91 protein-coding genes and 1 riboswitch are annotated in these 90005 nt (G+C 45.1%); of the genes, 47 read left to right on the forward strand and 44 right to left on the reverse strand.

Annotation, left to right across the window (positions count from 1 at the left end):
- Positions 1-100: 100 nt before the first annotated feature.
- Positions 101-646, forward strand: coding sequence for a gamma carbonic anhydrase family protein (locus ACED53_RS08085; RefSeq protein ID WP_017099694.1), 546 nt, complete (start codon positions 101-103; stop codon positions 644-646).
- Here ACED53_RS08085 and ACED53_RS08090 read toward each other — a convergent pair.
- The 4 genes from ACED53_RS08090 to ACED53_RS08105 all read right to left on the reverse strand — a co-directional run bounded on the left by ACED53_RS08090 (position 643) and on the right by ACED53_RS08105 (position 3329).
- Positions 643-912 (reverse strand): DUF1488 domain-containing protein, encoded by a 270-nt coding sequence (locus tag ACED53_RS08090; protein WP_017099693.1) that lies wholly within the window; start codon positions 910-912, stop codon positions 643-645. The genes ACED53_RS08085 and ACED53_RS08090 overlap by 4 nt on opposite strands.
- A 17-nt stretch (positions 913-929) precedes the next feature.
- The gene (aroE, locus tag ACED53_RS08095; protein ID WP_017099692.1) at positions 930-1760 is read right to left on the reverse strand and encodes a shikimate dehydrogenase; all 831 of its coding nucleotides are present in this window, start codon (positions 1758-1760) and stop codon (positions 930-932) included.
- A gap of 74 nt (positions 1761-1834) precedes the next feature.
- A complete protein-coding gene (hemF, locus tag ACED53_RS08100) occupies positions 1835-2752 on the reverse strand; it encodes an oxygen-dependent coproporphyrinogen oxidase (protein ID WP_017099691.1) in 918 nt (305 codons plus the stop codon).
- A 19-nt stretch (positions 2753-2771) separates the two neighbouring features.
- Positions 2772-3329: an L-threonylcarbamoyladenylate synthase gene (locus tag ACED53_RS08105; RefSeq protein ID WP_029222950.1), complete on the reverse strand. Its 558-nt coding sequence runs from the start codon at positions 3327-3329 to the stop codon at positions 2772-2774.
- A 195-nt stretch (positions 3330-3524) separates the two neighbouring features.
- Between ACED53_RS08105 and purE the strand changes: the two genes are divergently transcribed.
- Together purE and ACED53_RS08115 are read left to right on the forward strand one after the other, a co-directional pair.
- Positions 3525-4010, forward strand: a complete 486-nt coding sequence (gene purE / locus ACED53_RS08110) for a 5-(carboxyamino)imidazole ribonucleotide mutase (RefSeq protein WP_004735777.1) — start codon at positions 3525-3527, stop codon at positions 4008-4010.
- A 5-nt stretch (positions 4011-4015) separates the two neighbouring features.
- The gene (locus ACED53_RS08115) at positions 4016-5146 is read left to right on the forward strand and encodes a 5-(carboxyamino)imidazole ribonucleotide synthase (protein ID WP_017098118.1); all 1131 of its coding nucleotides are present in this window, start codon (positions 4016-4018) and stop codon (positions 5144-5146) included.
- Positions 5147-5232: 86 nt separating this feature from the next.
- On the opposite strand, the gene ACED53_RS08120 is transcribed toward ACED53_RS08115, so the two are convergent.
- Genes ACED53_RS08120 through ACED53_RS08135 form a run of 4 tightly spaced genes read right to left on the reverse strand, consistent with a single transcriptional unit; the run spans position 5233 to position 8495 of the window.
- Complete coding sequence (locus ACED53_RS08120) at positions 5233-5802, reverse strand: type I DNA topoisomerase (protein ID WP_017099689.1); 570 nt, start codon at positions 5800-5802, stop codon at positions 5233-5235.
- A 12-nt stretch (positions 5803-5814) separates the two neighbouring features.
- The gene (locus tag ACED53_RS08125; RefSeq protein WP_009848094.1) at positions 5815-6291 is read right to left on the reverse strand and encodes a DUF494 family protein; all 477 of its coding nucleotides are present in this window, start codon (positions 6289-6291) and stop codon (positions 5815-5817) included.
- A gap of 3 nt (positions 6292-6294) precedes the next feature.
- A complete protein-coding gene (gene dprA, locus ACED53_RS08130) occupies positions 6295-7407 on the reverse strand; it encodes a DNA-processing protein DprA (protein ID WP_017099688.1) in 1113 nt (370 codons plus the stop codon).
- Positions 7404-8495 carry a LysM peptidoglycan-binding domain-containing protein gene (locus tag ACED53_RS08135; protein ID WP_017099687.1) on the reverse strand — a complete coding sequence of 364 codons (1092 nt, stop codon included), beginning with the start codon at positions 8493-8495 and terminating at the stop codon, positions 7404-7406. Before ACED53_RS08135 ends, dprA begins: the two co-directional genes overlap by 4 nt.
- Positions 8496-8635: 140 nt before the next feature.
- Here ACED53_RS08135 and def point away from each other — a divergent pair, with 140 nt between their 5' ends.
- The 6 genes from def (at position 8636) to ACED53_RS08165 (ending at position 15163) form a co-directional block, all read left to right on the forward strand.
- On the forward strand, positions 8636-9148 hold the full coding sequence (gene def / locus ACED53_RS08140; RefSeq protein WP_004735769.1) for a peptide deformylase: 513 nt from the start codon (positions 8636-8638) through the stop codon (positions 9146-9148).
- Positions 9149-9186: 38 nt separating this feature from the next.
- Positions 9187-10152, forward strand: a complete 966-nt coding sequence (fmt, locus tag ACED53_RS08145; protein ID WP_017099686.1) for a methionyl-tRNA formyltransferase — start codon at positions 9187-9189, stop codon at positions 10150-10152.
- 119 nt (positions 10153-10271) lie between these two features.
- Positions 10272-11552 carry a 16S rRNA (cytosine(967)-C(5))-methyltransferase RsmB gene (rsmB, locus tag ACED53_RS08150; RefSeq protein ID WP_017099685.1) on the forward strand — a complete coding sequence of 427 codons (1281 nt, stop codon included), beginning with the start codon at positions 10272-10274 and terminating at the stop codon, positions 11550-11552.
- Positions 11553-11662: 110 nt separating this feature from the next.
- Positions 11663-13039, forward strand: coding sequence for a Trk system potassium transporter TrkA (trkA, locus tag ACED53_RS08155; protein ID WP_004735766.1), 1377 nt, complete (start codon positions 11663-11665; stop codon positions 13037-13039).
- Between the two features lie 97 nt (positions 13040-13136).
- Entirely contained in the window at positions 13137-14582 is a 1446-nt protein-coding gene (locus ACED53_RS08160; protein ID WP_017099684.1) for a TrkH family potassium uptake protein, read from the forward strand.
- A 26-nt stretch (positions 14583-14608) separates the two neighbouring features.
- A complete protein-coding gene (locus ACED53_RS08165; protein ID WP_009848100.1) occupies positions 14609-15163 on the forward strand; it encodes a DUF3157 family protein in 555 nt (184 codons plus the stop codon).
- 22 nt (positions 15164-15185) lie between these two features.
- On the opposite strand, the gene ACED53_RS08170 is transcribed toward ACED53_RS08165, so the two are convergent.
- Both ACED53_RS08170 and ACED53_RS08175 read right to left on the reverse strand, forming a co-directional pair.
- Positions 15186-15839, reverse strand: a complete 654-nt coding sequence (locus ACED53_RS08170) for a hemolysin III family protein (RefSeq protein WP_004735763.1) — start codon at positions 15837-15839, stop codon at positions 15186-15188.
- Between the two features lie 173 nt (positions 15840-16012).
- Positions 16013-16804: a sporulation protein gene (locus ACED53_RS08175; RefSeq protein WP_009848102.1), complete on the reverse strand. Its 792-nt coding sequence runs from the start codon at positions 16802-16804 to the stop codon at positions 16013-16015.
- Positions 16805-17083: 279 nt separating this feature from the next.
- Here ACED53_RS08175 and ACED53_RS08180 point away from each other — a divergent pair, with 279 nt between their 5' ends.
- The 6 genes from ACED53_RS08180 (at position 17084) to ACED53_RS08205 (ending at position 22198) form a co-directional block, all read left to right on the forward strand.
- The gene (locus ACED53_RS08180) at positions 17084-17251 is read left to right on the forward strand and encodes a hypothetical protein (RefSeq protein ID WP_009848103.1); all 168 of its coding nucleotides are present in this window, start codon (positions 17084-17086) and stop codon (positions 17249-17251) included.
- A gap of 131 nt (positions 17252-17382) precedes the next feature.
- On the forward strand, positions 17383-17646 hold the full coding sequence (locus ACED53_RS08185) for a YihD family protein (RefSeq protein ID WP_009848104.1): 264 nt from the start codon (positions 17383-17385) through the stop codon (positions 17644-17646).
- Between the two features lie 326 nt (positions 17647-17972).
- Positions 17973-19391 (forward strand): cytochrome c oxidase accessory protein CcoG, encoded by a 1419-nt coding sequence (ccoG, locus tag ACED53_RS08190; protein WP_009848106.1) that lies wholly within the window; start codon positions 17973-17975, stop codon positions 19389-19391.
- A gap of 74 nt (positions 19392-19465) precedes the next feature.
- Complete coding sequence (locus tag ACED53_RS08195; RefSeq protein ID WP_029225329.1) at positions 19466-20452, forward strand: serine/threonine protein kinase; 987 nt, start codon at positions 19466-19468, stop codon at positions 20450-20452.
- 53 nt (positions 20453-20505) lie between these two features.
- Positions 20506-21105, forward strand: coding sequence for a thiol:disulfide interchange protein DsbA/DsbL (locus ACED53_RS08200; protein ID WP_012605095.1), 600 nt, complete (start codon positions 20506-20508; stop codon positions 21103-21105).
- A 139-nt stretch (positions 21106-21244) separates the two neighbouring features.
- On the forward strand, positions 21245-22198 hold the full coding sequence (locus ACED53_RS08205) for a DUF2860 domain-containing protein (RefSeq protein WP_017099682.1): 954 nt from the start codon (positions 21245-21247) through the stop codon (positions 22196-22198).
- A gap of 141 nt (positions 22199-22339) precedes the next feature.
- Here ACED53_RS08205 and ACED53_RS08210 read toward each other — a convergent pair whose 3' ends face one another.
- Positions 22340-23863, reverse strand: coding sequence for a YifB family Mg chelatase-like AAA ATPase (locus ACED53_RS08210; RefSeq protein WP_017099681.1), 1524 nt, complete (start codon positions 23861-23863; stop codon positions 22340-22342).
- Positions 23864-24334: 471 nt separating this feature from the next.
- Here ACED53_RS08210 and ilvG point away from each other — a divergent pair, with 471 nt between their 5' ends.
- The 5 genes from ilvG to ilvA are packed head-to-tail and all read left to right on the forward strand — an operon-like array spanning position 24335 to position 30670.
- Complete coding sequence (ilvG, locus tag ACED53_RS08215; protein ID WP_017096608.1) at positions 24335-25981, forward strand: acetolactate synthase 2 catalytic subunit; 1647 nt, start codon at positions 24335-24337, stop codon at positions 25979-25981.
- Position 25982: 1 nt separating this feature from the next.
- Positions 25983-26267: an acetolactate synthase 2 small subunit gene (ilvM, locus tag ACED53_RS08220; protein WP_009848112.1), complete on the forward strand. Its 285-nt coding sequence runs from the start codon at positions 25983-25985 to the stop codon at positions 26265-26267.
- A gap of 12 nt (positions 26268-26279) precedes the next feature.
- Complete coding sequence (locus ACED53_RS08225) at positions 26280-27248, forward strand: branched-chain amino acid transaminase (protein WP_017099680.1); 969 nt, start codon at positions 26280-26282, stop codon at positions 27246-27248.
- Positions 27249-27281: 33 nt separating this feature from the next.
- Entirely contained in the window at positions 27282-29123 is a 1842-nt protein-coding gene (ilvD, locus tag ACED53_RS08230) for a dihydroxy-acid dehydratase (RefSeq protein ID WP_009848114.1), read from the forward strand.
- A gap of 2 nt (positions 29124-29125) precedes the next feature.
- Positions 29126-30670: a threonine ammonia-lyase, biosynthetic gene (ilvA, locus tag ACED53_RS08235; RefSeq protein WP_017099679.1), complete on the forward strand. Its 1545-nt coding sequence runs from the start codon at positions 29126-29128 to the stop codon at positions 30668-30670.
- A 96-nt stretch (positions 30671-30766) separates the two neighbouring features.
- On the opposite strand, the gene punR is transcribed toward ilvA, so the two are convergent.
- Positions 30767-31681 (reverse strand): DNA-binding transcriptional activator PunR, encoded by a 915-nt coding sequence (gene punR / locus ACED53_RS08240; RefSeq protein ID WP_012605101.1) that lies wholly within the window; start codon positions 31679-31681, stop codon positions 30767-30769.
- A gap of 163 nt (positions 31682-31844) precedes the next feature.
- Here punR and punC point away from each other — a divergent pair, with 163 nt between their 5' ends.
- Positions 31845-33056: a purine nucleoside transporter PunC gene (gene punC, locus ACED53_RS08245; RefSeq protein ID WP_017099678.1), complete on the forward strand. Its 1212-nt coding sequence runs from the start codon at positions 31845-31847 to the stop codon at positions 33054-33056.
- A gap of 123 nt (positions 33057-33179) precedes the next feature.
- Here the strand turns inward: punC and glmU are convergent, their stop codons facing one another.
- The 23 genes from glmU to ACED53_RS08360 form a co-directional block, all read right to left on the reverse strand.
- Entirely contained in the window at positions 33180-34541 is a 1362-nt protein-coding gene (glmU, locus tag ACED53_RS08250) for a bifunctional UDP-N-acetylglucosamine diphosphorylase/glucosamine-1-phosphate N-acetyltransferase GlmU (protein ID WP_029222948.1), read from the reverse strand.
- Positions 34542-34724: 183 nt separating this feature from the next.
- Positions 34725-35147 (reverse strand): F0F1 ATP synthase subunit epsilon, encoded by a 423-nt coding sequence (locus ACED53_RS08255; protein ID WP_004735742.1) that lies wholly within the window; start codon positions 35145-35147, stop codon positions 34725-34727.
- A gap of 18 nt (positions 35148-35165) precedes the next feature.
- Complete coding sequence (gene atpD, locus ACED53_RS08260) at positions 35166-36569, reverse strand: F0F1 ATP synthase subunit beta (RefSeq protein ID WP_009848119.1); 1404 nt, start codon at positions 36567-36569, stop codon at positions 35166-35168.
- Between the two features lie 34 nt (positions 36570-36603).
- Positions 36604-37470, reverse strand: a complete 867-nt coding sequence (gene atpG / locus ACED53_RS08265) for a F0F1 ATP synthase subunit gamma (protein WP_009848120.1) — start codon at positions 37468-37470, stop codon at positions 36604-36606.
- A gap of 48 nt (positions 37471-37518) precedes the next feature.
- The gene (gene atpA / locus ACED53_RS08270) at positions 37519-39060 is read right to left on the reverse strand and encodes a F0F1 ATP synthase subunit alpha (RefSeq protein WP_029225328.1); all 1542 of its coding nucleotides are present in this window, start codon (positions 39058-39060) and stop codon (positions 37519-37521) included.
- A gap of 13 nt (positions 39061-39073) precedes the next feature.
- Entirely contained in the window at positions 39074-39607 is a 534-nt protein-coding gene (gene atpH / locus ACED53_RS08275) for a F0F1 ATP synthase subunit delta (protein ID WP_009848122.1), read from the reverse strand.
- 15 nt (positions 39608-39622) lie between these two features.
- Complete coding sequence (gene atpF / locus ACED53_RS08280) at positions 39623-40093, reverse strand: F0F1 ATP synthase subunit B (RefSeq protein ID WP_010433231.1); 471 nt, start codon at positions 40091-40093, stop codon at positions 39623-39625.
- A 59-nt stretch (positions 40094-40152) separates the two neighbouring features.
- The gene (atpE, locus tag ACED53_RS08285; protein ID WP_004411110.1) at positions 40153-40410 is read right to left on the reverse strand and encodes a F0F1 ATP synthase subunit C; all 258 of its coding nucleotides are present in this window, start codon (positions 40408-40410) and stop codon (positions 40153-40155) included.
- A 49-nt stretch (positions 40411-40459) separates the two neighbouring features.
- Positions 40460-41257, reverse strand: a complete 798-nt coding sequence (atpB, locus tag ACED53_RS08290; protein WP_009848124.1) for a F0F1 ATP synthase subunit A — start codon at positions 41255-41257, stop codon at positions 40460-40462.
- A gap of 8 nt (positions 41258-41265) precedes the next feature.
- On the reverse strand, positions 41266-41655 hold the full coding sequence (locus ACED53_RS08295; RefSeq protein WP_008221392.1) for a F0F1 ATP synthase subunit I: 390 nt from the start codon (positions 41653-41655) through the stop codon (positions 41266-41268).
- Positions 41656-41847: 192 nt separating this feature from the next.
- Complete coding sequence (locus ACED53_RS08300; protein WP_012605105.1) at positions 41848-42729, reverse strand: ParB/RepB/Spo0J family partition protein; 882 nt, start codon at positions 42727-42729, stop codon at positions 41848-41850.
- Positions 42730-42752: 23 nt separating this feature from the next.
- A complete protein-coding gene (locus tag ACED53_RS08305) occupies positions 42753-43526 on the reverse strand; it encodes a ParA family protein (protein WP_009848126.1) in 774 nt (257 codons plus the stop codon).
- Between the two features lie 14 nt (positions 43527-43540).
- Positions 43541-44173, reverse strand: a complete 633-nt coding sequence (rsmG, locus tag ACED53_RS08310) for a 16S rRNA (guanine(527)-N(7))-methyltransferase RsmG (protein ID WP_009848127.1) — start codon at positions 44171-44173, stop codon at positions 43541-43543.
- Complete coding sequence (gene mnmG, locus ACED53_RS08315) at positions 44173-46068, reverse strand: tRNA uridine-5-carboxymethylaminomethyl(34) synthesis enzyme MnmG (protein ID WP_012605106.1); 1896 nt, start codon at positions 46066-46068, stop codon at positions 44173-44175. Before mnmG ends, rsmG begins: the two co-directional genes overlap by 1 nt.
- 480 nt (positions 46069-46548) lie before the next feature.
- Positions 46549-46983 carry an FMN-binding protein MioC gene (gene mioC, locus ACED53_RS08320; RefSeq protein WP_029225327.1) on the reverse strand — a complete coding sequence of 145 codons (435 nt, stop codon included), beginning with the start codon at positions 46981-46983 and terminating at the stop codon, positions 46549-46551.
- 50 nt (positions 46984-47033) lie between these two features.
- Positions 47034-48395 carry a tRNA uridine-5-carboxymethylaminomethyl(34) synthesis GTPase MnmE gene (gene mnmE, locus ACED53_RS08325; protein ID WP_029225326.1) on the reverse strand — a complete coding sequence of 454 codons (1362 nt, stop codon included), beginning with the start codon at positions 48393-48395 and terminating at the stop codon, positions 47034-47036.
- A gap of 129 nt (positions 48396-48524) precedes the next feature.
- The gene (gene yidC / locus ACED53_RS08330; RefSeq protein ID WP_009848131.1) at positions 48525-50144 is read right to left on the reverse strand and encodes a membrane protein insertase YidC; all 1620 of its coding nucleotides are present in this window, start codon (positions 50142-50144) and stop codon (positions 48525-48527) included.
- A 2-nt stretch (positions 50145-50146) separates the two neighbouring features.
- Positions 50147-50404, reverse strand: coding sequence for a membrane protein insertion efficiency factor YidD (yidD, locus tag ACED53_RS08335; protein ID WP_004735802.1), 258 nt, complete (start codon positions 50402-50404; stop codon positions 50147-50149).
- Positions 50371-50694: a ribonuclease P protein component gene (gene rnpA / locus ACED53_RS08340; protein ID WP_029223763.1), complete on the reverse strand. Its 324-nt coding sequence runs from the start codon at positions 50692-50694 to the stop codon at positions 50371-50373. The genes yidD and rnpA overlap by 34 nt, the downstream gene beginning before the upstream one ends.
- Positions 50695-50739: 45 nt before the next feature.
- A complete protein-coding gene (gene rpmH / locus ACED53_RS08345) occupies positions 50740-50874 on the reverse strand; it encodes a 50S ribosomal protein L34 (RefSeq protein ID WP_004735800.1) in 135 nt (44 codons plus the stop codon).
- A 206-nt stretch (positions 50875-51080) separates the two neighbouring features.
- Positions 51081-51818, reverse strand: a complete 738-nt coding sequence (locus tag ACED53_RS08350) for an amino acid ABC transporter ATP-binding protein (protein WP_009848133.1) — start codon at positions 51816-51818, stop codon at positions 51081-51083.
- On the reverse strand, positions 51815-52486 hold the full coding sequence (locus ACED53_RS08355; protein ID WP_009848134.1) for an amino acid ABC transporter permease: 672 nt from the start codon (positions 52484-52486) through the stop codon (positions 51815-51817). Before ACED53_RS08355 ends, ACED53_RS08350 begins: the two co-directional genes overlap by 4 nt.
- A 134-nt stretch (positions 52487-52620) precedes the next feature.
- Complete coding sequence (locus ACED53_RS08360) at positions 52621-53370, reverse strand: amino acid ABC transporter substrate-binding protein (protein ID WP_029223762.1); 750 nt, start codon at positions 53368-53370, stop codon at positions 52621-52623.
- A gap of 309 nt (positions 53371-53679) precedes the next feature.
- Here ACED53_RS08360 and dnaA point away from each other — a divergent pair, with 309 nt between their 5' ends.
- The 5 genes from dnaA (at position 53680) to ACED53_RS08385 (ending at position 60811) form a co-directional block, all read left to right on the forward strand.
- Positions 53680-55101 (forward strand): chromosomal replication initiator protein DnaA, encoded by a 1422-nt coding sequence (dnaA, locus tag ACED53_RS08365; RefSeq protein ID WP_009848136.1) that lies wholly within the window; start codon positions 53680-53682, stop codon positions 55099-55101.
- A gap of 81 nt (positions 55102-55182) precedes the next feature.
- Positions 55183-56283: a DNA polymerase III subunit beta gene (gene dnaN / locus ACED53_RS08370; RefSeq protein WP_017099673.1), complete on the forward strand. Its 1101-nt coding sequence runs from the start codon at positions 55183-55185 to the stop codon at positions 56281-56283.
- Positions 56284-56357: 74 nt separating this feature from the next.
- A complete protein-coding gene (gene recF / locus ACED53_RS08375; RefSeq protein ID WP_017099672.1) occupies positions 56358-57437 on the forward strand; it encodes a DNA replication/repair protein RecF in 1080 nt (359 codons plus the stop codon).
- 17 nt (positions 57438-57454) lie between these two features.
- Complete coding sequence (gene gyrB / locus ACED53_RS08380; RefSeq protein WP_017099671.1) at positions 57455-59872, forward strand: DNA topoisomerase (ATP-hydrolyzing) subunit B; 2418 nt, start codon at positions 57455-57457, stop codon at positions 59870-59872.
- A 504-nt stretch (positions 59873-60376) separates the two neighbouring features.
- Positions 60377-60811 (forward strand): Hsp20 family protein, encoded by a 435-nt coding sequence (locus tag ACED53_RS08385; RefSeq protein ID WP_009848140.1) that lies wholly within the window; start codon positions 60377-60379, stop codon positions 60809-60811.
- A gap of 141 nt (positions 60812-60952) precedes the next feature.
- Here the strand turns inward: ACED53_RS08385 and ACED53_RS08390 are convergent, their stop codons facing one another.
- Positions 60953-62206 (reverse strand): valine--pyruvate transaminase, encoded by a 1254-nt coding sequence (locus tag ACED53_RS08390; protein ID WP_017099670.1) that lies wholly within the window; start codon positions 62204-62206, stop codon positions 60953-60955.
- A 331-nt stretch (positions 62207-62537) separates the two neighbouring features.
- Between ACED53_RS08390 and ACED53_RS08395 the strand changes: the two genes are divergently transcribed.
- From ACED53_RS08395 to ACED53_RS08460, 14 genes are read left to right on the forward strand one after another with little or no spacing between them, the layout of a single operon-like run.
- Positions 62538-62756, forward strand: a complete 219-nt coding sequence (locus tag ACED53_RS08395) for a Flp family type IVb pilin (RefSeq protein WP_009848142.1) — start codon at positions 62538-62540, stop codon at positions 62754-62756.
- A 3-nt stretch (positions 62757-62759) separates the two neighbouring features.
- Positions 62760-63197, forward strand: a complete 438-nt coding sequence (locus ACED53_RS08400; protein ID WP_017099669.1) for a prepilin peptidase — start codon at positions 62760-62762, stop codon at positions 63195-63197.
- 7 nt (positions 63198-63204) lie between these two features.
- Entirely contained in the window at positions 63205-63993 is a 789-nt protein-coding gene (locus tag ACED53_RS08405) for an RcpC/CpaB family pilus assembly protein (protein ID WP_017096601.1), read from the forward strand.
- A gap of 10 nt (positions 63994-64003) precedes the next feature.
- The gene (locus ACED53_RS08410) at positions 64004-65323 is read left to right on the forward strand and encodes a type II and III secretion system protein family protein (RefSeq protein WP_009848145.1); all 1320 of its coding nucleotides are present in this window, start codon (positions 64004-64006) and stop codon (positions 65321-65323) included.
- Positions 65320-65838, forward strand: a complete 519-nt coding sequence (locus ACED53_RS08415) for a hypothetical protein (RefSeq protein ID WP_017099668.1) — start codon at positions 65320-65322, stop codon at positions 65836-65838. Before ACED53_RS08410 ends, ACED53_RS08415 begins: the two co-directional genes overlap by 4 nt.
- A 24-nt stretch (positions 65839-65862) precedes the next feature.
- Positions 65863-67086: a P-loop NTPase gene (locus ACED53_RS08420; RefSeq protein WP_017099667.1), complete on the forward strand. Its 1224-nt coding sequence runs from the start codon at positions 65863-65865 to the stop codon at positions 67084-67086.
- A 9-nt stretch (positions 67087-67095) separates the two neighbouring features.
- Entirely contained in the window at positions 67096-68379 is a 1284-nt protein-coding gene (locus tag ACED53_RS08425; RefSeq protein ID WP_017099666.1) for a CpaF family protein, read from the forward strand.
- Positions 68380-68388: 9 nt separating this feature from the next.
- Positions 68389-69309, forward strand: a complete 921-nt coding sequence (locus ACED53_RS08430) for a type II secretion system F family protein (protein WP_017099665.1) — start codon at positions 68389-68391, stop codon at positions 69307-69309.
- Complete coding sequence (locus ACED53_RS08435; protein ID WP_017099664.1) at positions 69309-70214, forward strand: type II secretion system F family protein; 906 nt, start codon at positions 69309-69311, stop codon at positions 70212-70214. The genes ACED53_RS08430 and ACED53_RS08435 overlap by 1 nt, the downstream gene beginning before the upstream one ends.
- Complete coding sequence (locus ACED53_RS08440) at positions 70207-70989, forward strand: lipopolysaccharide assembly protein LapB (RefSeq protein ID WP_017099663.1); 783 nt, start codon at positions 70207-70209, stop codon at positions 70987-70989. The genes ACED53_RS08435 and ACED53_RS08440 overlap by 8 nt, the downstream gene beginning before the upstream one ends.
- Entirely contained in the window at positions 70979-71464 is a 486-nt protein-coding gene (locus ACED53_RS08445) for a TadE/TadG family type IV pilus assembly protein (protein WP_009848152.1), read from the forward strand. The genes ACED53_RS08440 and ACED53_RS08445 overlap by 11 nt, the downstream gene beginning before the upstream one ends.
- Positions 71439-72017 (forward strand): tight adherence pilus pseudopilin TadF, encoded by a 579-nt coding sequence (tadF, locus tag ACED53_RS08450; RefSeq protein WP_009848153.1) that lies wholly within the window; start codon positions 71439-71441, stop codon positions 72015-72017. The genes ACED53_RS08445 and tadF overlap by 26 nt, the downstream gene beginning before the upstream one ends.
- A gap of 16 nt (positions 72018-72033) precedes the next feature.
- Positions 72034-73341 carry a TadE/TadG family type IV pilus assembly protein gene (locus tag ACED53_RS08455; protein ID WP_017099662.1) on the forward strand — a complete coding sequence of 436 codons (1308 nt, stop codon included), beginning with the start codon at positions 72034-72036 and terminating at the stop codon, positions 73339-73341.
- 49 nt (positions 73342-73390) lie between these two features.
- Positions 73391-74032 carry an OmpA family protein gene (locus ACED53_RS08460; protein ID WP_017099661.1) on the forward strand — a complete coding sequence of 214 codons (642 nt, stop codon included), beginning with the start codon at positions 73391-73393 and terminating at the stop codon, positions 74030-74032.
- A gap of 15 nt (positions 74033-74047) precedes the next feature.
- On the opposite strand, the gene ACED53_RS08465 is transcribed toward ACED53_RS08460, so the two are convergent.
- From ACED53_RS08465 to glyQ, 4 genes are all read right to left on the reverse strand, one after another.
- Positions 74048-75430, reverse strand: a complete 1383-nt coding sequence (locus ACED53_RS08465; RefSeq protein WP_017099660.1) for a sensor histidine kinase — start codon at positions 75428-75430, stop codon at positions 74048-74050.
- A gap of 1 nt (position 75431) precedes the next feature.
- Positions 75432-76112 carry a response regulator transcription factor gene (locus ACED53_RS08470; RefSeq protein WP_009848157.1) on the reverse strand — a complete coding sequence of 227 codons (681 nt, stop codon included), beginning with the start codon at positions 76110-76112 and terminating at the stop codon, positions 75432-75434.
- Positions 76113-76222: 110 nt separating this feature from the next.
- Positions 76223-78289: a glycine--tRNA ligase subunit beta gene (glyS, locus tag ACED53_RS08475; protein ID WP_017099659.1), complete on the reverse strand. Its 2067-nt coding sequence runs from the start codon at positions 78287-78289 to the stop codon at positions 76223-76225.
- 2 nt (positions 78290-78291) lie between these two features.
- The gene (gene glyQ, locus ACED53_RS08480) at positions 78292-79206 is read right to left on the reverse strand and encodes a glycine--tRNA ligase subunit alpha (RefSeq protein WP_009848159.1); all 915 of its coding nucleotides are present in this window, start codon (positions 79204-79206) and stop codon (positions 78292-78294) included.
- A gap of 210 nt (positions 79207-79416) precedes the next feature.
- Positions 79417-79592, forward strand: a riboswitch (yybP-ykoY riboswitch).
- Between the two features lie 34 nt (positions 79593-79626).
- On the opposite strand from glyQ, the gene ACED53_RS08485 reads away from it, so the two are divergent.
- Both ACED53_RS08485 and ACED53_RS08490 read left to right on the forward strand, forming a co-directional pair.
- A complete protein-coding gene (locus tag ACED53_RS08485) occupies positions 79627-80181 on the forward strand; it encodes a TMEM165/GDT1 family protein (RefSeq protein ID WP_009848160.1) in 555 nt (184 codons plus the stop codon).
- A 150-nt stretch (positions 80182-80331) separates the two neighbouring features.
- A complete protein-coding gene (locus ACED53_RS08490; RefSeq protein ID WP_004736676.1) occupies positions 80332-80586 on the forward strand; it encodes a hypothetical protein in 255 nt (84 codons plus the stop codon).
- Between the two features lie 83 nt (positions 80587-80669).
- On the opposite strand, the gene tusA is transcribed toward ACED53_RS08490, so the two are convergent.
- Positions 80670-80921, reverse strand: coding sequence for a sulfurtransferase TusA (gene tusA, locus ACED53_RS08495; RefSeq protein ID WP_004736675.1), 252 nt, complete (start codon positions 80919-80921; stop codon positions 80670-80672).
- 149 nt (positions 80922-81070) lie between these two features.
- Between tusA and ACED53_RS08500 the strand changes: the two genes are divergently transcribed.
- Positions 81071-81256, forward strand: a complete 186-nt coding sequence (locus ACED53_RS08500) for a hypothetical protein (protein WP_017099658.1) — start codon at positions 81071-81073, stop codon at positions 81254-81256.
- Between the two features lie 156 nt (positions 81257-81412).
- Entirely contained in the window at positions 81413-82354 is a 942-nt protein-coding gene (locus ACED53_RS08505) for a LysR family transcriptional regulator (protein WP_017099657.1), read from the forward strand.
- Between the two features lie 135 nt (positions 82355-82489).
- On the opposite strand, the gene ACED53_RS08510 is transcribed toward ACED53_RS08505, so the two are convergent.
- The 3 genes from ACED53_RS08510 to fadB form a co-directional block, all read right to left on the reverse strand.
- The gene (locus ACED53_RS08510; protein WP_017099656.1) at positions 82490-83470 is read right to left on the reverse strand and encodes an MDR family oxidoreductase; all 981 of its coding nucleotides are present in this window, start codon (positions 83468-83470) and stop codon (positions 82490-82492) included.
- 234 nt (positions 83471-83704) lie between these two features.
- Positions 83705-84868 (reverse strand): acetyl-CoA C-acyltransferase FadA, encoded by a 1164-nt coding sequence (gene fadA, locus ACED53_RS08515; protein WP_017099655.1) that lies wholly within the window; start codon positions 84866-84868, stop codon positions 83705-83707.
- 26 nt (positions 84869-84894) lie between these two features.
- A complete protein-coding gene (gene fadB, locus ACED53_RS08520; RefSeq protein WP_017099654.1) occupies positions 84895-87066 on the reverse strand; it encodes a fatty acid oxidation complex subunit alpha FadB in 2172 nt (723 codons plus the stop codon).
- Between the two features lie 227 nt (positions 87067-87293).
- Here fadB and ACED53_RS08525 point away from each other — a divergent pair, with 227 nt between their 5' ends.
- From ACED53_RS08525 to hemG, 3 genes are read left to right on the forward strand one after another with little or no spacing between them, the layout of a single operon-like run.
- The gene (locus ACED53_RS08525; RefSeq protein WP_004736669.1) at positions 87294-87917 is read left to right on the forward strand and encodes a YigZ family protein; all 624 of its coding nucleotides are present in this window, start codon (positions 87294-87296) and stop codon (positions 87915-87917) included.
- 34 nt (positions 87918-87951) lie between these two features.
- Positions 87952-89409 (forward strand): TrkH family potassium uptake protein, encoded by a 1458-nt coding sequence (locus ACED53_RS08530; protein ID WP_102579888.1) that lies wholly within the window; start codon positions 87952-87954, stop codon positions 89407-89409.
- Positions 89410-89418: 9 nt separating this feature from the next.
- Positions 89419-89946, forward strand: coding sequence for a menaquinone-dependent protoporphyrinogen IX dehydrogenase (gene hemG, locus ACED53_RS08535; protein WP_017100519.1), 528 nt, complete (start codon positions 89419-89421; stop codon positions 89944-89946).
- Positions 89947-90005: the final 59 nt, after the last annotated feature.

Genomic DNA, 90005 nt, shown 5'->3' on the forward strand with positions numbered 1-90005 from the left:
TACTTTTTTGATTGTTCGAGCGTTTTTTGTTCAAAACACCCCATTTTCACTAGTATTCCCCTTAATTAAGGGCTTAAGGTACCTATATAAAGGAGGATTTATGAGTTCAATACGCAGTTATAAAGGAGTATCCCCTCAGATTGGACAAGGTGTCTATATAGATACAAGCTCTGTACTGGTTGGTGATATAAAAATCGGTGACGACTCTAGTGTGTGGCCTTTGGTTGCAGCTCGAGGGGATGTAAACCACATTCATATTGGAGATAGAACGAATATCCAAGACGGTAGCGTTTTGCACGTCACCCATAAGAATGCAGAAAACCCAGAGGGTTATCCTCTACTAATAGGTAATGATGTCACTGTCGGGCATAAAGTAATGCTGCATGGCTGCACCATTGAAGATCGTGTACTTGTTGGTATGGGAGCTATCGTGCTCGATGGCGTGGTTATTAAAGAAGATGTGATGATTGGTGCTGGTAGCTTGGTTCCGCCTAATAAGGTACTTGAAAGCGGTTATCTATATGTCGGAAGTCCAGTAAAACAAGCACGCCCATTAAATGATAAAGAGCGTGCCTTTTTACAGAAGTCAGCTGACAACTATGTTCAGAATAAAAACGACTATCTAGACTCTGTGTTACCAGTCTAAAACGCTTTGATCTGAATCCGATGAGAGGAGTCATACTCCTCTTCTTCTATTAACTCTTCCGCTAGCTCTTCAATATCGAAACGTAACTCTGAAAAGATAACTAAAGCTTGATCGCCTTCTTCTATATCTTTACCTGCCAATCGAGACAGCTCTTCAATAGACATAACACACTCAATCAGTGCGCCAGACTGCTGTGCTGGAAAGATGATTGATTGATTTTCTTCATCCCAATCTTGGATATCAGGAAATAGAATTGATTGATTCATTTTTTATAAATACCTCATTACATCTCTAGGTTTTTACGTAGTTCTCTTAAAATCTGTTTTGTTCCCGGACGAAGGCCACGCCAAAGCATAAAGCTCTCTGCTGCCTGCCCCACTAACATACCCAAGCCATCATAAGCAGCATGAACACCATTATCTAATGCCCAATGATTGAATACCGTGGTGCCCGATCCGTAAACCATGTCATAAACGGCGCTATTCGAATTGAAGATAATCTCAGAAACTTCAGGAAGTTGACCACTTAGACCAGACGAGGTCGAGTTAATGATGACATCAAACCCTTCATTAACATCACTTAACCCCATTCCTTTGATGTTTCCATGTGAAGAAAACATCTCAGCCAGAAGTTCAGCCTTTGAACGGGTTCGATTAGCGACTACCAACTGTTGTGGCTTTTGGTCGAGTAGAGGTTGAATCACTCCTCGAGCAGCACCACCAGCACCAAGTAGAAGAACGCGAGCTCCTTTTAACGCAACTTGATGTTGAAGAAGGTCTTGAACTAAGCCTTCACCATCGGTGTTATCACCAATGATCTCTCCATCATCGAGCTTCTTAAGTGTGTTTACGGCACCTGCTAGTTCAGCTCTTTCAGTCAGGCGATTAGCGAACTGATACGCATCTTCTTTAAAAGGTGCTGTGACATTACACCCTCTACCACCCTCACTAAAAAAAGCTTGAGCAGCAATGATGAATTCACCTTGTTCTGGCTGGAGTGCTGTATAGGTAAGTTGTTGGCTGGTTTGGCGAGCAAATAATGTGTGAATGAATGGCGATTTGCTTTGCCCAATAGGGTTACCGAAAACGGCATAACGATCTACTTGCTGTGTCATATCCTTACCTAACAGAAATAAAAAGGGTCATCTATATAGATGACCCTATCACTATCCCTATAAGGAAGGAAGAACTACCAAACTCGAGGTTTGAGGTAGTCACTATAAAGAAGAGCTTCTGGTGAACCCGCTTGTGGTTCGTAGCGGTATTCCCAACGAGCCAACGGCGGCATAGACATCAATATAGACTCTGTGCGACCACCACTTTGCAGACCAAATAAGGTGCCACGGTCATAAACTAGGTTAAATTCAACATAGCGACCACGACGATAAAGTTGGAAGTCACGCTCGCGCTCACCGTAAGACGTCTCTTTTCGTCGTTCTACAATTGGTAGATAGGCGGCTGCAAAGCCTTCACCGACAGCCTGCATATAAGCAAAGCTCTTATCGAAACCCCACTCATTCAGATCATCAAAGAACAGACCACCAACACCGCGTGTTTCGTCTCGGTGAGGCAGATAGAAGTATTTATCACACCACTCTTTATGTTCTTGGTAAACGTCCTCACCAAATGGTGCGCACAGATCTTTAGCGGTTTGATGCCAAGACTGGCAATCTTCATCAAAAGGATAGAATGGTGTTAAATCAAAACCACCACCAAACCACCAAATTGGGTCTTCACCTTCTTTTTCCGCAATAAAGAATCGAACGTTCGCGTGTGAGGTTGGGATGTATGGGTTTTTAGGATGGATAACTAACGACACCCCCATAGCTTCAAACTTACGTCCGGCTAATTCAGGGCGGTGAGCGGTTGCTGAAGCTGGCATTGCCTTACCTGCAACGTGAGAAAAGTTAACACCACCTTGCTCAAAGACCGCACCGTTGGTCATCACGCGAGTTCGACCACCGCCACCAAGGCGTTCGCCAGGTTCACGCTCCCATGCATCTTCTTCAAACAGTGCTGTGCCATCAGCTTGCTCAAGCTGTTGGCAAATCGAATCTTGTAGGCTCAGTAAAAACTGTTTTACTGCTTCTTTATCAATTGCTGACATCTTTCTTCCTTTGCAGGGTTTAACCCTGTCTTAATATTTTCGAGGTTTTTGCATCTCTAATTTCGCTTGGCTTCTCACGACCACCCGTTTGACCTTCGAGAATAGCCACCAAATGTTGACCCAGTTGCTGTTGAACTTCTTCAGTCGTCATACAAGGTGGTTCACCTGTCAGGTTAGCACTGGTCGAGGTTAACGGCTTACCGAATTCATTACACATTCTTTGAACCAAAGGGTGATCAGTCACGCGTACCGCGATCGAATCAAATTGACCGCTTACCCAGTCAGTAACTTTACTGCTGGTTGGCATAATCCAAGTGACCGGACCTGGCCATGTCGCTTTAACCGTCGCTAATTGGTCATCGGTTAGTTGGCTTTCGTCAATATAAGGCAACAACTGCTCGTAACTTGCAGCAATTAGGATCAACCCTTTTTCCATCGGTCGTTGTTTTAAGTCGAGCAGTTTCTTAATGGCTTGTGGATTATCGGGATCACAACCGACCCCAAAAACGCCTTCTGTCGGGTAAGCAATGACTTCACCTTGTTGTAATGCCTGCAAAGTATGTTGAAAGTTATCCAAGGGTTGCCTCATTAATTCTGTTATCGAACTCGCTAAGTGTACAAATTATCATTCACTGTGACTAAAGCTATTTGTTTATAAAATGTATCAATTAACAACTTAGACTGACGCAAACGTTTTCCTTAAGCAATTTTACCCGTATAATGCGCGCAAAATATCTAATCACTAATTAAATCGTACCTGAAGGAGTTTGAGATGACTGTCGGTATTATCATGGGTTCTAAATCTGATTGGCCAACAATGAAGCTAGCTGCAGAAATGTTGGATCAGTTTGGCGTGGCGTACGAAACAAAAGTGGTTTCTGCTCACCGCACACCTCAGTTGCTTGCTGACTACGCAACCAGTGCGAAAGAGCGCGGTATTAAAGTGATTATTGCTGGTGCTGGCGGTGCTGCGCATCTTCCGGGCATGGCTGCAGCTTTCACAAGCGTACCTGTTTTAGGTGTTCCTGTTCAGTCTAAAGCACTGAAAGGCATGGACTCACTGCTTTCTATCGTACAAATGCCAAAAGGTATCGCGGTAGGTACTCTGGCTATCGGTGAAGCTGGCGCAGCCAATGCAGGCATCCTAGCCGCTCAAATCATTGGTACACACAATGAAGAAGTGATGGCGAAAGTAGAAGCGTTCCGCTCTGAGCAAACAGAAACGGTTCTTGCTAATCCAAACCCTGCAGAGGACTAATTCCCATGCATGTTCTTGTGTTAGGCGCGGGCCAACTTGCTCGCATGATGTCCCTAGCTGGGGCACCGCTGAATATTGAAATTTCTGCTTTTGATGTTGGCAGCAAAAATATTGTTCACCCATTAACGCAAGCGATTCTAGGCAACGGCTTAGACAATGCGATTGAGCGTGCGGACGTCATTACTGCAGAGTTCGAACATATTCCTCACGACGTGCTTGAGGTATGTGAACGCAGCGGTAAGTTCTTACCGACAACAGAAGCAATCAAAGCTGGCGGTGACCGTCGCCTTGAAAAAATCCTGTTAGACGAAGCAAGCGTGAAAAATGCTAAGTACTACGTGATTAACTCTCGCGAAGACTTTGACGCTGCGATCGCTCACGTTGGCTTACCAATGGTATTGAAGAGCACACTTGGCGGCTACGATGGCAAAGGTCAATGGCGCTTAAAGACATTAGATAACGTTGACGCGACTTGGACAGAAATGGCTGAGTGCATCGCAGCAACAGACAACCAAGCCATTGTTGCTGAAGAGTTTGTCCCGTTTGACCGCGAAGTATCACTGGTGGGTGCTCGTGGCGCCAATGGTGAGATTCAAGTGTACCCACTGGCTGAAAATGTTCACACCGATGGCGTGTTGAGCTTATCGACAGCGATTGATGACATTGAACTGCAAGAGCAAGCGAAAACCATGTTCACTGCCATTGCTGAACGCTTAGATTACGTTGGTGTGCTCGCGCTAGAGTTCTTTGATGTTCAAGGTTCACTGCTGGTTAACGAGATTGCACCACGTGTTCATAACTCTGGCCACTGGACGCAGCAAGGCGCTGAAACTTGTCAGTTTGAGAACCACCTACGTGCCGTATGTGGGATGCCACTAGGCAGCACCAAACTGATTCGCCCAACCGCAATGATCAACATCCTTGGCGAAGATACCCTACCTGAAGCAATTCTTGCTCAAGGTGGCTGTCATGTTCATTGGTATGGTAAAGAGAAGCGTGCAGGTCGTAAGATGGGCCACATTAACGTGAGCGCTGACTACAACGCAGAGCTGCAAAGAGCGTTATGCTCACTGGCAGACATTCTCGATAAGCAAGCCTACCCTGCTGTGCATGAATTTGCTGAGCAGATGAAGTAAGTCTACATTGCTTGATGAATATAGAACGTTTATTGGATATAGAAACGGCGCTCAGTGAGCGCCGTTTTTTTGTCTATAACATCAGGTTATTGAGATTGAATGTGGTGACACTTGCGATCAGCACATTCTTTCTTGATTCCATTGGCTGTTTTCTTCTCAAGTAACAACGGGAACTGACACTGTTCACAACGACCGATAATAGGTGGTTGGTTTACTGCGAACTTACACTTTGGGTAGTTATCACAAGCATAGAAGGTTTTGCCATAGCGAGATTTACGCTCAACCAAATGGCCTCTGCCACACTCAGGGCAAGCAACAAGTGGCTGCTCTTCAAGTTGTTCTTTTGGTTGGTCCAAAGATTCGATGTGATTACACGTTGGGTAACTGCTACAGCCAATGAACATCCCAAAGCGGCCTTGCCTTAATACCAATTCGTTTTGGCATTTAGGGCACGGTACACCCAACTCTTTCACCACGTGGCCATCATTTTGATGCAACGGCTTGATGTAATCACAGCTCGGATACTGCTTACAGCCTAAAAATGGGCCGTGCTTACCATGGCGAAGCTGAAGCTCTCCACCACACTGTGGACATGGTTCATGCTCTAATGCATGTTCATGTGCTGAAAAAAGCTGATTATCAATCTTACTACTCATGACAAGCCTGTATTAATGCAAGATACCTTGCTCTTTGGTGTACAACAGCTCTTCCATTTGCGTGTAAGCACTTTCATTACCCGGTACATTAAATAGCACCATTAAGATAATCCATTTCAGATCATCCAATTCAAATTCGTTGGTCTCAAGCCCCATCACACGATCAATCACCATTTCACGAATCTCTGTCGTAAGCACGTTGATCTGCTCAAGGAACAATAAGAAGCCTCGACACTCCATATTAATACGTGAAATCTCTCGACTGGTATAAATACGCATCGAGGTATTGGAACACACACTAATCGCCGCTTGGTTCTCGGTATCTTGCAATGCAGCAAGATCTTCTAACCAATGGAGGGCCTTATAAATATCATCTTGGTGAAACCCTGCTCGAAGAAGCTCATCTTCCAGCTCATCTTGATCCACCTGCAATTCAGAATCGCTATGGATGTAGGTTTCAAACAAGTACATCAGTATGTCCATCATCATAGCTTAGCCTCTCCCCTTTCGAATATAGCCACCGGAAACTGCAACAACATGCCCTGAGAGCTCAAGCTCTAAAAGCTGCATCATGACCTCATGCACAGGTATATGGGTTCTCTGTGCCAAAATATCAACGGGTGTCGCCTCTAATCCTACGTTAGCTAACAGCTGTGGAAATGGCAATTGTTCATTTTCACTCTCATTCGGCGTAGGCTCGAACAAACTGGGCTGCTGATCTATAGACCAGTCTAACAGACTCTTTATTTCGATCAGAACATCTTGAGCATTTTGCACCAAACATGCACCGGCTTTAATTAAGCTATTGCCGCCACGGCTGGTAGGGCTATGAATTGAACCGGGCAGCGCAAACACTTCTCGGCCTTGCTCCATGGCATAGCGAGCTGTAATCAAAGAGCCGCTCTTCTCAGCCGCTTCAACTACCAAGGTTCCGAGCGATAATCCACTTATAATACGGTTACGGCGAGGGAAATGTTCAGGTCGTGGTTTGGCACTTGGGCGAAACTCTGAAACCAATGCACCATTTTCACAGATCCTATCGGCTAAGTTTCTGTGCCGCGCTGGGTAAATGGAATCCAAACCTGAACCTAAAACCGCGAAAGTCTCTCCTCCTTTATCTAGAGCACCATCATGAGCATAACCATCAATACCCAACGCTAAGCCACTAGTGACAATCAAACCATTTTGGACGAACTCTTTGGCGAAGGACTTCGCTGTCTGCAGCCCTTCGATACTGGCATTACGGCTACCAACCATCGCGATCTGAGGCTCGATCAGTTTTTCAACGTGACCTTTAACGAAAAGTACGCTTGGCGCAGAGGCGATCTCGTTCAGTAGTTTGGGATAATGTGAGCAATTAGGGGTAATGATGTGATGGTTAGTTTGTTTTGCTTGCCATGCTAAGCAAGCCTCCATTTCTCTTGGGGCTTGCTCTCTTAAATAGGAGATTTGCTTAGCTGACAAGCCAATCGCTTGCAGTTGCTGGCTTGAGTAGCCAACAATATTAAAAGGAGAATCAATGCTCAGCAGTCGAGAAAGTCGCTTGCCACCCAATTGCGGTACAAAACTTAGAGTTAGCCAAGCGCTCAGTTGTTGCTCATTCACTCGGTGCCCTTAAGCTCTTCCGTCAAAGCAAGGTCCAAAGGCGATACCGCCAGAATGTCATTGCTAACAGGCTTAGAGCTCTGAGTGATCAAAGCCAAGCTAAAATACTCATAAGGACGAATGACCATCAAACTACCAAGTGAGGTACTTGGCAATTGCACCTTATCGCTCGCCGCCGACTCTTTATAGCTGTATTCGCCTTGCTTACCAAACACCACCGCACCGCTTTCGCAGAGCGTAAACATAGAGCCTTGGCGAAGATTGTCTTGCGAGCCTTTGTTAATAACCACGACCTGATTCTTTGCACTGTATTGGCTGCCATCTAACGAACCCAAGATATTAGCAAACTGACCCGCAGCACTAGGCGCAGGATAAAACGTGGTTGAGAGCTTCACCTGATCAACGCCAAGTTCTGGTAACACGAGGTCGTTGAGCAGTACCTCTTGCAGCTGAGTCTCTATTTGCAAACTACTGAACTCAGCATCCACCTCTTTTAAGCGCGCCGTGGCGACCAAACGCAAAGAAGTCATACTAGCTTGAGGTTGCTGTCGTTGGTAAGTTTCGACAGAACGGTAAATACCCCATTTTTGATGTTGCTGGTTACCCGAGATAAATAGTCGGTCTTCACCCGATAAGAAACGTTTGCCATCACTTGTCCCCAACACTCGTTGAGCAGATTGGATATCTTGTTGCTCAACCAAACGATCAGATTGTAGATACGGTAGAACAAGCGCCTCATTCACGGTAGGTACTGCTTTCTTCTCTGATACACGAATCTTAGGGCTTAGCTTGATGACGGGTTTGAGGCTCAATACAGGCTCACCATTAACCCAAACCAGAGACAATTTATCTCCGGGGTAAATAAGGTGAGGGTCTTCTATCTCAGGATTGACCTGCCACAACCTCGGCCACAGCCATGGACTATCAAGATACATCGCGGAGATATCCCACAAAGTATCGCCCTTCACCACCACATACGCCTCGGGTGCGCCTTGTTTAATGGTTAAAGGTTGCTCACTATTTTCAGCCATAACGGCGAACGAAAGCGAGGCACAAATAAGAGATAAAGCGGGGGAAAAATGACGCATGACCTAGGTTCCTTGGTCTGAATATATGACATCTGATTAGAGAATTACCTTCAGGATGCTGTCATTTGACCTCTAAAATGTCTAGAATTGAGCCAACAAGGTTTAAGCTGTTTCGGCACAGTTCAATATTTCGAGTGTATATGTCTGTATTACAAGTATTAACATTACCAGATGATCGTCTACGTACCGTGGCGAAACCGGTAAAAGAAGTTACCCCAGAGATTCAAAAGTTCGTTGATGACATGATTGAAACCATGTACGACGAAGAAGGTATCGGCCTTGCGGCAACGCAAGTAGATTTCCACCAACGCATCGTTGTTATCGATATTTCAGAAACACGTGACGAGCCTATGGTTCTGATCAACCCTGAAATTACCGACAAACGTGGCGAAGATGGTATCGAAGAAGGCTGTCTATCTGTACCAGGCGCTCGAGCTCTAGTACCTCGCGCTGCAGAAGTAACGGTTAAAGCTTTAGACCGTGAAGGCAACGAATTCACATTCGACGCTGACGACCTTCTGGCTATCTGTGTTCAGCACGAACTTGACCACCTAGAAGGCAAGTTGTTTGTTGATTACCTATCGCCACTAAAGCGCAAACGTATTCAAGATAAGCTAGCGAAGATTAAACGTTTCAACGAGAAACAAGGTTAATAACCGCTGCTATTACTAAATTAAGAAGGAAGTCTACCTTGAGTCAATCTTTAAGAATTGTCTTCGCAGGTACTCCGGATTTCGCCGCCCGTCATTTGGCGGCGTTGTTGTCTTCGGAGCATGAAGTTATTGCTGTTTACACACAGCCAGATCGTCCAGCAGGCCGCGGTAAAAAACTGACTGCGAGCCCAGTAAAAAACATCGCACTTGAAAACAATATTCCGGTTTACCAACCAGAAAACTTCAAGTCAGATGAAGCTAAGCAAGAGCTAGCAGATTTGAATGCTGACATCATGGTTGTTGTCGCTTACGGCTTGCTTCTTCCACAAGCTGTATTAGATACGCCTCGCTTAGGTTGTATCAACGTACATGGTTCTATCTTACCGCGCTGGCGTGGTGCTGCTCCTATCCAACGCTCTATCTGGGCAGGTGATAAAGAGACAGGCGTGACGATCATGCAGATGGATATCGGCCTTGATACCGGTGATATGCTCAGCATCGCGACGCTACCAATCGAATCTACAGATACTAGTGCGTCAATGTACGAGAAGTTAGCTGGTCTTGGTCCTGATGCGCTTGTTGAGTGTTTAGCAGACATAGCTTCTGGTAAGGCTGTTGCTGAGAAGCAAGACGACGAACTTGCTAACTACGCGAAGAAGCTGAGCAAAGAAGAAGCTAAAATTGATTGGAATGACAGTGCAGAACACATCGAACGTTGTGTGCGCGCTTTCAACCCGTGGCCAATGAGTCACTTTGCGATTGTTGATAGCAGCTCTAATGATGAAAAAAGCATTAAAGTTTGGCAGACACGTGTTGATGAAGAATCGACATCTGCGCCAGCTGGCTCAATCATCAAAGCAGATAAGACTGGTATTTATGTTGCGACTGGCGACAAAGTACTAGTATTGGAACAGCTACAAGTTCCAGGCAAAAAAGCCATGTCAGTTCAAGACATCTTGAACTCACGTGCAAGCTGGTTTGAAGTTGGTACTCAACTTTCTTAACCGCTTTAAAGCTACTCAATATGTACTTAAAAACGTGTAGCTTGTAAAAACACTATTTAGAAAACCTTTACGAGGGCAGAGATGCCCTCATGTATTCAAATAAATATTCGGTACCCCTCATGAATGTTCGCGCTGCTGCTGCAAATGTCCTATTCCAAGTTGTCGATAAAGGCCACTCTCTTTCACACGCTCTCCCTGCGGCTCAAAAAACGATCCGTCCGCGAGACCATGCTCTACTGCAAGAGATTTGCTACGGCGCACTTCGTTACCTGCCTCGCTTAGAGTCAATCGCTAACGAACTGATGGAAAACTCGCTTAAAGGTAAAAAGCGCGTATTCCACCACCTGATCTTAGTAGGCATTTACCAGTTGAGCTTTATGCGCATTCCTTCGCATGCTGCCGTTGCTGAAACAGTTGAAGCAACCAAAACACTGCGCGGCCCAAGCCTGAGTGGTTTGATCAACGCAGTGCTTCGCAGCTACCTGCGCGATCAAGAAGAGCTAGATGAGAAAGCCGTTAGCCACAATGCGGGCAAATACAGCCATCCAAGCTGGATCCTAAAAATGCTTCAAGAAAGCTACCCAGATCAGTGGGAGCAATTAGTTGAAGCAAACAACAGCAAGGCACCAATGTGGCTGCGTGTAAACCGCCAACACCACACTCGTGACGAGTATGTTGAACTGCTTAAAAACGAAAACATTGAATACACGCTGCACCCTGAAGCGGCTGATGCCATAAAATTAGCGTCACCTTGTGATGTTACTTTGCTTCCTGGTTTCGACCGAGGCTGGGTATCAGTACAAGACGCTGCAGCTCAGCTTTCTGTTGATTACCTAACACCAAAAGATGGTGAACTAATCCTAGACTGCTGCGCAGCACCTGGCGGTAAAACTGCACACATTCTTGAACATACTCAAGACACTGAAGTGGTTGCAATCGACAGTGATATTAAACGCCTAGACCGCGTTTACGATAACCTTGAACGCCTACAACTGCGTGCCGACGTGATCTGTGGTGATGCTCGCTACCCTGAAGAGTGGTGGACAGGCAGTCAGTTTGACCGCATCCTACTTGATGCTCCGTGTTCAGCGACGGGTGTAATCCGCCGTCACCCTGACATTAAGTGGCTACGCCGTGCATCTGATATTGATGCACTAGCAGAGCTGCAAAGTGAGATTTTGGATGCAATGTGGCGCCAGCTAAAAGAAGGCGGCACCATGGTTTATGCGACATGTTCTATCACGCCGCAAGAAAACGTGCTGCAAGTGAAAGCATTCTTAGAGCGCACCGAGAACGCAACGCTAGTTGGGTCTGATATCGAAAAACCGGGTCGTCAAATACTACCTGGTGAAGAAGATATGGATGGCTTCTACTACGCAGTTCTAGTAAAACAGGCATAACAACTAACAGCGGCTAAGAATTTATTTCTTAGCCGCTGTTTCTTTCTAGTGCATTATCAAAGCGAAAAGAGATCACTAGAATTACAACGGCAAAAAATAAGAGAAAGGCTATGAAGATCATTATTCTAGGTGCTGGACAAGTTGGCGGTACCCTTGCTGAAAACCTAGTGGGTGAAAACAATGACATCACGATTGTCGACCGTAATGCCGACCGACTTCGTGAACTTCAGGACAAATACGACCTTAGAGTTGTAAACGGTTATGCCAGCCACCCGAACACACTACGTGAAGCGGGCGCGCAAGATGCCGACATGTTGGTTGCCGTAACCAACATGGATGAAACCAACATGGCCGCATGTCAGGTTGCCTTTTCTCTGTTTAACACACCAAACCGTATTGCCCGTATCCGCTCTCCACAGTATTTAGAAGAGAAAGAAGCACTCTTCAAATCAGGGGCGATTCCGGTCGATCATTTGATTGCCCCAGAAGAACTCGTCACCAGCTACATCGAGCGCCTGATTCAATATCCAGGTGCATTGCAGGTTGTGAGCTTTGCTGAACAGAAGGTTAGCCTAGTAGCAGTAAAAGCTTACTACGGTGGACCATTGGTTGGTAACGCACTGTCTGCTTTGCGTGAACACATGCCGCACATTGATACTCGTGTAGCCGCTATCTTCCGTCAAGGTCGCCCTATTCGCCCACAAGGCACTACCATCATTGAAGCCGATGATGAGGTTTTCTTCGTCGCAGCAAGTAACCATATCCGCTCTGTAATGAGTGAGCTTCAACGCCTAGAGAAGCCGTACCGCCGCATCATGATTGTTGGTGGCGGTAACATTGGTGCAAGCTTAGCTAAACGCCTTGAGCAGAGCTACAGCATCAAGCTTATCGAACGCAGCTACACTCGCGCCGAGAAGTTATCTGAAGAATTAGAAAACACCATCGTATTCTGTGGTGATGCAGCCGACCAAGAACTGCTAACCGAAGAGAACATCGATCAGGTGGACGTGTTCATTGCCCTAACCAATGAAGATGAAACCAACATCATGTCAGCGATGCTGGCGAAGCGAATGGGTGCCAAGAAAGTAATGGTGCTGATTCAGCGTGGCGCTTATGTCGACCTTGTTCAGGGTGGTGTGATTGATATTGCTATCTCGCCACAGCAAGCGACCATTTCTGCGCTGCTTACCCACGTTCGTCGTGCTGATATTGTAAATGTATCATCTCTACGCCGTGGTGCTGCTGAGGCTATCGAAGCGATTGCTCACGGTGACGAAACCACCTCTAAGGTTGTTGGTCGAGCGATTGGCGACATCAAACTACCACCGGGTACCACTATTGGTGCGATTGTTCGCGGAGAAGAAGTACTTATCGCGCACGATAGAACCGTAATCGAACAAGATGACCACGTAGTGATGTTCCTAGTGGACAAGAAATACGTACCTGATGTTGAGTCTCTATTCCAACCGAGCCCGTTCTTCTTATAGCCTTGTTCTCGTAAGCATCGTTCTCGCAACTTTCTTTTTGTGGGAACGACGCTCCGACACAAAGCTGTAATCAATTAAAGCTATGGTCTATTAAGCTATGGTCAACTTTCGTCCGATATTATTAGTAATAGGGTTAGTGTTATCAAAACTCGCCCTTTTCATGTACATCCCCACATTGGTTGCCTTCTTTACTGGCACCGGTGGTTTTCTCGAGTTTGGTCAATCGGTCGTGATCACGCACATTGTGGCGTTCATCTGCTTGAGTTTAGGCCGCTCCGCTAAGTTTCGATTGGGGGTGCGGGATATGTTCCTGATCACCTCTCTGGTCTGGACTATTGCCAGTGCCTTTGCTGCATTGCCGTTTGTCTTCATCAACCACATCAGCTTCACTGACGCCTATTTTGAAACCATGTCTGGTATCACCACAACAGGCTCAACCGTATTAAGCGGCTTAGACAGCATGGCACCAAGCATCCTATTGTGGCGTTCAATACTGCAATGGTTAGGTGGCATCGGCTTCATCGTTATGGCGGTAGCAGTTCTACCAATGCTCAACGTTGGTGGTATGCGCCTGTTCCAAACCGAATCATCCGATTGGTCAGATAAAAGTAGCCCACGAGCGAAAACAGTCGCGAAAAACATCGTGGCGGTTTATTTGGTTCTGACTGGCTTATGCATCATTAGCTATCTGTTTGCAGGCATGGGCATCTTCGATGCGATCAATCATGCCTTCACAACACTGTCGACGGGTGGTTACTCAACATCAGATGGCTCAATGAACCACTTCTCTAATAGTGCTCACTGGGTAGGAACACTGTTCATGTTCCTTGGCGGCCTGCCGTTCTTACTGTTTGTTAGCGCACTGCGAGGCAGAAAACTCTCAATACTCTACAAAGATGCGCAAGTCAGAGGCTTCACTTACCTATTCTTAGTCACCAGTGCCGTGATCTCCACATGGTTGGTCATGAGAGATGGCTACACAGTCATGGATGCGATGCGAGTTTCGATGTTCAACATCGTATCAGTCGTCACCACAACCGGTTTTGGCTTAGAAGACTTCACCGCGTGGGGTGCACTACCAACTACCTTGTTTGCATTCCTAATGATGGCGGGTGCTTGCTCGGGTTCAACCTCTGGCGGTATCAAAATCTTCCGCTTCCAGATCGCGATGACCATGCTCCACAAACAAATGATGAAGCTAATTCACCCATCGGGCGTGTTTGTTCAACGCTACAATCAGCGACCTGTGAATGACGACATTGTGCGTTCACTCGTCGCATTTGGTTTGATGTTCTTTATTACGATTATCTTAATTGCTGGTGGTTTGAGTGCGATGGGGTTAGACCCAATAACAAGCATCTCAGGCGCTATCACAGCCGTTGCCAACGTGGGCCCAGGCATGGGCAGCGTGATCGGTCCAACCGGGAACTTTGCTCCACTGCCAGACGCCGCTAAATGGTTGCTAAGTTTAGGCATGCTAATGGGACGACTCGAGATACTGACGCTCATTGTTCTATTTTTCCCAGCCTTTTGGCGACGCTAATTCCGCGAATATTTAAGGAAACACAGATGAAATCATACGTACTTCTCGCTAGCGCATTGCTCGCAAACTCAGTATTCGTAAGTTCTGCCTTTGCTGATCAAATGGTCACATTGTCTGATGGTAAGCAAGTGTTACTAAAAGACGATTTTACTTGGCAGTATGTGAGTAACGCATCATCGAATGCAGAGTCAGCATTGACGAGTATTCCTGTAGCCAAAAACACACGCGGTACCACAATCAAGATTGGAGACACCAAGCCAAGCTTGCAGCTTTCCAAATCAGGTGTGGACGTTTTGATTGGGGCAGGACTCTACGAGAATGAACAGCTAATCTTACCTATTTCAGTCACTAACCAAAGCACAGAAGCCGTCGTGCTAGTTACGCTAAATATCACTGTCTACTCACCAACGGGTGAGCTGCTGCATCAAGGCAGTATCAACACTTGGCAATCCATTAAGCGCCTTGCTGATACCTACCTTCGACCACAAACTTCGGCAGAAGGTAAATACTTAGCGATCGATGTTGATAAGTATCCTGAATATAAAATAGACGTGGAGATCACTGACGTTTCTACCCGTTAGGGGCATACCGGTTCAATCAAAACTAAACCGGTGTCACAAACAGATAGATAGCGAAGAAATGGCAAGCGCAGCCCGCCAATACAAACAAGTGCCAGATGGCATGGTTATAAGGGATGCGTTTTGCCACATAGAAAATCACACCCAGCGAGTAAATCACTCCGCCAACTGCCAGTAACACCAAACCACCTATATCGATATTCATCGCTAATTGATAAACAACTATCAAAGATAGCCAACCCATCGCTAGGTAAATGAACAGCGATAAACGCTTGAATCGATAAACGAAGGCTATCTTCATGATGATGCCCACTAGCGCAATCCCCCAGATCACCGCCATCAAGCCCATCGCTAATGGAGTTCTTAAGCCCACTAAGAGAAACGGCGTGTAACTGCCCGCAATCAACAAATAAATCGCACAGTGGTCAAGGGTTTTGAGTAAGCGCTTGGTTTTCTCAGTGGTGATAGAGTGGTACAACGTGGAGGCGAGAAAGAGCAGAATAATACTGCTGCCATACACAGCCATACTAGCAACAGTTAGCATGTCGGCTTGGTAATCAAACGCACGAATAAGCAGCAAGATCAGACCAACCACGCCGAGCACAACGCCCAAGCCATGGGTTATTGCATTAGCGCGTTCTTCGATGTCACTGTATTCGCTGGCTGATGATGCAGACATGAATATCCTACTAGAGTAAATGTTCGATTGACCCAGTATTGCACATTAAGCTTACACGTGTAAGCTTAAATTTTTATGACACCTTTTATGACATTAATGACGCCTGAAATATGTAATGAGGCTAAAAGATCCAAAACTAAATAACCAAAGAGTTAATTAAAGGGTTATAGGAACTAAGAGGCGTTATCTAGATATTCAAGTACCATCTTGCCAGCATCTTGTGGTGAGGTATCCAGTGGCACACTCAATTGACGCTGTAGCTTACCAACGCCTAGCAAGCTAGCTAACATGCCTTTTGCACCATCGCGATTCCTATCAATCTCGAACCACAACTTCAGCTCTGTTTCATCACGATGAGCCACCACTTCCAATTCACGCCAACGGCCATGATAAGGACCCGTCGTCGGCACAAACTCAAACTCTTGTACAAACGGCAGTTCAAAGCCTTTGACCGCTTCACATTCCACTTGACGAATACGCAGGCCTTGAGCTTCAAGCTCGTTAAAAATACCATCGAGCAGTGGGTCGGGACGAACCGTTAAGGTGTCTTTATCCGATGGGTCAATCGCCATCGCAATATCCAACCCGGTTTCCAGCCATACCTTTGAATCACCAATCGTAACCGGTGTGTTCAGTGGCACATCAAACTCACATTCAAAGTCACGGGTTTCACCCGGTTGAATCACAAAGGCATACGGCAAGCTCCATTTTGCCAGCGAGTATGTCTGGTGCATTCGGCGTTTATGACCGCCCTCTTGCCCTTGCGAGTTCGCGGTAACTTCTTTGACGTAGCGACAGCATAAGTTGAGATCAATGTTATCGATCTCCTGCGGCTGAGCACCTCCGTAGACATGTACAATAATGCTCGCCTTCTTACCTGGATAAAGCACTTCCTGTTGCAATACAGAATCCACCTTGGCAGATCCAATTCCAAAACTTGCTAACGTTTTCTTTAAGAACGACATATGCACCTCCTTTAAAACATCATCTTAAGCCTGAAAGAGGTTCAAACTCAAATATACTGCTCACACTATTTTAGCTCTAATATCGTTTAATTATCACTCAGGCGTCGATCGATAACTTAGATAGTGATAATCTAACCCTTGATATGCATATCATTATCCTGATTTATTTTTCGGATTGGCGAAAGCCAGACGAGTGACGCTTCAAGCAATTGAGGCGGAGCTCATGATAAATCAGGCCATTAGATTGGCAATGGATATGCCTGACCGTTAGGTAAATTAATGCGCCCAACAGCTGTCAGGTTCTCGCACACCAACCGTAGTGCGATGCGTCGTCGTAGTGGCTTTGTTGCTGCTCCAACGGCTAAGAAATTGGCTCCTACAATGACTCTCGTTGAGAAGGCTGCTTTATTAGCACCGACTGCAACAAAAGTAATTAAAGCCGCTTAACAAAAAGCGCAGTTTATACTGCGCTTTTTTCTTGCCCGCTCCCATCTTGAAATGTGTTTACACATTGGTATTCCCTACCCGATTTGATACCTTAGCCACAAATCATTATAAAATTTGTGGAGAAATAAAGTATGAAGTGCCACCGCATTGAAGAACTGCTTGAACTGATGGAGCCTGAGTGGCAGAAAGATCAAGAGCTTAACCTATTAGAGTTCATCATTAAGCTATCAAAAGAAGCGGGCTACCAAGGTAAGCTTGAAGAGCTAACTGACGATGTTCTTATCTACCATCTAAAAATGCGTAATAGCGAAAAAGATGAAATGATCCCAGGCCTTAAAAAAGACCAAGAAGATGATTTCAAAACCGCAATTCTAAAAGCGCGTGGCCTTCTTTAGTCGCCTATTTATTTAGGGCTCAATTGCCGTATAGATAAAACACTCAATGTTTAAAAGCGACCACTCGGTCGCTTTTTTGTTTCTGTTCGCTATTTTTTCGTCACAACTGTTATGACTTTTGTTGTTAAAGGTTGATAGCGTTAAAGAAATGAGAACAAGATTGTCGCTATAATCGCCATCCATAAGAATCTTCTAAAATAATAAGAGTGAGTGCGATACCAACAAATGCACCAAGCTCAATTTCTACAGGTTCTCTAAACCATACTTTCAAGTAATGTCGTCATGCTCGAGTTAACCGGGCAAACAAGCCACAAAAAGGATAGTCCATGAGTCAGGATAAAATCGATATCAAAGATGTGACTCCTAAAACCTTTAACCCAAAAACACATAAAGGTAATGGAGATCGATTTAACCCAAGTAACCGAATCTATGTTCGAGAAAGCAAAGGTAAATTCCAACAACTTCGTCGTTACGGAGGTTGGTTCTTACTTTTACTTTTTGCGCTTATCCCATGGATCCCATTTGGTGAACGACAAGCGATCTTGCTCGATATAGGTAGCCAGCAGTTCAACTTCTTTGGCACCACGCTATACCCACAAGATCTAACGCTACTCGCTATCCTCTTCATGATTGCGGCGTTTGGCTTGTTCTTCATAACCACCTTCTTAGGGCGAGTCTGGTGTGGCTACCTGTGTCCACAAACCGTCTGGACCTTCATGTACATCTGGTTCGAAGAGAAACTGGAGGGTGCTGCCAATAAGCGAAGAAAACAAGACTCGGGCAAACTGACGAGCAATTTAATTCTCAGAAAAACCATCAAACACATCGCATGGTGGGCGATTGCGATTGCGACGGGCTTAACCTTTGTCGGTTATTTCATCCCAATCAAAGAGCTGGTGGTTGGCTTCTTTACCTTTAACTCGACTTTTTGGCCTGTGTTTTGGGTATTGTTCTTTGCTGGGTGTACTTATGCGAATGCCGGATGGATGCGTTCTATTGTTTGTCTGCACATGTGTCCTTACGCGCGTTTCCAATCGGCAATGTTCGATAAAGATACCTTCATCGTGGGTTACGACACTGAACGAGGTGAAAGCCGCGGCCCTCGCTCTCGTAAAGCCGATCCAAAAGAACTTGGTCTAGGCGACTGTATTGACTGTAATTTATGCGTTCAAGTGTGCCCGACGGGTATCGATATTCGTGACGGTCTGCAATACGAGTGTATTAACTGTGGCGCGTGTATTGATGCTTGTGACAACACCATGGAACGTATGGGTTATGAGAAAGGTCTGATCAACTACACCACCGAACATAGGCTTGAGGGGCACTCAACCAAGGTGATGCGTCCTAAGCTCTTGGGCTATGGCGTAATACTGATCGTTATGTTGGGGCTGTTTTTCGCACAAATCGCGAGTGTTGATCCTGCAGGCTTAAGCGTTCTGCGCGATAGAAACCAACTATTTAGAATCAATAGCCAAGGGCTTGTCGAAAATACTTACAACTTGAAAGTCATCAACAAGACTCAGCAAGAGCAAGAGTACAAACTTGATGTCAGCGGGCTACCGGATTCTATCTGGTACGGTAAACAAAAGATTACCGTAGACCCAGGTGAGGTTTTAAACCTTCCTATCAGTTTGGGCGTCGATCCAGAAAAACTGAGCTCACCAGTTTCGACAATTCAGTTTATACTCTCGGATAATGAAGAGTTTACGATGAAAGTCGAAAGCCGCTTTATCAAAAAGCTCTGATACCAGTCACCTTAGTGCTAGGTATAACAACCCAATAAATGGAAAAAGGCTCAGTAATGAGCCTTTTTTATTCTATGACGATGCAAGCCTTTAACTTTGATAACCTGACTCCTGACTTCATGTGGTACGCACTGGAGAGTATTGGAGTCCGTGCTGAATCCGGGCTTCTCGCTCTCAACAGTTACGAAAATCGAGTGTATCAATTCACCGATGAAGACCGTAAACGCTACGTCGTTAAGTTTTATCGTCCGCAGCGCTGGAACAAAGCACAGATCCAAGAAGAACACGACTTCGCGTTAGAGCTAATCGAACAAGAGATGCCAGTCGCTCCACCCATACGAGTCAACGGCGCAACCTTGCATGAATATCAAGGCTACCTATTTGCCTTATTTGAAAGTGTTGGTGGCAGACAGTACGAAGTCGACAATCTAGACCAATTGGAAGGCGTTGGGCGTTTCCTTGGTCGTATTCATAAAGCCAGCGCGGGGAGAACATTCCAACATCGCCCAACCATCAGCTTAGATGAATACCTTTATCAACCACGTAAAATTCTAGAGAACTCTCAGTTTATCCCGACACACCTAGAGAACGCGTTCTTTAATGATGTCGACCTTCTGATCAAAGAGCTAGAGAGCCAGTGGCCAAGCAATATTGAAAATATCCGCCTGCATGGTGACTGCCACCCTGGCAATATCTTATGGCGTGACGGGCCAATGTTCGTCGATCTTGATGACGCACGTAACGGCCCTGCGATACAAGATTTGTGGATGCTGCTTAACGGCGAGCGTCAAGATAAGCTAATGCAACTGGATACTCTGCTAGAGAGCTATCAAGAATTTTGCGATTTTAATACCGCGCAACTGAAACTAATCGAACCACTACGCGGTCTACGTATGGTGCATTACATGGCATGGTTGGCGAAACGATGGAACGATCCTGCATTTCCTCTAGCCTTCCCATGGTTTAATGATCCAAAATATTGGGAGCAACAAGTACTTGCTTGTAAAGAGCAAATTGCTACCCTGCAAGAGCCACCACTTTCGTTAATGCCTCAGTGGTAACAGCAATCGCAACACAACTAGATAAAAATTCAAACATAATGGAGATTGGATAAATGAAAAAGCTATTCGCATTTTTCTCATTGATCATGTTGAGCCTTTCAGCTCACGCTGCGAAATTTAACGAAGGTGAACACTACAAAGTTCTCGATCTAGAAGCATCAAAAAAACCAATGGTGACAGAGTTCTTCTCTTTCTACTGCCCACACTGTAATAGCTTTGAACCAATCATCCAGCAGCTAAAACAACAGCTACCAAAAGACGCTAAGCTACAGAAGAACCATGTTTCATTCATGGGTGGCAACATGGGTCTGCCAATGAGCAAAGCTTACGCAACCATGATTGCCCTGAAAGTTGAAGACAAAATGGTGCCAGTGATGTTTAACCGCATCCACACCATGAACAAGCCACCACGCGATGAAGCAGAATTGCGTCAAATCTTCCTAGACGAAGGCGTTGATGCTAAGAAATTCGATGCGGCATACAACGGCTTTGCAGTCGACTCTATGGTTCGCCGCTTCGACAAAGCATTCAAAGACAGCGGTCTTTCTGGTGTTCCTGCGGTCGTCGTTAACAACCGCTACCTAGTAGACGCTCAAGGTATCAGCTCTCTCGATGAGTACTTCGAGCTCGTTAACTTCCTACTTAAGAAGTAACGTATTGATTAAAGGAAGCTTCGGCTTCCTTTTTTGCACTAGTTCAAAAATATTCATAGATAAACAATCATCCTGAAAACGTTGTGCTTTACTGATATTAATATCCAGTCCTAAGAACTGGTAGGCAAGGAGCCTTTGAATGAAAATAAAAATAACGCTTTTGGCACTGAGCATTGCAACCTCTCCTGCTTTTGCCAAGCTTGCAGACGAACAAGGTTTCAGTGGTGAAATTTCTATTAATACAGGGGTTACCTCTTCCACCTCAAACTTTAATACCGATGCAGATAGCACCATTTCGTCCATTAACCAGAAAGCCTCATCTGAGAGCTCATTTCTTATCGCTCCTTTGGGTAGTATTGCTTACACCTTTGGCGAAAAATTAAATCACCAGGTATACACAGGTACAACTCGTGATGACGTAGCAACAGGTACTGTGGTGCTTGAATTGGGTTATAAATACCAACTAGAGTCAGGCATGACCATCGACGCTTCACTTCTGCCGACTGTCATGTCTGGTGAGACTTGGGCCGATCCGTACAACACCACTTCAGGTCGCACCAAAACGGATGAAACAGGCAATGCCTTTCGTTTGAAACTAAGTAGCATTGCGGGCTCAGCTTTCTCGTTAGACATGGCCTACGCCACCAAAGATGTAGAAGATGATCGAGTTAGAGAAGAACTTCAGCGTGATGCCAATACTTTCTATCTGAAAGGTCAGTACCGTCAACCAATCAATCGCACCATGATGTTAGTACCATCATTGATTTACCAATCAAGTTCTGCCGATGGCAAAGCTGCCTCTTATGAACAGTTTGGCGGTGAAGTGAGTTTGTTTGGCGGTATGGGTCGTCACCAATACGCACTAACAGCGGGCTATAACCAACGCTCTTACGATGCAAGCAACCCTATCTACAGCAAGAAGCGCAGCGACGACAACATCAACCTATTTGCCGCGTATGAATATGATCAATTCATGGACTGGGAAAACTGGTCGTTTGTTTCACTTGCGGGCTACGGCACCAGCGACTCGAACATTACCTTCTACGATGAATCACAATACATCGTCTCAGTCGGCCTGAACTACAAGTTCTAGTTAGGCATCACTGATCGCTAATAACCATTAGTTCATAACAATTGGTTCATAACAACGAAAGCCTACGTAAAAAGCAGGCTTTCTTGTTTCTATACCAATCACAGTAAATAAATGACCCGTTGTTTACTAGGATTGGTATGACTACACCGCTTGAGCCGTAAGTTGCTTCAAAAATCGATCCATCGCTCGGTAACCAAGCGCTTCCGATAAATGCTTCTTTTCAATCTGTTCGTTACCGTCTAGGTCTGCAATGGTTCGCGCTACCTTAATAATGCGATGATAAGCACGAATTGATAAACCTAATCGATGCAGAGCCGTTTCCAGAAATTCTGCATCCTCACGCCTCAATGGGCAGTACTTTTCAATTTCTCGGCTACCTAACAGTGCGTTCGACTTATGGTTTCGAGATAACATCAACTGACGCGCTTGTTTAACTCGTTGCTTCACGACTTGAGTGGTTTCACCACGGTCACCTCCTTCGGCTAACATCCCTTTGGGCAATAGAGGGATCTCTAACGACATATCAAATCGATCCAATAACGGCCCTGATAGTCGATTGAGGTAACGCAGGATAATTTGCGGGTTCGCTCGAGCTTGATTGCCCTCATAATAACCTGTTGGGCTTGGGTTAAGTGCACCAACTAATTGAAAGCGAGCAGGGAAACGTGTCTTGCCTGCCACGCGTGAAATAATGATCTCACCTGACTCTAGTGGCTCTCGTAGTGAATCAAGTACCTTACGCTCAAACTCTGGCATCTCATCAAGAAACAATAAGCCATTATGTGCTAAAGAGATCTCACCGGGGCGAGGTATCGAGCCACCACCGACCAATGCTGCCATCGAACTCGAATGGTGTGGAGAACGGAAAGGTCGTTGTTTCCAGTTGTATTGATTGATTTCTTGTTGCGTTAAAGAAGCCACCGAAGCGGTTTCCATCGCCTCGTCGTCACTCATCTCAGGTAACAAATCGCGCAATCGAGACGCCAACATGGTTTTTCCAGTTCCGGGCGGGCCGAGAAAAAGAAGGTTATGGTTGCCCGCTGCGGCGATCTCCAGTGCTCGCTTACCTTGTTGCTGGCCAATAATATCTTGTAGGTCACGATTATCAGACACATCGACATGATGATGCTCGGTTCGATATAAACCAAGCTGAGCCTGGCCACACATATCAGCGCAAACCTCCAACAAGGTTTGTGCAGATTTATGCGCTCCCTTGCCAACTAAGGCCGCCTGATCACCGTTATGGTGCGGAACCACCAAGCATCGCTCAACACTATCCGCCGCTAATGTTGCTGGTAGCACTCCTTTGACTGAACGCAGCTCTCCCGATAACGCCAACTCACCGATAAATTCATGTTGAACTATTTTTGATGTAGGAAGCTGATCTGACGCCACCAAAATCCCAAGCGCAATTGGCAGATCGAAACGTCCTCCCTCTTTGGGTAAATCTGCAGGTGCAAGGTTGACCGTGATTCTTTTCGATGGAAATTCAAAGCGAGAATTGATGATGGCACTCCTTACTCGATCTTTAGATTCCTTGACCGTCGTTTCAGGTAGACCCACCAGCGTAAAACCGGGCATTCCGTTGCTAATATGCACTTCCACAGTCACTTCTGGTGCCTCTACACCCACACTAGCTCGGCTATGAATTATTGCGAGTCCCATAACTTTCCTTTGTCTTTGATTTAAAAGTATTCACTCTGGATATTCATTGCTCACCAAAGCCATAAGGTTGTTATATAGCGTGGTGGAATGGTGTTTTAATGTGAAAAAAGAATGACATTTTCCTTGTCATGCAGCAGATTTGTGTGATAACACTAGAGATGTAGACATTTACTTAAGACAATAAACGAGAAAACTCGAACTTTATGACATTTAACGCTCGCATTTACGCACTGATTAACCTGATTATCGTAGTCATTATTGAGACTGCGCGGGGGCGAGTGGGAAAAAAGTAACCACGAATTAGAAAAAACCCCCGCACTGAAAAGTCCGGGGGTTTTTTCTAATTTAGACATTCGATTTTATATTTTGAAACATTTTCGGCTTTGCCGATTTACAGGAAGAATGGGAGCACAAGATGTGCAGAGACAATGGAAACAATTACCAAAACAAAGGTAATACGGAGGAATTACGATGAAAGGCGCAGAACTGGTCGTATCCGCACTCAAGCAACAAGGCATTGAGACCGTATTTGGTTACCCTGGCGGTGCCATCATGCCAATCTACGATGCACTCTATGACGGCGGGGTTGAACATATCCTATGTCGCCATGAGCAAGGCGCTGCAATGGCCGCTATCGGTATGGCTCGAGCAACGCAAGACGTCGCTGTTTGTATGGCAACCTCAGGCCCGGGTGCAACTAACCTAGTCACAGGTCTTGCTGATGCTTTTATGGATTCCATCCCACTCGTAGCGATCACTGGTCAAGTTGCTAGTTCCCACATTGGTACCGATGCATTCCAAGAAATGGATGTGATTGGTATGTCTCTGTCATGTACTAAACACAGCTACCTTGTTACCGATATTGAAGATCTTGCGCCGACATTGGCTGAAGCATTTATCGTTGCAAAAGCAGGGCGTCCCGGTCCGGTTATTGTCGATATCGCTAAAGATGTTCAACTAGCAGAGTCCCCTGTAAAAATTCTTCCTGAATTTACACCACCCGCAATTCCTGTAGTGACAACGGATGCTATTGAGCAAGCTCAGTACTTCTTGTCTCAAGCGACTCGTCCTGTTTTATACGTAGGTGGTGGCGTTCAACTGGCGAAAGCAACCGATGCTGTTCGTGAGTTTTTACGTCTAAACCCAATGCCTGCAGTAAGCACACTAAAAGGCTTAGGCACCATTGAACGTGACGACCCACACTACTTGGGTATGCTGGGTATGCACGGCACCAAAGCCGCTAACCTAGTGGTTCAAGAAAGTGACCTGTTGATTGTTGTTGGCGCTCGTTTTGATGACCGAGTAACCGGCAAGCTCGACACCTTTGCACCGCACGCTAAAGTTATCCATATTGATATCGATGCGGCAGAGTTCAGTAAACTACGTCTTGCCGATGCACCAATTCGTGGTGACATCAACAAGATCATGCCTCAACTGGAGCTAAGCCAAGACATCTCTTCTTGGGTTCATCACTCCGAAGGCCTTCGTAGCTCATTCAAATGGCGTTACGACCACCCTGGCGACCTTATCTTCGCACCTCTGTTGTTGAAACAACTGTCAGACATGATGCCTGCGAGTTCTATGGTTTCGACCGATGTTGGCCAACATCAGATGTGGGCAGCTCAACACATTCAGCCACGCGATCCACAAAACTTCATCACTTCAGCGGGCTTAGGCACTATGGGCTTTGGCCTACCTGCAGCCATGGGTGCATCGGTTGGTCGTCCTAATGACCAATCTATACTTATCTCTGGTGACGGCTCGTTCATGATGAACATTCAAGAGCTTGGTACGCTGAAGCGTCGCCAAATCCCAGTAAAAATGGTGCTGCTTAACAACTCGCGCTTAGGCATGGTTCGCCAATGGCAATCGCTGTTCTTTGATGGCCGACACAGTGAAACCATCTTGGATGACAACCCGGATTTCGTCATGCTAGCGAAAGCATTTGATATCCCGGGCAAAACCATCACGCGTAAAGAAGAAGTAGAACCAGCACTGAAAGAGATGCTAGAGAGCAAAACCGCTTACCTACTTCATGTTCTTATCGATGAAGAAGAGAACGTATGGCCACTAGTACCGCCAGGTGCTTCAAACAGTGAGATGTTGGAGAACACATAACATGAAAAGATACCTATTAGACATCAAAGCCGATGATAAGCCTGTACTACTAGAGCGTGTTCTTCGTGTTATCCGCCACCGTGGCTTTATTGTTAAGCAAGTAGCTGGCACTCAAAACCACGAAAGCAAAGTGGCGAGTGTTGAGATCATTGTCGACAGTGAGCGTCCGATCTCTTTCTTGGTAAACCAAATCGAAAAGCTGTGGGATGTGCGTACCGTTGACGTTATCTCGATAAGCCGTAATGAATTGCCAAACAACAACTTACAACAAAAGATAAACGCATAAGGAACCGCTAACATGACAGCTAAAACAGCAGACTATATTTGGTTTAACGGTGAAATGGTTCCTTGGGCAGAGGCAAACGTTCACGTCCTGACTCACGCAATGCACTACGGTACTTCGGTGTTTGAAGGTGTTCGTTGTTACAACACGCCAAAGGGTCCGGTTATCTTCCGTCACCCAGAGCATGCAAGACGCCTAAAAGACTCAGCGAAAATCTACCGCTTCCCAATTCCTTACACAGAGGAAGAAATTATGGAAGCAACTCGCGAAACGCTACGCCAAAATAAGCTACAGTCTGCGTACATCCGCCCTCTAGGTTTCGTTGGTAACGTTGGTTTGGGTGTCTGCCCGCCAGAAAACACTGAGATGGATCTGATCATCGCTGCTTTCCCTTGGGGTTCTTACCTAGGCGAAGAAGCGCTAGAAAATGGCGTAGATGCGATGATATCAAGCTGGAATCGTGCAGCGCCAAATACCATCCCAACCGCAGCAAAAGCCGGTGGTAACTACCTATCTTCACTACTGGTTGGTGGTGAAGCTCGTCGTCATGGTTACGATGAAGGTATCGCACTGAGCGTCGATGGTTACCTTTCAGAAGGTGCGGGCGAGAACATCTTCGTGGTTCGTAATGGCGTGCTATCAACACCACCAGCAACCAGCGCAATTCTGCCGGGTATTACTCGTGATTCGATCATGACACTAGCAAAAGACATGGGTTACGAAATCCGTGAAGAGAACATTGCTCGTGAAGCCCTGTACCTTGCAGACGAAGTCTTCATGACAGGCACAGCTGCAGAGATCGTTCCGGTTCGCAGCGTAGACAAAATTACAGTAGGTGAAGGCAAACGCGGTCCTATCACTGAAAAAGTTCAAGCAGCTTACTTTGGTTTATTCAATGGCACCACTGAAGATAAGTGGGGCTGGTTAGATTATGTTTACCCAGCAGACCACGCGTCAGAAAACCAAACACAAACAACTAAGTAAGCAACAGCCAAATATTTTATAAGGATTTAAGCAATGCCAATCTATCGTTCAGCAACGACTACCCACGGACGCAACATGGCTGGTGCGCGCGCTTTATGGCGTGCAACTGGTGTTAAAGATGATGACTTCGGTAAGCCAATCATCGCGGTTGTAAACTCTTTCACTCAATTCGTACCAGGCCACGTTCACCTTAAAGATATGGGTCAACTGGTTGCGGGTGAAATAGAGAAAGCCGGCGGTATCGCTAAAGAATTCAACACCATCGCAGTCGATGATGGTATCGCAATGGGTCACGGCGGTATGCTGTACTCATTGCCATCACGTGAGCTTATCGCAGACTCGGTAGAGTACATGGTCAATGCACACTGTGCAGATGCGATGGTGTGTATCTCTAACTGTGACAAAATCACTCCGGGAATGATGATGGCAGCTATGCGCCTAAACATCCCTGTGATCTTTGTATCAGGCGGCCCAATGGAAGCAGGTAAAACCAAGCTTTCAGATCAAATCATTAAGCTCGACCTTGTTGACGCGATGATTCAAGGCGCCGATCCAACCATTTCTGATGAGCAAAGTGAGCAAGTAGAGCGTTCAGCATGTCCAACCTGTGGTTCATGTTCAGGTATGTTCACAGCAAACTCAATGAACTGTCTAACAGAAGCACTTGGTCTATCTCAGCCTGGTAACGGTTCTATGCTGGCAACACACGCAGACCGTGAAGAGCTGTTCATCAATGCCGGTAAGCGTATCGTTGATCTAACCAAGCGTTACTACGAGCAAGACGACGAATCAGCACTGCCACGCAACATTGCAAACCGCGCTGCCTTTGATAATGCGATGGCACTTGATATCGCAATGGGTGGTTCTAGTAACACCGTTCTTCACCTTTTGGCAGCAGCTCAAGAAGGCGACATTGATTTCGATATGGATGATATCGACGCGATGTCTCGCCGTGTTCCACACCTATGTAAAGTGGCACCTTCAACTCCGAAATACCACATGGAAGACGTTCACCGCGCTGGTGGCGTAATGGCTATCCTTGGTGAACTTGACCGTGCAGGTCTACTAAACAACCAAACTCGCACGGTACTTGGTCTAAGCATGCAAGAGCAACTTGCACAGTACGACATCATGCAGACAGAAGACGAAGCCGTGCTTAAGTTCTTCCGTGCTGGTCCTGCGGGCATCCGTACAACTAAAGCTTTCTCACAAGATTGTCGTTGGGATCGTCTTGATGACGATCGCAAAGAAGGTTGTATCCGTACTAAAGAAAACGCATTCAGCCAAGAAGGTGGACTAGCGGTACTTTCAGGTAACATCGCGGTTGATGGTTGTATCGTTAAGACCGCGGGTGTTGATGAAGAAAACCTTAAATTCCAAGGCCCTGCAATCGTATTCGAAAGCCAAGATACAGCAGTAGACGGCATCTTAGCGGGTAAAGTAAAAGCCGGCGAAGTGGTTGTTATTCGTTACGAAGGTCCTAAAGGTGGTCCGGGCATGCAAGAGATGCTTTACCCAACGACTTACCTAAAATCGATGGGGCTAGGAAAGTCGTGTGCGCTTCTAACTGACGGACGTTTCTCTGGTGGTACATCAGGTCTATCTATCGGTCACGCTTCTCCAGAAGCAGCAAGTGGCGGTGTGATTGGTCTAGTGAACACTGGCGATATTATCACTATCGACATCCCTAGCCGCTCAATCACACTTGATGTGCCAGAAGCAGAGCTTGAAGCACGTCGAGTTAAACAGGATGCTCTAGGCTGGAAACCAGAAAACCGTCAGCGTGAAGTGTCTTTCGCACTGAAAGCTTATGCAAGCATGGCGACCAGTGCCGACAAAGGCGCTGTACGTGATAAGTCTAAACTTGAGGGCTAACTATGAGTGATGACACCTCCAGCCCCCAAAAACAAACTGGCGCAGATTATCTGCGTCAGATCCTGAGAGCGCCGGTTTACGAAGCGGCAATCGTGACACCTCTGCAGGATATGCCACGTTTAAGCGCGCGCATTGGTAATCAGGTTCAGCTTAAACGAGAAGACCGTCAGCCGGTGCACTCGTTCAAGCTACGTGGTGCCTACAACATGGTATCAAGCCTTTCTGAACAACAGAAAGCCGCAGGTGTGATTGCTGCATCGGCAGGTAACCATGCTCAAGGTATGGCGCTGTCCGGTTCTAAGCTTGGTATTCAGACCACGATTGTGATGCCAAAAACGACGCCGGATATCAAGGTTGATGCGGTACGCGGATTTGGTGGTAATGTGGTTCTGCACGGCAGTAATTTCGATGAAGCAAAAGCGGAAGCGGAACGCCTATCGGCTGAACATGGCTTCACCTTTGTACCTCCTTTCGATCACCCACTGGTGATTGCAGGGCAAGGTACTATGGGCATGGAGATGCTGCAGCAAAACGGTCACATGGATTATATCTTTGTGCCGGTTGGTGGTGGTGGCTTAGCCGCTGGTGTTGCAGTGCTTATCAAACAACTGATGCCAGAGATTAAAGTGATTGCGGTAGAGCCTGAAGACTCAGCTTGCTTGAAAGCAGCACTGGATGCGGGTGAACCAGTGGTACTGGATCAGGTCAGCATGTTTGCTGATGGTGTTGCGGTTAAACGCATTGGTGAAGAAACCTTCCGTCTTTGCCAACAGTACATTGATGGTCATATTACAGTCTCTAGCGATGAAATCTGCTCTGCGGTAAAGGACATATTTGAAGACACCCGTGCAATTGCTGAGCCTTCAGGAGCGCTTGCTCTGGCAGGCCTTAAGAAGTTTGCAGAACAAAACCAACTGCAAAATAAGCAACTAGCAACGGTACTTTCTGGTGCGAACACCAACTTCCACGGTCTGCGTTATGTCTCTGAGCGTTGTGAATTGGGTGAGAAGCGAGAAGGTCTACTTGCGGTGACTATTCCAGAACGACAAGGTGCGTTCCTAGAGTTCTGTAACATTATTGGTGGTCGAGCGGTGACTGAGTTTAACTACCGCCACAACGACGAAAGCCTCGCGAATATCTTCGTTGGTGTACGTCTACAAGGTGGACAAGAAGAACTCGAACACATCATCAATGACCTACGTGAGGGCGGCTACCCAGTTGTCGACTTGTCTGATGACGAGATGGCAAAGCTGCACATTCGTTACATGATTGGCGGTAAACCATCGAAGCCATTGAAAGAACGTCTTTACAGCTTTGAGTTCCCTGAATACCCAGGGGCATTGATTAAATTCCTTGATACCTTAGGGACTCACTGGAATATCAGCTTGTTCAACTATCGTAACCATGGTGCTGATTACGGTCGCGTGCTGTGTGGTTTTGAGCTTGGTGATGACGATTTGGCTCAGTTCTCTACGCACTTAGAAGAACTCGGCTACCAATGCAAAGATGAAACCGATAACCCTTCCTACAAGTTCTTCTTGTCATAAGAGTTAACGACCGAATCAAAAAGAGCGAGTATTTACTCGCTCTTTTTATGGGCGAGACTAAAACCTAACCCGAATGATCTTCAACGGATCACATCATTAGATCGCTTTGCGATGATCCAACCAATCTTGGTGAAGCTGTTCACTCGATCCTAAATACTTAACCATCCACTCGATCAACTTATGGTTGTCGTCTTTACGCCACACTAAGCAGCAATGACTCTGCGGGCTTGGCTCAGGTAATATTTTTTCTACCAGCAAACCTTGCTCAATAATAGGTGCGGCGATATGCCTTGGCATGTAACCCACCCCTACACCATTTTTAAGGCATTCTATTGCGCTGTACCAATTAGGCAATAGTAGACGTCTCTGACTTGCATAATGGCCAGTGTGACGCTTAGGCAGCACGCTGGAGGTATCATCCAAACATATTGCTGGGTATTGACTGACAAAGGCTTCATTAAGGTTTTGCTCTCGCACACACGGGTGACTGGGTGACATCACAAATGCCCAATCTAACCGCCCCATATCCTTAACTTCAAAGTCACCACCAACCGGAATCGCCGAGGTTGCACCAATCACGACATCCGCCCTGCCCTGTGCAATGGCTTCCCAAGAGCCGTTAAACACTTCCATGTTAATCTGCAGCTCAGCGAACTCAAAGGTTTGATAAAACTCTTCAATCATAGGCTTCATCTTGTCGAGCTTAACCACGTTATCAAGCGTTAGGCGCAAGGTTTTCTTCCAACCACGCGCTGCTCGGCGAGTCTGGGCACTGAGTTCTTCCATCTGTCTCAGCAGTTGACGAGCCTCTTCAATAAACAGCTCTCCTGCAGGTGTCAGCTCTACTTTTCTTGGTAAGCGTCTGAAAAGTAGAACATCAAGCTCTTGCTCTACCTGCCTAACCCCATAGCTGATCGCTGAGGGCACTTTGTGCAACTGTTCAGCAGCTGCGGTAAAACTACCCAAGCGCGCCACAGTGTCGAGCATTTCTAACGAGGATTTAGAGAACATAAGCCTTCAAATTTTTTGATTGATAACCACATATTTTAGCGTTTTATTTTATCAGGTCTGAAAAATAGAATGTCAGCATAAATAAACAGGGGCTTTCACTTCTGTATATCAAACAATTTTTTTGATGATAAAAACATCATTACCTTTAGTTTAATGGCATCTTATGAATATTTCTAAATTTCAATTAGTCTACCTTGCAGTTCTTTCAATGCTTGGCTTTATTGCGACTGATATGTACCTTCCTGCATTTAAGGCAATGGAAGTTGATTTCGCAACTGGCCCAGAGCAAATTGCTCTGTCTCTAACTGTATTCCTTGGTGGTATGGCACTAGGTCAGCTTCTTTGGGGTCTCGCAAGTGACAAGTATGGTCACCGCAACACGCTGGCAGTCGGTCTAGTAATATTCACCGCAGCTTCATTTGGCTTAGCATTCAGTACCGAAGTATGGCATCTACTGACACTGCGCTTCATTCAAGCGATCGGTGTATGTGCGCCTGCGGTAATTTGGCAAGCCATGGTTATCAAGCGTTACTCTCAGAGCAGTAGCCAGCAAATTTTTGCTACTATCATGCCTCTAGTAGCGCTATCTCCAGCATTAGCACCTCAACTGGGTGTGTTGCTAGCAGACAGCTTTGGCTGGCACAGTATCTTCATTACATTGACTTTGATGGGCGCACTACTAATTGCAACAACAATGGCTCAACCAAAAGAAGCGCCTGAAGTAAAACAGACATCGATTAAGACAGACATCAAGATGTTGATAAAATCAAAACCTTACATGGGTAATGTTTTAATGTTTGCTTCGGCATCTGCAGCGTTCTTCGCTTACCTAACGGGTATGCCAGAGATAATGGCTCAGCTAGGTTATGAAGCAAAAGACATCGGTTTGAGCTTTATCCCACAGACAATCGCGTTCATGGCGGGTGGTTATTTCGGTAAGCAAGCGGTGAAGAAATATGGCGATGGCGTTGTACTAAGAAATCTTATCGGTTTGTTCAGCGTTGCAGCGATGCTTATCTTCATTGCGTCACAGTGGGAGCTGACGTCAATCTGGCCTCTGCTTGCGCCTTTCTGTTTGATTGCTGTAGCAAACGGTGCACTTTACCCAATAGTAGTAAACCGTGCTCTATCAAGTGCTAAGCAAAGCCCAGCAACAGCTGCTGGCCTACAAAACAGCCTGCAAATCAGTATCAGTGGCCTATCAAGTGCATTGGTCGCGGCAATGGCTAGCCAAGCACTAAGCGCAACGGGTATCGCGGTTGTGATTTGTTTGGGTGCATTGTGGGTTGGCTATATTGTTTCGAACAAAGAGCTTTCTGAACACTTCGCGACACCAGACAACTCTCGAGTGGTCGCTGACGAGAAACAAGACTAGTTTCTAGGTTAAAGAAAACAAAAAAGAGCGAGATTAATCGCTCTTTTTTTATATCTAGATATCTAAGAAAAACCAATAGCAGTGCTATTAGCTCTATCGCAGTCATCTGATTTATAGTTGAGACTACTTTTTCTTAGTCGGACGCTGCCAGTTGGCAATCTTGCGCTCTTTCGCACGGCTGATAACTAGCTCATTTTCAGAAACATCGCGCGTTACTGTAGAGCCCGCACCGACAGTTGCGCCGTTGCCAATAGTAACAGGTGCGATTAATTGGCTGTCTGAGCCAACAAATACGTCATCGCCAATGATGGTCTTAAACTTGTTCGCGCCATCGTAGTTACAAGTGATAGCACCCGCACCCACATTTACACGTTGACCGATCTCAGCATCACCTAGGTAAGTAAGGTGATTCGCTTTAGAACCCTCACCAAGACGAGTGTTCTTCACTTCAACAAAGTTACCTACATGCGAATTGTTACGCATGTCAGCTCCTGGACGTAAGCGAGTGAAAGGACCAACCGTACAGTCTTCACCAATTGTCGCACCTTCGATTACGCTGTATGGGCGAACGATAGTGTTGTCATCAATCTCACAGTCTTTAAGTACACAACCAGTGCCGATAACCACGTTATCACCAATGCTTACGCTGCCTTCAATGATTACGTTGGTATCAATCTCAACATCCATACCACATTGAAGCTCACCACGTAGGTCAAAGCGGCTTGGGTCACGTAACATTACGCCTTGCTTCAATAGCTTGTCTGCTTGTTCAGCTTGGTAAGCGCGCTCTAGACGAGCCAGTTGTGAGCGGTCGTTCACGCCTTCAACTTCAATGGGGCTTACTGGATGTACAGCCTCAACCGCACGACCTTCATCGTGAGCCGCTGCAATAACGTCAGTCAGGTAGTATTCACCCTGTGCGTTATCGTTGCTTAGGCCAGACAACCAACGCTTCAGATCGCCACCAGTAGCCACCATAACACCAGTGTTAATCTCTTTGATAAGCTTCTGCTCATCGGTTGCATCTTTTTGCTCAACGATAGCGACAACCGGGCCATTGCGACGAATGATACGACCGTAGCCCATCGGGTTGTCTAACACGACCGTTAGTAATGCGATACCACCGTTTGGTTGAGCGTCTAATAGGTTTTCAATGGTTTCTGGCGAGATAAGCGGAACATCACCGTATAGCACTAGTACTTTTTCATCATCAGCGAAATGTGCAGATGCCTGATCCACAGCGTGGCCAGTACCCAACTGCTCAGCTTGCAGTGCCCAATTTACAGACTCTTCAGCTAGAGTAGCCTTCATCTGATCACCACCGTGGCCGTAAACCAGGTTGATATTTTGAGCGCCTAAACCATTACATGTATCGATAACATGCTTCACCATTGGCTTACCCGCAAGCGTGTGCAGAACCTTTGGTGTGTTTGAATACATGCGAGTGCCTTTGCCCGCCGCGAGAATCACTGCGCTAAACTTCATTGTAAACCTATCCAACAGTATTTTTATTAAGCCGATATTGTAACCGTTTTTGGCCGAAAAATTAAATCACAATAACCATTTAACCAGTAGTGATGCTTAAAAGATGCATTTTTCAGAACCTAAAAATGCAAAAAGGCGACCCTTAGGTCGCCTTTATCTCAGAGTCTATAATCTTAAAAAAGATTAACGACGCTGTTTTGTCAGTTCGATAACTCGTAACTGAGCAATGGCTTTAGCCAGTTCACCGGCCGCTTGTGCGAAGTCTATGTCGCCATGCTGATTTTGGATATTCTCCACAGCCTTGCGTTTAGCTTCTTCCGCCTTTGCTGCGTCTAGCTCTTCACCACGGATAGCTGTATCAGCCAGTACAGTCGCTGTACCAGGCTGAACTTCTACCATACCACCAGAAACATAAATAATTTCTTCGTGGCCGTGCTGCTTAACAATACGCACCATACCAGGCTTGATAGCGGTCAGCAGTGGAGTGTGACCATGGAAAATACCAAGCTCACCCTCACTACCGGTCACCTGAAACGTCTCAACAAGACCAGAGAAAATTTGTTTCTCGGCACTTACAACGTCTAGGTGAAAGGTTATTGCTGCCATATCGCCTCCTAGTTAGCCTTATAGCTTCTTAGCATTCTCGATAGCTTCGTCAATTGCACCACAGTACATGAACGCTTGCTCTGGAATGTCATCGTATTCACCAGATAGAAGACCTTGGAAGCCACGTAGAGTCTCTTTAAGAGGTACGTAAACGCCTGGGTCACCTGTAAATACTTCCGCTACGTGGTAAGGCTGAGTTAGGAACTTCTCAATCTTACGAGCACGAGATACAACTTGCTTATCTTCTTCAGATAGCTCGTCCATACCTAGGATAGCAATGATATCTTTCAGCTCTTTATAGCGCTGAAGAGTAGACTGAACGCCACGAGCGATGTCGTAGTGTTCTTGTCCAACTACCAATGGATCCAGTTGACGTGAAGTAGAATCTAGCGGGTCGATCGCTGGGTATAGACCCATAGATGCGATGTTACGGTTAAGTACAACCGTTGCATCCAAGTGAGCGAACGTTGTTGCTGGAGACGGGTCAGTCAAGTCATCCGCAGGTACGTATACCGCCTGTACAGACGTGATAGAACCAGCTTTAGTTGACGTGATACGCTCTTGTAGAACACCCATTTCTTCAGCTAGTGTAGGTTGGTAACCTACCGCAGAAGGCATACGACCTAGAAGTGCTGATACTTCAGTACCTGCTAGTGTGTAACGGTAGATGTTATCAACGAACAGTAGAACGTCACGACCTTCGTCACGGAAACGCTCTGCCATTGTTAGACCAGTCAGTGCAACACGTAGACGGTTACCTGGTGGCTCGTTCATCTGGCCGTAAACCATCGCTACTTTTGATTCTTCAGGTTTTTCGATGTTTACAACACCTGCTTCCTGCATCTCAAAGTAGAAATCGTTACCTTCACGAGTACGCTCACCTACACCTGCAAATACAGATAGGCCTGAGTGTTGAAGTGCGATGTTGTTGATAAGTTCCATCATGTTAACGGTCTTACCTACACCAGCACCACCGAATAGACCGATTTTACCACCCTTAGCGAATGGACAAATCAAGTCGATTACTTTAACACCAGTTTCTAGAAGAGCTGTCTCGTTAGACTGCTCTTCGTAGCTTGGAGCTTCACGGTGAATGGCGTAATGCTCTTCAGCACCAATCTCGCCACACTCATCAATCGCGTCACCTAGGACATTCATGATACGACCCAATGTCTTAGTACCTACTGGTACTGAGATTGGAGCGCCAGTATTTTCAACTGTCAAACCACGACGTAAACCATCAGAGCTACCCATTACGATTGCGCGAACTACGCCACCGCCAAGTTGTTGCTGAACTTCAAGAACTAGACGCTCTTTCACTTCATTAACATTCAGAGCATCGTATACACGAGGTACTTCGCCCTGTGGGAACTCTACGTCGACTACCGCACCGATGATCTGTACGATCTTACCTGTAGCCATCGTTAATCCTCTAACTATTTAGTTTTACCTAAGCTTAAACCGCAGCTGCGCCTGAAACGATCTCAGAAAGTTCTTGTGTAATCGCCGATTGACGGGCTTTGTTATACACAAGTTCTAAGTCATCAATAATGTCACCAGCATTATCTGTTGCTGATTTCATTGCAATCATTCGAGCCGCTTGCTCACAAGCAAGGTTCTCGACCACACCTTGGTACACTTGAGATTCGACATAGCGAACCAATAGTGCATCTAGTAGTGGCTTTGGCTCGGGCTCATAAATGTAGTCCCAAGAATGACTGCGTTTCATTTCTTCGCTGTCTGATTTAGGCAAAGGAAGTAATTGATCGATCGTTGGTTCTTGAACCATAGTGTTTTCAAACTTGTTGAACACTACGAACAGGCGATCTAGTTCGCCTTCATCATATTTCTTCAGCATAACGCTCACAGAGCCAATCAAGTCTTCAAGGCTTGGACGATCGCCCAGACCAGAAACTTGAGCTGCTACTTTCGCGCCGCTGTTGTTGAAAAATGCTGTTGCTTTAGAGCCTACAATTGCAAGCTCAACATCAGCACCTTTCTCAGACCAATCTTTCATGTCGTTCATGGCTTTCTTGAACAAGTTAATGTTCAAACCACCACAAAGACCACGGTCTGTAGAAACGATGATGTAACCAACACGTTTGGCTTCACGTTCCTCAAGATAAGGATGCTTATACTCGAGGCTACCATTAGCCAAATGACCGATCACTTTACGCATTGTTTCTGCATATGGACGAGTAGCTTCCATTGCGTCTTGAGAACGACGCATTTTTGAAGCTGCTACCATTTCCATTGCTTTCGTAATCTTCTGTGTGCTTTTAACACTACCGATTTTATTACGTATCTCTTTTGCGCCGGCCATCGTTACTCTCCGTTAATGGTATGAGGTGGCCCTAAGACCACCTACCAATTACCAGGTCTGGGTTGCCTTGAAATCGTCAACAAGCTTCTTCAGCTCAACTTCGATTTCTTTGTTGAAAGCACCCGTTGCGTCGATCTGTGTTACTAGATCAGCGTATTGACCACGAGCAAACGACAGTAAAGCAGCTTCAAAGTCTAGAACTTTAGAAAGTTCAACGTCTTGAAGGTATCCACGCTCTGCAGCGAAGATTACTAGAGCTTGGTCAAATACAGACATAGGAGCGTATTGCTTCTGCTTCATCAGTTCTGTAACTTTTTGACCGTGGTCTAGCTGCTTCTTAGTCGCTTCATCAAGATCCGAAGAGAACTGAGCAAATGCTGCAAGTTCACGGTATTGAGCTAGAGCAGTACGGATACCGCCAGATAGCTTCTTGATGATTTTAGTCTGCGCCGAACCACCTACACGAGAAACTGAGATACCTGGGTCAACAGCTGGACGTACGCCCGCGTTGAATAGCTCAGTTTGTAGGAAGATCTGACCATCAGTAATCGAGATTACGTTCGTTGGTACGAATGCAGATACGTCACCAGCTTGCGTTTCGATGATAGGAAGAGCTGTTAAAGAACCAGTCTTGCCTGTCACTTCGCCGTTAGTGAATTTTTCTACGTATGCTTCGCTTACACGAGCTGCACGCTCTAGTAGACGAGAGTGAAGGTAGAAAACATCACCTGGGAACGCTTCACGACCTGGTGGACGCTTAAGTAGTAGCGAGATTTGACGGTAAGCGACAGCTTGCTTAGATAGATCATCATAAACAATCAGTGCATCTTCACCGCGATCACGGAAGTATTCGCCCATCGCACAACCAGCATACGGTGCAAGGTATTGCAGCGCTGCAGATTCAGAAGCCGATGCAACAACAACAACAGTGTTTGCTAGTGCGCCGTGCTCTTCTAGTTTGCGAACTACGTTAGCAATAGTCGACGCTTTTTGGCCGATAGCTACATAGATAGAGAAAATACCAGAATCTTTTTGGTTAATAATCGCATCGATCGCCATTGCTGTTTTACCAGTCTGACGGTCACCGATTACTAGTTCACGTTGACCACGACCGATAGGGATCATTGAGTCAACAGACTTGTAACCAGTTTGAACAGGTTGATCTACCGATTTACGGTCGATTACACCTGGTGCGATAATTTCTACAGGCGAAGTCAATTTAGCTTCGATTGGACCTTTACCATCAATTGGCTCACCTAGTGTGTTTACAACACGACCAAGCATTTCAGGACCTACTGGTACTTCTAGAATACGACCAGTACCTGTAACTTTCATGCCTTCCTGTAGGTCAGCATACGGGCCCATTACAACAGCACCAACCGAATCACGGTTCAAGTTTAGTGCTAGCGCGTAACGGCCACCCGGTAGTTCGATCATTTCACCTTGCATCACGTCCGCTAGGCCGTGGATGCTAAGGATGCCATCGCTTACAGAAACGATAGTACCTTCATTGCGAGCTTCACTAACAACGTCGAAAGATTCAATACGTTGTTTAATTAGATCGCTAATTTCAGTGGAATTAAGTTGCATGCTCCAATCCCCATTAAGACTGCAATGCATCGCTCAGGCGGTCTAAACGACTGCGCGCTGAGTTATCGATGACTAGGTCTCCGGCTCGAATAATAACTCCACTAAGTAGAGTCTCATCTATACTGCAATTCAGCTGAACTTTGCGCGCTAAGCGCTGTTCCAATTTGCTGCTAATCTCTGCACGTTGCTCTTCAGAAAGTTCTACCGCTGAAGTTACTTCAACGTCGATCTCTTTCTCATACTCTTTTTTGAGTATAAAGAACTCTTTACAAACATCAGGAAAAGCCATTAAGCGGCCATTCTCTGCCATCACTTTAATTAAGTTCTGACCGAATTCATCAAATTGTTCGCCACAAATTACAATGAATACTTCAGCTAATTTTTCAGCAGTCATAGAACCGCTTAATAAATTGTGAACATCATCATTTTGTGCCACTTCGGCAGCAAAAGTAAGCATTTGACCCCATTGGTCTAGCTCACCTTTATCTACCGCAAAGTCAAACGCTGCTTTAGCATAGGGGCGTGCGATTGTAGTCAAATCAGACATATACAGCCCCTTGCTTTAAAGTTTTGCAGTAATGTTGTTAAGAAGATCATCGTGTACATCTTTATCGATTGTACGTTCAAGGATTTTCTCAGCACCAGCTATAGCCAGAGTTGCGACTTGTTTGCGCAGGTCATCACGGGCACGTGTACGCTCTGCTTCAATTTCTGCTTCAGCTTGCGCTAAGATCTTCTGGCGTTCTGCCTGAGCCTCTTCGCGTGCTTCATCAATAATTTGAGCTTTACGTTTGTTTGCCTGATCAATAACCTCAGTTGCAGTGCGCTTTGCTTCTTTCATTTGCTCAGAAGCGTTGGCTTGTGCCAGGTTCAAGTCTTTAGCAGCGCGTTCAGCGGCTACCAGACCGTCAGCAATTTTTTTCTGACGTTCTTCAATTGCTTGCATGATTGGTGGCCATACATATTTCATGCAGAACCAAACAAACAGTGAAAAAGCAATTGCTTGACCTAGCAGAGTTGCGTTCATATTCACAACAGCTACCCCTCGTTAAGAATCAACTACAAAAATTTAATTAACTATTTAGAAGTTAATTAGCCTGCTAGTTGACCAACAAATGGGTTAGCAAACGTGAATAGTAGTGCGATTACGATACCGATCATTGGAACAGCATCCAATAGACCAGCGATGATGAACATCTTAACTTGTAGCATTGGAGCCATTTCAGGTTGACGCGCAGCGCCTTCTAGGAATTTACCACCAAGAATAGCAAAACCAATTGCAGTACCTACGGCACAAAGACCAACAATGATAGCAACAGCGATTGCTGAAAAACTTAGTACAGTTTCCATTTACGTTCTCCGATTAACATTAATAGTTAGAATAAAGCTTAAAAATTTTTTAGTGATCACTATCTTCATGAGCCATTGATAAGTAAACGATTGTCAACATCATGAAAACAAACGCTTGAATCAAAATAACCAAGATATGGAAGATAGCCCAAGGTAGTGCACCTACCCATTGTAAGTACCACGGTAGCATTGCCGCGATAAGAATAAACACCACCTCACCCGCAAACATATTACCAAATAAACGCATACCTAGAGATAGTGGCTTCGCTAATAACGAAATTACCTCAAGTACCAAGTTAAATGGAATCATGATTGGGTGATTAAATGGATGCAGTGCCAATTCTTTAGCAAATCCGCCTAGACCTTTCACTTTGATGCTGTAGTAGATCATCAGAGCAAAAACACCTAAAGCCATTGCCATTGTTATATTAACATCAGCTGTAGGAACCACTTTCAAGTAAGGGATACCTAGCCAATGCTCTGCAGGATATGGTAAGAAATCGATAGGCACTAAGTCCATCAAGTTCATAATGATAATCCAGCAGAATATAGTCAGTGCTAGTGGGGCAATCAGAGGGTTGCGGCCATGGAAAGTTTCTTTAACGTTGTCACCAACGAATTCCACTACCATTTCAACAAAACACTGAAGCTTACCAGGTACACCTACTGTTGCTTTCTTAGCGACTGAGCGAAAAACCCAAAGGAATAACATCCCTGTCAACACCGAAAAAAACAGACTGTCTATATGTACGTTCCAGAAACTTGTCTCCTCTACAAGACCAAACTTAGCTAAAGAAAGGTTTTGTAAATGGTGTTCAATGTATCCGGATGCTGTTGGCGCAGCCATAACTCATCCTATTTTTTATTGTTAATGAAAAGCACTGGCGCAAAGATATTAATACCTAGAACCAGTAAATAGGTCAGTTTGAGGGGAATTAATTCCACCTGCATATACATGTAGACGATAGAGAATAGTAGAACTGTGATTAAGATTTTGAGCGCTTCACCTGCATAGAACGACGCCGCAACTAACTTAGTTGCGCGAGCTCCACAAAATAGAAAAGCACACACACAAAAAACTACATTCGCGATGACAAAAATACCGCCACCGATTAATGCAGCAAAACCCCAATCAGGATTAACAGCTAAACCTAACCCTATCGCCACTAATATAACCGCGCTAAGCTCGATCAATAACATTTGCTTTGCAAGCACTCGTCCTGGTCTTGCTAACGCCGCTACCATGTATTCGTTCCTCTTTTAAGCCTACTTTGATACTCGCTTAAAAGCGTGCTGATAAATTGGCGAAAATTATACGTTCAGCCAAATTGATTGCAATAAGAATGCAGCAATCATTTACATTTTTGTATACAAACCGACAACTTTTGTACGAAATCACTTGTTCATTACATAATTGACCTAAATCAATTATCTCACTTAGTACTCTAATTTAGCAATAAGTTGATCTAATTTGTGAGGCTCATCAAGAGTAATTGTCACTTTTGACTTCCCACTAACAGAACGAGTAACTGAAACGTTTGCTTGCAATTTTTCCGTGAGTCTTCGTGAAAGTTCGATAGCTTCAGTGTCTTCTTGCTTCGATTCTGATTCAACGTCTGGCTTTAAGCACTTTTTAACAAGCTGCTCAGTTTGACGCACGGTCATTTTTTTGGTTGCCGCAGTGTTTGCTGCCTCAACCTGGGTATCGCCTTCGAGCGCAAGCAATGCTCTAGCATGCCCCATTTCCAGGTGTTTGTTGGAAACTAAACCTTTTACTTCATTTTCGAGCTGATTTAGACGTAATAAGTTACTAACCGTTGCTCTCGATTTACCGATCACTTCAGCAACTTGTTGATGTGTCAGCTCAAATTCGTTCTGCAAGCGCTCTAACGCTTGTGCTTCTTCTATAGCATTCAAGTCTTCACGCTGAATGTTCTCGATCAACGCCATCGCAATCGCGGCCTTGTCTTCGACTCTCTTAATTAGACATGGCACTTGCTTAAGGCCAGCTTGACGAGCAGCTCTCCAACGACGTTCGCCAGCAATAATCTCAAACTGGTCGTGTGCTAAGGGGCGTACAACGATTGGCTGAATAATACCTTGAGATTGGATTGATGCTGCCAGCTCTTCTAGCGCTTCCGGCGCAATATCCTTACGCGGTTGATATACACCTGGCTTTAAGCAACCAACAGCCAATTCGATAAGCTCACCATCAGCCGACAACGCCTGACTATAAGAAGCAACTTGCTGCTTTTCACGAGCTAATGAGCTAGTTGCAAGCAATGCATCTAGCCCCTTTCCTAAACCACGCTTAGACATTGAGCGAATTCCTTTGGTTGGACCTATACTGGGACTTCTTCACGACGTAACATTTCGCCAGCAAGAGCAAGATATGCCTTAGCTCCTGCAGAATATTTGTCGTAGTACATTGCTGGCTTGCCATGACTCGGCGCTTCTGCCAGACGCACATTTCTAGGGATCACAGTTCGATAGACTTTGCTACCGAAGTGCTTTTTGAGTTGATCAGATACTTCGTTCGATAAGCGGTTGCGAGGGTCGTACATAGTACGCAGAAGACCTTCAATCTTCAGATTCTCATTGACCACCGCAGCGAGCTTGCTAATGGTATCCATCAACGCAGTCAAACCTTCCAGAGCAAAGTATTCACATTGCATAGGAACCAATACGGAATCGGCCGCAGCCATCGCATTAATTGTAAGAAGATTTAATGACGGTGGGCAATCGATAAAGATGAAATCATAGTTATTACGAATGGATGCCAACGCGTTCTTTAGGCGAACTTCACGAGCAAACACTTCCATCAATTTGATTTCTGCCGCTGTAACATCACCATTTGCGGCGATAAGGTCATAATTGCCAGATGTACTTCGGCAAACTACCTCATCAAATGGGGTGTCTTCAACTAGCAAATCGTAAGCAGTTGCTTCAACCTGATACTTGTCAACACCGCTCGCCATCGTGGCATTACCTTGAGGATCGAGGTCAACAACCAATATCTTGCGCTTTGTTGCCGCCATTGATGCTGCTAAGTTAATGCAAGTTGTTGTTTTTCCTACGCCACCCTTCTGGTTGGCAATTGCTACGATTTTACCCACTATGGCCTCGCTGATTATCCCTGACGCGATAAAGTAACTAGATGACGCTCTCCATCAAGCTCTGGCACTTGCAAAGCTTTAATGTCTGTCACTGAACACCATTCAGGTAACAGGTCGATTTCGTCTCTAGGATGTTGTCCCTTAAGAGCCAAAAATACACCGGATTGCTCTTTAGGTAAATGATGACACCACTCTACCATGTCTGTCATTGATGCAAATGCGCGACTGAGCACGGCATCAAACTTTTCTTCTGGTTGAAATTCTTCAACGCGACTTTGAATCGGCACCACGTTGTCGATACCCAGCTCATGAATCACTTGCTTGATAAAACGAATACGCTTACCCAAGCTGTCTAGCAAGTAAAACTCGCAGTCAGGATTCATGATTGAGAGCGGAATCCCAGGAAGACCAGGGCCTGTGCCAACGTCAATAAAGCGCTTGCCTTGTAAGTGAGTGCTAACAATGATGCTATCTAAGATATGTTTCACCATCATTTCTTGCGGATCACGAACTGACGTCAGATTGTATGCTTTGTTCCACTTGTTTAGTAACTCAACGTAGCCAACCAATTGGCTGCGTTGCTTTTCAGATACTTCAAGTTCAGTCTGGCCAATCAGGTGATCCAGTTTTTCGCGTAATGCGCTCATTATGCTTCCTCACCTTTTTTCAACAGGCCGTGTTTTTTCAAGTAAACCAACAGAATTGAAATTGCAGCAGGTGTGATACCTGAGATTCGCGATGCAATACCAATTGAGTCTGGTTTAGCGGTAGTTAGTTTAAGAACCACTTCGTTAGAAAGCCCTTTTACCTTACTGTAATCGATGTCAGCCGGCAGTTTGGTGTTTTCATGACGCAGTGATTTTTCAATTTCATCTTGTTGACGTTGGATATAGCCATCGTACTTCACTTGGATCTCAACTTGCTCAGACGCTTGTTGATCTTCCAGTGCAGGACCAAAACGATCCAACGACGTTAGCTGTGAATAAGTCATTTCAGGACGACGAAGAAGATCTTCACCACTCGCTTCACGAGACATTGGTGTTTTCAGGATCTGGTTCAATTGATCAATATCTTCAGATTTTGGATTAATCCATGTTTCTTTAAGACGTTGACGCTCTTTCTCCATGTTTTCCATCTTCTCGTTGAATCGCGTCCAACGAGCATCGTCGACCAAGCCAAGTTCACGTGACTTTTCAGTCAAACGGATATCAGCGTTGTCTTCACGAAGCAACAAGCGGTACTCCGCGCGAGATGTAAACATTCGGTACGGTTCTTTAGTACCCATCGTCGACAAGTCATCGATAAGTACACCCATGTAAGCTTGATCGCGGCGTGGGCTCCAGCCCTCTTTGCCTTGCGTAAACAAACTCGCATTCAAACCGGCCATTAAGCCTTGTGCTGCAGCTTCTTCGTAGCCGGTGGTGCCATTGATTTGCCCCGCAAAGAACAGACCCTTAATAAACTTGGTCTCGTAAGTCAGTTTAAGATCGCGAGGGTCAAAGAAGTCGTACTCAATCGCGTAGCCAGGACGGACGATGTGTGCGTTCTCAAAACCTTTCATTGAGTGAACGATTTTTACCTGAACATCAAACGGCAAACTGGTTGAAATACCATTCGGGTATAACTCGTGCGTCGTTAGGCCTTCAGGCTCAATGAAAATTTGGTGACTGTTTTTATCAGCAAAGCGCATCACTTTATCTTCAATCGACGGACAGTAACGAGGGCCAATACCTTCAATCACACCTGCGTACATCGGGCTGCGATCGAGATTGGCACGAATAACGTCATGCGTATTTTCGTTAGTGTGTGTGATGTAACATGGAATCTGACGCGGCTGCTGAGCTCGGTTACCCATGAATGAGAAAACCGGAGTCGGATTATCGCCGTGTTGAACCTCAAGCTCAGAAAAATCAACGCTGCGTGCATCGATGCGAGGAGGTGTACCCGTTTTCAGGCGATCAACACGAAATGGAAGATCACGAAGACGGTCAGCGAGCGCGATCGATGGTGGATCACCAGCACGTCCACCCGATGAACTTTCCATACCAATATGAATCTTACCGCCTAGGAATGTGCCTACCGTTAAGACCACAGCATTAGCGCGGAATTTGAGGCCCATTTGTGTAACCACACCCACCACTTGATCTTGTTCAACGATCAAGTCATCAACCGACTGTTGGAACAGAGTTAGGTTTGGTGTGTTTTCAAGAACATTACGGACAAAGGCTTTGTAAAGTGCGCGGTCAGCTTGTGCACGAGTTGCACGTACCGCAGGGCCTTTTGATGCGTTTAATGTTCTGAACTGAATACCTGCATGATCAATAGCTTGCGCCATTAATCCACCCATAGCATCGACCTCTTTTACCAAGTGGCCCTTACCGATCCCACCAATGGCTGGGTTACAAGACATCTGTCCCAACGTATCGATATTATGAGTTAGTAATAACGTACTTTGACCAGTACGTGCAGATGCGAGTGCGGCTTCCGTTCCTGCATGGCCACCACCAACAACGATGACGTCAAATTTTTCGTGATAAAGCATGAACCGACCTCAGGTACTCAAACGTTTCTAGATTGATAAAAAGGAGCGATATTCTACCTGTTTTCATAGCTTGAGAAAACGTTTTTGGAATTTTTCGAAAAAGCTGTTTTTAATTAATATAGATAAGATCTTTAGAGAGATCTTTTATTAGATCTATTATTAGGATCGAGGGTGTCTGTGGATAAGTAGAAAATGATCAACAAGATCATGGATCTTTTTTGGATCAAAGGGTGTGATCTAACTTTGATCACAATGAGGATTAGCTGGGATCAAAATGGCTACTTATACACAAGGAGTAATTACCTAGAAAGTTGTTATTTGGATAACTATAGGTTGATCACCGTATATGTATGATCTTATCCACAGAGAAAATTGAAAAAAAGGACATGTATTTCGATTTATTTTCAAAAAAGTTATTCACAATCACGATTTTCAGAGACAAAAAAAGCGGCATAAGCCGCTTTTTAGAAGATTGAGGTGTTAAAACTGGTCACTATGATCGTTAAACCATTCCTCTGCAGCATCTTCTGGGACCGGTGTTTCAAGAACATCGATGGTAAAACAGCCAGAAATAGCTTGAGCACCGAGCTCGTTTAGTTGGCTGTGGACTGATTTACCTGCCAAACAGAAGGTATCGTAGCTCGAATCTCCAAGCGCCACTACAGCAAAGCGAACCCGGCTTAAATCTGGAGATTGCTGGGTCAATGCGTCGATAAACGGCTTAATATTATCTGGAAATTCACCGGCACCATGAGTTGAAGTGACCAACAACCAAAAGCCTTGTTGGGGGATATCATCGTATTCAGGTTGATTATGAAGGGTTATTTCATGACCTTGCTCTTCAAGAAGATCATTAAGGTGATCGCCAACGTACTCTGCACCACCTAAGGTGCTACCTGTAATAATGTGGATCATTAAGCTGTCCTTACTAAAGAAGAAGGCCAGCATGAGCCGGCCTTTTAAGGTTATTTACCAATACAGAATGAAGAGAAGATGCGACCTAAAAGATCGTCTGAACTGAACTCACCCGTGATCTCATTGAGGTGCTGCTGAGTAATTCGAAGCTCTTCCGCTAAAATCTCACCCGCCATGTAGCCTTCAAGCTGCTGTTGGCCGATATCTAGGTGTTCTGATGCTCGTTCTAGGGCATCTAAGTGACGACGACGTGCCATAAAGCCACCTTCATGACCACCAGCAAAGCCCATACAATCCTTTAGATGACTACGCAGAGCGTCGACACCTTGGCCTGTTTTGGCTGATAAGCGAATCAGGGTTGGATCGTTAACATGACAAATGCCTAACTCTTCACTGGTTTGATCCGCTTTATTACGAATTACCGTCATTCCGATGTTGTCTGGTAGACGATCAACGAAATCTGGCCAGATATCTTTCGGGTCGGTTGCGTCTGTTGTTGTGCCATCAACCATAAATAAAACTCGGTCTGCCTGAGCTATTTCTTCCCAAGCACGTTCAATACCTATCTTTTCTACTTCATCAGAGGCCTCACGTAGGCCTGCGGTATCAATAATATGCAGTGGCATGCCATCAATATGGATATGTTCACGCAGTACATCACGCGTAGTGCCGGCAATATCAGTCACAATGGCAGATTCTTTGCCTGACAATGCATTTAATAGGCTCGATTTACCCGCATTTGGGCGACCTGCAATCACGACTTTCATACCTTCACGCATGATGGCACCTTGATTGGCTTCTTGGCGCACAGCTTCGAGATTGTCCATGATAGCCTGTAAGTCAGCACTTACTTTACCGTCAGCAAGGAAATCAATTTCTTCTTCAGGGAAGTCGATAGCCGCTTCAACGTAGATTCTTAGGTAAATCAGGGAATCTACCAGTGTATTAATACGCTTTGAGAATTCACCTTGCAGGGATTGTAGTGCAGATTTCGCCGCTTCTTCTGAGCTTGCGTCAATCAGGTCAGCAATCGCTTCGGCTTGAGTTAAATCCATCTTGTCGTTTAAGAAGGCACGCTCTGAAAACTCACCTGGACGCGCAGCACGCACGCCTGAGATCGCGAGGATTCGTTTGATTAGCATATCCATCACCACCGGACCGCCGTGGCCTTGCAGCTCTAACACGTCTTCGCCAGTAAACGAATGTGGGTTAGGGAAGAAAAGCGCGATACCTTGGTCGAGTTCGATGCCATCGTGAGATTTAAACGGCAGGTACTCAGCGTAGCGAGGCTTAAGTGTTTTTCCTGTTACTTCTAGGGCAACCTGAGTCGCCAATGGGCCGGAAACGCGGATAATACCGACGCCACCACGGCCTGGCGCGGTCGCTTGAGCAACAATCGTATCTGTAGTCATAGGTGTGCCTGCTAGCATGTGAAAGCCAAAGAGGGCATTCACGATTAATCAATTAGCTGAATTGTAATCAGCTAAAAACAAAAAGGCGACCTTTTGGTCGCCTTTCTTTATCTCTTTCTATTATCGAACTTACTTAGAATGTAAGCCTTTCTTTTCCAGTGCGCGGTAGATAAGCGTTTGCTGAATTAGAGTTACGATGTTCGATACTAGCCAGTAAAGAACCAGACCTGAAGGGAAGAACAGGAAGAAGAATGTGAACATAACCGGCATAAAGGTCATGATCTTCTGCTGCATTGGATCCGTTACAGTTGTCGGGCTCATCTTCTGGATTAGGAACATTGAAGCACCCATCAGAAGTGGCAAGATGTAGTATGGGTCTTGTGCTGAAAGGTCAGTAATCCAACCGAAGAACGGTGAGTGACGCAGTTCAACAGACTCCATTAGTGCCCAGTATAGCGAAATGAAGATAGGCATTTGAAGAAGGATAGGTAAACAGCCACCTAGTGGGTTTACTTTCTCTTTCTTGTAAAGCTCCATCATTTCTTGGCTCATGCGTTGACGGTCGTCGCCAATACGCTCACGCATTGCAGTCAGCTTAGGCTGAAGCATACGCATTTTCGCCATAGACGTGTACTGAGCTTTCGTTAGTGGGTACATAGCACCACGAACGATGAAAGTTAGACAGATGATTGCCAGACCCCAGTTCACAACGATGCCTTGAATGAACGAAAGCAGAGTATGAAGTGGTTTAGCTATGAACCATAACCAACCGTAGTCAACTACTAGGTCTAGGTTTGGTGCAACAGCAGCCATTTGATCTTGAAGTTTAGGACCAACCCAAAGCGTTGCTTTGAAGCTTGCTTCGTCGCCAGTAGCGATGGTTTTGTTCGGCATGCGAACACCGATGTCGCCAAGGTTACCAATTACACGAGTGTAAAGGTTGCTGCCTGCTTCGTCGCGTGGAATCCAAGCACTTGCAAAATAGTGTTGAATCATCGCTGCCCAACCTTGACCGTTTGCTAGGTTAAGAGAAAGGTTGCGATCTTGCATGTCGTCGAAGCTGTATTTTTTGTAACGCGTATCTTCCGTAGAGTAAGCACCACCACGGTAAGTTGGCATTGTTAGGCTACCACCGTCATCCATAACGTTTTGACGTAGGTGAGCGTACATGCCGAATGTTGCGTTATTGCCAGAGTTGTTGACTACATCGTATTCAACGTCAATCGCGTAGCTGCCGCGCTTAAGGACGAATGTTTTTGTGTAATCCAGGCCGTTCGCTTGGTAAGTCATTGGGATGCGTAGTTCATCTTGACCTTCAGCCAACGTGAAGCTGTCTGCTGAAACCGTGTAGCTAGGGCGGTTAGTGCTGCTTAAATCGATACCTTGAGGACCCACTAGACCGCTTTGAGCGATAAATTGGTGACCAGGCTCGTTTTTAAGAAGAACAAAAGTATCTTCAGAATCGAACTCAGCAGAGTAATCGTTTAGGTTTGCTGTAACGACATCACCACCAACCGTATCAATTGACAGAGTCAGAACATCAGTTGTTACTGTGATAGTTTTAGCAGAAGCAACTTGACCAGGAGCCGGGTCTAGATCATCTGCATAAGATGGCGCTGGTAGGGTGCTGCCAGATTGTGCCTGCTCAACCGCTTGTGGAGCTGGGTTCTGAGCTACGTTCCATTGTTGGAACAGTAGGAAAGAAACCAAAGCCAATGCGATTAACAGGATATTACGTTGAGAATCCATCGTTATTTATCTCTGTCTTGTTTTTGGACTGGTGGAACGGGGTCAAAGCCCCCTTCGTTCAAAGGATGGCATTTTAATAGACGTTTGCCTGATAACCAACACCCTTTTACAAAACCGTGAGCTTTCAACGCTTCTATCGCATATAAAGAGCAGGTTGGAGTAAATCGGCAGCGTGGGCCGATGAGTGGACTAATAAACCATCTATAAAAATAGATGGGTATTAGCGCTATCCACGCGAAGGGCGAGACAGGCGAAGCCATAATTTGTCGAGTAGCTTGAACATTTCTTCATTGCTTAAATCTTGCGCGCTCTTCTTAGCGATTACAACATAATCTTTGTTAGGAAGTTTGTGTTGAGTGTTACGAAAGCTTTCACGAGTAAGACGCTTGAATCGATTACGACCCACGGCGGTTTTAATCTGCTTTTTCGGAACGGCTAATCCAAGGCGAGGATTTGAAAGAGAGTTATTTCGGGCAATGATGGTGAAATGAGGGGAGCCTGCTCGATGAGCTTGCTTGAAGACATTCTGATAATGTTCGGGAGTTAACAAGCGTAACTCCCGACCGAAGGCTAGCTTATTCAAAATAATCAAAGATTACTTAGAAAGACGCTTACGGCCTTTTGCACGACGTGCATTGATTGTTGCGCGACCGTTCTTAGTAGCCATGCGAGCACGGAAACCGTGTGTACGCTTACGCTTTAGAACTGTAGGTTGAAAAGTGCGTTTCATTGTAATTACCTTACTGATCAGTAGTTTTAGGTTTTTGTTAAACCCGGCGTGGGCATTTTTTCTCTTCTTTATATAAGAAAGGAAAACCGACGCCTCTCAACAAAGAGGCGGAATTGTAATCACTGTCACAAAAAGTGTCAATGATTGGGTTAACTAAAATTCCGGTCGGGGGATTATACGTAGAATAACTAAAATCACAAGGATCCTTATTCGATCCCGACCTTATTTAAGAATTTCTTTAATTTAGGATCCTGTGGATTACCAAAAATATCCTGTGGAGATCCCTGTTCGACAATGTGGCCATCAGCCATGAAGATCACTCTGTCTGCGACCTCTCTAGCGAACTGCATTTCATGCGTAACCACCAGCATGGTTTGATGCTGATTTGCCAGTTTTTTCATTAAGTTAAGGACTTCACCAACCCACTCAGGATCAAGCGCTGAAGTCGGCTCATCAAACAGTAAAAGCTCTGGTTGTAGAGCCATTGCACGGCCAATACCAACCCGTTGCTGCTGGCCACCAGAGAGCGCGGCTGGGTAGCTATCAGCTTTCTCTCCTAAGCCAATGTCGTCGAGTATTTGTTGTGCTTTTTCATGGGCTTGCTTCTTTTTCCAACCACGAACGGTAATCAAACCTTCAGCTATATTCTGTCTCGCGGTTTGGTGAGCAAATAGTGCATAGTTTTGGAATACAAAACCAGTCTTACGACGCAGTGCAAGCACCTCTGCTTTGGTGTGTTTCTGAGCATCAACCTTAATATCATCAATCGAAATAATACCTTGATCGGCTTGCTCTAGAAAATTCACACAACGCAGCAGGGTAGACTTACCCGTACCACTTGAACCTATGATGACAATTATCTCACCTTGTTTGATTTCTAGGTCGATCCCTTTCAAAACTTCGGTGTCACCAAACTGCTTGTGGATATTTTGTAATTTGATCATCGTACATACGCCTTATTCAGTTTCACTTCGGCCCAAATTTGAATACGAGTGAGGATAACCACTACGCCCCAGTAAATCAGCGCGACTGCTAAGAAAGCCTCGAAGAAGCGGAAACTTGAAGAAGCTTCCATCTGAGCTTTAGCCATGATTTCGGCTACACCTAAGGTGAATGCAAGTGAAGTCGACTTGATCATGTCGATGAAATAGTTCATTAAAGAAGGCAGTGCTACGCGGGTTGCTTGCGGCAAGATCACTCGGCGCATCGCTTGACTGGTTGTCATACCGACTGAGAGGCTGGCTTCCATCTGGCTACGATCAATACCGATAATCGCGGCACGAATACTTTCTGCCATATACGCGGCAAAGTGCAGGGTTAAGCCAATTACAGCGGCGCTGAAAGCATCCAACCCAACCATCCACGGGAATACTTGTGGTAAGCCGTAATAAAGGAGGAAAAGCTGTACCAACAGTGGTGTGCCTCGAAAGAAGCTAATGTACAGCTGGCTCAGTTGGTCGAGTACTGGGATTTTGAATACACGAATATTCGCCAGTATCAGAGACAGGATCAGAGCAAAGAACAAGCCCCAAGTCGCCATCTCCATCGTGGTGCCTAAATACTTCAGTAGTATTGGCAACAGCTCTAGCATGTAATTAAAGTCAAATCCCATAATCTATCTCGTATTAGTATTGGAAGTGTTGTTCTATTTGGAAATACTGTTCTATCAGGCTTTTAATCAGTGCACAAAAGCAAAAAGCCCACCGCCGTGTAAAGCAGTGGGCCTCGAATGGAGATAGTGAGTGATTACTTCTGAGTAATGTCCGCACCAAACCATTTCTGAGAGATACTTTCTAGCGTACCATCTGCGCGCATTGCTGCTAATGCTTGGTTTACTTCTGCTTGCAGTTTTTTACCGTTGTCGTTGTCCACGAAAGGCCAAGCGTTTTCAATGGTTTCGAATGGCTGACCCGCTAGCTGTAATGGTAGCCCCGTCTTCTTGATAAGCTCTAGTGCTGATAGGCGATCCATTACGAATGCATCGGCACGACCAAGAGCGACATCATGCTCAATACCTGTATCGTAGGTTTTAACATTGATCTTGCCATCTTTATCGTAGCTGCGAAGCAGTTGTTCAAAGTTTGAACCTAGGTTTACCGCAACCGTCTTGCCATCAAGGTCTTCGATACCCTTAATGCTGTCATTACCTTTACGAACGGTAATTTGTGCACCGTCTACTACGTATGGATCTGCGAATAGGTATTTCGCTTTACGTGCATCCGTCATTGTAATTTGGTTTGAAATGGTATCGATACGACCCGTTTCAAGAAGACCAAAAAGACCAGAGAAGTTTGCCGTTACGTATTCAACCTTGTAATCGTTACGCTTACCGATCTCATCCCATAAATCCACTTCAAAACCTTGTAGTTGGTCTTGTTTAACGAACGTAAACGGGAAGTAGCGACCAGACATGCCGACTTTAACTTCAGTCGCGGCTTGAACAGTAGCAGCAGAGAGTGCGATAGCCGCAATTGCAGCCTTAATCCAGTTATTCATTTGGTAACTCCTTATATTTATAGGGTTGGATGTTACTGGGAAAATGCTCAATAGAATAAATAACCAGATGTTATTAACCATAACCAGATCGCATTCTCGATTTGGGGATAACTAGCAAGGATCCGGGCATAAGTGGATCATTGTGTGAGTAAATTAGGGGCAAGATGTGTGGATCCACCGATTATTTACAAATTTATTGTGAATAACTTGGATCTTATTCACTGGATCTGTGATCAATTGCTGGTGATCTGACTTATCAACAGGTAAAATTAACGGTCATTTCATATAACTTAAATAGAGTGGGGCACCGTGTCATCTTCGCTTTGGTTGCAATGCTTGCAACAGCTTCAAGAAGAGTTACCAGCTACAGAATTCAGTATGTGGGTACGTCCGTTACAAGCGGAGCTCAATGGTAATACTCTAACTCTATTTGCACCAAACCGATTTGTACTCGATTGGGTGCGCGATAAGTACCTAAATAGCATTAACCGTTTGCTACAAGAATATTGTGGTAATGATATCCCGCATCTTCATTTTGAAATTGGGAACAAACGAGTTACTGCTCCAAAATCTGAGACTATCGCCCCAGCTCGTACCCGTACAGCCGCTGATGTGGCCGCTGAATCGTCAGCACCTGCGCAGTTACAAGCTCGTAAGCCTGTTCACAATATCTGGCGTGATGAAGAGCCTGTAGCGGTTGATCTTAACCACCGTTCAAACGTAAACCCAAAACATAAGTTCAATAACTTTGTTGAGGGTAAATCAAACCAATTGGGTTTGGCGGCGGCACGTCAGGTTTCTGATAATCCAGGAACAGCTTATAACCCGTTGTTTTTATACGGTGGCACCGGTTTAGGTAAGACACACTTGTTGCATGCGGTGGGTAATGCCATTGTTGATAATAAGCCGAATGCGAAAGTGGTTTACATGCATTCTGAGCGTTTTGTTCAGGATATGGTGAAGGCGTTACAAAATAACGCGATTGAAGAATTTAAGCGCTACTACCGTAGTGTTGATGCTTTGCTTATCGATGATATCCAATTTTTCGCGAATAAAGAGCGCTCTCAAGAAGAGTTCTTCCATACCTTTAATGCGCTGCTTGAAGGCAACCAACAGATCATCCTAACCTCTGACCGTTATCCAAAAGAGATCAACGGGGTAGAGGATCGTCTTAAATCTCGCTTCGGCTGGGGTTTGACGGTAGCGATTGAGCCTCCTGAGCTTGAGACTCGTGTTGCGATCTTAATGAAGAAAGCCGAAGACCACCAAATTCACCTTGCGGATGAAGTGGCATTCTTTATTGCTAAGCGTTTACGCTCTAACGTTCGTGAGCTTGAAGGCGCATTGAACCGTGTTATTGCGAATGCAAACTTCACTGGCCGTCCGATCACGATCGATTTCGTGCGTGAAGCACTGCGTGACTTGCTTGCCCTGCAAGAAAAACTCGTCACCATTGATAACATTCAAAAGACAGTCGCTGAATACTACAAAATCAAAGTTGCTGATCTATTATCTAAACGTCGTTCTCGTTCTGTTGCTCGTCCACGCCAACTGGCGATGGCACTGGCTAAAGAGTTAACTAACCACAGCTTGCCTGAGATTGGCGATGCATTCGGTGGCCGTGACCACACGACCGTACTGCATGCTTGTCGTAAGATTGCTCAGTTGCGTGAAGAGAGCCACGACATTAAAGAAGATTATTCGAACTTGATTCGTACCCTTTCTTCTTAATACACAGTATTCTTAACCTTAATAAGCAGAATATTGGCCACGTACTATTACGCAGTGCCATTTAGACCGTAAGAGCAAGATATGAAATTTACCATTGAACGTAGTCACCTGATTAAGCCATTACAACAAGTATCTGGCGCACTCGGTGGCAGGCCAACGCTTCCAATTCTAGGAAATCTACTGATTAAAGTAGAAGATAACGTGTTGTCGATGACAGCAACGGATCTAGAAGTTGAACTGATCAGCCGTGTAACGCTTGAAGGTGATTTCGAAGCGGGCAGCATTACTGTACCTTCACGTAAATTCCTAGATATCTGTCGTGGCTTGCCAGACAACTCAGTGATCACTGTGGTATTGGATGGCGACCGTATTCAGGTTCGTTCTGGTCGTAGCCGCTTCTCATTAGCAACATTACCTGCGGCAGATTTTCCAAACATTGAAGACTGGAGCAGTGAAGTTGAAGTGTCAGTGACACAAGCTGAGCTACGTGGTCTTATCGAGAAAACCCAATTCTCAATGGCGAACCAAGATGTTCGTTATTACCTCAACGGCATGTTGTTTGAGATTGAAGGTTCAATCCTACGAAGTGTCGCAACTGATGGTCACCGTATGGCGGTATCTCAAGCACAATTGGGTGCCGATTTTGCTCAGAAGCAGATCATTGTTCCTCGTAAAGGTGTGCAAGAGTTAGTGAAGCTACTGGATGCACCAGAGCAACCGGTAACGCTGCAAATTGGTAACTCTAATGTGCGTGCTGAAGTGAACAACTATGTATTCACTTCTAAGCTGGTTGATGGTCGTTTCCCTGATTATCGCCGCGTAATGCCGCAAAATACTACCAAGACACTTGAAGCTGGTTGTGATGAATTACGTTCAGCATTTTCTCGTGCGGCGATTCTGTCGAACGAAAAATTCCGTGGTGTTCGCGTTAATCTTGTCGATAGCGAGATGCGCATTACCGCGAACAACCCAGAACAAGAAGAAGCGGAAGAAGTGTTAGATGTTAACTTCGACGGTGACGCGCTAGAGATTGGCTTCAACGTAAGCTACGTATTGGATGTTCTGAACACACTACGTTGTGAGCAAGTTCGAATCTCAATGTCAGACGCCAATGCGAGTGCTCTTATCGAGAACGCACAAGACGACAGCGCGATGTACGTTGTTATGCCTATTCGCTTATAAGCGTTGTTTGTGATGTTTACTGATCAACAACGTTTACCTATCGAGTCGTGATTGAAGATTAATATGAAGACGTTATGCCTTTATCGCGCTTAATCGTTAAGCAGTTTAGAAATATAGAAGCCTGTGACATTCAACCGTCATCAGGCTTTAACTTTCTTATAGGGGCTAACGGGAGCGGAAAAACCAGTGTCCTTGAAGCGGTATATCTGCTCGGACATGGTCGCTCATTTAAGAGTTCACTCACCGGCCGTATCATACAAAACGAGTGCAGTGAGCTGTTTGTACATGGCCGTTTTATGACCTCGGATCAATTTGAGCTGCCAATTGGCATTAATAAGCAGCGCGATGGCACAACAGAGGTTAAAATAAGCGGTCAAACTGGGCAAAAATTGGCTCAGTTAGCTCAGGTTTTACCTTTGCAGTTGATTCACCCGGAAGGGTTTGATTTACTAACCGATGGACCTAAGCATCGCCGCGCATTCATTGATTGGGGAGTCTTCCACAGTGAGTCCGGCTTTTATGATGCATGGGGCAGGGTAAAGCGCCTCAATAAGCAGCGAAACGCCTTATTGAAAACGGCAAAAAACTATCGAGAACTGAGCTATTGGGACCAAGAATTGGCCCGTTTAGCGGAAAGTATCAGCCAGTGGCGTGCCACTTACGTTGAACAGCTTAAAGAAGTCGCCGAAGAAATCTGTGCGACCTTCCTTCCTGAGTTTGAGATAAAGATTAACTATTATCGTGGTTGGGACAAAGACACCCCATATGCCGATATTTTAGAAAAGAATTTTGAAAGGGATCAGCAGCTTGGTTACACCTTTAGTGGGCCAAACAAAGCGGATCTGAAGATAAAAGTGAACGGCACTCCAGTGGAAGATGTCTTGTCACGAGGTCAATTGAAGTTGATGGTGTGCGCGCTGCGAGTAGCACAAGGGCAACACATCACTCAAATGACAGGTAAGCAGTGCATCTATTTGATAGATGACTTTGCTTCCGAATTAGATAGCCAACGCCGAGCACGTCTTGCTGAGTGTTTAAAGGCGACCCAGGCTCAAGTTTTTGTAAGCTCTATTACCGCTGATCAGATTGCAGATATGCATGACGAAAATAGCAGGATGTTTCATGTGGAACATGGCAAAATAGAGCAAGGATAATTAGTCAGAGAGTAACTATGTCAGATAATTACGATTCATCGAGTATTAAAGTACTGAAGGGTCTGGATGCGGTACGTAAGCGTCCTGGAATGTACATTGGCGACACGGATGATGGTACCGGTCTGCACCACATGGTTTTTGAGGTGGTAGATAACTCTATTGATGAAGCGCTAGCTGGTCACTGTAATGACATCATTGTAACTATCCATGAAGATAGCTCAGTGTCTGTAAGCGATGACGGCCGTGGTATTCCAACAGAATTGCACCCAGAAGAAAAAGTATCAGCAGCAGAAGTAATCATGACGGTTCTTCACGCTGGTGGTAAGTTCGATGATAACTCGTACAAGGTATCTGGTGGTCTGCACGGTGTTGGTGTTTCAGTAGTTAACGCACTTTCTAAGCAAGTTACTCTTACTATCCACCGCGGTGGCAAAATCCACACTCAAACCTACAGCCACGGTGAGCCTCAAGCGCCATTAGCGGTTATCGGTGACACGGATAAAACAGGTACAGAGATTCGTTTCTGGCCGAGTGAAGAAACCTTCACTAACATCGAGTTCCATTACGACATTTTAGCTAAGCGTCTACGTGAGCTATCATTCTTGAACTCAGGTGTATCAATTAAGCTAATTGATAAGCGTGAAGAAGACAAAATGGATCACTTCGAATACGAAGGCGGTATCCAAGCGTTTGTTGAACACCTTAATACCAACAAAACACCAATCATCCAAAAGATTTTCCACTTTGATTCAGAGCGTGATGACGGCATTACCGTTGAAGTTGCAATGCAGTGGAACGATGGTTACCAAGAGAACATCTACTGTTTCACCAACAACATCCCTCAACGCGATGGTGGTGCTCACTTAGCGGGTTTCCGTGCTGCACTAACGCGTACCTTGAACAGCTTCATGGATAAAGAAGGTTTCTCGAAGAAAGCGAAGACTTCAACATCAGGTGATGATGCTCGTGAAGGTTTGACTGCGATTGTTTCGGTGAAAGTGCCAGATCCTAAGTTCTCAAGCCAAACGAAAGACAAGCTGGTTTCTTCAGAAGTGAAGTCTGCCGTTGAGTCTACGATGGGTGAGAAGTTATCTGAGTTCCTAATTGAGAACCCAGGTGAAGCGAAAATCGTTTGTTCTAAAATTATCGATGCAGCGCGTGCTCGTGATGCAGCGCGTAAAGCTCGTGAGATGACTCGTCGTAAAGGCGCATTAGATTTAGCGGGTCTTCCAGGTAAACTAGCTGACTGTCAGGAAAAAGATCCTGCACAGTCTGAACTATATATTGTGGAAGGAGACTCTGCTGGCGGATCAGCTAAGCAGGGGCGTAACCGTAAGAACCAAGCAATCCTACCGCTTAAAGGTAAAATCCTTAACGTAGAGAAAGCGCGTTTCGATAAAATGCTGTCTTCTCAAGAAGTCGCAACGCTAATCACAGCCCTTGGTTGTGGTATTGGTCGTGATGAATACAACCCAGATAAACTGCGTTACCATAACATCATCATCATGACCGATGCCGATGTCGATGGTTCTCACATCCGTACTCTGCTACTGACGTTCTTCTACCGTCAAATGCCTGAGCTGATTGAACGTGGTTACATCTACATTGCTCAACCGCCACTTTACAAAGTGAAGAAGGGTAAGCAAGAGCAGTACATCAAAGATGAAGATGCGATGAACCAGTATCAAGTATCTTTGGCTTTAGACAATGCAGAACTGCACGTAAATCCTGAAGCACCTGCGTTTGCCGGTGAAGGCTTAGAGAAGCTTGTTCAGCAATACAATGCAGGCATCAAGCTGGTTGATCGTATGAGCCGCCGCTACCCACGCGCATTGGTTCACGAACTGATTTACGTTCCTCGCCTAACCGCTGAGCAGTGTCATGATGACGCGGTGGTTGAAGCTTGGGGTAAGCAGCTAGTAGAGCAGCTAAACGGTAAAGAAGCGGGTGCAAGCCAATACAGCCTTGAAGTTGAAAAACACGAAGAGCTAGGTTTAAGCGTTCCTAAGATTGTGGTTCGTACTCATGGTGTGACTCATGAACACGTATTGAGCATTGATCTTATTAACTCTAAAGAGTTTGGTAAGTTAGCGGATCTTTCTGAAGCTCTTGAAGGCTTGATTGAAGAAGGTGCTTACATTAAACGTGGTGAGCGTACTCAAGAAGTTTCTAGCTTCGTTGAAGCTCTTAACTGGTTAGTGAAAGAGTCTCGTCGTGGTCTAAGCCTACAACGATACAAAGGTCTAGGTGAGATGAACCCTGATCAACTTTGGGAAACAACAATGGATCCTGAAACTCGTCGTATGATGCAAGTAACGATTGAAGATGCTGTTGGTGCTGATCTGTTGTTTACAACGTTGATGGGTGATCAAGTTGAGCCTCGTCGTAACTTCATTGAAGAGAACGCACTGAAGGTAGCGAACTTAGACGTTTAGTATCTTTGATACTTCGCTCTTTCGCTTAATTTCTGTGTTAGAGGTGCTCACATACATTCGTATGCTCCGCGCCTCTTCCTTGAACTAAAACGAAATAGTTTCGTCTCAAAAACTCAATATCTTATTGAAAAGACTGTCAGAAATGACGGTCTTTTTTTGTTTTTAAGTGATTGAAAAATATTGGATTGGAAAAATAATTGAAAATAAACGCTTGAAACTGATTCGCTCAATCCACATATCTAGTTGTGAAGAGGATGACTGTCTTGCTCTACAAGAGAAGAAACAGAACCTTCATAATCGTTGCTAGAGTATCGCTCAATAGAGGATAACTTTGGCAGCACACAATTTAAAAATTGATTCATTGCCATGTCCCAGTGTTGTCGCCAAACGAGGTGAAACCCGTGGAATGCGAACTGAATCCCTTAGCTGTTTACTGGATCTCTCACAGGTTCGATCTCAGTAAAATTCACGGCTAAGACTATTGCTTACTAAAAGGATAGCATTATGAGAACTGTAGATTTCACTCCACTTTACCGCAACGCAATCGGCTTCGATCGTCTATTCAACATGATGGAAGCGAACACATCGAAGAACTCTTCTGGCGGTTACCCTCCATACAACATCGAGCAAAAAGACGAGAACAACTACCGTATTACTATGGCCGTTGCTGGTTTTGCTGATGACCAATTAGATCTTACTCAGAAAGAGAACATGCTAATTGTTAAAGGTGAGCGTAAAGCAGAAGCAGAGAAAACCTTCGTATACCAAGGTATCGCAGAGCGTGATTTCGAGCGTAAATTCCAACTGGCAGACTACGTAAAAGTGGTGGGCGCAAGCATGGAAAATGGTCTTCTTCACATCGACCTAGAACGCGAAATCCCAGAAGCGATGCAACCACGTAAGATTGCTATTAATGGTAATAGTCTTCTAGAAGGTTAAGCGTTATTAGCTCATTTAAGCTAATAAATCTCGGGAAGTAGAAGTGAAAGAGCACCAGTACCTTGAAGAAGGTCGGTGCTCTTTTTTGTTTGTCCTATCATCGTCATTCCATAGAGGGAGGAGCGACCGAGTAGGGAATCTCTATTTACTTTCGCTGTAAGCCTTTTTCACTTCTTCTGCAATAATATTAATGCCTTTTTGCATCGCCTCATCATCTTGTACGTAGTTCATGCGTAAGCACTGGTGAGCATGATCCCACTCGTCTTCTTGGCCGATAAAGAAGTATTCACCCGGAACAATCAATACGCCACGAGCTTTCAGGCGGTCGTACAGCTCCATGGTGGTAATCGGCAGCTCATCAAACCATAGCCATAAGAAAATAGCGCCTTCAGGCTTGTGGATACGGAAGCGAGGGTCATCGATCGCTTCTTGTAAAAGCTCAACCGCACGTAGAGATTTCTCTTTATAGAAAGGTTTGATTACTTCACTGCTCAAACGCAATAAATCGCCTTTTTCAATCATATGATTGGCAATTGCCGGCCCAACACTGCTCGGCGCTAAGCTGATAATGCCATTCATGTTAGTCAGAGCTTGTGTTACTTCTTCGCTCGCAATCACGATACCGCAACGTACACCCGGTAAACCAAGCTTAGATAAGCTCATGCACAGAATCGTATTTTCATTCCAGAACGGTTCGACATCTTCAAAGATGATGTTTGGAAACGGCAGGCCGTAAGCATTATCGATCAGTAGTGGGATGTTGTTTTCGCGCGCCAGTTTATCCAGTTTACGCACTTCTTCGTCGGTCAGTACGTTACCGGTTGGGTTGGTTGGGCGAGAAGCACAGATAGCGGCAACCGAGTCGTCAACCTTTAGCTGTTCAAAATCAACGTGGTATTTGAACTGCCTGTTTTCAAGCAGTTCGATCTCTGGGTGGTAAGAGATAAAAATATCGTCATCAATGCCCGCATCGCCGTAGCCGATGTATTCCGGTGCGATCGGCAACAAGATTTTCTTGTGAGAACCGTCTGGCTGTTGACCCGCTAATAGGTTGAATAGGTAAAAGAAGCCACTCTGACTGCCATTAGTCAGGCTGATGTTCTTCTCGCTGATGTCCCAACCATAGGTCTCTTTCAGCATTGCCGCTAACGATTTGATGAAGCTGTCTTTGCCCTGCGGACCATCGTAGTTGGCGAGGGCGGCGATGAGTTCTCCACTGGCGAGCATGTCGGCACTGGCTTGGTTAAAGTAATCGAGCATGGCTGGGATCGCGGCTGGGTTACCACCACCGAGCATGATTGCACCAGGAGTGCGCAGGCCATCATTTAAATCATCCATTAAACGAGTGATTCCAGAGTATCGATTAAACTTTTCACCAAACTTTGAGAATTGCATTGCTTCGTATACCTAATTCATTGTGATTATTATTCGTAGATTATGATCAATCTTATGAACCCGAGCGTGGCGGGTTACAGTGGGTAATCTTTGAACATACCGCAATGTTTTTGCGGCGCAAAGCACGAATTGCCCTCACACGAAAAAAACTTCTCTTCTCACCACTCCCGTTTAATCACTTTTTTCACTTTAAACTGAACTCAAACTGAATAGAACGACGGCAAATGTCAGAGCAATGTGAGGAAGGTCACTCTTGGATTGCTCAAAAATAGCGCACTGAATATTATTTCCTCCGAAGAAAAAACAACCTATCTATCTTTTGGAGAAACGAATGTTAACTAATTTATTTGTTAGAACTCAGCTATTTATTCAATCTTTTAATAATGATCAACGTGGTGTTACAGCGATTGAATACGCAATCCTAGGTGTGTGTATGTCAGCAATCGTATTGGCTGTATTTAACGACTCTCTTCGTGAAGCTTTAGAAGGAGCTATCACAACCATCACTAATAATATTGAAGCCGCTAATTCGTCGCCAAGTGTAGGTTAATTAATGCCTCATAAACTGTGGTGGTTAATTCCCTTAGCCACCATGGCTGCAATCGTCAGTTATCAAGATATCCGATACCGAAAAATACCTAATGGAGTGGTGGTAGCTGTTGCTCTCTTGGGTGTTTTTTATATCTGTCAAACCGAAAAGTTTGAGCAGTTTTATAACTTTTTCATAGTGTTAGCCGTCGGCGCAGTTTTATTTCATTTCAATGTTATAGCTGCTGGAGACAGTAAATTATTGGCTGCATTCAGTTTAATGGTATCGCCCAATATGATGTTGTTGGCGGTTAATGTAATTTTATTTGCAGGTGGAACCCTAGCGATTACTCAGTGGGTATTAGGAAAAACAACCGGTAATTCTGAGTGGATAAACAGAGGTGTTCCTTATGGGGTACCTATTTGTATAGGAAGCCTACTAGGTATAGCTGCATCGTTATAGGTGAATCATGAACTCCAAAATCATTCTTGGCTTAGCGTTCCTCGCTATATCTATAGGCCTCTATGGTGTGGTGAATGTACCGATGGATACTTTCCCCGTTCAGCCTGAAGAACCCATTATAGAAGTGACTTTTAAGGTATGGAAACTCACTCACCCGGCAGTGAAAGGTCAGCAGCTGAAGCGTAGCGACTTCGTTATAGAGTACTTGCCTGAAGCTCGTGCAGCGCTATTGGGAATCGATCGAAACATTGAGTTAGATTGGAATGCTCCTCAATTCGCAGTGCATGACATTGCCGCATATGAGCTGGTGGACTCGAATATGTTGACATCTCCCGGAGACAGTCAGTACTTACAGGCGGTGATCCGCCCTGGATTTGTGCCTTATAACGTTACGGTACCGGGAAGAGATGTATTGGGTGGCACCATCGCAGTCGGAGATTTAGTCGACATATCTGTTCTTTCAACGCCGGATCAGAACTTATCAAGTGAGGATACGGTGTCAGATATCCAACATCTCACTATGGTGCCATTACTGGCTCAAATACCGGTTTTGGACATGGTGACGTCAGAAAAAGCAGTGAGCACGTTAACGTTGGAAAAAGAGACTCAGGTGACATTGATCTTACAAGTGACGAATCAACAACTGGCACAACTCACGGTGGCACAGCGGATTGCAGAAGTGGCCGTGCACAAGTCATTGGGTAAGGAATTTTCTGATGATCTAGAAGCTGATTCTTCAGACATCATTCCAAGCAGTGGCGGCACTGGTGGAATTCGTGAATACCGTTTTGAGTAGGGCGTTAACCATGAAAACAACAATGTTGACTTTAGTATTGGTTCTGCTGCTTCCATTCGAGGTTTTGGCTCAAGGCTCGACTAATTTAGCTCAGGGAGAAGCTAAAACCTTTTCGATTCGAGGGGAAATCGCTTCTGTTTTTATCTCAGGGAAGAATATTGCAGATTACCAAGTGATTGATAGTAATAAGGTCGTGGTGTTTGGGAAGAATATCGGATCTGCCTCGTTTATCGCATTTGATGCGAAAGGGCGTGAATTATTTAACCGCTTATTGTTGGTGAATAAAAGTTATCGCGAAATAGAGCAACAAATTGATGTGTTATTTCCCGATGCGGAAGTGTTTGTAGCAGGCATCGGTGAGAACGTTGTTCTGAGTGGTGTCGTCGCTAATGAACAGGAAAAGGATAACATTCACCAGTTGGTGGGTGAGCTTTTGGGGAAAACAGCGAACTCAACCTCTTTTCAAATGAGTGATGAAGAGAGTGACGACATTGATGTGGGTTTTATGACTCAACTTAATTACGCAGGCGTCGTGAATAATATCGAAATATCAGCGACTAAGCAGGTGAACGTTAAGTTGACCATTGCAGAGGTATCGCACTCTTTTATGCAAGACTTCGGCATCAAGATGGGCAGCAATGGTACGCCCGGCATATTTGTGGATCAACTTACTCATTTTAGTGCTAGCGATATTGTCTCTGTTATTTCAGCTTTAGGTACCGATAGCGTTGGTCAAGTTCTAGCTGAACCTAATTTGTCGGTGATTTCAGGTGAGAAAGCGAGTTTCTTAGTGGGTGGAGAACTGCCCGTTGTGACGGTTATAGATGGTGCAACCAACGTTGAATATAAGGAATTCGGTGTGCGACTGGAATTACTGGCTAAGGTGCTTCGAGATGACAAAATTAAGCTAGCACTGACACCAGAGGTTAGCTCCCTAGATGGTAGTTACAGCAGTGACAACTTTGATTTACCAGCATTAAGAACACGACGCGCCCAGACAACCGTGGAACTGGGGGATGGACAAAGCTTCGTTCTTGGTGGGTTGCTTAACAGTGAAGAGAAAGAGTCACTGACTCGAATTCCCTACATTGGTGATATACCTATTATCGGTGCTTTGTTTCGCCATACAGGAACCGAACGTAGTAAAACTGAGTTAGTCATTGTAGCGACCGTTAATTTAGTTCAACCAGTCAAAGCGGAGCAGATCCAATTACCGACGATGAAAAAGACTAGCACGCTCAAGCGCTTTTTTGGACTAGGCAGTGGCTATGAACAATCACAACAAAAGTGGGCTGATGAAGTTTTGTCTGCTGGAGGGTTTAGCCAATGAAATCATTGATGGTTACTTTGTTTACCGCCGTCATTGTTACAGGGTGTGTTGACCGTATATCGGAGCCTCGCGGAACGGAAGTTGAAGTTTTTCCTGTGACTTATCAACTTAAACTTCGCTCTGACCAACCCCTGTTGGTGACCAGAAAAGTGAGTGAGTTTATCTTGGGTTACCCTAAAAATGTAAAGGTGGCGCAATGGAAAATACGTACCAAAGGGAACGGGAATCAGGCGCTTTATAAAGAGGTTGTGATCCAGTTAATCCAAGCTGGTGTGATGTCGAGTCAGATTGAATACAGTCAAATAGGTTATAGCCCAAATGAGCATAACTCAAACGCATCAGATCCGTTACCACTAGAGAGTCGCTTTGACTTAAGTCTTTCAGTCACAACATATAAGACCAAACTAGAAATTTGCCGCCAGGAACGGGTCGGCGAGTATGGGAATGGAAGCTTAGGGTGCAATGTGGACACGAGCCGTTGGCAGTCAATGGTCAACCCGCACAAAGCAATCTAATTACTAACTGTTAGAGAATTTCAGATGTTTGATTTAGTGAATAAACTAAACAGTGCGGAACCTAAAAAATCGGAGAAACAGAATCGTTGTGCGATGCTTTTCCAAACCGAGATATGCCGCGACTTCATCCAAAAATCGTTCAGATTTGAAGGGTTGATTGAGCCTAGCTCGTTCGCCAGCCAAGACACAAATGTGACTAGATTAGAGCAATACCCAGATGTTGAAGTGGTATTTGTTGAATTAAATCAAAGCCAAGATATTGTCGCTGATGCTCAGTTATTGACTCATACCTTACCTCCTCATGTGTCAGTGATCATTATTGGCAGTGAAGATACCATATCCATCATTCGAGCCTTAAGACAGTTGGGTTTCTATTACTTGTTTTGGCCAGCGGGTGAAGCGGAAACGATCGATTTTTATCACAACGTTTCCCGTAACCACGCAGCACAACAAGGCGTGAGTACAAATCGTAAAGCCAAGCAAATAGCAGTCATGGGCGTGAAAGGTGGGGTCGGTACTTCACTTGTAGCGTGTGAGATATCTCGCCGTTTGGCCAAGCATCAAAATGCGAGTACTTTGCTAGTCGACTATACCTACACTGGCAGCAATATTGACGTGATGTTAGGGCTTAAGAAGTTTACTAAGCGCAGTGTTCAAAAAGGCACCCTTACTACAGGAGTGGATAATGATATCGCGACAAGCTTGGTACAAAATATTGAAAAAAATTTGTCACTTCTTGCGGTGGAATCAGATGAGTTTGGCCGTGATGAGTTATTCCAATACACCCAGTCTTTAAAGAAGCAGATGATTTCAAGTCATGCTTTTGTCGTGGAAGACTATTCTCACACTGCGACAACCAATGAAGAGTTTAGACAAGCGGTGGGGAAACTAGATGCTTTAGTCTTGGTATTTGATGCAACAGTATCGTCATTAAGAGAGCTGAATCGAATTCGTTCTGAAATCGACGTGCATTATCCCAACCTTGTCGTACTGACGGTAATGAACCGCTCTCGACCACATAACGCAGCGTCAATTAGTGAGGCGGATGTAGTTAAGTATTTTGGTCGAGAGGCAGACGCGAATTTAGTGTTTGATTTCAAAGCTAATCAATACCTACTTCAAGGTGAGTTGCTTAGTGAATCACGTTCTGAAATGAAATACGGACTGCAAACGTTAGTTGCCTTATTGATGGGAGAGAAAGTTGCGGAAAAAACAGCATTTTCATTCTTCCAGTGGTTAAAACGGTAAGGGGACGATATGGAACATGCACAGCGCATTTATTTACAACTGCGTAAGCAGATATTTGATGCACTTGATGCCAGTGTTATTGAAAGCTTACCGCGTCTAGAGTTAGAAGCTCAGTTAGCTAGCGCAGTTGATATGCTAGTGAGTCGAGATCAGTTATCTATTTCATCACTGGCAAAATCAGAATATGTCACCAGCATGGTACATGAGTTAGTTGGCCTCGGGCCTTTGCAGGTGTTGATGGATGATGACTCGATCACCGACATCATGATCAATGGCCCACAACAGGTTTATATTGAGCGTCATGGCTTAGTCGAGAAAGCACCTGTTCGATTTATCGATGAGAAGCAGTTGCTTGATATTGCTAAGCGCATCGCTAGTCGTGTTGGGCGCAGGGTCGATGAGTCTTCTCCTACTTGTGATGCCCGGTTAGATGATGGTAGCCGTGTGAATATTGTTATTCCTCCTATCACATTGGAAGGGACGTCAATCTCGATTCGTAAGTTTCAAAAACAAAGTATTGGTTTTGAAGAATTAGTTGAATTTGGGTCTCTTACTTCCGAGATGGCAGGTTTACTTCAATTAGCTGCACGTTGCCGACTCAATATTCTTGTATCTGGTGGCACGGGATCGGGAAAAACAACGTTACTTAATGCTTTATCACAGCATATATCAGAGGGTGAACGAACCGTCACTATTGAAGATACCGCTGAGTTAAGGCTTCAGCAGTCACATGTTGTTCGAATGGAAACTCGTCATGAGGGCATTGAAGGGACGGGGGCTATTACCGCTCGAGATTTAGTGATTAATTCACTGCGAATGCGCCCAGACCGAATTATTGTGGGTGAATGCCGTGGTGGTGAAGCGTTTGAAATGCTGCAAGCCATGAATACTGGGCACGATGGTTCAATGTCTACGTTGCACGCCAATACACCACGAGATGCTTTGGCTCGTGTCGAATCAATGGTGATGATGGCGACCAATAATTTGCCCTTAGAAGCGATCCGCCGCTCAATTGTAAGCGCGGTCGATTTAGTCGTTCAGGTCAGCCGATTGCATGATGGTTCTCGAAAGATCATGAATATCACTGAAGTGGTCGGTATTGAGGGAAGCAACGTGGTGTTAGAAGAGTTGTTCTCTTTCCAAACTTCACCTCACAGCCCTGATAGTCGCATTCGAGGTAGTTATGTGACATCTGGTGTTATGGCTCGTTCTGCGCTTTATGAAAAAGCCCGTTTCTTTGGTGTAGAGCAGAAGTTAACTCAAGTGATTGAGTCTATGACACTCAATCAATAGGAGTGAGATATGTATTGGTTGATTATTTTGGGTGGGGCAATACTCATGATTGTCGCGCTTAAGCCGAATAGAGCTCCCTCTGTTGATGAGTATTTATCACAGCAAGCGAAAGGTAATCTGAAAAGCGATCTGAGTTTTACGCAACAAGCGGTTAATTTTGCCAGTTTTTCTGATCGTAACTTCAAACAGAAACTTCATGTGCGTTGGGATAACTTACAGCGCCAACTTGGAAAAATGGCATTAGGTAAGGTCGTCATTTTTTCTGTTGTAGCACTGCTTGCGATCGGCACTCTTAATCAAATGTCACTGCGCTTACCTTGGTTCGAAATTTTGCCTTTGACTCTCATTACCGCTTGGTTTTTGGGTTATCTCCATTTACAGAAACGAGAGAAAAAACGCTTTGAAGAAACCTTCCCTGATGCGTTGAACATGCTGGCAAGTTCCCTTAGTGCGGGTGAAAGCATAGGGCGAGGCATTGGGTATGTAGGGAAGAAACTTGAAGGTGAGGTAGGTAAAGAGTTTAAGCTGATGAGCGAGCGCCTCAATTTAGGCGAGCCGATTGATGATGTGTTTCGTAAATCTTGTCGTCGCTTTCCGTATCCGTCGTTTCATTTTTTTGTCATTACCTTGCGAGCTAACATGCAAAGAGGGGGGCAATTAAAAGAGGTGATGTCACGTCTGAATCGACAAATGTTCGAAGCGAGAGCTGTAGAAAGAAAAAAGTTTGCTCTTACTTCAGAGGCTCGTATCTCCGCAAAAATTGTAGGAGCAACACCATTCTTCTTTCTGTTTATTTTGCAGTTTCTTAGTCCTGAAAATTTTGAGTTCGTAATGCACCACCCAGAAGGGAGACCGATTCTTTACTACCTCATCACAAGTGAAAGTATCGGCATGCTGATCATCTGGGCGTTAATGAAAAAGGTGAAGTAATGGCTTCTTCAATAAACTTCTCGAACGTTGGGTTATTTTTCGCCTGGGCCGGCGTAGCATTTGGCTTGTTGCTCATATTTTATTGGTTAGTCGTGTGTACTCAGAAAAAACACCGTATCGCAGCCTTAGCGAAACATCATCGATTGGCCGATCAGTCAAAAGAGGCAGAAATAAAACTGAATCGTTGGTTGACGCCCATGTCGACTATTTTCGTCACCTCCGAAAGTGATATTGCAGTGCGCTTTGCTAATGCAGGCGTGAGTGACATCCGGTGGGCTCAATGGTTTATGCCACTGAAGTACAGTGCGTTGTTTATCGGGCAAGTGGTTGTTGCAGGCGTGTGTTGGTTTATTGAGGTTTCGTCTGAATCATGGATCGCGATAGCTGCGGGGTGGGCTATGGTGGTTATTGTGATGCCTGACCTAGTCTTGAGCTCGATGGCTAAAAACCGTCAACGTCGAATCTCTCGTCAAATGCCGTATCTGATTGACCTAATGGCGATTTGCGTCCAAACCGGCATGACAATCGAAGCATCAATGAAATACCTCTCCATTGAAATGAAAAGCTTTGATAAAGAGCTTTCTAGCTTGTTGGAGGTGACAAACCAACGGGCTCGTTTGGTCGGAATGGAAAATGCCTTAGAGGAGTTGTATCGCAAGGTTCCATCACCAGAAGTTCGTAGTTTTGTGATGACGCTGACGCAGAGCATTCAACATGGATCCTCGATTTATAACGTGTTAACGACGTTGGCAGGCGATATTCGAGAAGTGCAAATGCTAGAGCTGGAAGAAGAAATAGGGAAGTTAGCTGCCAAGATGTCGATTCCACTGATCGTGTTTATCTTGATCCCAATTGTATTCGTAATTGCCGCTCCGGGGGTAATGAGGATGATGCTTAATGTTTAAGAAAATAATCGCGCTAACGTTAGTTTTAATGTTGGCGGCATGCAGTTCAACTCAAGCGAGTTGGCAGAAAGATAAGTCAAAAGAGGCTATCTATCAAAAAACACATAATTACGTTCAGTTAACCCGTTTGTATAAAAATCAGCTGCAGCAATACGACGCTGATGAAGTGAGAGAAAAACTCTCGAATACATATTTAGCTATGGGCGATGCTGAGTCGGCTCTGTTTTACATTGCCCCTGTTACTCAAAAACCACAACCCAGTGTGAACAGTTTATTGATGCAAGCGAAAGCATACGGTGAATTAGGTCAGTACCCAGCAGCGATCAGTAGTGCTAAACAAGTATTAGTGGAAAATGCTACACATGCGGCAGCCGAGAATTTACTGGGAACGTTTTATGGTTACAGCTATCAGTTTGATCTATCTCGTCGGTATTTTGAACGCGCGCGCGAGCATTTTTATGACTCGGTATCAGTGAATAATAATTTGGCTGTGCTCGATATTACGCAAGAGCATTATCAAGCAGCTATGGAGCGTTTATTACCATTGTATAAGCGCGGTCAGATGAACGAACAGATGATGGCAAACTTGACGTTGAGTATGGCTAAGTTGGGCCACTACCCGTTTGTCGAAAGTGTGTTGAGTGAAAGATACAGCAAGCACCAAATCCAAAAAATTTATCAGGCGTTGCGCCACCACACTCCTTATTCATTAGAGAGCCAAACGCTGGCAGTCAGTGGTCTTTCGTTATCGGAGGAGGCGGGTAATGCGATATAAGCAAAAGGGTGTCGCGAGTATAGAGTTTGCGGTGGGCTTTTTTGCTTTTTGGTTGATGTGTATGGCGTGGGTTGAGATGAGCTATATCTCGTACATTTCGGCGATCAACGACTTGGCGGTTTCAGAGGTGGCTCGCACAGCTAAAAAGGGCTCAGGAAATTATCTCGATACGGTAGATAAGGTTTTGCACCGAGAAGGCAGTATCTGGAATCAGGTTGTTAATGGCGACAATTTTCAAGTCACGATTCACTACTCTAAAAACCTGAGTGAGTTAGCTAGTATTACAGACCAATGCAGTATTTCTGGTAGTCAAAAATTTAAAGAGTGTGGTGATGCTGATAACGCAGCGCTTGCCATTTATCGAATTAACTACCGTTTTTCACCTATCTTTAGCTACTTCTTCACGACTCAGAATTTAATGAGCAGAGAGATGATTGTTGTGCAGGAATATGAAAGGTCAAAATTTGAAATTTAGAACCCTAAAGCATGGGAATTTGAAGAGTAAGCAGCAGGGGGTTTTTAGTATTGAGTTTGCCATGGTCGCTGTATTTTTCAGCTTATTGATTGCTTTCAGTGGTGACGTGATCATCAAGCTTTCATTGAAAGGAAAACTCGATCGACTCTCTTATTCACTGGTCAATGTACTTAAAGAGAGAACCCAACTTTATGATACTGATTATCAGCTTACAACTAAAGAAGTCGATGATATCGATATCATTGCTCAGCATTCCTTACTGCGTACCTTTGGTCATTTTGAACGGGAACACTATGGGTTGTTGGTGGAAGAGTTGAGCTTCAAACAAGTGGGTACACCCAACCCCGCGATCAGTGAAAAACGCGGTGTTGTTGCCTGCAGAATAAAGCAAACCATTGATTCATTAGAGTCCATGACGGTAGTGACTAACCGAGGTCGAGAAATGCCCCTGTACCGAGTGACGGTTTGTTATGAATCGGATAATTGGATTGGTGGTATTTTGGGGCGTGAGTTTACTCACGTGATGTCTGATTCTGTCGTGATCGGCAGGTAGAGCGAAGAGAAAGGTTATGAAACACGCTATGCGTAAGCAGTCTGGCCATGCAGCTATGCTGTTTGCCATTATGATCCCAGCTTTGTTTGGAGTGTTTATGCTTGGTTCTGATGGTGCCCGCGCATTACAAACCAAAGCTCGATTAGAGGAAGCTTCAGAAGCGGCTGTTCTAGCGGTATCAGCAAAAGATGAGCAAGACCACCAATTGGCGGAGCGCTATATTCAGCATTATCTATATGACATGGACTCGATCCTAGATATTGAAGTTAAGAAGCTAGGGTGTGATGAGATACCTGAATGTATTGCTGCTACGGAAAGAGGCGAAGCACGCTACTTTGAATATCGTGTTGCGGGTCAAACACTGCACAAGTCCTGGTTTCCTGGTAACGATGTGATTTCTGGCTTTGGTGATAGCTTCAATGTGACGGGATCATCGAAAGCACGACGCTATCAAAGCCAGCCGATAGACATTACTTTTATCGTCGATTTTTCAGAATCTATGAATGACTCGTGGAGTGGTGGTCGGCATTCTAAGCTAAATGATCTGAAAGACATTATTGAAGATGTGGCTGATGAACTCGGCGCGTATAACGATCTATATCCAGAGCACCCTCATCGGGTTGCACTTACCGGTTTTAATCGCCGAACCATCAATAAAGATAAGAATGATAACTTAGTGGTTCGCGATCAGCGGGTAGTTTCAAGAGAAGGTGAATACGATAAAGACGATACGGTGAATTTTAACAAAACGATAGCTCAACAATTTATCGTTAAAGGAGAAGCCTCGCGTGTGCCTAATGGCGATGATGATGCACGGTTCTACGACCTCTATTTTACCACCGACTTTTCATCCTTCACTAAAAAGGTCAAGAAATTCAAAGCTGGGGGAGGCACTGCTTCACTGCAAGGCATTATTCGTGCAGGGCAAATTGTGACTTCAATGTCGAAGAACCAAAAGCAGCTGATCATTATTCTGTCTGATGGGGAAGATTGGAATCACTACGCAGGGCAAACCAATAAGCTTGTGTCGAAAGGTATGTGTAGCAACATTCTCAACATGGTCAACGGCGGCAAAGTTTCGGCAGATAATACGCATGATGACATAGAGGTAATTGGCGGGGTAAGCCAAGGAATGATGACACCTGATGGTGAACGAATGAACGCGCGCATGGCTGTGATTGGTTTCGATTATGAACTTAATAAAAACGTGGGTCTGCGTAATTGCGTTGGCCGAAATAATGTTTATAAGGCTGAAAACAAGGAAGACATTCTCAATAAAATTTTGGGATTAATTACGGAAGAAGTGGGTCACTTAGCGCAATAGAGATATGTGACATCCTTTTTATTAACTGAATATTATTAAGAGAGCAAAAATGAAAACGCTTATATCTGTTATGTCTTTATTTACTCTGTCGTTTTCTATACTGGCAGCCCCTTTAAAACCAGATACTAACGAACTACTTTATCATTACTGCCATATGAGCGACTCTGAACTTGAGAAGACGGTAACGATCGGTCAGGGGAAGAAAGTGATGTATCACCAAGGCCCGTTCATGCAAGTGAACACAAGCACAGCTAATCAAGCGATTAAAAATCTGATTCAAGATAAGTTAACTCAAGTATCAGAAAGTGCTGATTGCGCACAATACTTACTGAGTCGAACTAAATTTGTAGAAGGTAAGTTGGCTCGTGAGGTGTTGGCTCGCGTGACTTTTGATTTCGATGACGATGAACTGAATCAAAAATCTCGTTATTTATTGTTAAACCTTATAGCTAAACTTGAACATCAAACTCCCGAATTTATCGTCACGGGGAATACCGACTCAAAAGGTAGTGATAGTTACAACTTAAGCTTAGGCTTGCAGCGCTCGAATGCTGTTGTTGGGTATTTGAAAGAGCAAGGCGTAAATATTGAAGACCTGACAGTGAGTTCACAAGGTGAGGCGAACCCAGTGCAGAGTAACGAGACTGAATCCGGTCGCCATAACAATCGCAGGGTTGATATTCACTCTTAACCCTGCCCTACAAATTTAACTTGTTGGGAGCAGTATTTTTAAAACGACACCCACGGATGGGTTATCTGATTGCTCAAACCAGATTGTCCCTTTGTAGCTATGGAGTATCTCATCACATAGCGCCAAACCTAATCCTGTACCATGGGTCTTCTGATCGGCTCTTACGCCACGTTGAAATAAGGTTTGGCTGATCGAGTTATCTATTACTGGCCCATCATTATAGATCTCAATCAGGATCTGCTGTTCGCTTTGAGTGGCTTTGAATTCGATAGAGGTTTGTGCGAACCGATAAGTATTTTCTAATAGGTTACCGAGCACTTCCATAAGATCATCTTTATTAAGAGGCACGGTCTGTTGGTCGTCAAACTGAGTGATGAATTGGATCTTTTTGTCGGCATGGATTTTCGTAAACATGCCTACTAGGCTGTCGAGGATTGGTTTTATCGGTGTCGATGAAGTCGTTATACCTTTAACGCCTAGCGAAGCCCTTTTGAGTTGTGCCTGAATTAAGCTATCCATTTCTAACAGTTGTTGGTTGATTTGGTCATTCTTTGTTTTGGATGAGTCTTCATCAAGTAATGCTTGAGAAACTGTCACGCGAGTCTTCAAACTATGGGCGAGATCATTGAGAGAACGCTTATAACGCTCCTGATTTTCTTTTTGTTGGTATAGCAATTCGTTCAATGCACTGGTGACGCTATGTAAATCTTCAGGGTATGACTGGGCTAATTGGTTTTGTTTACCCTGCTTTATGTCATTCAGTTCATTCTCTAGTCGAGTAAACGGCGCAAAACTAATACGATAAAAAACCAAAAGTAGAGCACTGATCAAAGCAAGCGCAACCACTAACACTCCAACCGCGGTGTATTTTAACTGATGTATGGGTTCTATTTTCTCTTCGACCCTTTGGGTAAAGATAACTCTGCCATCTTTTTTTTCCTGGAAACCTTTCCAGAGAATTGTGTGGACAATAAAAGCGGCGCCATTCGGTCTTTCAACCAAACGAATAGTATCTATGGGGAAATTTAGATCATGACACAGTTCGTTGACTTGAGATTGGCTGACGCCTATCTCTGATAGCAGCTTAGCTCGTCTTTCAATATTTACTGATGTCCATACTTGTTGATTGTTGTGATCACATAGAGTGACGCTAGTGTTGGGAGACTCTTTCGCATAGAACCTATCCCACTCCGTCAATGGCGGTATTTCCCCAGAAGACAGCAGTTCATTGATTACAGCAGGCAATTCTCGAAGGGTATTTTTCGAGTAGTACTCAAAAAGTTGGTGTTTTTGACTGTTGTAGTAGAACCAGGCGCTAGTGAGTACCATTGAAATCATAATGGAAGCAGCAACGGCGAATGTCCGACGTCTGAACTGAGTTTTGTACAGTCTTTTCATACTACTTGGCTTCTAGTTCAAAACGATAACCTTGCCCGCGAATGGTGCTGATCAGCTTAGCTTGAGTGTATTGCGTTAACTTTTTACGTAAGCGTGAAACGATAACCTCAATATTGTTTAGCTGAACATTTTCACCCTGCGCATAAAGGGAGTCTGCGATTTGTTGTTTAGATACGATTTGTAAGCAATGGCGAATTAAGTACTCGAATATTTGAAATTCTAAGGCTGTAAGTTCAATCAGAGCGTCATCGTAACTGATACGTTTGGCTTGAGTGTCTAAGGTGAGCGATTGCGCTTTGATTTGGGAAGCGGAAAACCCTTGATTGCGACGAACAAGCGCCTCAAGGCGAGCGTGTAGCTCTTCAAATTGGAAGGGCTTGGTAAGGTAATCATCAGCCCCGGAGTTAAGCCCTTCTACTTTATCTTGCCAGTTGCCACGTGCGGTTAAGATTAATATTGGGACTGCAATTTCTTTACGACGTATTTGCTTGATCAGCGTAATGCCATCAAAGTCAGGGAGGCCAAGGTCAATGATCATCACATCTGTATTGGACTGTTTTTGAATCGTTTGTAAACATGCAGAAGCTGTTCTATCTGCATGGACAGTATGTCCTTGCTCACTGAGCTGAGAAGATAGGTGGTGATTCAATATTTCATTATCTTCAACCAAAACAACCAGCATGTAATATCCCTATCTACAATAATATTCAACCAGATAGAGCTTACACTAGCTTTGGATAAAAAAAAGGGAGAAGCCAAAGCTTCCCCCTTAATATTTATTCCAAATTGGTTTTACTTCTGTAGTAAAGAAATATCAGCAATCTGTAGGAACAGGTTACGTAGGTTGTTCAGTAGCGTTAGACGGTTCTTCTTAAGCGCTTCGTCATCAGCCATAACCATTACGTTATCGAAGAATGCATCAACAGGTTCACGTAGATCAGCAAGCTTGCTTAGGGCTTCTTGGTAGTTGCCTGTTGCGAATGCTGGTTCTAATGCTTCTGTCATTACTTCAACGTTTTCAGCCAGTGCTTTCTCTGCGTCTTCTTGAAGAAGAGCAAGATCGATTTCAGCAGGTAGCTCGCCATCGAATTTAGCAAGGATGTTACCTACACGCTTGTTCGCTGCTGCTAGTGCTTCTGCTGCTTCCAGTTCACGGAAGTGAGAAACCGCTTTAACACGTTGGTCAAAGTCAGCTGGCTTAGTTGGACGACGTGCTAGTACCGCTTGGATGATATCAACGCTGAAACCAGCATCTTGGTACCATGCGCGGAAACGACCTAGCATGAAGTCGATAACGTCAGCTTCAACATTGTCGTTAGTTAGCTTGTCGCCTAGTAGCTCTTTCGCTTTACCGATTAGATCGGTTAGGTCTAGGTTGTAGCCGTTTTCAACGATGATACGTAGCACACCTAGTGATGCACGACGTAGAGCGAATGGGTCAGAACCTTTTGGTGCTTGGCCAATACCGAAGATACCTACGATAGTGTCTAGCTTGTCTGCCATTGCTACTGCTGATGAAATACCAGTGCTTGGCAGTGTGTCACCCGCGAAACGAGGCATGTACTGCTCGTAAAGTGCTAGTGCTACTTGCTCGTCTTCACCATCGTGAGTCGCGTAGTGCATGCCCATCACACCTTGAGTATCCGTAAATTCGAATACCATAGATGTCATTAGGTCACACTTAGCCAGTAGGCCTGCACGCTTAGACTTTTCAACGTCAGCATCGATTTGCTCAGCGATGTAGCCAGCAAGTTCTGTGATGCGGTCGGTTTTGTCTTTGATAGTACCCAATTGCTTCTGGAAGATAGCTTGGTCTAATTCAGCAAGACGGTCGATCAGCGGGCGCTTACGGTCTGTGTTGAAGAAGAACTCAGCATCAGCAAGACGTGGACGTACAACCTTCTCGTTACCTTCGATTACGTGACGAGGCTCTTTAGACTCGATGTTCGAAACGAAGATGAAGTTTGGCAGAAGATTTTTATCAGCGTCATACACTGGGAAGTACTTCTGGTCGCCTTTCATGGTGTAAACCAAAGCTTCAGAAGGTACTTTTAGGAACTCTTGCTCAAACTTAGCAGTAAGCACCACTGGCCATTCAACCAAAGAGGTAACTTCTTCAACAAGGTCATCTTCTAGGTCTGCAATACCGCCAACCGCGTCTGCTGCTTTTTTAGCATCAGCAAGAATGATCGCTTTACGCGCATCGTAATCTGCCATTACTTTACCGCGCTCTTCTAAGATCGCAGGGTATTGGTCAGCAGAGTCGATTGTGAACTCTTGTTCGCCCATGAAACGGTGGCCACGGATAGTACGAGCAGAAGCTACGCCTAGGATTTTGCCTTCAACAAGCTCATCACCTAGTAGTACTGTCAGTGTTTTCACTGGACGGATAAATTGAATGTCTGAGTTACCCCAGCGCATTGCTTTAGGAATTGGTAGGCCAGCGAGAGCTTTCGCAGCGATGTCCATCACCAATTCTTGAACAGGTTTGCCAGCCACTTCTTGTTTGAAAAGAAGCCACTCGCCTTTGTCTGTTTTCAGGCGGTCAGCTTGCTCAACAGTAATACCGTTACCACGAGCCCAACCTTGTGCAGCTTTAGTCGCGTTGCCTTCCGCATCGAATGCGACAGAAATTGCAGGACCGCGCTTCTCAACGACTTTGTCTGCTTGGCCTTCAGCCAGTGCAGTCACTTTAAGTGCTAGACGACGAGGTGCTGCGTACCACTTGATGCCTTCGTGAGAAAGCTCAGCCGTTTTAAGACCCGCTTCAAAGTTAGAAGCAAAGGCTTCTGCTAGAGAACGAAGTGCTGTTGGTGGAAGCTCTTCCGTACCTAGTTCAATTAGAAAATTCTTCGCCATGATTATTTATCCTTCTTACACATTGGGAAGCCAAGCGCTTCACGTGACGCGTAGTACGCCTCTGCAACAGCTTTAGTCAGGTTGCGGATACGAAGGATGTAACGTTGACGCTCTGTTACAGAGATAGCTTTACGCGCATCAAGGATGTTGAATGCGTGACCTGCTTTCAGAATGCGCTCGTAAGCTGGAAGCGGCAGTGGCTTCTCAAGCTCAAGTAGCTCTTTACACTCTTTTTCGCACTGGTCGAAGAAAGTGAATAGGAAATCTACGTCTGCGTGCTCGAAGTTGTATGTTGATTGCTCAACTTCATTTTGGTGGAAGATATCACCGTAAGTCACGTTAGAACCGTCTGGTGCTACGTTCCATACAAGGTCGTAAACAGAGTCTACTTCTTGGATGTACATTGCTAGACGCTCGATACCGTAAGTGATCTCGCCCGTTACAGGCTTACACTCAAGACCGCCAACTTGTTGGAAGTAAGTGAATTGAGTCACTTCCATACCGTTTAGCCATACTTCCCAACCAAGACCCCATGCGCCTAACGTTGGGTTTTCCCAGTTGTCTTCTACGAAGCGAATATCGTGAACAAGTGGGTCGACACCAAGAACTTCAAGCGAGCCTAAGTACAACTCCTGGATGTTATCTGGAGAAGGTTTTAGAGCTACTTGGAATTGATAGTAGTGCTGCAGGCGGTTCGGGTTTTCACCGTAACGACCATCAGTCGGACGACGAGAAGGTTGAACGTATGCCGTAGACATTGGCTCTGGGCCAAGTGCACGTAGACATGTCATTGGGTGAGAGGTGCCAGCACCTACTTCCATATCTAGTGGTTGAACAATGGTACAACCGTTTTGTGCCCAGTAATCCTGCAGCGCGAGGATCATTCCCTGGAAGGTTTTGATATCGTATTTTTGCATAGTCAGGTTCGCGCGATTCTTTTAAATGAATGATAAAAATAACCTCTGAGTATACCGAGATATTGGTAAAGCGAGTAGGGGTAATCTTGTTTAATTAGTGGTCTAAAATGTCGTTTAGTGGATTTTTTTGCCTTTAATGTTTGTTTTTCGGCACAAGTGGATATTTTGATAACTTTGACTCTTGTGTTTGAAAGCGTGGGTGATTAAAATCTCGCGGTCTTTGGGGAGTAGCTTACTTATTCATATCCTATTGAATGAGTTCGTTCGTCAACATAATTGATGCAAAATCATCATGGCGTTCGAGGCAACCACCACCTTGGTGGCGCTTAGCAAGACCTTAGACAAGCATCGTGAACCGGGATGGGGCGCGAGGTTTGTCTTTGGTTAAATATAATAATCCTCATCCCAAATGAGCATGTCGTGAGCGTTTTAGCAATTTCAATTACAACTGTCGCCTTAGCCGAGATCGGTGATAAGACTCAGTTGTTATCCCTTTTATTAGCCAGCCGATATCGAAAACCGCTACCTATTATTGCGGCTATTTTCTTTGCCACCATTGCCAACCATGCCCTTGCTGCGTGGCTAGGTGTTGTGGTCGCTGATTATTTATCTCCTGAGGTACTTAAGTGGGTGCTGGTGGTCAGTTTCATTGCGATGGCAGGCTGGATTCTGATTCCGGATAAATTAGATGACGATGAACAGATCTCGAACCGAGGGCCGTTTGTCGCCAGTTTTATCGCTTTCTTCATTGCTGAGATCGGTGATAAGACTCAGATTGCGACATCGATTCTAGGGGCTCAATATTCGGATGCATTAACGTGGGTCATTCTCGGTACTACCATTGGTATGTTGCTGGCGAATGTGCCTGTGGTGATCATTGGTAAGCTATCGGCAGATAAGATGCCACTTGACCTGATTCGCAAGATCACAGCCTTGTTGTTCGTGGGTTTGGCTATCGCAGCAGCGTTCTATTAAGCGGTAGTATTGAGTCCTATTATACTCATCAGTAGAGTAATGTGTTGTAGGTCATACTCTTACAGTATTGTGGGGTTTATCGAGCGAATGGACATATAACTGTCATACTTGTCATGATATTTTAATCTTGTGAGTTAAGAACACGAGGGCATGATTATGTTGACGCGTTATATGGGTATTACTCCACAAAGCCAAAGTTATCTATTTACCTTTGGTCTTGCACTTACACTACTAGGCATGGTGTTGACGGACATGTGGCTACCAATGGTGGCTGGTTCGATGATCATGACCGGGCTTGCGGTAGAAGCTTGGATTCGGGTCGCGCATATTATTCCTATGCGAAAAGATATCCGAGAAATTCAGCATCAGCTTGAGCATCTGCAAAATAAATCTAGAAACGAATAAACAAAAAGCCGCTCGTACTCTGAGTTCTGTTGAAGAACATAAGGTACGAGCGGCTTTTTTGATACTTGATAGTCGGTGGGGCGTTACGCCTCCAATCCCTTTCTGATCAAATACTGGTAAGGCAACGTTTCTGTCGCTTGGCCTACCAACTGGTGATCCATGAATCGACAAAAGCTCGGAATATCGCGAGTTGTCGAAGGGTCGTCAGCTTTTACCAGTAACACATCGCCATCCTGCATGTTTCTAATTGTCTTCCTGACCATCATTACTGGCTCTGGGCAACGCAGGCCTTCAGCTTCTAAAGTGTGGGTTGCCAGTTCAGGTTTGAATGTCATGGTTTGTATCTCTATATCTATCTAACGAGTGAATAATACGTCTGCAGAAAAAATATGCAATAAGTGCTTGGCAAACGGAACCATTTCCTATAACTTAATTAACAAGTTGATAACAATTTAGATCAAAGGCAACTAGCTAAGGAGTGGCGATGTTGACAGGATTAGATAGATTAACAATTTATTCAGTTCTCTGTTTTATTTCTTTTTGTGCGTTAGTACTACGCTCATCGACAGAGACCTCTCTAATGCCAATTTTTGGCATAGTAGCAACGATTATTGGTATTTGGGTAGAGATGCGCCGTTGGCAAGGCATAGTCGAGGAGCAAGAGCACTAACCCGAATACAGCAAGCAAATTCCAATACGACAACATTCCGACACTATCCCCAGATTTTCTTGGGCTTCCCCGCGTAATTGCGGGATTTTTTTTATCTAAAGCATGCTATAAACAACTTAGTGACCAATGATAATTGTATACAGCTAGGTAAGTGGCGTGGAATTAGAAGACATCTATCGTAGAGACCTGAATTTACTGGTCGCCTTAAAGGTATTGATTGAAGAGGGCAGTGTTAGTCAAGCCGCGCTTCGTCTTAACCTAAGCCAATCGGCAACTAGCCGAGTATTAGGGCGCTTAAGAGAACTACTCAACGATCCCCTGTTTACACGCCAAGGTCAGCACCTTATTCCCACCAAGAAAGCACTCGAGATCAGCCAGCGCATTGACCAACCTTTAGAATCATTCCGCCAACTTCTTAGCCCGAGTGATTTCGATCCTTACTATTGCAGCGAGCGCTTTTTGATTGCGACCACTGACTACGCGATGCAAACCATCTTGCCTTATGCTCTGCCGAAGATTTATGAGCAAGCGCCGAACATCTCTTTGGAGTTTGCACCATTGCAGCATGAGCATTTGTTTAAGCAACTCAGCACCGAACGTGTCGATATGGCTATTTGTCGCCCGAGTGGCAGCGTTGCACCACTTCATCAAGATGTATTGGGGCCGGTCGGTGTGTCGTGCCTGTTATCTAAGAATCACCCATTAGCCGATAAGCCTTTAAACCTTGAAGACTATGTATCACTCCCGCACGCGATGATTGCGATCAGTGATGGTGTTAAGGCTTTATTAGACAATGCCTTAGCCAATCAACAACCACGAAAAATGGTGCTGCGTGCTTATCACCTTGAAGCGGCATTGGCGATTGTCGATAGAATGCCGTTGGTGATTACTGTACCTGCTGATTTGGCTTACTTGGTGGCAGAGCGTTATGACTTAGTCGTCAAGCCATTACCATTTGAATTTATGCCGTTTGATTACTCACTGATCTGGCACTCGCGATGTGATTCTTCTGCTTCACAACAGTGGTTAAGAAGAGTGGTAAAAGAAGAGTGTGGTGAGCTGATTCAAAAACGAATTGCGGATGTCGGTTTGGGTTAACTAGGACTGAGTCTGGGCTCACTAGACCCGAATAACAAAAACGCAAAAGGGCTGATAAAAATCAGCCCTTTGTTGTTTTGGGTTATCCAAGCCTAAAGCTGTTGCTTAAGGTTTGATAACTTTATGTTTGAGAATCTATAGTTTAATGACTACGCGACCAGTGATTTGACCGTTAGTGATGTCTTCTGCAGCTTGAATTGCGCCATCTAAAGGCACCTCTTTAGTCGCTTGGCCGTAGAAAGACTCAGGTAGTAGTTCAGCCAGTTGCTCCCACGCTTTAATACGTTTTTCACGAGGGCACATTACGGAATCCACACCTTGTAGGCGAACGTTACGTAGAATGAATGGCATTACTGTAGTTGGTAAATCAAAACCACCTGCTAGGCCACACATTGCAACCGCGCCGTTGTAATCAATTTGTGCCAATACTTTCGCAAGTACTTTGCTACCTACTGTATCGATAGCACCAGCCCACAGTTGTTTCTCAAGTGGTTTCGCTGGTTCTTCTAATTCAGCACGCTCTACAATGCGTGTTGCACCTAGTGATTTTAGAAGCTCGCCATTTTCTGAAGCTCGGCCAGTAACCGCTGCTACTTTGTAGCCTAGTTGGTTTAACAGCGTAATAGACACGCTGCCTACGCCGCCACTAGCACCCGTTACTAGGATTTCACCGTCTTCTGGTTTGATGCCTGCATCTACGATAGCTTGCACACAAAGCATAGCGGTGAAACCAGCGGTACCAATCGCCATGACTTTCTTAGCGTCTAGACCCGCTGGCATTGGCACTAACCAGTCACCGTTTAGGCTGGCTTTCTCAGCCATGCCACCCCAGTGACCTTCACCAACACCCCAACCCGTTAGAACAACTTCGTCGCCTGCTTTGTAGCGCGGGTCATCAGATTGTGAAACCACGCCAGAAAGGTCAATGCCAGGAACCATAGGGAAGTTGCGAACAATGCGCCCTTTACCTGTTATCGCCAAACCATCTTTGTAGTTCAAAGAAGAGTAGCTCACATCAACTTTCACGTTACCTTCTGGTAATTGAGACTCATCAATTTGAGAAACTGATGCGATAGTTTTTTTGTCTTCTTGGTTTAGTACAAGTGCTTTAAACATGATCTGCTCCGTAGGAGGAATATTAGGAAACTGAAGTAACTTTAGTTGAATCATCCGAGAAAAAATAATGAAACATCAACATTGAATCTATGCGTTTTGTGCATAGATATCAGTGTTGGTTTTTCTCTCGCTGAACGCAATCGATGCATTGTTGGATGCCAAGTAATAAAAAGTGCAGCTATATAAATATAGCTGCACAAAATATTACCCTACAAGTATTAAAACCAGTGATCGCTATGGGCGTTCAAATACCGTTGCAATACCTTGGCCTAAACCAATACACATGGTCGCCAAGCCGTATTTCACGTCTTGCGCTTCCATCAGGTTGATTAGCGTCGTCGAGATACGAGAACCAGAACAGCCTAGTGGGTGACCAAGAGCAATCGCACCGCCGTTAAGGTTTACTTTCTCGTCAACTACATCCAATAGACCGAGATCTTTAGCACATGGAAGAGATTGAGCAGCAAACGCTTCGTTTAGCTCAATCACACCCATATCTTCGATGGTTAGGCCTGCACGTTTCAGCGCTTTTTGCGTAGCCGGTACCGGACCGTAACCCATGATTGAAGGATCGCAACCTGCGATAGCCATCGACTTCACGCGAGCGCGAATCTTCAGGCCAAGCGCGTTGGCTTTCTCTTCACTCATGATCAGCATTGCAGAGGCACCATCAGACAGTGCTGATGAAGTACCGGCTGTTACCGTTCCGTTTGCTGGATCGAATACAGGACGCAGCTGAGATAGACCTTCAACTGTTGTTTCTGGGCGAATAACTTCATCGTAATCCAGAGTGAACAGTGAACCGTCTGCTGCGTGAGCTTCGGTTGGTAGGATTTCGTTCTTGAAACGACCTTCTACTGTTGCAGCTTGTGCTCGAGCATGTGAACGAGCGGCGAAGGCGTCTTGGTCTTCACGGCTAATACCGTGCATTTTACCTAACATCTCAGCGGTTAGACCCATCATCCCCGCCGCTTTTGCTACGTGCTTAGACATGCCTGGGTGAAAATCAACACCATGGTTCATTGGTACGTGACCCATGTGTTCTACACCACCGATAAGGCAGATTTCAGCATCACCAACCATGATAGAGCGGGTTGCATCATGCAGAGCTTGCATAGATGAGCCACATAAACGGTTGACTGTTACCGCACCAATTCCAATCGGTAGACCAGCAAGCAAAGCAGCGTTACGTGCGACGTTGAAGCCTTGCTCTAGCGTTTGTTGTACACAACCCCAGTAAATGTCTTCAATTTCGACAGGGTTTACTTCTGGGTTGCGCTCTAAAATGCCTTTCATCAAATGTGCCGACAGATCTTCAGCACGAGTGTGACGGAAAGCTCCACCTTTGGAACGTCCCATTGGGGTACGAAGGCAATCAACAACAACTACATTTTTCATTTTGCTATTCCTTTTCCAAATGTGGGTTACAGAGAACTGGCTTGTTGGCTGTCGTAAAAGCTTTCGCCCTTCGCTGCCATATCAAGCAATAGCTGAGGAACTTGGTACATTGCACCTAAGTCTTGGTAGCCTTTCGCCATTTCAACGAAGTTACCAATGCCCACACTGTCTAAGTAGCGGAATACGCCGCCTCTGAATGGAGGGAAGCCTAAACCGTAAACCAGTGCCATATCCGCTTCTTGCGGTGTCGCGATAATGCCTTCTTCTAGACAAAGCACCACTTCGTTGATCATTGGAATCATCACGCGCTGGATAATTGTTTGGTCATCAAAGTCTTGCGGCTGTTGGCATACGTCAGCCAAGATAGGAAGAATGTCTTCAGAGAATGTCTTCTTAGGACGACCGCGTTTGTCTACGCTGTATGTGTAGAAACCGCTACCGTTCTTCTGGCCGTATTTTTCAGCGACATAAAGCGCGTCGATCGCATCACGATCTTCTTTGCCCATACGCTCTGGGAAACCTTGCGCCATTACTGCTTGTGCATGGTGTGCAGTGTCTAAACCTACAACGTCTAGCAAGTATGCAGGGCCCATTGGCCAACCGAACTTACGCTCCATCACTTTATCGATCTTGGTGAAGTCAGCGCCGTCACGTAGCAACATGCTGAAACCGCCAAAGTAAGGGAAAAGTACACGGTTAACGAAGAAGCCTGGGCAGTCGTTAACAACGATAGGGGATTTGCCCATCTTCGCTGCGTAAGCGACTACGCGATTAATGGTTTCTTCTGAAGTATGCTCGCCACGGATGATCTCAACCAAAGGCATGCGGTGTACTGGGTTAAAGAAGTGCATGCCACAGAAGTTTTCTGGGCGTTTTAGAGATTTTGCTAGCAGGTTGATCGGAATCGTTGAGGTGTTTGATGTAAGAACTGTGTCTTCACCCACGAGACCTTCCACTTCACTCAGTACTGCTGCTTTTACTTTAGGGTTTTCTACAACGGCTTCCACAATCACATCTGACTGTTCAACACCTGCGTAATGTAAGCTTGGGGTAATAGAAGACAGAATACCTGCCATCTTGAATCCATCGAGGCGACCGCGTGATAAGCGTTTATTCAACAGCTTAGAAGCTTCGTTCATACCAAGATCAAGCGATGCTTGTGCGATGTCTTTCATCATCACTGGCACGCCTTTCAATGCTGACTGGTAAGCAATACCGCCACCCATGATGCCAGCACCAAGTACCGCTGCGCGTTCAGTCGCTTTGTTTGCAGACTTACCAGCTTGTTTCGCTAGGCCTTTGATGTATTGGTCATTAAGGAATAAGCCGACCAATGCTTTCGCTTCTTCAGATTTCGCTAGCTTAACGAAGTGTTTACGCTCGATGTCTAGTGCTGCATCGCGATCGCTACGTGCTGCTTCTTCGATAGCAATCACCGAAGTGATGGGTGCTGGGTAATGAGGCCCTGCTTTTTGAGCCACTAAGCCCTTAGCCATGGTAAAGCTCATCATCGCTTCTAGTTTGCTTAGTGAAAGCGCTGATGTTTTTTGTTTACGACGTAGCTGCCAATCGAGTTTCTCATTGGCTGCTAGAGAAACAGTGTTAATCGCTGCTTCTAATAGTTGGTCTGTTTCAACAATCGCATCTAACAAGCCAACTTTAAGTGCTTCATCTGCACGGCATGCTTTGCCTTGCGTGATAATTTCCATTGCACTGTCAGCACCGATAACACGTGGCAGACGCACACAACCACCAAATCCAGGCATGATGCCAAGTTTGGTTTCTGGTAGGCCTATGCTGGTGGTCTTGTCACCGATACGAAAATCGGTCGCTAAGACACATTCACAGCCGCCACCAAGGGCATGGCCACGCATCATTGAAAGAGTTGGGACAGGAAGGTCTTCGAGCTTGCTGAAGATTGAATTAGCGAATCTTAACCATTCATCAAGTTCTGCTTCTGGCTTAGCAAATAGGCCAAGAAATTCAGTGATGTCTGCGCCTACGATGAACGCGTCTTTGTTTGAAGTTAAGATTAAACCACGTAATCCAGCGTGAGCATTAAGAGCATCTAACGCTTTGTCTAGTGATTCTAAAGTAGCAAGGTCGAGTTTGTTTACAGAGGCCGGAGCACAGAAGCTAAGTTCTGCAATACCATCTTGTAATTCCTTTACCTGTAAGGTGTTAGCTTGGTAAATCATTGTCTATCTCCATGACATACAATCCACGATTGTTTGAGAGAATCTTGTTATCTTTCTATTATTGTAGAACACCTGGTAAGACCAGTTGTTCTAGTCTGTACCTCTGCTTGGTGAATTTCAATACATTTTTTAAACAATTGTTTAACATTGTGCGATGGCACAGATCCTCTAACCCTTATTATTCACGCGTGATACACTTCGCCGCTCTTATTAATTAAGTTAACGATATGAATGAACAGCCCTATTTAATACCGTCAGCGTCGGCTTTATTTGAAGAAGAGATAAAAAAGAGCGTTTTTATTACTCATCTTGCTCATACTCCAAGTGTAGAAGCTGCTAAGCAGTTCGTTGAACAGGTAAAAAAAGAGCATTCTTCAGCGCGACATAACTGTTGGGGCTTTGCTGCAGGGCGACCTGAAGACTCGATGAAGTGGGGCTTTAGTGATGATGGCGAACCCTCGGGTACTGCTGGAAAGCCTATCTTGGCGCAACTGTCTGGTTCGGGTGTTGGCGAGTTAACGGCTGTAGTCACTCGCTATTCAGGCGGAATCAAGCTCGGTACTGGTGGTTTAGTTAAGGCTTATGGTGGTGGAGTACAACAAGCTCTCAAGCTGCTTCAAACTATCGAGAAAAAAATAACCACAAAATTACGGCTAGAGTTAGACTATGGTTTTGTGCCGATTGCACAATCCATCATGGCTCAGCATCAGGCTGTTGAAGTCCAAGCGGATTATGGTGTTCAAGTTGAGCTTATTATTGAAATAGAGCTCCTTCAGGTAGATTCGTTTACCCAAACCATGATCAATAAAAGCGGTGCTAAGGCACTGGTAACGAAAGTCAAAGACAACTAGGAAGTGTGAAGCATTTCGCTTCGTTCAATAGCTCATGCAATTTCGCTCAATTATTCGAATCGTCGGATTATTATTAGCACTTTTTAGTGTATCAATGCTCGCACCTGCGCTCGTCGCTCTGATCTATCGAGATGGTGCGGGTGTGCCATTTGTGACGACCTTTTTTGTTCTCTTATTCTGTGGAGCAACCTGCTGGTTTCCAAACCGACGTTATAAGCATGAATTGAAAGCGCGTGATGGCTTCTTGATTGTTGTTTTATTCTGGACGGTAATCGGTAGTGCTGGTGCGCTGCCGTTTTTGATCGCCGATAACCCCAATGTGTCGGTAACCGATGCTTTCTTCGAATCCTTCTCTGCATTAACAACCACGGGCGCGACCGTTATTGTCGGCCTCGATGATCTGCCTAAGGCGATTCTGTTTTACCGCCAGTTCCTGCAATGGTTTGGTGGTATGGGTATCATCGTATTAGCGGTAGCCATCCTTCCTGTTCTCGGCATCGGTGGTATGCAGCTATATCGTGCAGAAATCCCGGGTCCAGTAAAAGACAGTAAGATGACTCCGCGTATTGCTGAAACGGCAAAAGCGCTTTGGTACATCTATCTGAGTCTAACGATTGCTTGTGCGGTGGCGTTTTGGCTTGCAGGCATGAGCTTCTTTGATGCTATCAGTCATAGCTTCTCTACTATTGCGATTGGTGGCTTCTCGACTCACGATGCGAGTATGGGCTATTTCAATAGTCCGGCTATCAACATGATTACGGTCGTGTTCCTTCTTATCTCTGCGTGTAACTATTCGCTTCACTTTGCTGCATTTGCTTCTGGTGGTGTGCATCCTAAGTATTATTGGAAAGATCCTGAATTCCGCGCCTTTATCTTTATTCAAGCAGTCTTGTTCTTAGTTTGTTTCTTATTACTGCTTAATCACCACTCTTATGACTCGTATTACGATGCCTTTGATCAAGCCTTGTTCCAAACGGTATCTATATCGACGACAGCAGGCTTCACCACTACAGGTTTCTCCGAGTGGCCATTGTTCTTACCTGTTCTGCTTCTGTTCTCTTCTTTTATAGGGGGCTGTGCAGGTTCAACGGGCGGTGGTATGAAAGTTATTCGAATCTTATTGCTTACTCTACAAGGTGCTCGTGAAATGAAGCGTCTTGTTCACCCGCGTGCTGTCTATACCATCAAAGTTGGCGGTTCTGCGTTACCACAACGTGTTGTTGATGCGGTTTGGGGCTTCTTCTCTGCATACGCATTGGTTTTTGTGGTTTGTATGTTGGCTCTTATTGCTACTGGGATGGATGAGCTGAGTGCTTTCTCTGCCGTAGCGGCAACATTGAATAACCTTGGCCCTGGCTTAGGTGAAGTGGCAATGCACTTCGGCGATGTGAATGATAAGGCCAAATGGGTGTTGCTCGTATCTATGCTGTTTGGTCGTTTAGAGATATTCACCTTATTAATTTTGTTGACCCCTACGTTTTGGCGTAGCTAAGGACATATTGTGGCAAAAGCTCTATTTTTGTATTCAAGCCGTGAAGGGCAAACCAAGAAGATCTTGAACTATATAAAAGAAGAAATGAATGAGTTCGAATGTGAGCTTCAAGATCTGCACACTATTAGTAATGTCGACTTTGCTCAATACGACAGAGTGTTGATTGGTGCATCTATTCGTTACGGCCACCTTAATAAGAAGCTATATAAGTTCATTGATGCCAACCTTACTCAGTTGCAATCCAATAAGGTTGCTTTCTTTTGCGTTAACTTAACAGCTCGTAAAGAAGACCAAGGCAAAGATACTCCTGAAGGTAGCGTCTATATTAAGAAGTTCCTTCTTAAGTCCCCGTGGCAACCAACTTTGATCGGTGTATTCGCGGGCGCCCTCTATTACCCTCGTTATAACTGGTTCGATAAAACCATGATTCGCTTCATTATGAATATGACAGGCGGAGAAACGGATACAACCAAAGAAGTCGAGTACACAAATTGGGGAAAAGTCTCTTTATTCTCTAAGAAACTACAAGAGATGTAAGAGAAAAGCCTACTTTTGAGGCGTTTTGAGTTCTTTTTAATCGAACGAATAAAAAAACG

The organism is Vibrio sp. 1F169, assembly GCF_041439605.1.
Taxonomy (GTDB): domain Bacteria; phylum Pseudomonadota; class Gammaproteobacteria; order Enterobacterales; family Vibrionaceae; genus Vibrio; species Vibrio tasmaniensis_A.

Coding starts and splice junctions, on each gene's coding strand:
- ACED53_RS08470 (WP_009848157.1), bottom strand. CDS start 76,112: ATGCTGGTTGTTTTGGTTGAAGATAATGAAATATTGAATCACCACCTA.
- ACED53_RS08525 (WP_004736669.1), top strand. CDS start 87,294: ATGAATGAACAGCCCTATTTAATACCGTCAGCGTCGGCTTTATTTGAA.
- ACED53_RS08115 (WP_017098118.1), top strand. CDS start 4,016: ATGCATGTTCTTGTGTTAGGCGCGGGCCAACTTGCTCGCATGATGTCC.
- ilvA (WP_017099679.1), top strand. CDS start 29,126: ATGAGTGATGACACCTCCAGCCCCCAAAAACAAACTGGCGCAGATTAT.
- rsmB (WP_017099685.1), top strand. CDS start 10,272: ATGAATGTTCGCGCTGCTGCTGCAAATGTCCTATTCCAAGTTGTCGAT.
- tadF (WP_009848153.1), top strand. CDS start 71,439: ATGAAAGGTCAAAATTTGAAATTTAGAACCCTAAAGCATGGGAATTTG.
- ACED53_RS08085 (WP_017099694.1), top strand. CDS start 101: ATGAGTTCAATACGCAGTTATAAAGGAGTATCCCCTCAGATTGGACAA.
- ACED53_RS08530 (WP_102579888.1), top strand. CDS start 87,952: ATGCAATTTCGCTCAATTATTCGAATCGTCGGATTATTATTAGCACTT.
- ACED53_RS08410 (WP_009848145.1), top strand. CDS start 64,004: ATGAAAACAACAATGTTGACTTTAGTATTGGTTCTGCTGCTTCCATTC.
- hemF (WP_017099691.1), bottom strand. CDS start 2,752: ATGTCAGCAATTGATAAAGAAGCAGTAAAACAGTTTTTACTGAGCCTA.
- ACED53_RS08225 (WP_017099680.1), top strand. CDS start 26,280: ATGACAGCTAAAACAGCAGACTATATTTGGTTTAACGGTGAAATGGTT.
- ACED53_RS08210 (WP_017099681.1), bottom strand. CDS start 23,863: ATGGGACTCGCAATAATTCATAGCCGAGCTAGTGTGGGTGTAGAGGCA.
- rsmG (WP_009848127.1), bottom strand. CDS start 44,173: ATGAGCGCATTACGCGAAAAACTGGATCACCTGATTGGCCAGACTGAA.
- ACED53_RS08165 (WP_009848100.1), top strand. CDS start 14,609: ATGAAATCATACGTACTTCTCGCTAGCGCATTGCTCGCAAACTCAGTA.
- ACED53_RS08415 (WP_017099668.1), top strand. CDS start 65,320: ATGAAATCATTGATGGTTACTTTGTTTACCGCCGTCATTGTTACAGGG.
- ACED53_RS08195 (WP_029225329.1), top strand. CDS start 19,466: ATGACGATGCAAGCCTTTAACTTTGATAACCTGACTCCTGACTTCATG.
- ACED53_RS08180 (WP_009848103.1), top strand. CDS start 17,084: ATGCGCCCAACAGCTGTCAGGTTCTCGCACACCAACCGTAGTGCGATG.
- ACED53_RS08300 (WP_012605105.1), bottom strand. CDS start 42,729: ATGTCTAAGCGTGGTTTAGGAAAGGGGCTAGATGCATTGCTTGCAACT.
- ACED53_RS08125 (WP_009848094.1), bottom strand. CDS start 6,291: ATGATGATGGACATACTGATGTACTTGTTTGAAACCTACATCCATAGC.
- ACED53_RS08460 (WP_017099661.1), top strand. CDS start 73,391: ATGAAAACGCTTATATCTGTTATGTCTTTATTTACTCTGTCGTTTTCT.
- dnaN (WP_017099673.1), top strand. CDS start 55,183: ATGAAATTTACCATTGAACGTAGTCACCTGATTAAGCCATTACAACAA.
- ilvD (WP_009848114.1), top strand. CDS start 27,282: ATGCCAATCTATCGTTCAGCAACGACTACCCACGGACGCAACATGGCT.
- ACED53_RS08295 (WP_008221392.1), bottom strand. CDS start 41,655: ATGGTAGCGGCGTTAGCAAGACCAGGACGAGTGCTTGCAAAGCAAATG.
- ACED53_RS08445 (WP_009848152.1), top strand. CDS start 70,979: ATGCGATATAAGCAAAAGGGTGTCGCGAGTATAGAGTTTGCGGTGGGC.
- punC (WP_017099678.1), top strand. CDS start 31,845: ATGAATATTTCTAAATTTCAATTAGTCTACCTTGCAGTTCTTTCAATG.
- ACED53_RS08200 (WP_012605095.1), top strand. CDS start 20,506: ATGAAAAAGCTATTCGCATTTTTCTCATTGATCATGTTGAGCCTTTCA.
- ilvG (WP_017096608.1), top strand. CDS start 24,335: ATGAAAGGCGCAGAACTGGTCGTATCCGCACTCAAGCAACAAGGCATT.
- ACED53_RS08425 (WP_017099666.1), top strand. CDS start 67,096: ATGGAACATGCACAGCGCATTTATTTACAACTGCGTAAGCAGATATTT.
- ACED53_RS08185 (WP_009848104.1), top strand. CDS start 17,383: ATGAAGTGCCACCGCATTGAAGAACTGCTTGAACTGATGGAGCCTGAG.
- mnmE (WP_029225326.1), bottom strand. CDS start 48,395: ATGACTACAGATACGATTGTTGCTCAAGCGACCGCGCCAGGCCGTGGT.
- ACED53_RS08430 (WP_017099665.1), top strand. CDS start 68,389: ATGTATTGGTTGATTATTTTGGGTGGGGCAATACTCATGATTGTCGCG.
- def (WP_004735769.1), top strand. CDS start 8,636: ATGTCTGTATTACAAGTATTAACATTACCAGATGATCGTCTACGTACC.
- ACED53_RS08435 (WP_017099664.1), top strand. CDS start 69,309: ATGGCTTCTTCAATAAACTTCTCGAACGTTGGGTTATTTTTCGCCTGG.
- ACED53_RS08175 (WP_009848102.1), bottom strand. CDS start 16,804: ATGTCGTTCTTAAAGAAAACGTTAGCAAGTTTTGGAATTGGATCTGCC.
- ACED53_RS08170 (WP_004735763.1), bottom strand. CDS start 15,839: ATGTCTGCATCATCAGCCAGCGAATACAGTGACATCGAAGAACGCGCT.
- ACED53_RS08490 (WP_004736676.1), top strand. CDS start 80,332: ATGATTATGTTGACGCGTTATATGGGTATTACTCCACAAAGCCAAAGT.
- ACED53_RS08455 (WP_017099662.1), top strand. CDS start 72,034: ATGAAACACGCTATGCGTAAGCAGTCTGGCCATGCAGCTATGCTGTTT.
- ACED53_RS08395 (WP_009848142.1), top strand. CDS start 62,538: ATGTTAACTAATTTATTTGTTAGAACTCAGCTATTTATTCAATCTTTT.
- mnmG (WP_012605106.1), bottom strand. CDS start 46,068: ATGCTTTATCACGAAAAATTTGACGTCATCGTTGTTGGTGGTGGCCAT.
- ACED53_RS08390 (WP_017099670.1), bottom strand. CDS start 62,206: ATGCAATTCTCAAAGTTTGGTGAAAAGTTTAATCGATACTCTGGAATC.
- ilvM (WP_009848112.1), top strand. CDS start 25,983: ATGAAAAGATACCTATTAGACATCAAAGCCGATGATAAGCCTGTACTA.
- ACED53_RS08160 (WP_017099684.1), top strand. CDS start 13,137: ATGGTCAACTTTCGTCCGATATTATTAGTAATAGGGTTAGTGTTATCA.
- glyS (WP_017099659.1), bottom strand. CDS start 78,289: ATGGCGAAGAATTTTCTAATTGAACTAGGTACGGAAGAGCTTCCACCA.
- gyrB (WP_017099671.1), top strand. CDS start 57,455: ATGTCAGATAATTACGATTCATCGAGTATTAAAGTACTGAAGGGTCTG.
- ACED53_RS08360 (WP_029223762.1), bottom strand. CDS start 53,370: ATGAATAACTGGATTAAGGCTGCAATTGCGGCTATCGCACTCTCTGCT.
- glmU (WP_029222948.1), bottom strand. CDS start 34,541: ATGAAGTTTAGCGCAGTGATTCTCGCGGCGGGCAAAGGCACTCGCATG.
- atpB (WP_009848124.1), bottom strand. CDS start 41,257: ATGGCTGCGCCAACAGCATCCGGATACATTGAACACCATTTACAAAAC.
- fadB (WP_017099654.1), bottom strand. CDS start 87,066: ATGATTTACCAAGCTAACACCTTACAGGTAAAGGAATTACAAGATGGT.
- trkA (WP_004735766.1), top strand. CDS start 11,663: ATGAAGATCATTATTCTAGGTGCTGGACAAGTTGGCGGTACCCTTGCT.
- tusA (WP_004736675.1), bottom strand. CDS start 80,921: ATGACATTCAAACCTGAACTGGCAACCCACACTTTAGAAGCTGAAGGC.
- punR (WP_012605101.1), bottom strand. CDS start 31,681: ATGTTCTCTAAATCCTCGTTAGAAATGCTCGACACTGTGGCGCGCTTG.
- ACED53_RS08510 (WP_017099656.1), bottom strand. CDS start 83,470: ATGTTTAAAGCACTTGTACTAAACCAAGAAGACAAAAAAACTATCGCA.
- ACED53_RS08465 (WP_017099660.1), bottom strand. CDS start 75,430: ATGAAAAGACTGTACAAAACTCAGTTCAGACGTCGGACATTCGCCGTT.
- atpD (WP_009848119.1), bottom strand. CDS start 36,569: ATGGCTACAGGTAAGATCGTACAGATCATCGGTGCGGTAGTCGACGTA.
- ACED53_RS08440 (WP_017099663.1), top strand. CDS start 70,207: ATGTTTAAGAAAATAATCGCGCTAACGTTAGTTTTAATGTTGGCGGCA.
- atpE (WP_004411110.1), bottom strand. CDS start 40,410: ATGGAAACTGTACTAAGTTTTTCAGCAATCGCTGTTGCTATCATTGTT.
- mioC (WP_029225327.1), bottom strand. CDS start 46,983: ATGATCCACATTATTACAGGTAGCACCTTAGGTGGTGCAGAGTACGTT.
- ACED53_RS08350 (WP_009848133.1), bottom strand. CDS start 51,818: ATGATCAAATTACAAAATATCCACAAGCAGTTTGGTGACACCGAAGTT.
- aroE (WP_017099692.1), bottom strand. CDS start 1,760: ATGACACAGCAAGTAGATCGTTATGCCGTTTTCGGTAACCCTATTGGG.
- atpH (WP_009848122.1), bottom strand. CDS start 39,607: ATGTCTGATTTGACTACAATCGCACGCCCCTATGCTAAAGCAGCGTTT.
- atpA (WP_029225328.1), bottom strand. CDS start 39,060: ATGCAACTTAATTCCACTGAAATTAGCGATCTAATTAAACAACGTATT.
- ACED53_RS08420 (WP_017099667.1), top strand. CDS start 65,863: ATGTTTGATTTAGTGAATAAACTAAACAGTGCGGAACCTAAAAAATCG.
- ACED53_RS08385 (WP_009848140.1), top strand. CDS start 60,377: ATGAGAACTGTAGATTTCACTCCACTTTACCGCAACGCAATCGGCTTC.
- ACED53_RS08355 (WP_009848134.1), bottom strand. CDS start 52,486: ATGGGATTTGACTTTAATTACATGCTAGAGCTGTTGCCAATACTACTG.
- ACED53_RS08135 (WP_017099687.1), bottom strand. CDS start 8,495: ATGCGTCATTTTTCCCCCGCTTTATCTCTTATTTGTGCCTCGCTTTCG.
- ACED53_RS08255 (WP_004735742.1), bottom strand. CDS start 35,147: ATGGCAGCAATAACCTTTCACCTAGACGTTGTAAGTGCCGAGAAACAA.
- ACED53_RS08205 (WP_017099682.1), top strand. CDS start 21,245: ATGAAAATAAAAATAACGCTTTTGGCACTGAGCATTGCAACCTCTCCT.
- ACED53_RS08405 (WP_017096601.1), top strand. CDS start 63,205: ATGAACTCCAAAATCATTCTTGGCTTAGCGTTCCTCGCTATATCTATA.
- ACED53_RS08500 (WP_017099658.1), top strand. CDS start 81,071: ATGTTGACAGGATTAGATAGATTAACAATTTATTCAGTTCTCTGTTTT.
- rpmH (WP_004735800.1), bottom strand. CDS start 50,874: ATGAAACGCACTTTTCAACCTACAGTTCTAAAGCGTAAGCGTACACAC.
- ACED53_RS08090 (WP_017099693.1), bottom strand. CDS start 912: ATGAATCAATCAATTCTATTTCCTGATATCCAAGATTGGGATGAAGAA.
- yidC (WP_009848131.1), bottom strand. CDS start 50,144: ATGGATTCTCAACGTAATATCCTGTTAATCGCATTGGCTTTGGTTTCT.
- yidD (WP_004735802.1), bottom strand. CDS start 50,404: ATGGCTTCGCCTGTCTCGCCCTTCGCGTGGATAGCGCTAATACCCATC.
- ACED53_RS08120 (WP_017099689.1), bottom strand. CDS start 5,802: ATGAGTAGTAAGATTGATAATCAGCTTTTTTCAGCACATGAACATGCA.
- purE (WP_004735777.1), top strand. CDS start 3,525: ATGACTGTCGGTATTATCATGGGTTCTAAATCTGATTGGCCAACAATG.
- ccoG (WP_009848106.1), top strand. CDS start 17,973: ATGAGTCAGGATAAAATCGATATCAAAGATGTGACTCCTAAAACCTTT.
- atpG (WP_009848120.1), bottom strand. CDS start 37,470: ATGGCCGGCGCAAAAGAGATACGTAATAAAATCGGTAGTGTTAAAAGC.
- fadA (WP_017099655.1), bottom strand. CDS start 84,868: ATGAAAAATGTAGTTGTTGTTGATTGCCTTCGTACCCCAATGGGACGT.
- glyQ (WP_009848159.1), bottom strand. CDS start 79,206: ATGCAAAAATACGATATCAAAACCTTCCAGGGAATGATCCTCGCGCTG.
- ACED53_RS08400 (WP_017099669.1), top strand. CDS start 62,760: ATGCCTCATAAACTGTGGTGGTTAATTCCCTTAGCCACCATGGCTGCA.
- recF (WP_017099672.1), top strand. CDS start 56,358: ATGCCTTTATCGCGCTTAATCGTTAAGCAGTTTAGAAATATAGAAGCC.